Annotated in this window: 91 protein-coding genes (2 of these 91 running past the window's edge); 66 read left to right on the forward strand and 25 right to left on the reverse strand. The window is 33.6% G+C overall.

All coding sequences use genetic code 11. The annotated features are described in order from the left end of the window. From IEV77_RS03545 to IEV77_RS03605, 13 genes are all read left to right on the forward strand, one after another. Positions 1 to 154, forward strand: partial view of a hypothetical protein gene (locus IEV77_RS03545; RefSeq protein ID WP_229736565.1) — the end only. 1,529 nt of this gene lie to the left of the window's left edge; the window shows 154 of its 1,683 coding nt (coding positions 1,530-1,683); the start codon falls outside the window, past its left edge; its stop codon occupies positions 152 to 154. Next, positions 154 to 1,158, forward strand: a complete 1,005-nt coding sequence (locus tag IEV77_RS03550) for a vWA domain-containing protein (RefSeq protein WP_188461895.1) — start codon at positions 154 to 156, stop codon at positions 1,156 to 1,158. Before IEV77_RS03545 ends, IEV77_RS03550 begins: the two co-directional genes overlap by 1 nt. 135 nt (positions 1,159 to 1,293) lie before the next feature. Next, complete coding sequence (locus tag IEV77_RS03555) at positions 1,294 to 2,331, forward strand: vWA domain-containing protein (protein WP_188461897.1); 1,038 nt, start codon at positions 1,294 to 1,296, stop codon at positions 2,329 to 2,331. A 234-nt stretch (positions 2,332 to 2,565) separates the two neighbouring features. Then, positions 2,566 to 3,423 carry a tetratricopeptide repeat protein gene (locus IEV77_RS03560; protein WP_188461899.1) on the forward strand — a complete coding sequence of 286 codons (858 nt, stop codon included), beginning with the start codon at positions 2,566 to 2,568 and terminating at the stop codon, positions 3,421 to 3,423. Between the two features lie 84 nt (positions 3,424 to 3,507). Then, on the forward strand, positions 3,508 to 5,283 hold the full coding sequence (locus tag IEV77_RS03565; protein ID WP_188461901.1) for a BatD family protein: 1,776 nt from the start codon (positions 3,508 to 3,510) through the stop codon (positions 5,281 to 5,283). After that, the gene (locus IEV77_RS03570; RefSeq protein ID WP_188461903.1) at positions 5,280 to 6,038 is read left to right on the forward strand and encodes a tetratricopeptide repeat protein; all 759 of its coding nucleotides are present in this window, start codon (positions 5,280 to 5,282) and stop codon (positions 6,036 to 6,038) included. Before IEV77_RS03565 ends, IEV77_RS03570 begins: the two co-directional genes overlap by 4 nt. Before the next feature lie 90 nt (positions 6,039 to 6,128). Beyond that, complete coding sequence (locus IEV77_RS03575) at positions 6,129 to 6,365, forward strand: hypothetical protein (RefSeq protein WP_229736566.1); 237 nt, start codon at positions 6,129 to 6,131, stop codon at positions 6,363 to 6,365. Between the two features lie 92 nt (positions 6,366 to 6,457). Beyond that, positions 6,458 to 8,050 carry a SulP family inorganic anion transporter gene (locus IEV77_RS03580; protein WP_188461907.1) on the forward strand — a complete coding sequence of 531 codons (1,593 nt, stop codon included), beginning with the start codon at positions 6,458 to 6,460 and terminating at the stop codon, positions 8,048 to 8,050. 27 nt (positions 8,051 to 8,077) lie between these two features. Further along, positions 8,078 to 8,707 carry a carbonic anhydrase family protein gene (locus IEV77_RS03585; RefSeq protein ID WP_188461909.1) on the forward strand — a complete coding sequence of 210 codons (630 nt, stop codon included), beginning with the start codon at positions 8,078 to 8,080 and terminating at the stop codon, positions 8,705 to 8,707. Between the two features lie 530 nt (positions 8,708 to 9,237). Further along, positions 9,238 to 11,103, forward strand: a complete 1,866-nt coding sequence (locus IEV77_RS03590) for a SulP family inorganic anion transporter (RefSeq protein WP_188461911.1) — start codon at positions 9,238 to 9,240, stop codon at positions 11,101 to 11,103. A 4-nt stretch (positions 11,104 to 11,107) separates the two neighbouring features. After that, on the forward strand, positions 11,108 to 11,734 hold the full coding sequence (locus IEV77_RS03595) for a carbonic anhydrase (RefSeq protein WP_188461913.1): 627 nt from the start codon (positions 11,108 to 11,110) through the stop codon (positions 11,732 to 11,734). A gap of 113 nt (positions 11,735 to 11,847) precedes the next feature. Then, positions 11,848 to 12,483, forward strand: a complete 636-nt coding sequence (can, locus tag IEV77_RS03600) for a carbonate dehydratase (RefSeq protein ID WP_188461915.1) — start codon at positions 11,848 to 11,850, stop codon at positions 12,481 to 12,483. Between the two features lie 11 nt (positions 12,484 to 12,494). Then, complete coding sequence (locus tag IEV77_RS03605) at positions 12,495 to 14,360, forward strand: SulP family inorganic anion transporter (protein ID WP_188461917.1); 1,866 nt, start codon at positions 12,495 to 12,497, stop codon at positions 14,358 to 14,360. A 61-nt stretch (positions 14,361 to 14,421) separates the two neighbouring features. Here the strand turns inward: IEV77_RS03605 and IEV77_RS03610 are convergent, their stop codons facing one another. Further along, positions 14,422 to 15,525, reverse strand: coding sequence for an HmuY family protein (locus IEV77_RS03610; RefSeq protein ID WP_188461919.1), 1,104 nt, complete (start codon positions 15,523 to 15,525; stop codon positions 14,422 to 14,424). A 21-nt stretch (positions 15,526 to 15,546) separates the two neighbouring features. After that, positions 15,547 to 17,682 (reverse strand): TonB-dependent receptor plug domain-containing protein, encoded by a 2,136-nt coding sequence (locus IEV77_RS03615; RefSeq protein ID WP_188461921.1) that lies wholly within the window; start codon positions 17,680 to 17,682, stop codon positions 15,547 to 15,549. Positions 17,683 to 17,786: 104 nt separating this feature from the next. On the opposite strand from IEV77_RS03615, the gene IEV77_RS03620 reads away from it, so the two are divergent. The 4 genes from IEV77_RS03620 to IEV77_RS03635 all read left to right on the forward strand — a co-directional run bounded on the left by IEV77_RS03620 (position 17,787) and on the right by IEV77_RS03635 (position 22,972). Then, positions 17,787 to 18,686 carry a DUF6607 family protein gene (locus tag IEV77_RS03620; protein WP_188461923.1) on the forward strand — a complete coding sequence of 300 codons (900 nt, stop codon included), beginning with the start codon at positions 17,787 to 17,789 and terminating at the stop codon, positions 18,684 to 18,686. A 4-nt stretch (positions 18,687 to 18,690) separates the two neighbouring features. Next, positions 18,691 to 20,169 carry an ankyrin repeat domain-containing protein gene (locus IEV77_RS03625; protein ID WP_188461924.1) on the forward strand — a complete coding sequence of 493 codons (1,479 nt, stop codon included), beginning with the start codon at positions 18,691 to 18,693 and terminating at the stop codon, positions 20,167 to 20,169. Positions 20,170 to 20,229: 60 nt separating this feature from the next. Beyond that, positions 20,230 to 20,712, forward strand: a complete 483-nt coding sequence (locus IEV77_RS03630) for a DUF2271 domain-containing protein (protein WP_188461926.1) — start codon at positions 20,230 to 20,232, stop codon at positions 20,710 to 20,712. Between the two features lie 67 nt (positions 20,713 to 20,779). After that, the gene (locus tag IEV77_RS03635; protein WP_188461928.1) at positions 20,780 to 22,972 is read left to right on the forward strand and encodes a PepSY domain-containing protein; all 2,193 of its coding nucleotides are present in this window, start codon (positions 20,780 to 20,782) and stop codon (positions 22,970 to 22,972) included. On the opposite strand, the gene IEV77_RS03640 is transcribed toward IEV77_RS03635, so the two are convergent. Continuing rightward, the gene (locus IEV77_RS03640) at positions 22,969 to 23,493 is read right to left on the reverse strand and encodes a CvpA family protein (protein WP_188461929.1); all 525 of its coding nucleotides are present in this window, start codon (positions 23,491 to 23,493) and stop codon (positions 22,969 to 22,971) included. The genes IEV77_RS03635 and IEV77_RS03640 overlap by 4 nt on opposite strands. Before the next feature lie 89 nt (positions 23,494 to 23,582). On the opposite strand from IEV77_RS03640, the gene IEV77_RS03645 reads away from it, so the two are divergent. From IEV77_RS03645 to IEV77_RS03680, 8 genes are all read left to right on the forward strand, one after another. Then, complete coding sequence (locus IEV77_RS03645) at positions 23,583 to 23,939, forward strand: hypothetical protein (RefSeq protein ID WP_188461931.1); 357 nt, start codon at positions 23,583 to 23,585, stop codon at positions 23,937 to 23,939. A gap of 35 nt (positions 23,940 to 23,974) precedes the next feature. Continuing rightward, positions 23,975 to 24,994, forward strand: a complete 1,020-nt coding sequence (gene pheS / locus IEV77_RS03650) for a phenylalanine--tRNA ligase subunit alpha (protein WP_188461933.1) — start codon at positions 23,975 to 23,977, stop codon at positions 24,992 to 24,994. A 195-nt stretch (positions 24,995 to 25,189) separates the two neighbouring features. Beyond that, positions 25,190 to 25,666, forward strand: coding sequence for a GbsR/MarR family transcriptional regulator (locus tag IEV77_RS03655; protein ID WP_188462962.1), 477 nt, complete (start codon positions 25,190 to 25,192; stop codon positions 25,664 to 25,666). A gap of 10 nt (positions 25,667 to 25,676) precedes the next feature. Further along, a complete protein-coding gene (locus IEV77_RS03660) occupies positions 25,677 to 26,810 on the forward strand; it encodes an efflux RND transporter periplasmic adaptor subunit (RefSeq protein WP_188461935.1) in 1,134 nt (377 codons plus the stop codon). Positions 26,811 to 26,831: 21 nt separating this feature from the next. Further along, complete coding sequence (locus tag IEV77_RS03665; protein WP_188461937.1) at positions 26,832 to 29,975, forward strand: efflux RND transporter permease subunit; 3,144 nt, start codon at positions 26,832 to 26,834, stop codon at positions 29,973 to 29,975. An 89-nt stretch (positions 29,976 to 30,064) separates the two neighbouring features. After that, entirely contained in the window at positions 30,065 to 31,486 is a 1,422-nt protein-coding gene (locus IEV77_RS03670) for an efflux transporter outer membrane subunit (RefSeq protein ID WP_188461939.1), read from the forward strand. Positions 31,487 to 31,504: 18 nt separating this feature from the next. Next, on the forward strand, positions 31,505 to 32,098 hold the full coding sequence (locus IEV77_RS03675; protein ID WP_188461941.1) for a TetR/AcrR family transcriptional regulator: 594 nt from the start codon (positions 31,505 to 31,507) through the stop codon (positions 32,096 to 32,098). A 75-nt stretch (positions 32,099 to 32,173) separates the two neighbouring features. Continuing rightward, positions 32,174 to 32,569: a hypothetical protein gene (locus tag IEV77_RS03680; protein ID WP_188461943.1), complete on the forward strand. Its 396-nt coding sequence runs from the start codon at positions 32,174 to 32,176 to the stop codon at positions 32,567 to 32,569. Positions 32,570 to 32,766: 197 nt separating this feature from the next. Here the strand turns inward: IEV77_RS03680 and IEV77_RS03685 are convergent, their stop codons facing one another. Next, positions 32,767 to 33,768 (reverse strand): NAD(P)H-dependent glycerol-3-phosphate dehydrogenase, encoded by a 1,002-nt coding sequence (locus tag IEV77_RS03685; protein ID WP_188461945.1) that lies wholly within the window; start codon positions 33,766 to 33,768, stop codon positions 32,767 to 32,769. Between the two features lie 130 nt (positions 33,769 to 33,898). Here IEV77_RS03685 and IEV77_RS03690 point away from each other — a divergent pair, with 130 nt between their 5' ends. The 3 genes from IEV77_RS03690 (at position 33,899) to IEV77_RS03700 (ending at position 36,192) form a co-directional block, all read left to right on the forward strand. Next, positions 33,899 to 34,840, forward strand: coding sequence for a nicotinic acid mononucleotide adenyltransferase (locus IEV77_RS03690; protein WP_188461947.1), 942 nt, complete (start codon positions 33,899 to 33,901; stop codon positions 34,838 to 34,840). A 149-nt stretch (positions 34,841 to 34,989) separates the two neighbouring features. After that, positions 34,990 to 35,487 (forward strand): peptidoglycan-binding protein LysM, encoded by a 498-nt coding sequence (gene lysM, locus IEV77_RS03695; RefSeq protein ID WP_188461949.1) that lies wholly within the window; start codon positions 34,990 to 34,992, stop codon positions 35,485 to 35,487. A gap of 210 nt (positions 35,488 to 35,697) precedes the next feature. Next, positions 35,698 to 36,192, forward strand: a complete 495-nt coding sequence (locus IEV77_RS03700; protein ID WP_188461951.1) for a DUF6646 family protein — start codon at positions 35,698 to 35,700, stop codon at positions 36,190 to 36,192. 86 nt (positions 36,193 to 36,278) lie between these two features. On the opposite strand, the gene IEV77_RS03705 is transcribed toward IEV77_RS03700, so the two are convergent. Next, positions 36,279 to 38,066, reverse strand: a complete 1,788-nt coding sequence (locus IEV77_RS03705) for a M61 family metallopeptidase (RefSeq protein ID WP_188461953.1) — start codon at positions 38,064 to 38,066, stop codon at positions 36,279 to 36,281. A 91-nt stretch (positions 38,067 to 38,157) separates the two neighbouring features. Between IEV77_RS03705 and IEV77_RS03710 the strand changes: the two genes are divergently transcribed. The 5 genes from IEV77_RS03710 to IEV77_RS03730 all read left to right on the forward strand — a co-directional run bounded on the left by IEV77_RS03710 (position 38,158) and on the right by IEV77_RS03730 (position 42,452). Continuing rightward, complete coding sequence (locus IEV77_RS03710) at positions 38,158 to 38,571, forward strand: putative signal transducing protein (protein WP_188461954.1); 414 nt, start codon at positions 38,158 to 38,160, stop codon at positions 38,569 to 38,571. A gap of 235 nt (positions 38,572 to 38,806) precedes the next feature. Next, positions 38,807 to 39,760: an alpha/beta fold hydrolase gene (locus IEV77_RS03715; RefSeq protein WP_188461956.1), complete on the forward strand. Its 954-nt coding sequence runs from the start codon at positions 38,807 to 38,809 to the stop codon at positions 39,758 to 39,760. After that, positions 39,760 to 40,245: a hypothetical protein gene (locus tag IEV77_RS03720; protein WP_188461958.1), complete on the forward strand. Its 486-nt coding sequence runs from the start codon at positions 39,760 to 39,762 to the stop codon at positions 40,243 to 40,245. The genes IEV77_RS03715 and IEV77_RS03720 overlap by 1 nt, the downstream gene beginning before the upstream one ends. A gap of 215 nt (positions 40,246 to 40,460) precedes the next feature. Further along, a complete protein-coding gene (locus IEV77_RS03725; RefSeq protein WP_188461960.1) occupies positions 40,461 to 41,033 on the forward strand; it encodes a hypothetical protein in 573 nt (190 codons plus the stop codon). A 3-nt stretch (positions 41,034 to 41,036) separates the two neighbouring features. After that, positions 41,037 to 42,452, forward strand: coding sequence for a flotillin family protein (locus tag IEV77_RS03730; protein ID WP_188461962.1), 1,416 nt, complete (start codon positions 41,037 to 41,039; stop codon positions 42,450 to 42,452). Between the two features lie 82 nt (positions 42,453 to 42,534). Here the strand turns inward: IEV77_RS03730 and nadD are convergent, their stop codons facing one another. From nadD to IEV77_RS03745, 3 genes are read right to left on the reverse strand one after another with little or no spacing between them, the layout of a single operon-like run. Beyond that, positions 42,535 to 43,113, reverse strand: coding sequence for a nicotinate (nicotinamide) nucleotide adenylyltransferase (gene nadD / locus IEV77_RS03735; protein ID WP_188461965.1), 579 nt, complete (start codon positions 43,111 to 43,113; stop codon positions 42,535 to 42,537). Between the two features lie 3 nt (positions 43,114 to 43,116). Next, positions 43,117 to 43,710 carry a guanylate kinase gene (gene gmk, locus IEV77_RS03740; protein ID WP_188461967.1) on the reverse strand — a complete coding sequence of 198 codons (594 nt, stop codon included), beginning with the start codon at positions 43,708 to 43,710 and terminating at the stop codon, positions 43,117 to 43,119. A gap of 35 nt (positions 43,711 to 43,745) precedes the next feature. Beyond that, complete coding sequence (locus tag IEV77_RS03745) at positions 43,746 to 44,603, reverse strand: YicC/YloC family endoribonuclease (RefSeq protein WP_188461969.1); 858 nt, start codon at positions 44,601 to 44,603, stop codon at positions 43,746 to 43,748. A 116-nt stretch (positions 44,604 to 44,719) separates the two neighbouring features. On the opposite strand from IEV77_RS03745, the gene IEV77_RS03750 reads away from it, so the two are divergent. Beyond that, positions 44,720 to 45,199: an acyl-CoA thioesterase gene (locus tag IEV77_RS03750; protein WP_188461971.1), complete on the forward strand. Its 480-nt coding sequence runs from the start codon at positions 44,720 to 44,722 to the stop codon at positions 45,197 to 45,199. Between the two features lie 82 nt (positions 45,200 to 45,281). Here IEV77_RS03750 and IEV77_RS03755 read toward each other — a convergent pair whose 3' ends face one another. Beyond that, positions 45,282 to 45,635: an arsenate reductase family protein gene (locus IEV77_RS03755; protein WP_188461973.1), complete on the reverse strand. Its 354-nt coding sequence runs from the start codon at positions 45,633 to 45,635 to the stop codon at positions 45,282 to 45,284. A 107-nt stretch (positions 45,636 to 45,742) separates the two neighbouring features. Between IEV77_RS03755 and IEV77_RS03760 the strand changes: the two genes are divergently transcribed. Continuing rightward, positions 45,743 to 46,198 carry a DinB family protein gene (locus tag IEV77_RS03760; protein ID WP_188461975.1) on the forward strand — a complete coding sequence of 152 codons (456 nt, stop codon included), beginning with the start codon at positions 45,743 to 45,745 and terminating at the stop codon, positions 46,196 to 46,198. On the opposite strand, the gene IEV77_RS03765 is transcribed toward IEV77_RS03760, so the two are convergent. Beyond that, positions 46,193 to 46,909: a DUF3298 and DUF4163 domain-containing protein gene (locus IEV77_RS03765; protein WP_188461977.1), complete on the reverse strand. Its 717-nt coding sequence runs from the start codon at positions 46,907 to 46,909 to the stop codon at positions 46,193 to 46,195. The two genes, IEV77_RS03760 and IEV77_RS03765, sit on opposite strands and share 6 nt — an antisense overlap. A 90-nt stretch (positions 46,910 to 46,999) precedes the next feature. Between IEV77_RS03765 and IEV77_RS03770 the strand changes: the two genes are divergently transcribed. After that, positions 47,000 to 48,139, forward strand: a complete 1,140-nt coding sequence (locus tag IEV77_RS03770; protein ID WP_188461979.1) for a cystathionine gamma-synthase — start codon at positions 47,000 to 47,002, stop codon at positions 48,137 to 48,139. A gap of 71 nt (positions 48,140 to 48,210) precedes the next feature. Here the strand turns inward: IEV77_RS03770 and IEV77_RS03775 are convergent, their stop codons facing one another. Then, entirely contained in the window at positions 48,211 to 49,032 is an 822-nt protein-coding gene (locus IEV77_RS03775) for a THC0290_0291 family protein (RefSeq protein ID WP_188461981.1), read from the reverse strand. A gap of 238 nt (positions 49,033 to 49,270) precedes the next feature. Between IEV77_RS03775 and gdhA the strand changes: the two genes are divergently transcribed. From gdhA to IEV77_RS03795, 4 genes are all read left to right on the forward strand, one after another. Beyond that, positions 49,271 to 50,614 (forward strand): NADP-specific glutamate dehydrogenase, encoded by a 1,344-nt coding sequence (gdhA, locus tag IEV77_RS03780; protein WP_188461983.1) that lies wholly within the window; start codon positions 49,271 to 49,273, stop codon positions 50,612 to 50,614. Positions 50,615 to 50,731: 117 nt separating this feature from the next. After that, positions 50,732 to 53,080 carry a type IX secretion system anionic LPS delivery protein PorZ gene (gene porZ / locus IEV77_RS03785; RefSeq protein WP_229736568.1) on the forward strand — a complete coding sequence of 783 codons (2,349 nt, stop codon included), beginning with the start codon at positions 50,732 to 50,734 and terminating at the stop codon, positions 53,078 to 53,080. Then, on the forward strand, positions 53,080 to 53,802 hold the full coding sequence (gene recO / locus IEV77_RS03790; protein ID WP_188461987.1) for a DNA repair protein RecO: 723 nt from the start codon (positions 53,080 to 53,082) through the stop codon (positions 53,800 to 53,802). The genes porZ and recO overlap by 1 nt, the downstream gene beginning before the upstream one ends. Positions 53,803 to 53,817: 15 nt before the next feature. After that, entirely contained in the window at positions 53,818 to 56,232 is a 2,415-nt protein-coding gene (locus IEV77_RS03795) for a TonB-dependent receptor plug domain-containing protein (protein WP_188461989.1), read from the forward strand. A 659-nt stretch (positions 56,233 to 56,891) separates the two neighbouring features. Here the strand turns inward: IEV77_RS03795 and IEV77_RS03800 are convergent. Together IEV77_RS03800 and IEV77_RS03805 are read right to left on the reverse strand one after the other, a co-directional pair. Next, a complete protein-coding gene (locus IEV77_RS03800; protein WP_188461991.1) occupies positions 56,892 to 63,308 on the reverse strand; it encodes a RemA C-terminal-like gliding motility protein in 6,417 nt (2,138 codons plus the stop codon). A gap of 206 nt (positions 63,309 to 63,514) precedes the next feature. Then, the gene (locus IEV77_RS03805) at positions 63,515 to 69,394 is read right to left on the reverse strand and encodes a RemA C-terminal-like gliding motility protein (protein WP_188461993.1); all 5,880 of its coding nucleotides are present in this window, start codon (positions 69,392 to 69,394) and stop codon (positions 63,515 to 63,517) included. 204 nt (positions 69,395 to 69,598) lie between these two features. Between IEV77_RS03805 and IEV77_RS03810 the strand changes: the two genes are divergently transcribed. The 3 genes from IEV77_RS03810 (at position 69,599) to IEV77_RS03820 (ending at position 73,100) form a co-directional block, all read left to right on the forward strand. Further along, positions 69,599 to 70,069 carry a regulatory protein RecX gene (locus tag IEV77_RS03810; protein ID WP_188461994.1) on the forward strand — a complete coding sequence of 157 codons (471 nt, stop codon included), beginning with the start codon at positions 69,599 to 69,601 and terminating at the stop codon, positions 70,067 to 70,069. Positions 70,070 to 70,816: 747 nt separating this feature from the next. Further along, positions 70,817 to 71,257, forward strand: coding sequence for a LexA family protein (locus tag IEV77_RS03815; RefSeq protein ID WP_188461996.1), 441 nt, complete (start codon positions 70,817 to 70,819; stop codon positions 71,255 to 71,257). Positions 71,258 to 71,288: 31 nt separating this feature from the next. Next, the gene (locus IEV77_RS03820; RefSeq protein ID WP_188461998.1) at positions 71,289 to 73,100 is read left to right on the forward strand and encodes a sodium:solute symporter family protein; all 1,812 of its coding nucleotides are present in this window, start codon (positions 71,289 to 71,291) and stop codon (positions 73,098 to 73,100) included. 155 nt (positions 73,101 to 73,255) lie between these two features. Here IEV77_RS03820 and IEV77_RS03825 read toward each other — a convergent pair whose 3' ends face one another. From IEV77_RS03825 to IEV77_RS03855, 7 genes are all read right to left on the reverse strand, one after another. Further along, positions 73,256 to 73,549 carry a F0F1 ATP synthase subunit delta/epsilon gene (locus IEV77_RS03825; RefSeq protein WP_188462000.1) on the reverse strand — a complete coding sequence of 98 codons (294 nt, stop codon included), beginning with the start codon at positions 73,547 to 73,549 and terminating at the stop codon, positions 73,256 to 73,258. A gap of 96 nt (positions 73,550 to 73,645) precedes the next feature. Next, entirely contained in the window at positions 73,646 to 75,154 is a 1,509-nt protein-coding gene (gene atpD, locus IEV77_RS03830) for a F0F1 ATP synthase subunit beta (protein WP_188462002.1), read from the reverse strand. A gap of 181 nt (positions 75,155 to 75,335) precedes the next feature. Next, positions 75,336 to 76,796, reverse strand: coding sequence for an SGNH/GDSL hydrolase family protein (locus IEV77_RS03835; RefSeq protein ID WP_188462004.1), 1,461 nt, complete (start codon positions 76,794 to 76,796; stop codon positions 75,336 to 75,338). Positions 76,797 to 76,815: 19 nt separating this feature from the next. Further along, positions 76,816 to 79,599, reverse strand: a complete 2,784-nt coding sequence (locus IEV77_RS03840; RefSeq protein ID WP_188462006.1) for a TonB-dependent receptor — start codon at positions 79,597 to 79,599, stop codon at positions 76,816 to 76,818. Between the two features lie 453 nt (positions 79,600 to 80,052). Further along, positions 80,053 to 81,900: a glutamine--fructose-6-phosphate transaminase (isomerizing) gene (gene glmS, locus IEV77_RS03845; protein ID WP_188462008.1), complete on the reverse strand. Its 1,848-nt coding sequence runs from the start codon at positions 81,898 to 81,900 to the stop codon at positions 80,053 to 80,055. Between the two features lie 6 nt (positions 81,901 to 81,906). Then, entirely contained in the window at positions 81,907 to 83,517 is a 1,611-nt protein-coding gene (gene bamH / locus IEV77_RS03850) for a BamH family beta-barrel-assembly machinery protein (protein ID WP_188462010.1), read from the reverse strand. A 25-nt stretch (positions 83,518 to 83,542) separates the two neighbouring features. Continuing rightward, a complete protein-coding gene (locus tag IEV77_RS03855) occupies positions 83,543 to 84,352 on the reverse strand; it encodes a glycogen/starch synthase (protein ID WP_188462012.1) in 810 nt (269 codons plus the stop codon). Positions 84,353 to 84,460: 108 nt separating this feature from the next. Here IEV77_RS03855 and panC point away from each other — a divergent pair, with 108 nt between their 5' ends. From panC to IEV77_RS03915, 12 genes are all read left to right on the forward strand, one after another. Further along, the gene (panC, locus tag IEV77_RS03860) at positions 84,461 to 85,309 is read left to right on the forward strand and encodes a pantoate--beta-alanine ligase (protein ID WP_188462014.1); all 849 of its coding nucleotides are present in this window, start codon (positions 84,461 to 84,463) and stop codon (positions 85,307 to 85,309) included. A gap of 12 nt (positions 85,310 to 85,321) precedes the next feature. Continuing rightward, the gene (gene panD, locus IEV77_RS03865) at positions 85,322 to 85,672 is read left to right on the forward strand and encodes an aspartate 1-decarboxylase (RefSeq protein WP_188462016.1); all 351 of its coding nucleotides are present in this window, start codon (positions 85,322 to 85,324) and stop codon (positions 85,670 to 85,672) included. Between the two features lie 50 nt (positions 85,673 to 85,722). Continuing rightward, the gene (locus IEV77_RS03870) at positions 85,723 to 86,643 is read left to right on the forward strand and encodes a lysylphosphatidylglycerol synthase transmembrane domain-containing protein (RefSeq protein ID WP_229736569.1); all 921 of its coding nucleotides are present in this window, start codon (positions 85,723 to 85,725) and stop codon (positions 86,641 to 86,643) included. A gap of 62 nt (positions 86,644 to 86,705) precedes the next feature. Continuing rightward, on the forward strand, positions 86,706 to 87,842 hold the full coding sequence (locus IEV77_RS03875) for an alpha/beta hydrolase (RefSeq protein ID WP_188462020.1): 1,137 nt from the start codon (positions 86,706 to 86,708) through the stop codon (positions 87,840 to 87,842). Between the two features lie 88 nt (positions 87,843 to 87,930). Then, entirely contained in the window at positions 87,931 to 89,127 is a 1,197-nt protein-coding gene (locus tag IEV77_RS03880) for an alpha/beta hydrolase (RefSeq protein ID WP_188462022.1), read from the forward strand. 77 nt (positions 89,128 to 89,204) lie between these two features. Beyond that, positions 89,205 to 90,563 carry a DNA repair protein RadA gene (gene radA, locus IEV77_RS03885; RefSeq protein WP_188462024.1) on the forward strand — a complete coding sequence of 453 codons (1,359 nt, stop codon included), beginning with the start codon at positions 89,205 to 89,207 and terminating at the stop codon, positions 90,561 to 90,563. Positions 90,564 to 90,600: 37 nt separating this feature from the next. Next, entirely contained in the window at positions 90,601 to 90,834 is a 234-nt protein-coding gene (locus IEV77_RS03890) for a hypothetical protein (RefSeq protein ID WP_188462025.1), read from the forward strand. Further along, complete coding sequence (locus IEV77_RS03895) at positions 90,834 to 91,130, forward strand: type II toxin-antitoxin system RelE/ParE family toxin (protein ID WP_188462027.1); 297 nt, start codon at positions 90,834 to 90,836, stop codon at positions 91,128 to 91,130. Before IEV77_RS03890 ends, IEV77_RS03895 begins: the two co-directional genes overlap by 1 nt. 176 nt (positions 91,131 to 91,306) lie before the next feature. Continuing rightward, positions 91,307 to 94,711 (forward strand): isoleucine--tRNA ligase, encoded by a 3,405-nt coding sequence (gene ileS / locus IEV77_RS03900; RefSeq protein WP_188462029.1) that lies wholly within the window; start codon positions 91,307 to 91,309, stop codon positions 94,709 to 94,711. 4 nt (positions 94,712 to 94,715) lie between these two features. Further along, positions 94,716 to 95,099 (forward strand): TraR/DksA family transcriptional regulator, encoded by a 384-nt coding sequence (locus IEV77_RS03905; protein ID WP_188462031.1) that lies wholly within the window; start codon positions 94,716 to 94,718, stop codon positions 95,097 to 95,099. Positions 95,100 to 95,229: 130 nt separating this feature from the next. Continuing rightward, on the forward strand, positions 95,230 to 95,850 hold the full coding sequence (locus IEV77_RS03910) for a DUF4097 family beta strand repeat-containing protein (RefSeq protein WP_229736570.1): 621 nt from the start codon (positions 95,230 to 95,232) through the stop codon (positions 95,848 to 95,850). 87 nt (positions 95,851 to 95,937) lie between these two features. Beyond that, positions 95,938 to 96,558 carry a lipoprotein signal peptidase gene (locus tag IEV77_RS03915; protein WP_188462033.1) on the forward strand — a complete coding sequence of 207 codons (621 nt, stop codon included), beginning with the start codon at positions 95,938 to 95,940 and terminating at the stop codon, positions 96,556 to 96,558. Here IEV77_RS03915 and IEV77_RS03920 read toward each other — a convergent pair whose 3' ends face one another. Genes IEV77_RS03920 through IEV77_RS03935 form a run of 4 tightly spaced genes read right to left on the reverse strand, consistent with a single transcriptional unit; the run spans position 96,559 to position 99,408 of the window. Continuing rightward, positions 96,559 to 97,122: a 5-formyltetrahydrofolate cyclo-ligase gene (locus tag IEV77_RS03920; protein WP_188462035.1), complete on the reverse strand. Its 564-nt coding sequence runs from the start codon at positions 97,120 to 97,122 to the stop codon at positions 96,559 to 96,561. A gap of 11 nt (positions 97,123 to 97,133) precedes the next feature. Continuing rightward, a complete protein-coding gene (locus IEV77_RS03925; RefSeq protein WP_188462037.1) occupies positions 97,134 to 98,108 on the reverse strand; it encodes a succinylglutamate desuccinylase/aspartoacylase family protein in 975 nt (324 codons plus the stop codon). Positions 98,109 to 98,113: 5 nt separating this feature from the next. Next, positions 98,114 to 98,986: a 30S ribosomal protein S6--L-glutamate ligase gene (rimK, locus tag IEV77_RS03930; RefSeq protein ID WP_188462039.1), complete on the reverse strand. Its 873-nt coding sequence runs from the start codon at positions 98,984 to 98,986 to the stop codon at positions 98,114 to 98,116. Continuing rightward, positions 98,986 to 99,408, reverse strand: coding sequence for an ATP-dependent zinc protease family protein (locus IEV77_RS03935; protein WP_188462040.1), 423 nt, complete (start codon positions 99,406 to 99,408; stop codon positions 98,986 to 98,988). Before IEV77_RS03935 ends, rimK begins: the two co-directional genes overlap by 1 nt. Positions 99,409 to 99,520: 112 nt before the next feature. Between IEV77_RS03935 and uvrC the strand changes: the two genes are divergently transcribed. The 11 genes from uvrC to IEV77_RS03990 all read left to right on the forward strand — a co-directional run bounded on the left by uvrC (position 99,521) and on the right by IEV77_RS03990 (position 114,568). Then, positions 99,521 to 101,314, forward strand: a complete 1,794-nt coding sequence (gene uvrC, locus IEV77_RS03940; protein ID WP_188462042.1) for an excinuclease ABC subunit UvrC — start codon at positions 99,521 to 99,523, stop codon at positions 101,312 to 101,314. Beyond that, on the forward strand, positions 101,311 to 103,542 hold the full coding sequence (locus IEV77_RS03945) for a patatin-like phospholipase family protein (RefSeq protein WP_188462044.1): 2,232 nt from the start codon (positions 101,311 to 101,313) through the stop codon (positions 103,540 to 103,542). Before uvrC ends, IEV77_RS03945 begins: the two co-directional genes overlap by 4 nt. A gap of 252 nt (positions 103,543 to 103,794) precedes the next feature. After that, complete coding sequence (locus IEV77_RS03950) at positions 103,795 to 104,949, forward strand: homogentisate 1,2-dioxygenase (RefSeq protein WP_188462046.1); 1,155 nt, start codon at positions 103,795 to 103,797, stop codon at positions 104,947 to 104,949. A gap of 48 nt (positions 104,950 to 104,997) precedes the next feature. Then, positions 104,998 to 105,357: a four helix bundle protein gene (locus IEV77_RS03955; protein ID WP_188462048.1), complete on the forward strand. Its 360-nt coding sequence runs from the start codon at positions 104,998 to 105,000 to the stop codon at positions 105,355 to 105,357. A gap of 45 nt (positions 105,358 to 105,402) precedes the next feature. After that, the gene (gene hppD / locus IEV77_RS03960) at positions 105,403 to 106,563 is read left to right on the forward strand and encodes a 4-hydroxyphenylpyruvate dioxygenase (RefSeq protein WP_188462050.1); all 1,161 of its coding nucleotides are present in this window, start codon (positions 105,403 to 105,405) and stop codon (positions 106,561 to 106,563) included. A 147-nt stretch (positions 106,564 to 106,710) separates the two neighbouring features. Further along, complete coding sequence (locus IEV77_RS03965) at positions 106,711 to 107,493, forward strand: DUF3108 domain-containing protein (RefSeq protein WP_188462052.1); 783 nt, start codon at positions 106,711 to 106,713, stop codon at positions 107,491 to 107,493. After that, positions 107,493 to 108,416 carry a tryptophan 2,3-dioxygenase family protein gene (locus tag IEV77_RS03970; protein WP_188462054.1) on the forward strand — a complete coding sequence of 308 codons (924 nt, stop codon included), beginning with the start codon at positions 107,493 to 107,495 and terminating at the stop codon, positions 108,414 to 108,416. Before IEV77_RS03965 ends, IEV77_RS03970 begins: the two co-directional genes overlap by 1 nt. After that, the gene (locus IEV77_RS03975; RefSeq protein ID WP_188462056.1) at positions 108,416 to 109,672 is read left to right on the forward strand and encodes a peptidoglycan DD-metalloendopeptidase family protein; all 1,257 of its coding nucleotides are present in this window, start codon (positions 108,416 to 108,418) and stop codon (positions 109,670 to 109,672) included. The genes IEV77_RS03970 and IEV77_RS03975 overlap by 1 nt, the downstream gene beginning before the upstream one ends. Positions 109,673 to 109,676: 4 nt before the next feature. Next, on the forward strand, positions 109,677 to 111,320 hold the full coding sequence (gene pgi / locus IEV77_RS03980) for a glucose-6-phosphate isomerase (RefSeq protein WP_188462058.1): 1,644 nt from the start codon (positions 109,677 to 109,679) through the stop codon (positions 111,318 to 111,320). A gap of 162 nt (positions 111,321 to 111,482) precedes the next feature. Further along, on the forward strand, positions 111,483 to 114,020 hold the full coding sequence (locus IEV77_RS03985; RefSeq protein ID WP_188462060.1) for a TonB-dependent receptor: 2,538 nt from the start codon (positions 111,483 to 111,485) through the stop codon (positions 114,018 to 114,020). Positions 114,021 to 114,127: 107 nt separating this feature from the next. After that, positions 114,128 to 114,568, forward strand: coding sequence for a hypothetical protein (locus tag IEV77_RS03990; RefSeq protein ID WP_188462062.1), 441 nt, complete (start codon positions 114,128 to 114,130; stop codon positions 114,566 to 114,568). Between the two features lie 82 nt (positions 114,569 to 114,650). Here the strand turns inward: IEV77_RS03990 and IEV77_RS03995 are convergent, their stop codons facing one another. Beyond that, on the reverse strand, positions 114,651 to 115,343 hold the 3' portion of the coding sequence (locus IEV77_RS03995) for an endonuclease/exonuclease/phosphatase family protein (RefSeq protein WP_188462064.1). 360 nt of this gene lie beyond the right edge of the window; 693 of the gene's 1,053 nt are visible here — the last part of the coding sequence; its start codon lies off the right edge, out of view; it ends in the stop codon at positions 114,651 to 114,653.

Raw genomic sequence — 115,343 nt, forward strand, 5'->3', positions numbered from 1 at the left:
TAAGGAAGATAATTATGCCTTATTTCAATTTGTTTCAGATAATAAAGAAGTATTACAACAAATTTTGCTGACTTGGCAATTGGATGATGTCTATGCAGACCAAATATCCAACAGGGTTATTAACTCTATAGAACTTAAAAAAGCAGAGCAATAATGTTAGATGGCATTGAATTTTTAAATAAAGAATATTTCTGGTTGTTTCTGTTACTTCCAATAGCGTTGCTATGGTATGTTTTCAAGTTTAATAAACAAACCCCAGAACTTAAAATTTCCAGTTTACAGGGTTTTAAAACAAGTAATTCATTATTGCCAAAATTTAAACACATCTTATTTGTTTTGCGTTTAATGGTATTAGGATTAATAATAACAGCCATGGCAAGACCAAGAACTGTAGATGTCTCAACCAAAACAAAAACGACTAGAGGAATAGATATTGTTATGGCAATAGATGTTTCTGCAAGTATGTTGGCAAAAGATTTAAAACCTAACAGACTTGAAGCCTTAAAAGAAGTCGCGGCAGAGTTTATTAAAGAAAGACCAAACGATAGAATTGGCTTGGTAGAATATGCTGGTGAAAGCTATACGAAGACACCAATTACAAGCGATAAAGCCATTGTATTACGTTCTTTAGAAAGTATCCAATACAACACGGTTATTGAAGGTGGAACAGCTATTGGAATGGGTTTGGCAACTTCAGTAAACCGTTTAAAAGACAGTAAGGCCAAAAGTAAAATTATTATTTTGCTTACAGATGGTGTGAATAATACTGGGTTTATAGATCCTAAAATAGCCAGCGAATTGGCTGTAGAATATAATATTAAAACCTACACTATCGGATTAGGAACAAATGGTATGGCATTAACTCCTATGAGGATTTTACCAAATGGCGAATTTGAATATGGCCGTGCGCAGGTAGAAATAGATGAAGAATTATTGAAGGAAATTGCCGATGTTACTGGTGGAAAATATTTTAGAGCAACCGATAATAAATCGTTAGGCGAAATTTACGACGAAATCAATAAGCTTGAAAAGACAGATATTGAAGAGTTTAAATATTACAATTACGAAGAGAAATTTAGACCTCTTGTTTTATTAGCAGGAATCATTTTGCTTTTTGAACTGTTGTTGAGGTTTTCAATTTTCAGGAGTTTTGTGTAATAAGATGTGGCATTTCCTTGCAGGAGGAAATCTCAAGAAGAAAAAGAATAAAGACAATTAATCTTAAAATATTAATTCCATTCAATCTAATAACATGGTTGAAATTTGGATTTTTAATATTGGAATTTTAAAAAGATGTATCAATTAGAAGAAAAAATATGGTTTTGGGTATTAGCGATTATTCCAGTAATAATTCTATTCTTTTTGGTGCTTCAATTTTGGAAACGCCATACACAAAAGAAGTTTGCCAATAAAAAACTTTTAAAAAGATTAAGCCCAAACCAATCACTCTTTAAAAACATTTTAAAGATTTCGGTTATTTGCTTAGCAATTGCTTCGTTAACTATTGCTTTGGTGAACCCAAAAGTTGGGACAAAATTAGAAACTGTTAAACGCGAAGGTGTGGATGTGGTTTTTGCTATCGATGTCTCGAAAAGTATGTTGGCCGAGGATATTGCTCCTAACAGACTTGAAAAAGCAAAACAGTTAGTTACTCAAATCATTAATAATTTGGCTAGTGATCGTGTAGGAATTATCGCTTACGCAGGAAAAGCTTTTCCACAACTTCCAATTACAACAGATTACGCCTCGGCTAAAATGTTCTTGCAAAGCATGAATACAGACATGCTATCTTCACAAGGAACAGCTATCGACGAAGCTATTGAGTTATCAAAAACCTATTTTGACGACGATGAGCAAACCAATCGTGTGTTAATTATCATTTCAGATGGAGAAGATCATGGCGAAGTAGCTTCAAAAGTAGCTGAAGAAGCATACAATGAAGGTATTAGAATATTTACCATTGGTGTAGGAGATATAAAAGGTGGCCCAATTCCTATAAAAAGAAATGGCGTTGTTTTAAATTATAAAAAAGATAAAACAGGCGAAACTGTCATTACACGTTTAAATGAAGAAACTCTTAAATCTATTGCTTCAGAAGCTGATGGTGTTTATTTAAACGGGAGAAATACCAATGAAGTTGTAGAAAGCATTACAGATATTTTAAATAAAATGGATAAAAAAGAATTTGAAGCCAAACAATTTGCCGATTTTAAAGACCAATTCCAATGGTTTTTGGCGCTTGCACTTGTACTTCTCTTCTTGGATATCTTTTTATTAGAACGAAAAACGGCTTGGTTAAAGAAATTGAATTTATTCAACGAAAACCTATAATTCTAAGGTTAATTAACAACTTCTTTAATATGAATTTGTAATATCCTGCAAGGTTTTTAAAACCTGGCAGGTATTTATAGCTTAGTTTTTAAACCTACAAGTCTCGACGTTTCGGTATTGAAATCTTGCAGGTTAGTGAATTGAAATTTTATAAAACCTTTAACTATCAACAACACAACTGTTTTATATATTTGAGGTCGCACAAAAGCATAATGAAAGAAGGTTATATTTAAAATGAGATACTTACTAGTTTACATATTTGCATTGCTTTCGGTTTCTAGTTTTTCTCAAGAAGAAGACACGGAGAAACAAGCTGCCTTGACTTTAAAAAAAGCGAATAATTTTGTCTATGAAGGCAATGAGAACGCAGTTAACGACGATTTTGTTCTAGCAGAAATGGCTTATCGTCAAGCGCTTTCAGAGCAAACATCATCTGTTGCGGGAGCTTATAATTTAGGAACTTCATATATTAATGAAGGAAGTTATACCGAAGCATTGTATCGTTTACTTCAAGCAACTAAAAATGCAACTTCAAAAGAAGAAAAGCATATCGCCTTTCATAATATTGGAAATATCTTGATGAAAGAGAACAAATGTCAAGAAGCTGTTGATGCCTATAAAAATGCCTTGAGAAACAATCCAGCGGACAATGAAACACGTTACAACCTTGGTTTAGCAAAAGAATGTGCGGAACAGCAAAAGGATGATCCAAAAGACGATAATAAGGACGACGAGAAGAAGGATCAAGACCAAGATCAAAATCAAGACGAAAACAAGGAAAACGAAGATAAGAAAGATCAGGACGAAGGAGATAAAAAGGAAGATAATAAAGATCAAGGCGATCAGGATAAAAAAGACGGCGACGACGAAAAAGATGATGAAGGCAAGCCAAAAGAAGATAATAAAGATCAAGGAAAAGGAGACGATCAGAAAAAAGAACCTCAAGATCAGCAACCACAACCTGGACAATTATCTCCTCAACAGGTGAAAAATTTACTGGAAGCCATGAACAATCAGGAGCAAAAAGTTCAAGAAAAAATGAATGCTGAAAAGCAACAAGGCGTAAAAGTAGAAACAGATAAAGATTGGTAAATTTTAAAGAATTAAAATAATAGAATAAAAAATAAAGACTTTTCTTTCCCTTTGGGAAAAATGTCCGAAGGACAGAAAGAGCCTATGAAAATAATAAAATACATATCATTAATTTTAATTATACTAACTACTAGTCTTGCTAGTGCTCAAATAACTTTTGAGGCTAAAGTAAGTAAGAAGAAACTTGGTATAAACGAAAGGTTGCGTGTCGATTTCGAGATGAATAAAGATGGCGACAATTTTAATCCGCCAGATTTTGTAGGTTTTAATATAGTTGGTGGCCCAAACCAAGCTGTTAGCACGTCTTGGATGAATGGCAAGCGCTCTTATAAAAAAACCTATAGCTATTTCTTATCCCCAAAACAGAGAGGGACTTTTAATATTAAACAAGCCAGTATAGAAATTGATGGAGAGATTTATAAAACATCTCCTCAAAACATTGTGGTTACGGCTGCAGTCGATAGACCGAACGATGATAACAACCCTGAAACCATTGCAGATAATAACATTCACTTGGTTGCTGAGGTATCAAATGGAAATCCATATTTAAACGAAGCTATAACGGTTGTTTACAAACTTTATGTGTCTCCAGATACAGGAGTTAGTAATTGGAGAGAAATAGACAATCCTAGATATAACGATTTTTGGAGTCAGAGTATTGATATAAAAAGTTTAACAGTCCAAAATGGTACGTATAAAGGAGCCGATTATAGATATGTTGTTTTGAGAAAAACAGTTCTCTACCCTCAAAAAACGGGAAAACTTGAAATAGAACCTTTAAGTTTAGATGTTACCATTGAAGTGCCAACAAACAGACGCGATATTTTTGGTGGCAGATTAATGGCCAAAGTGCATAAAACTATTTCTGCTGGAAATAGAACTATAGACGTAAAACCATTACCATTAGAAGGGAAACCAGAAGATTTTACTGGAGCTGTTGGAGATTTTCAATTCAATGTCATTACCTCTAAATCGGAGTTAAATGCGTCAGAATCTTTACAAGCTCGTGTAGAAGTAAAAGGAAATGGAAACCTAAAGTTATTTGAACTTCCTAAACTTTCTTTACCAAGTTCTTTAGAAGTTTATGAGCCAGAACATGGTGAAAATGTAACTACTAATTTGAGCGGAATGCAAGGAAGTATTTCAGACAGTTATACCATTGTTCCGCAATACAAAGGAAAATATCCAATCCCAAGCATTAGCTTTTCGTATTTTGATGTAAAAACAGAATCTTACAAACGGATTTCATCAGGTGAAATTGTTTTAAATGTGCTTGAAGGGCCAACAAATACAACAAATTCAGACAATAATATTGCATCGACAAATAACCTAAAGCAACCAGTTGTTGTGAATAACGAACAATTTGCCTTTATAAAAACAGATGCTAATTTAACCAGTATTAAACCAAATCATTTCTTTAAAACCACAGGTTTCTGGACAGGTTTATTATTGCCATTATTAGCCATTCCGTTGGCTATCATTATTAGAAAAAAGAAACAAGAACGCGACGCAGATATCACTGGTAATAGAGTGAGAAAAGCCGATAAATTAGCAAAACGTTATTTAAGTGAAGCCAAAAAAGCTTTAGGGAAAAAAGAAGCATTTTATGTTGCTCTTGAAAAAGCATTGCACAATTATTTAAAAGCGAAGTTGCGTATTGAAACCAGTGAGTTTACAAAAGATAAAATTGAAGATATATTAATAACAAGACAAGTGGATAGCGAAATAGTTTCAGAGTTTTTGGCTATTTTACAAAACTGCGAATTGGCTCGTTTTACCCCGATTACTCAAGTGGAAATGCAACAGGATTACGATAAAGCAGCAAAAACAATTTCAGCAATAGATAAACAGATTAAATGAAGCAATTAGTTTACATATGTGTGCTTTTATTGAGCTTTATAACTTCCGCTCAAAATACGTCCTTATTTGAACAAGGGAATGCGCTTTACAACGAAGGAGATTATGATCAAGCCATTCTTAAATACAATTTGGTTTTGGAAAACGGTGAACATTCAGCAGCCTTGTATTTTAATTTGGCAAATGCTCATTATAAATTAAGTCATATTGCACCAAGCATTTATTACTACGAAAAAGCTTTAGAGCTGGCTCCAAACGATAAGGAAATTATAAACAATGTAGCTTTTGCTCGTAACATGACCATAGATGCTATTGGAATTGTGCCAGAAGTTGGACTTTCAAAATTCATAAAAAGCACCACCAATTCATTAAGTTTCGATGGGTGGGCAAAAATGGCTATCGCATTTATTTGTGTGTTTGTACTTTTGTTCCTTACCTATTATTTTGCGTATTCAACAACAAAAAAACGTCTCGCTTTTATTGGTAGCATGACCTGTTTAGGGTTTACCTGTTTAGCCTTAAGCTTTGCTTTTCATAAATATAATTTGGATAAAAATGACCAGCCAGCAATTGTTTTTGCACAAGAAAGCCAGGTTAAAAGTGAACCAAATTTACGTAGCACAGAGGCTTTTATTCTTCATGAAGGTACTAAGGTTCAAATACTAGATACCGTGAACAACTGGAAAAAAATTAGACTTTCAGATGGTAAAACGGGTTGGGTGGTTAATGAGGATATTAAAATATTAAAAATTCCCTAACATTCATTTGGACTGGTTGTCTTATATTTGCAATTCAATATTTTTTTAATGAATAGACACACCGTAGCAATTTTTTTTACAATATTATTCATGGCTCTAATAAGTGCGCCATCGATAATTTCAGCTATGGATGATTCTATTGATATTTCTCAATTTTTCAGTATTACCGAAGAGGAAGAAACAGCAAAAATACTACTTGAGATAAATCTTACCGAAACGGAACATTTAATACTTACTAGTTCTAATGAGAATTTAGGTTATTATAAAAAAAACTACACAAAACCGCACCTAAATTTAATTTCTCCACCACCAGAATTCATTTCTTAATTTTTTTAGTTTAAGGACGAATCTTGTCCAAATCGAAAATTATTAATTACGACTACTGAAATTATTTTTCAGTAGCATATATGAATTTATACATGTTAAAAACTATTAAAAGCGACTTGCCTGCAAGTGTCGTTGTGTTTTTTGTGGCCTTGCCATTATGTTTAGGAATTGCCTTGGCCAGTGGAGCCCCTCTTTTTTCTGGATTAATTGCTGGAATTATTGGAGGAATTGTAGTAGGAGCTTTAAGTGGTTCTAAAATTGGAGTTAGTGGTCCTGCCGCTGGTTTAGCTGCTATTGTATTAACTGCAATTGGATCTTTAGGAGGTTATGAAAACTTTTTAGTTGCCGTTGTTTTAGGAGGTGTCATTCAATTACTTTTTGGAGTTTTAAAAGCTGGAATTATTGGGTACTATTTTCCTTCTTCGGTTATTAAAGGGATGCTTACAGGTATTGGTATTATCATTATTTTAAAACAAATTCCAAACTTTTTTGGGTATGATGAAGAATCTGCTTGGGATTTAGAATTTTTTGAAATAGATGGAGGGAATACATTTTCAGAATTATTTTCTATGCTGAGTAATATCCACCCCGGAGCCGCTCTAATTGGAATAATTGGCTTAGTACTTTTAGTGTTTTGGGAAAAGGTATTAAGTAAAAAATCTAAAGTGTTCGAAATTATTCAAGGCCCTTTTGTAGTGGTTGTATTAGGAATAGTATTTTTTACACTAACGCAAAATTACGATGCCTTATCCATTGGAGCCGTTCATATGGTAAGCGTTCCAATTCCTGAAGATATCAACTCTTTTATAGGTCAGTTTAGTTTTCCTAATTTCTCAGCTATTACAAATCCGGAAGTATGGATTGTTGCTTTTACTATTGCGCTAGTAGCAAGTTTAGAGACCTTGTTATGCGTAGAAGCATCAGATAAAATTGATCCAGATAAAAACGTAACGCCTACAAATAGAGAATTATTAGCACAAGGTGCTGGTAATATTATTTCAGGTTTAATAGGTGGTTTACCAATAACACAAGTAATTGTTAGAAGTTCTGCTAATATTCAATCTGGTGGAAAAACTAAAATGTCCGCTATTTTTCACGGTTTCTTATTATTAATATCTGTTATATTAATTCCAACATTACTTAATAAGATTCCATTATCTGTGTTAGCTGCCATTTTATTATTAGTAGGTTATAAGCTAGCAAAACCCGGATTATTCAAACAAATGTATCAATTAGGTTGGAAACAATCTATCCCATTTTTTGTAACTGTATTTGGAATTGTATTTACGGACCTATTGGTTGGTATTGGGTTAGGATTAATGGTTGGAATTGTAGTGATACTATTAAAAAGTTATCAAAACTCTCACTTTCTTCATATTGAAGATAATAGTAACGGAAAACATAAAATTAAAATGACGCTTGCAGAGGAAGTAACCTTCTTTAATAAAGGAGCCATTTTAAAGGAATTAGATAGTTTACCAAGAGATACTTATTTCGAGTTCGACGTTACTAAAACCAGATATTTAGATTATGATATAATTGAAATATTAGAAGATTTTGCCTTTAAAGCAAAAGAAAGAAATATCGACATCAAATTAATTTCTAAGCGAGGTGTTGTCGAAAACCCACCAAGTTTTATCGAGTTTTTTAAATTAAGACCTAAATCTAATATCAGTTTAAGCTAAAGTATAATAAAATTAAAATCAAAACACATGAAAGCACATACAAGAGAATCTCAAGCCACAATGACACCAGAAAAGTCATTACAATATTTAAAAGAAGGAAACCAAAGGTTTCAAAATAATTTAAAAGCGAATAGAAATCTTTTAGAACAAGTAAATGATACAAGCGATGGCCAATTTCCTTTCGCAACTATTTTGAGTTGTATAGATTCTAGAGTATCATCCGAATTAGTATTTGACCAAGGGTTAGGAGATGTTTTTAGCGTGCGTATTGCAGGTGATATTGTAAACGAAGACATTTTAGGGAGTATGGAATTTGCATGCAAGTTAGCTGGTACAGAACTTATTGTTGTTCTAGGACACACTAGTTGTGGTGCGGTAAAAGGTGCCTGTGATCATGCTGAAATGGGCAATCTGACTAAGTTAGTCCAAAAAATAACCCCAGCTGTCAATGCTGTAGAAGAGCCTAAAGATGAAAGCTTAAGAACCTCTAAAAATTTAGATTTTGTAGATAGTGTTTCACACATGAATGTACAATTAATGATAGATAGAATTCATGCAGAAAGTCCAATTCTTACTGAAATGGAGACAAATGGAGAGATTAAAATTATTGGAGCCATGTATGACATAAATACGGGTGAAGTGGCTTTTTATGAATAGAAAAAGGTCCAAAACAAATTGCAAGGAGAATAAGTCTGGTAACACTAACATGTCTGTTAGTGTTACCTATCTTTACAAATGTCTAAGGATGCGATTTTAAAATTGGTTAGTATATTTTGAAAGTAGTCTTCAAAGTTATGGGCCATTTTAAGCCATTTCTTTTAAGACTAGGAATTGGAGTTAATCATTCAGAAAAGAATATTGGAATTTTGCTCGAATATGGTTATATTTTGTCATCAAATTGCATTGTAAAAACAGATGATATATTTCAATGAGTCACCACAGCAAACATCAAAATTTTATAAGAAAGTAAACTTACGGAATAGTAAATTGCAACCATTCTTATAAATTTGTAAAACGTTTCGTTTAAGATTAAAATGGATATAAAGTTACAAGATCAATAAATTTCTAAGAATAGAATCGCTTATTGAAACCAGTCTTTGAAACTAGAATTATAAATTAATTACATAATATTGTTCCTTAATTTGTAAGAAACATGAGCATAAAAATAAAATCAAAAACATATATAAATGAAAAATTTCTTTTCAAATTTAAAAGGTGATGCATTTGGCGGTATCACTGCAGGTATTGTAGCATTGCCACTAGCTTTAGCCTTTGGAGTTTCTTCTGGGTTAGGTCCAAGTGCTGGGCTTTATGGAGCGATATTTTTAAGCTTCTTTGCAGCACTTTTTGGTGGTACGAATACTCAGATTTCTGGACCTACAGCGCCAATGACGGCAGTTAGTATGGTTCTTATCGCTGGATTATTAGCTATTAATGAAGGAGATGTTAGCAAATCTTTGCCAATTATTTTAACTGTATTTATTTTAGCTGGATTAATGCAAGTAGCTCTTGGTATTTTTGGCTTTGGAAAATATATAAAGTACATCCCTTACCCAGTGGTTTCAGGATTTATGACTGCCATTGGACTTATTATAATTATAACTCAAATTCTTCCTTCAGTAGGATATTATCCAGGTGAGGATCAAGAATTAATTGATCAATACAAACCTCATGCTGAAGAAATGCTTTTAAATGATATTTTAAAAGAGGAAGCTGGTGAAGGTATTCTAGTTCTTGAAAATTTTAAAGAGACAGTGCTTAGAGCTGGAAAAATTACACCTGCAGACATGGAGAGTGAAGCATCTATATTGGCTGGAAACTCTGCATCTGGTGCCTTGGGTTCTTTAAAAGCAATCCCAAGAGCTTTACAAAATATTAATTGGTTAGAGTTACTTTTGGCTCTTGGAACTATCATTCTAATTTATGGTTTTAAACGAATAACCACGGCCATTCCAAGTACCTTAGTTGCATTAGTGGTGGTCTCTGGAATTGCAATTGGTTTTGGTTTAGATTATAGACCAATTGAGGAAATTCCAAGTGGTTTTCCAATGATTAATATGGGGATTTTCAACGAATTCAGTTTTGGTAATTTAATGCCGTATTTCTTTACAGCATTTACCTTAGCCTTGTTAGGTTCTATTGATTCTTTATTAACAAGTGTTGTTGCAGATAACGTTACAAAAACAAAACATAAACCCAATAAAGAACTTATCGGACAAGGTATTGGTAATAGTATTGCTGGACTTTTTGGTGGATTACCTGGTGCAGGTGCAACCATTAGAACCGTTGTAAATATCAATGCTGGAGGTAAAACTAGGCTTTCAGGAATGATAGCCGGTATTCTTTTATTGGTTATTCTTTTAGCTTTAGGACCTATAGCTTCACAAATACCTGCAGCTGTTTTAGCGGGAATTTTGATTACTGTTGGAATTGGCGTTATGGATTATAAAGGTTTAAAAGCCATTCCTTCTCTTCCTAAAGATATAAAAATAGGGCCTTTTAAATTAAGCTCAGAGGTCTTAATTATGATTGTCGTTTTATTACTTTCTACTTTTTGGAATTTAGTTTATGCGGTTGGAATTGGGTTAATAATAGCATCTCTATTATTTATGAAAAAAATTGGAGATTTAACAGCACAACGATCAGATGTTAAGTCTTTAACGAAAGAAAAAGCATGGGATGATGAAGCAAATTTCCCAGAGAAATTAAAAGAAGAAGTCTTTATTAAACACCTAAAAGGACCTTTGTTTTTTGGTTCTACAAGCGAGTTTCAAAGTTTAGCAGACCAGATTCCAATAACGGCTAAAACGGTGATTATTCGTTTAGGACGTATGCAATATATGGATCAATCTGGTTTATATGCTATGGAAGATGTGCTTCATGATTTAAACAAAAAAAACATAACCGTTTTATTTGTGGGCTTATTGAAACAACCTAGATATATGATGGAACGAATTGATATTATTCCAGATTTAATACATCCTAGTCAAATATTTACTACTTTTAAAGCATGTACTACTTGGATAAAAAGTAATGTAAAAGATATTTACTAATCATATGAACATCGATAAAGTATTTGAAAATAATAAAGCCTGGATTCAAGAAAAGTTAGAAGTTAATAAAGATTATTTCGAAGATTTAGGGAAAGGACAAAATCCGGAATTGCTATATATTGGATGCTCAGATAGTCGAGTAACTGCCGAAGAACTCATGGGAGCAAAGCCTGGAGAAGTATTTGTGCATAGAAACATAGCAAATATGGTTATTAGTATCGACCTAAATGTGATGTCTGTTATCAACTATGCAGTAAATCATCTGGAAGTGAAACATGTTATCGTTTGTGGACATTATGCTTGTGGTGGTGTAAAAGCCGCGATGCAGTCTGCAGATTTAGGAATTCTTAACCCTTGGTTACGTAATATTCGTGATGTATATAGAATTCATAGAGATGAATTAAATGCGATTGTAGATGAAGAAAAACGTTACGACAAGCTTGTAGAGCTTAATGTAAAAGAACAGTGTGTGAATTTAATTAAAACCGCTGCTGTTCAAAAAGCATATAGAGATAGAGGTCTAATAGTGCATGGTTGGGTTTTTGATGTGCATACTGGAAAACTCATCGATTTAAAAATTGACTTTGAAAAATATCTCAAAGATATCATGGAAATTTATCATCTAGATTAGTTTATAAAGCCACGTTTAACCACGTGGCTTTTTTTATTATAACCAATTACAACTAATAAATACCAAAACCCTATCTTTAAACTTTAATATGAATAGTAACTAAAACATCTAAAATGAATTCTTTTTATAAAAAATTATTGGACAATAACAAGAAATGGGTTGATGAGAAATTAAAAATAGATGAAAACTATTTTGTTGATTTATCTAAAGGACAAACCCCACCATTATTATGGATAGGATGTGCAGATAGTAGAGTGCCTGCAAATGAAGTAATTGGAGGGAAACCTGGAGAAGTTTTTGTACATAGAAATATTGCAAACCTAGTTTTACATACAGATATGAATATGTTAAGCGTCCTAGATTATGCCGTTAATGCTCTAAAAGTAAAACATATCATTGTTTGTGGTCATTATGGTTGTGGAGGTGTTAAAGCTGCTATGGGAAATGATTCCATTGGAATAATAGACAACTGGATAAGACACATAAAAGATGTTTATAGACTTCATCAAGGAGAATTAGACGCTATTGAAGACGAAACAGAACGTTTTAATAAATTTGTTGATTTAAATGTGTACGAACAAGTATTCGATCTTGCCAAAACATCCATCGTTCAATCTGCATGGAAAAATGGCCAAGAACTTAATTTACACGGCTGGGTTTATACCTTAGATTCTGGTTTAGTAAAAGATTTAGGCGTAAATATTAGCAACGATTCTGAATTATCTGACGTATATCAACTTAATTTTTAAAATTTTAATAAATGAAAAACTTTTTTTCAAATCTTAAAGGGGATGCCTTTGGAGGAATTACAGCTGGAATCGTCGCTTTACCATTAGCATTAGCCTTTGGTGTGTCTTCTGGATTAGGCCCAAGTGCGGGACTTTATGGCGCCATATTTTTAAGTTTTTTCGCAGCCTTTTTTGGGGGAACAAGTACTCAGATTTCTGGACCTACTGCGCCACTTACTGCCGTAAGTATGGTTTTAATTTCAGGTCTTCTTGCTTTAAATGAAGGAGATGTTAGTAAATCGCTTCCAATTATTCTTGCCGTCTTTATTATGGCTGGATTAATGCAAGTGGCTCTTGGTGTTTTTGGTTTTGGAAAATATATTAAATACATCCCATATCCTGTAATTTCAGGATTTATGACAGCCATTGGACTTATAATTTTAATTACACAAATACTTCCAGCTGTTGGATATTATCCTGGGGAAGACACAGAACTGGTCAATCAATACAAACCACAGGCTGAAGAAATGATTCTAAAAGATATTCTAAAAGAAGAATCTGGTGAAGGCATTTTGGTTATAAATAATATCAAAGAAACCTTAGGACGTGCGCAACTTACTACAAGTGAAGAGATCCTGAAAGAATCTCAAATCTTAGCAGGTAATTCTGCAACAAGTGCTTTAGGAGCTGTTAAAGCCATTCCAAGAGCCTTGCAACATATTAATTGGTTAGAATTATTTTTAGCACTTGGAACAATCTTTATTATTTATGGATTTAAACGAATAACAAAAGTAATTCCAAGCACGCTCGTCGCATTAGTTGTTGTTTCTGGAATTGCCGTTGGTTTTGGCTTGGATTATAGACCTATTGAAGAAATTCCGGGAGGTTTTCCAATTCCTAACTTAAGCATTTTTACCGAATTTAATTTTGGTAATATTTCGCCATATATTTTTACGGCTTTTACTCTAGCTTTACTTGGAGCTATAGATTCACTTTTAACCAGTGTTGTGGCAGATAATGTTACAAAAACCAGACACAATCCTAATAAAGAACTTATTGGACAAGGGATAGGAAATAGTATTGCTGGTTTATTTGGTGGATTACCTGGGGCAGGAGCAACAATTAGAACTGTTGTAAATATAAATGCAGGAGGAAAAACCAGACTTTCTGGAATGATTTCTGGAGTTATGCTTTTGTTGGTTCTTTTATTAATAGGCCCTGTCGCTTCACAAATTCCAGCGGCTGTTTTAGCAGGAATCTTAATTACTGTAGGAATTGGTGTTATGGATTATAAAGGTCTTAAAGCAATTCCAAGCATGCCTAAAGACATGAAAGTTGGACCAATAAAATTAAGCTCAGAAGTCTTAATCATGATTATAGTTTTACTGCTTTCTACCTTTTGGAATCTAGTATATGCTGTTGGGATTGGGCTAATGATTGCCTCTTTAATGTTTATGAAAAAAATTGGGGATCTTACTGCAGAACGTTCTGATGTGAAATCTTTAGGAAATGAAAAAGCTTGGGATGATGAAGCAAATTTTCCAGAATATTTAAAACAAGAAGTGTTTATAAAACATATTAAAGGACCTTTGTTTTTTGGAACTACAAGCGATTTTCAAATTCTTTCAGATCAAATTCCTAAAACGGCTTCAACAGTCATAATTAGAACCGGACGAATGGCATATATCGATCAATCTGGTTTATATGCCTTGGAAGATGTTTTAATTGATTTAAAAAAGAATAACATGAATGTCCTTATTGTTGGTTTATTAGAACAACCAAGATATTTAATGGAACGTATAGATATTATTCCTGGGTTAGTTCCAGAAGAACACTTGTTTGCAGATTTTAATGAGTGCCTTAGTTGGGTTAAAGCCAACGTTAAAAACAAATCTTAATTGAAACAAATTACAAAAGCCACTTTAAAAAGTGGCTTTTTTTTTATTATCTCTTAACTACTTATTGTAATAAACTATAAGCAAATTCAGGATGGCCACGCTCGCCAGACTCATTCGTTAAAGCTAAAAATTTAAGCTTGTACAAGTTTCCATCTGTATCATTAACAACATAAAATACAGTAGTTTTTAATGAAGGTTCAGAACTAGGTCCTCCGCCATTTCTCCAACTGCTTCCTATACTACGTTGGTCGTTACTAAAGTTACTATCTATGACATCTCCTAGAGTAAAGTTGTTGTATGTTAAGTCAGTTTCAACTTCGGTATCTATCATATAAGCTTGGGCATTAGCTTTACTATTATTTACAACAAAATCAGTAAAACCGTATGCACCATAACTGTCTGGACCAGCAAATACTTCATTTGTAAATACTGTAAAGTTTAAATCCCATTGAGTTTTAATTGGTTCTACATTAACTTCAGATTCTGTATTAAAGCTAAAAAATGTAAAATTGTAACTCGGATTTTTAGAAATGGTTACTTCTTGATGCGTTGTAGCGTCTAAATCGGCATATTGTAAAACATAATCATTGCCACTTTTTAACACACGAATTTTCATCCAACCTCTAGCATCTCCTTCAACTGCAACCGTTCCATTAGCTGGAGTTGTTGTACCAACTTCAGACCCTAAGTTTAATAAATACACAGGATTTTCAACATCCGTATCTGAAATAGCATCAATTGCTGTTCCATTAATATTGCCATATGGCGCGTCTATAAATGCCATACTATCAGGGTTAAAGGTTCCAACAGCTACTTGAGGTTGTAAAGCTTGAACTTCAGCAGATGATGAATTTACAGCATCAATATCAAATGTTGTTAGTTCTGCGGTAGCCATATAAATAGAGCCATTTATAGCTACTCTAAATTCTGATCCAGAATAAAATCCTAAATCCCAAGTGTCTCTCTGCACATTTGTAGATGTATTGGTGCTTAAGTCTATATATACTTGATTTTGCTCGTTTGGTCCGCCTACTTGTGGCTCTATGGCCGCTCCTTCTATAATAATATTTATAGGTCCAGAAGTTGTATTGTCGTCATCGCTACTACAGCTAAAGGTTGTTGCTAATAGTAATCCAAATAGGAATATTGAAAATTTGTTTGTCATGATAATTGTTTTATAGTGGTTTTAAAAATTGAATGTATATAATAGTTTTAAGTAGAAAGAGCGTCCATAACCTAAGGTTAAGTTATCGCTACTTCCACTGTGTGTTCCTCCAGATGAATTGGCGCTTTGAATATTAACTGAAGTTATGTCTAGTAAGTTTCTAGCTCCTACAGTTACCTGAAAAGTATCTTTAAAAAAATCCTTTTTAATGGAAGCATCTAGCCAACTATAGGGATCTAAAGTTTCTATTGTAAAAAGATTATCTCCATTAGCATCAACACCAGAGGCTACATAATTTTGTTGTTCGCTATTATATTTATAAAGTATGGTGAAAAAAGTGTCCCATTTTTTTAATTGATACGTAACACTCGAGTTAATTTGAAATGCATAAAGAAAGTCGTCGTTTGTATTTACTTCATTGCCTAATCCTCTAGAAATCCCTTGTAATGTAGCTCCTAAATTAAAGGTCCAATGGCTTGATTGTATGGAGTTATCTAAGGTTAAACCAAAAAGTTTATAACTGTCTATATTAATATATTGGTATTGTAACGGAGTGGTATTTACTATCGCTAAATCTATTTTGTCTTCTAAGGAGATATAGCTAAATTTTATTTCGTTTTGTAAAGAGATGTCATCAAACCAACTGCGTTTTTTTAAATTTACAAAGGCAGTGTAACCATTTTCAGGATTTAGGTTTTCATTACCGCGAACATCATGATTAGAATCTACGAAGTAGTAATAAAGCTCTTCGAAATTTGGAGTTCTGTAGGAGCTACCCACATTGGCTCGAAGTTCAAACCCATGTTTCAATAAATATCTGGCACTTAAAGAACCAAGTAGTTTCGATTGAAATAGAGAATTATATTCATATCGCAATCCTGGTCTTACAGAAAAGGCTTCTGTAAAGTTGTATTCTGCCGAAGCATATGTTGCTAAATTGTATTGAGATTGGGTTTTATCTAATTGGCTGTAATCTCCTGAAGACTGGGTATCAAATCCTTCAATATATCTTGTTTCATAACCTAATTGAAAATTAAATTTGTCGTTTTTGATTAAGTTATTTACAGCTCCATTAGAAAAAAACACTTTAGTAGATTGGTAGGTTTCGTCTATTTCTTCGGTTTTTTCGCCACTTAAAATATAATAGTTAAATTCATTTATATCACGTTTTTGCTGCTGATAAGAAAAGGATGCTTTATAGTTAGCACCAGAATTAAATGAACCCGAGATATTGATGTTATTTACAAAACGATTGGTTGTATAAATTCTATCGGTTGATGAAGGATTTGAGGTTTGATTGTTAAAATCTATATTTTCTCTAACAGTCTGGTCGTAATAATCAAGAACTTCATTAAAATAATCAAATCTATAATTAAGTCTAAATTTCTCACTGTTATAATTTAAAAGCGCATTGGTATTAATTTGAGTTTTTGGCAACCATTCATAACCTCTTAAACTGTCGTTCTGATAGTAATCTTTTCCTTGTCTGTCATTTAAAAAACCAGCAAATTGGTTTCTGTTAAATCCTACTCTGGCATAAAATTTATCATTGATATTATGAGACACATTCAAAGATTGTATGTGCCTGCCTTCATCAAACCAAGCATATTCATCGCTTACCGTTTCTTCTTGAACCGAAGCTTGTATCTCCCAATCCGTATCAATAGATTTTTTGGTAATTATGTTAATCACCCCTGAAACGGCATTGGCACCATACTCAACTCCCATGGAACCTTCTACTATTTCTATGCGCTCAATTTCATCAAGATTAACTTGTGTTAAATCTACATTATTACCTAAACCATTATCACTAACCAAAGGAATGTTATCTACTAGAATATTAAAATATTGAGAGTCTAACCCGAAAAATGAAATTTGAGATTTACCTGTTTGAGAATTTGGAGTCACTGTCAGGTTTAGATTGAAATTCAATAAATCGGCTAAATTATTAGCTGCCTGATTTTCAATTTGCTCTCTATCAATAACAATTACACTATGAATCGATTTTCTTATAGACTCTGGATTGTATTGTCCAGTAATAACAACTTCATTAAGTGCTTCAGTTTTAGTAGAATCCGTAGGAATTTCTTGAGCAAAAACCATCGGACTTAAAAAAAGTGAAAAATAAATGAAGATATTATTTTTATTTAGACTCATTCTTATTTAAATTTGCTGCAAATATAGAATCTTATTTTAAATCAGTCTAAATAAGAATAGAAATTTTTAAATTAATTTTAAGAAACCATAAAAACAATCTTTTAATGAAACGATTAGCCATTTTAGCCCTTTTAATAACTACCATCACTTCAGCACAAAACAAAAAAGAAAAAGACCAAAAAGCCATTAAAGACATGTGTGGTTGCTATGAAGTAACCTTTAATTTTACTGAAACTTTTGAATATTCTGGCGATTCAACCTATTTAGCTTCCGAAGTAAAACATGATAAAGGTTTAGAATGGGTAGAGTTGATTCAAGATGCCGATGATAAAATCGCCATGCAACATTTATTGATTGTAGGCACAGCTGAACGTCCATATATTGTGAAGCACTGGAGACAAGACTGGGAATTTGAAAATACAAATTTATACGAATACAATCATAATAACATATGGCAATATGTAAACCTTTCTAAAGAGGAGGTAAAAGGACAATGGACTCAAAAAGTATTTCAAGTAGATGATAGTCCGCGTTATGAAGGTTCTGCTTCTTGGGTACATGTTGATGGTAAAAGCTATTGGGAAAATGAAACTTCTGCGCCATTACCAAGACGTGAGTACACTACACGAAGCGATTACAATGTTACAACAAGAAGAAACAGACATGAGATTACATCTTACGGTTGGTTACATGAACAGGATAACGATAAAGTTATTCGTAAAGACGGAACTGAAGATGTTATCTTAGCCCAAGAAAAAGGATACAATACTTATAAAAAAGTAGCCGATACTAAATGTCAAGCGGGTCAAGACTATTGGACAAAAAACAAAGATAAATGGGCTATAGTTCGTGCCAAATGGGATGAAGTTTTTGGAAGAAATACCGATTTAATTTTAGAAGAAAAAGTTGATAATAAAGTAATGTTTAAGTATTTGTTAGACGACGAAAACTATAAAACTGTTGAAGACATTGATCCAGTAATCGAATCATTTATAAAATCTTAAGAGAATGACTTATTTAAAAAAATTATCCATATTAGTTGTCCTTGTAGTCGGATTTCAAATGACGGCTCAGGACAATGAATTTCTAAATCGTGACTTTTGGGGTTCAAATCCAAGCATTCAAGATGTAGATTCAAAAATAAAAGCTGGAAATAATATAGCAGAAGCCAATAGCAACAATTTTGATGCTGTTGTTTATGCCATCTTACAAGATGCTCCAAACGAAACTATAGAATACATTCAATCCAAACCAGGAAATGATGTCAATAAATTAACCCACGATGGAAGAACCTATATCTTTTGGGCAGCTTATAAAGGGAATACGGAGATCATGGAGTTTCTTCTAAAAAAAGGAGCCAAAACAGATCTTACAGACGATAAAGGCAATACCATTTTAAATTTTGCCGCTTCTTCTGGTCAGGAAAACACAAAAGTTTACGACTTGTGTATTGCAAACGGGGCAGATTTAAATAAGGATCTTAATCCAGATGGTGCCAATGCGCTATTATTAGCCGCTCCTTTTGATACAGATTTTAAATTGATAGACTATTTCGTTTCTAATGGCATGGACATTCAAAGTGTGGATTTTGAAAATAACGGAATTTTTAATTACGTTTCTAAAACAGGGAATATCGACTTGCTAAAACAATTTTTAGATAAAGGTATTAAAGGAAATGATAACGCTTTTATATTTGCGGCTACTGGTCCTAGAGGTAAATCAAATGGAATAGAAGTATACCAATTTTTAGAGTCTTCAGGATTAAATCCGAATACCAAAAACACCGAAGGCGTTACACCATTGCATGTTGTTGCTTCGAAAAATCAGGATTTAGAAATTATAAGCTATTTCATTCAGAAAGGAAACGATGTGAATGCCTTGGACAAAAATGAAAATACCCCATTTTTAAATGCTTCAAGTGGTAATAATTTAGAAGTTGTTTCTTTATTGTTTAAGGATGTTACAAATATAAATTCAACAAATAAAAAGGGAGAGTCTGCTTTAAGTTTGGCAGTTTCTAACAATAGCCTTGAAGTTGTCGAATTTTTAATTAATAACAAAGCAGATGTTATGGTTGCAGATGCAAATGGTAATAATTTAACCTATTACCTAATGGATTCTTTTAATTCAAAAAAAGTTAAAGACTTTGAAGCTAAAGCAACCCTTTTAAAATCCAAAGGTTTAGATATTACAACGTCTCAAAAAAATGGAAATACCTTATATCATTTAGCTGTTGAAGAAAACAACCTAGAATTAATAGAATGGGTTTCCAAGTACAAGGTAAACATCAATGCTAAAAATGCAGAAGGAAATACAGCATTGCATTTGGCAGCAATGAAAGCAACAGATACTGAAATTTTAAAATATTTAATATCTCAAGGTGCAAATGTAGAAGAGGTTACCGAGTTTGAAGAAACAGCTTACGATTTGGCTTCTGAAAACGAAATTTTAAAATCGAACCAAATAGAATTAGAATTTTTGAAGTAGTTAATTATAAGAAACCTGCAAGTTTATACTGATTTTGCAGGTTCTTCAAAATTAAAAGACATGAAAATAAAACAATTATTATTTCTTAGCATCCTTATATTAGGGTTCTTATCCTTTACCACTGTTACAGAATCTACAAAATATAAGTGTATGATTCAAATGACGAATTACACAGGAGAAGCCGCCTATGTTGTGGTGTCATTAATAAATCCAGATGGTGCTTACGAAAAAACACTTTATGTGCAAGGAGATGATGAAGAATGGTATCATGATATTAGTGATTGGTGGAAGTTCTACGGAAAAAAACGTAACAATTTAGACGCCATTACTGGAGCAACTATTGCAGGAGGAACAAGGACTATTAGTGTCATTGATATTGACAATTCTAAAATAGATACGGGTTACAGCATTCGGTTTGAAACTGCAGTTGAAGATCAAGAATATTATACAAAAGATGTTCAATTTCCTTTAACTTCAGAATCTATTAAAAGCAAACAAGAAGGAACAGGTTTTATTCGTTATGTACGAATGATGCCTAATTAGATTATAAAGATTTAAGTTTGTAAATGTCAATTCAAGAGTCATTTAGAAGAAATATAAAGAAAAATACATGACTATTTCCATTTGGAGGTATAGCCACCTTACCTTAGCTGTATCTTCTTTTGTTTTTATACTATTAGCTTCTATAACTGGAATTATTTTGGCATTTCAGCCTATTTCAGAACAAATTCAACCTTATAAAACAGCAGATTTTGAAACGGTTTCTTTAGCTGAAACAATTTCTACATTACAAACAACCTATCCAGAAATTATAGATGTACAAATAGATGCAAACGATTTTGTGTTGGCATCTGTTATTACAATTGAAGGTGAAAGCATAACGGCATACATTAACCCGAAAACAGCCGAAATTCTTGGTGATAAAATAGAAACTTCCAAGTTTTTTCAATGGGTAACTAATTTTCATCGATCGCTTTTCTTAAAAGGAATCGGTCGGTTTTTTGTTGGCTTATGTTCCTTTTTATTATTCCTGATTGCTATTTCAGGATCGGTTTTAATTTTGAAACGCCAAGGCAGTATTAAAAAAGTGTTTTCGAAAATTGTCAATGAAAACTTCAACCAATATTGGCATGTAGTTCTTGGACGTTTATCGTTAATTCCAATCATTATTATTACGCTTTCAGGGGTTTATTTATCTTTAGAAAAATTTGATGTGCTACCAAAAGAACACATCTCTCATTCAATAGATTTTGATGAGCTTTCAGAAACTCCAAAACAGCAAGTTCAGGATTTTCCCATCTTTAAAAACACAAAATTAGCGGACGTTAAGGCTATAGAATTCCCTTTTTCTGAAGATGTAGAAGATTATTTTACCATCACATTAAAAGATAGAGAATTGGTAGTAAACCAATTTACAGGAGACGTTTTAAGTGAGAAAAAGTTTCCGCTAGTGGTATTTTTATCTAGTTTAAGTTTAAATCTTCATACAGGAAAAGGAAGTATTTTATGGTCTGTAATTCTGGCTATAGCTACAGCTAATATTTTGTTTTTTATTTATTCAGGTTTTGCAATGACCTTGAAACGTAGGAAATCAAAATTCAAAAATAAATTCAGCAAAGACCAAGCAAAATATATCATTCTATTAGGTTCAGAAAATGGGAGTACCATACCATTTGCCAATGCCTTACACAAACAGTTAATTGAAGCTGGGGAAACGGTTTTTATTTCAGAACTTAATAAGTATACAACTTATAAAAAGGCCGAACAGCTTGTTGTTTTAACTGCTACATATGGCCAAGGGGAAGCGCCAACAAATGCCAATAAATTTTTAAAATTACTTGAAGATATCCAGCAAGAGCAAAAGTTAACTTTTTCGGTTGTTGGTTTTGGATCTTTATCTTATCCAGATTTTTGTCAGTTTGCTTTTGATGTAGATCAAGAACTAAACAATCAGTTTACACAACTATTACCACCTTTTACAATTAACGACAAATCTCTTGAAGCATTCGAACAATGGACACGTTTGTGGAGTGCTAAATTAGAATTACAAATAGAAATTCCAAAAGAAGATTTGGTTATAAAACCCAAACTATCTAATAAATTAAAAGTTCTAGAAAGAACAGATGTTACCAAAAACCCAGATAGTACATTCTTAATAAGCTTAAAACCTAAAAAATCTCTTCGTTTTAAATCTGGAGATTTATTGGCAATCTATCCAAATAAGGATTATCGAGAACGTTTGTATTCTATTGGAAAAGTGAATGGAAATATGCAGTTAAGTGTTAAATACCTTGAGAATGGCTTGGGTTCGAATTTTTTAAACAACCTCAATTTACAAGAATCCTTTAAAGCCAGAATTATTAAAAATACCGCGTTTTATTTTCCTGAAAAAGCTTCTCGGGTGATTTTAATTGCAAATGGTACAGGAATCGGTCCTTTTTTAGGAATGTTACAGCAAAATAAGAAACAGATTGAAACCCATCTATATTTCGGGTTAAGAACAGAGTCATCTTTTGATTTATACAAAGAGCAAATTGAAACCCTAACTTTAGAAAACAAATTAAAAAAAGTAAAATTGGCTTTTTCTCAAGAAGTAGATAAGAACTATGTACAGGATGTCTTATTTAAAGATGCTCAGTTTATAGCAGAAACGTTACAAAATAAAGGAGTGATTATGATATGTGGTTCTTTAGCTATGCAAAAAGGCGTGCTAAGTGTTTTGGAACATGTTTGTTCAAAATTCAATAACAAGCCACTAAGTTATTATCAGGATAACCAACAACTAAAAATGGATTGCTATTAAACGTCTTGAGTTTTTGGATCTTCTTCTAATATAAGGTCTTCAGATTTTATTACAAACGGAAAAATTAATGGCACCACAGATTTTACAGGGGTGTATAGCATTGAGTTTTCGGTAGATGCTTCGTCAAGAAATGGGATGGTTGTATTTAATTTATCAAAGATATTTAGAAGAACACTTAAAATTAATGTCATTTTTAAAACCCCAAATAAGGCTCCAAGAAGTTTGTTTAAAATTCCCAAGGCAGCAAAATCGGCTAGTTTGGTTAAGGCTTTTCCCGCCATTGCAATTACCATAACAATTACTATAAATGTAATGGCAAAGGCAGTAATGTTTATAGTTCTTTCGTCCCAATCTACCTTCTCTATAAGCATTTCTGATGCGTAAGAACTAAAGTGAATAGCTCCATAAACTCCAGCAATTAAAGCTACTAAAGAGGCTACTTCAACAAAAAATCCTTTTATAAAACCACGCACCAGTCCTAGAAGTAAAAACCCTAATAAAACAATATCAATAACACTCATAATAGTAATATTTGTGTAAATATAACTTAACTTTGCGACAATTATTTTTGATTCAAATTAAAAAGATTTCGATCTTTTAACAACATATTATGTCCAGAGACGAACAATTAAAACTACGTTGGAAACTTATAGTTGAAAAACTTTCCAAACAATTTGCTGATGGAGATCCATTAGATTTAGATGCTATAATTTATTTAATTGGTGTTCAAGAATTAGGACAATTGGATAGAACCTTTAAAAAAGATCATAAATTAGATCTGATGCATATCGCCATTTGCAGACTTTTAGAACCTTATGGTTATTATGAATTTGATTTTTTCGACGAAGACGGTTGGCCACATTACACCACTAAAGAAGAGTTGCCAAATTTAAAAGCAGGAGAACAAAGTATTTTAATGAAAGAAGCAATTGTAAATTATTTTATAGAATCTAAGTATATAGAGTAAGTTTTGTTAAATTTGCCCTTATTTTTAAGCATATCATGATAGATAAAATCAAAGAATTAATTGCCGAAGCCGAAGTTTTTCAAGCAAAATCGAAAGATGATGTGGAAGCTTTTCGAATTAAATATTTAGGAAAGAAAGGACTTCTTAATGATTATTTTAAAGAGTTCAAAAATGTAGCTAACGACCAGAAAAAAGAATTTGGTCAGGTTATTAATGCGCTTAAAAAAACAGCTGAAGAAAAGGTAAATACCTTGAAAGAAGAGTTGGAGGGTAAAGAGGAAGTGAAAGGTTTATATGGCGATTTATCTCGTCCTGGAGAGCCTATTGAAATAGGTGCGCGTCATCCAATATCTATTGTTAAAAATCAGATAATCGATATCTTTTCACGTATCGGATTTAATGTAAGTGAAGGTCCGGAGATTGAAGACGATTGGCATAATTTTACAGCATTAAACTTACCAGAATACCATCCAGCAAGAGATATGCAGGACACGTTTTTTATTCAAACAAATCCAGATGTTTTATTACGTACACATACCAGTTCGGTACAAGTACGCTATATGGAAAATAACAAACCACCAATTAGAACCATTTCTCCAGGTAGAGTTTATAGAAACGAAGCCATTTCGGCACGTTCTCATTGCTTCTTTCATCAGGTAGAAGGTTTATATATTGATAAAGACGTGAGTTTTGCCGATTTAAAACAAACCCTTCAACATTTTACTACAGAAATGTTCGGGAAATCGAAAATTAGATTGCGTCCATCCTATTTTCCTTTTACAGAACCAAGTGCAGAAATAGATGTGTACTGGGGACTTGAAACAGAATCAGATTACAGAATAACCAAAGGAACCGGTTGGTTGGAAATAGGAGGCTGTGGAATGGTAGATCCAAATGTTTTAGAAAACTGCAAAATAGATTCAAAAGAATATTCTGGATTTGCTTTTGGGGTTGGAATAGACAGAATAGCCATGTTATTACACCAAATTAATGATATTAGATTATTAAGCGAAAATGATGTTCGTTTTTTAGAGCAGTTTAAATCTGCCTTATAAAAAGGTCCTTTTTTAATATATAAACCGATGGAAACATCGGTTTTTTTATTTAACATTTTTTTAACTTCGTTTAGTTCGGTTCAAACCGAACTTAGAAATATATTTGCACAGAATTTACTATTCAAGGCAAATTCATTTTTAAACAAAACAGTAGTGGAAAAAATAAATAAGAAAGATAATATCTGTAAAGAAAAAATGGCCTTAGTCGAAAAACTAGGGGTGCATTTGGAAAACAGAGAGCAATTGGCTCCTGTTGCTGCGCGTATATTATCCTATATCATTCTTACTGGCAAGAAAGGAGCTACTTTCGAAGATATGGTAAGTATCCTTTGCGCAAGTAAAAGTACAATCTCTACACACCTGAACCATTTACAAGATTTAAACAAAATTGAGTATTTCACTAAAACGGGAGATCGTAAAAAGTATTTTGTAATCAATAAGAACAACATCATTTTACACATTGATAAAATGATAACTCATTGGAAAGAAGAACGTGAGTTACACTTAGAGATAAAAAATTATAAAGAATTAATAAACACCAATAAAACTGACAATGATTATGAAAACTTCGATTTAAGTTTTCATAACGATTATATCAAATTTGTAGATGGTGCTACAGCTTCTATTCAAGAATTAAGAGATAAACTAATAACTAACGATTTTGCCCTTTAAATTTAAAAAAATGAAAAAAAATAATTTATACTCAACATTAATGCTAGGCGTATTTTTCCTTGTTTTAAGCTGTGGAAACAATGAAGAACAAAAAGCCGCTGCGCCACAAGGACCAGCACCAGCTTTTCCGGTAGCCCAACTGCAAACCAAAACGGTAACTGGCTATCAAGAATACCCAACAAGTATAGAAGGGGTAGTAAATAGTGATGTAAGAGCAAAAATTTCAGGATACATTCAAAAAGTATTAGTGGACGATGGTCAAAAAGTACGCAAAGGACAAGAGTTGTTTAAATTAGAAACACAATCATTAAGTCAAGATGCTGGAGCAGCACAAGCGGGTGTTAATGTGGCGCAGGTTGAGGTTGATAAACTAATACCATTGGTAGAAAAAAACATTATTAGTCCGGTACAGCTAGAAACGGCCAAAGCAAATTTAGCACAGGCCAAAGCGAATTATAATAGTGTTTCTGCAAACATTGGCTATGCAACTATTAAAAGTCCTGTAGATGGATATGTTGGAACCATTAATTTTAGAGAAGGTGCTTTAATTAGTCCTGCGGATGCAACACCCTTAACTACAGTTAGCGATATAAAGCAAGTGTATGCGTTTTTTAGTTTAAATGAAACGCAATATTTGGACTTTCTGCAAAATGCTGAAGGACAAAATTTAGCAGAAAAACTAGCTAATTTTCCAGAAGTAAATTTAATTCTGGCCAACGGAAGTATGTATTCTGAAAAAGGAAAAATTCAAACCAGTTCAGGGCAAATTAATAAGAGTACAGGAACTGTAAGCTTTAGAGCTATTTTTGATAACCCCAACCAATTAATAACAAATGGTAATAGTGGTACCATTCAAATTCCTATTATTTATAAGGATGTTATTGTAATTCCTCAAACATCCACTTATGAGCAACAAGGAAATGTGATGATATTTAAGCTTGGAGCCGATAACAAGGTGGAGACTACTATAGTTAAAGTAAAAGCAACTGTAAATAACTTATATGTAGTAGAATCTGGGATAGGTTTAGAAGATCAAATTGTAGTGTCTGGAGCTGGTAAGTTAAGAAATGGCATGGCTATTTCTCCACAAGAAACAGCTTTTGATGACGCCATTAAAACTACCGCAATTTTATTTAAAAACTAATAACCCTAAACTTATTTAGTTATGTTAAAAACATTTATTGAGAGACCTGTTCTTTCAACAGTAATCTCTATTATCATAGTTATTCTTGGTGTTATAAGTATATCAAGCTTACCAATAGAGGAATATCCAGATATTGCACCACCAACAATTAAGGTATCGGCATCTTATAGTGGAGCAAATGCAGAAACCGTTTTAGAAAGTGTTATTATTCCTATTGAAGAACAAATTAATGGGGTAGAAGGAATGACTTATATTACTTCTACAGCATCAAATAACGGAACTGCAGAAATTACAGTTTATTTTGATCAAGAAATAGATGCAGATATAGCCGCGGTGAACGTTCAAAACCGTGTCGCAAGAGCAAATCCGTTATTACCATCAGAGGTTATTCAAACAGGTGTAACTACTCAAAAGCAAGAAACGAGTGCTTTAATGTTTATATCCATGTATTCTGAAAATGAAGACTATGATGCGACATTTATTCAGAATTACTTAAAAATAAACGTTATTCCTGCTATACAACGTATTGGTGGTGTAGGAGATGTTAGTGTTTTTTCACAACAAGATTATGCCATGCGTATCTGGTTAAAACCAGAAAAATTAGCAGCATATAACTTAATACCTTCAGATATATCAGCTGTGCTTGCAGAGCAAAATTTAGAAGCTGCTGCTGGTTCTTTAGGTGAAAATAATGGGGAATCATTTTCATATACCTTAACCTATAGTGGTCGTTTTAAAGAAGAAAAACAATATGGCGATATTATTATTAAAGCATTAGGTGATGGAGAGTTTCTTCGTTTAAATGATGTGGCTACTATCGAGTTAGACGCACAATCATATTCGTCTAACGCAATGAGTATGGGGAATCCTGCAGTTTTTATGGGGATTTTCCAAACTAAAGGTTCTAATGCTAGAGAGATTATTGAAAACATTAAAGTCACTTTAGAATCGGTAAAGAAAGACCTTCCTGAAGGACTTAGTATTTTTGTGCCTTATGATACGAGTTTGTTTTTAAATGCCTCTATAGAAAAAGTAATTACCACATTATTAGAAGCCTTTTTACTGGTGTTTTTAGTGGTGTTTCTCTTCTTACAAGATTTTAGATCGACATTAATTCCGGCCATTGCAGTGCCTGTATCTATTATAGGAACCTTCTTTTTCTTAAGTGTTTTTGGGTATTCTATTAACTTATTGACGCTATTTGCGTTAGTGCTCGCCATTGGTATCGTAGTAGATGATGCTATTGTGGTGGTTGAAGCTGTCCATGCAAAATTGGATGAAGGTGAAAAGAGTCCTAAAAAGGCGACACTTACAGCCATGAACGAAATATCTGGAGCTATTATATCAATTACATTGGTTATGGCTGCTGTATTTATTCCAGTAACCTTTGTTTCTGGACCAACAGGTGTGTTTTATGAGCAATTTGGGGTCACTTTAATTATCGCGATTCTTATTTCGGCTGTAAATGCCCTAACTCTAAGCCCTGCTCTATGTGCTTTATTATTAAAACCACATAAAGAAGATAAAGAACTAAAAGGAAAGAGTCCGTTAAAACGTTTTTACACCCTTTTTAATCGTGGATTTAACGCCACAGTAGAGCGTTATGGGAAATCACTTCAGTTTTTATATAAAAGAAAATGGGTGCCAGTTTTATTATTGCTTTTAGCAGTTGTTGGAATTTTCTGGGCATCTAAAACTACACCAACGGGGTTTGTACCTAATGAAGATAGAGGGATTATTTTTGCAAACATAGAGCTACCAGCAGGTGCATCTTTAGATAGAACGAATGCTGTTGCAAAAGATTTGTACGGTAAAATAAAGGGTATAGAAGGAATTGTTGCAGTAAACTTTATCAAAGGCCGAAGTTTAATTAGTGGGTCTGGTAGTAATTACGGTTTCGGAATTATAAAACTTGCAGATTGGGCTGATCGTGAAGATCCATCACTTTCTGTTAATGCCATTACAGGTAAGTTATTTGGGGTAGTATCAACAATGCCAGAAGCAAATATAATTTTCTTCTCACCACCAAGTATTCGTGGTTTTGGTAATTCGGCAGGTTTTGAGGTGAACTTATTAGATAAATTTGGAGGAGAGTTTACAGATTTAGATCAAGCGAATAAAGATTTTGCAATGGCTTTAATGAGTCATCCAGAAATTAAATATGCGCAATCTTCTTTCAACACAAATTATCCACAATACGAAATGGAAATTAATGTGCCTTTAGCAAAGGAAAAAGGAGTACCTATTAACAGTATTTTCTCAACCTTGCAAGGTTACATTGGTGGTATTTATGCATCCGATTTTTCGAAATTCGGAAAACAGTTTAGAGTCTATATTCAAGCTTTACCAGATGACAGAGCTAGTGTGGAAGATTTAAATAGCATGTATGTTAGAACAGATGCAGGTGAAATGACTCCTATTACACAGTTTGTAAGCTTAAAACGTGTTTATGGACCACAATCGGTTACTCGTTTTAACCTGTTTAACTCTACAAAAATAACTGGAGCTACAAATGATGGATTTAGTACTGGTGACGCTATTAGAGTAATTGAAGAAGAAGTTGCTAAATTACCAAGTAATTATACCATTGCTTATTCTGGTTTAACTAGAGAAGAAGTAAGTGCAGGAAACCAAACGACTTTCATCTTTATTTTAAGTATTTTGTTTGTGTACTTCTTACTAAGTGCGCAATATGAAAGTTATTTATTGCCCTTAGCAGTGGTGTTTTCTATTCCGTTTGGTGTCTTTGGAGCTTATATAAGTACGAAGTTTTTCGGATTGGAAAATAATATTTATTTCCAAATTGCATTAATCATGCTTATTGGATTACTGGCCAAAAATGCTATTCTAATTGTGGAATTTGCACTGCAACGGCGAAAAAACGGAGAGAGTATTGTTGATGCAGCAATCCATGGAGCAAAATCTCGTTTACGTCCTATTTTAATGACATCATTTGCCTTTATTTTAGGATTAATGCCATTAGTATTAGCAAAAGGTGTAGGAGCAGAAGGAAATAACTCCATTGGTACAGGAGCAGCAGGAGGAATGTTAATAGGAACTATTTTGGGTGTGTTTGTTATCCCTATTCTATTTATTCTTTTCCAATGGTTGCAAGAGAAAGTAAGTAGTAAACCAACAGTTATATCTGAACAACAAGAAGACTAATCAAATGAAATGAGCACAATCTAGATTTGGTCGCAAAAACCAATAATGATATGCGAATGACATGTGACCCATAAAAAAAAATTCTACAGATGAAATCAATAATAAAAAATAGCATGCTAAAAAAAGGACTTGTTTTGGTTGTGGTGGCCTTTACATTACAAAGTTGTTTGGTGTCTAAAGATTACGAAAGACCAGAGCTAGAAGATCAAACAGAGAATCTATATAGAACAGACAACTTACCAGCAGACAGCTTGTCTATGGCTGATGTTTCTTGGAAAGAGGTTTTTACAGATCCTTATTTAGCTCAGTATATTGAAGAAGGATTACAAAACAATATTGATATTAGAATAGCCATACAACAAATAATTGCCGGCGAAGCTTATATGAAACAAGGAAATGCCGGTTATATTCCAACATTAAGTGGTGGAGCCTCAGCAACACATCAAAATATGTCTAAAAACAGTCAGTTTGGTAGTTTAACAAATGGTGGGTCTATAGATCAATATGAAATAGTAGCGAGCCTATCTTGGGAAGCTGATATATGGGGGAAAATTCGTAGTAACAAACGTGCCTTTCAAGCTAGTTATTTAAAAAGTATCGCGGCACATCAAGCCGTTAAAACCAAGCTAATAGAAACAATTGCTACAACTTATTACAGTTTGTTAGCCTTAGATGCGCAATTAGAAATTACTAAACAAACGGTAGAAAGTAGAGAAAAGAGTGTGTCTACTATTAAAGCCTTAAAGGAAGCGGGTCAAGAAACACAAGTGGCAGTAGATCAATATATCGCGCAATACAATAATGCACGAGCCATTCAGGTGGATATTGAAAGAGAAATTTTTAGAGCCGAAAATACATTAAGTATCTTATTAGCTAAGCAACCTCAGAATTATGAAAGAGGAACTTTAGTTACTCAAGAAATTACTACTGACATGAAATTGGGAGTGCCTTATTTGTTGTTAAGAAACAGACCAGATGTCATGGCAGCAGAATACGATTTTATCCAATCGTTTGAGTTGACCAACGTGGCTTTAACAGATTTCTATCCAACATTAACCTTAAGTGCTTCTGGGGGTTTTCAAAGTTTAGATTTTCAAAATTGGTTTAATGCCAACTCTTTATTTGCCAATTTAATTGGAGGTTTAACACAGCCTATTTTGAATCAAAGAAAAGTTAGAACGCAATACGAAGTCTCTCAAGCGCAACAAGAGCAAGCCTTATTAGTATTTAAAAGCACATTGTTAGATGCTGGAAAAGAGGTTTCTGATGCACTTTATTCTTACAATGCCGAAACTGAAAAATTTGAGTATAGAAAAGAAGAAGTGGAAGCTTTAAGACGCGCGGAAGCCAATTCTGAAGAATTACTAAATAATGGGTATGCAACCTATTTAGATTTACTGTTAGTTAGACAAAGTGAGTTAGCAGCCGAGCTAAATACCATAGATACCAAATTAGAACAATTACTTTCTATCGTTAATTTGTACAAAGCGCTTGGTGGTGGCTGGAAATAAGTTTTATACTAATCCGCAATGATAACAAAACAAGATATCCTGAAATGTTCCATCGAGAACTTTACAAAATTTGGAAGTAAACAATTTACTCTAGATGAGTTGGCTTCAAAATTAGGGATTTCTAAAAAAACAATTTATCAATATTTTGATAGCAAACAGAATTTAGTAACCGAAAGTTTGATTGCTTTACAAGATCAATATATGGCTGATGTACATGTAATCTTAGAAGATTCTGAAACCGATGCTATAGAAAAAATAATTATAACTTATAAACGAGGGCTTGAATACTTAATAGATTTCAAGCCTTCTTTTTTATTTGGAATAAAAAAATATTATCCAGAAGCCGATATAGCTTATACTGTTTTTTCTGAAAAACTAGTCAGACAGGTAGCATATAATTTATTATTAGAAGCGCAAGAAAATAAGCTTATTAAACCTGATGTAAATATCGATTTAATATCCGAATTATATCTATTTAGAGTAGATCACATCCTTTTTAAACAAAATAATTTGTTCGAAAAACATTCGCTATCAGAACTTCTAAAACATTTAATTATTTTTAATTTAAGAGGGATCACAGTTTCTAATTATTCTAACGCTTATTTTGAATAGTTTTTTACATTTGTTATCTAATTTAAAAGATCCGTATTCTTGCCTATTGGTTAGAGAGGTTCGAAGAAAATGACTATGAAAAAAGATATCATCATTCCTGAAGTAACTGACGTTTATATAGCTGTTGTAAATGAATATAACGACATCTATAAATCTCAAGATTGGAACGCCTACATCATAAACAATAAAGACGTCGATCTGGAAATGGTGCTTATTGTTACTAGTGGCTATTCTGAAGAAAAAACCACCTCCTTATTTAGAAAAAAATTAGAAAAACTTCCGGCAAAAAGCTATGCTAAAATAGAGCTTCTACATGAAAACTTATTTGCTTTAAACAATACCTTTAAAGTATCTTATTTTGAAGGAAACAAGATGTTTGACAAAACCTTTCTCTTTAAAAAGAATACCATTAGTTTAAAGGCTTTACAAGCTGTTCCGTTAATGGATGTGAAAGGAGTTTTGGTAAAGTAACAAATTCCTGCGAAGGCAGGAATCTCTTATAGTTAAGGCGTGATTTTCATAATCTACAAGGAACTAAACAGGATATTAGGTACAATTATTTAACATCTTTTTTTTTAAATAAAACACACAATCACTTGATAGGATTTCTGCTAAATGAGATTCCTACCTGAGTCCACCTAGAGCGAAGTCGAAAAGCAGGAATTCAGCTAATCCAACTTATCTGTCAACTTTTTAAAAGTTATTTTTGGATCTTTTCCTTCATACAAAATAGCATAAACAGCATTTATAATAGGTAAGCGTGTCTTCTTTTTATTCTTTTCGTTTATTAAAAAAGCACTTTTTGTAGCATAATAACCTTCGGCGACCATACTCATTTCCATTTGTGCTGACTTCACGGTATATCCTTTTCCAATCATGTTTCCAAACATGCGGTTCCTAGAAAAAACTGAGTAACCAGTTACTAATAAATCGCCTAAATAAGCCGAATTATTAATGTTGCGTTTCATTTTGTGTGTTTTCTTTATAAAACGTTTCATCTCCCGAATGGCGTTACTCATCAACACACTCTGAAAGTTATCCCCATAACCTAAACCATGTGCAATTCCAGCAGCTATGGCATAAATGTTCTTTAACATCACAGCATATTCGGTTCCTATAACGTCGTCGCTGATTTTTGTTTTTATATAATCACTGGATAGTTTATCGGCAATCTGTTGTGCTTTTTTAGCATCTGCACAAGAAATAGTTAAATAAGACAAACGCTCAAGAGCCACTTCTTCTGCGTGACAAGGTCCAGCAATAACTGCAATATTTTCAAAAGGAATGTTGTAGATATCATGAAAATGCTCGCCAACAAGCAATCCAGATTCCGGAATAATACCTTTTACGGCAGAAACAATGGTTTTTTTAGAAACATCTGTAGTTAGTTTTTCTAATTCAGAATGCATAAAAGCAGACGGAATAACAAAAATCAAAACATCAGCATAAGCCGCCATTTCATTAATGTCGTTGCTTAATTTTAACTGCTCTAATTTAAACTCTACCGAACTTAAATAACTCGGGTTGTGTTGTTCTTTGATTAAGTGTTCTTTGCAGTAAACACTTCGCATATACCATCCAACTTCATCTAAATTTTCGCACAGCATTTTCACTATGGCTGTGGCCCAACTTCCTGAACCAAAAACAGCATATTTTAAAGGCTTATCCATATGTAATCTTAAAATTATAGAAATCAAAAATACATAAAATTTGATTGTTTTCGAGTCATTAAAATGAAAGCCTCTAATTTTTTGGCACGTGTTTTGAATTATTTACCTTGTAACGTTAAATTCAAGGCTTATGAAAACTATAAAACTACTTTTAGGATTTGCTTTAATAGCAACCATGTTTACATCTTGTTATACAGATGAAATTTATGTAGATAATTATAATCCACAGCCTTCTATTTCGTTGAATCAATTATTGAGCTCATACGAATTGTGGTATGTAGATATCAATGAAACTATAGGTTACGGACAAATACCATTTATGCAAATGGCATTTACCCTCTCGTTTAGAAATGGGACTCTTTGGGCCAATAATAATTTAGTAGGCTTTGGAAATCAAGGAAATGGTTTTGGCATTCCAGTTGGAAATTATGACGCTTATGATAACATTTTGGATGTATATCATGTTATAGATGGTTTCGAAACCTTCGATGTCTATCAAATAAACGCCAACACCATCGAGTTATACAATCCGTATACTGATACGTCTTATTTTTTAAAAGGGTATCAACGTGCTAATTTCGATTACGATTTTGTTTTTTACGATAACATTCATTATTTCTTGCAAGAATATGAAGCTTGGGAGAAAACATTTACCAGTCAAACAGGGGCTATAAATGAATTCGATAATGAAAATTATTTACAATTTTTAGCAGGTGGCAATGACTCAGAATTTAGAAGCTCCCAAGATTATAATATTGGGAATCCAGATAATATTTATTGGGATTATACAGGTGTTTACGGAGTTAATAACCTCCCGAATAACATGTATTTAAAAAGATTGATCTTAAATTATGATGGTTTTGGAAACGAGGTTTTTGATTTACGTGTTATAAACGATGCAAGAATACAATTGTTTCATATATCATCAGGAACTACTTATGAGTTTACAGGAAGAGGCTACATTCAATTCATGAAGAATGCTGAAGGCAAACAAATCGAAACGCCAAAAATGCGTAAGTTTAAAAATGAAAGAAAAGAGAATCCTAGAGAAAACTCTAGAGAAGATTTATAAATTAAGTTAGTTAATTGGTAAAGAAACTGCTTGTTGTCTAAAAGCATCAAGCAGTTTTTTATTTAGGTTAATACCAGAATTAATAGGATTTTAGAAAGAATTTATTGAACTTTATATAATTATTAAAAAACATTTAAAAAAAACAGATTATGGGATTATTTTCATTTATTAAAGATGCAGGGGCAAAAGTTTTTGGAATTGGTAAAACAAAAGCAGAAGAGTCGGCAGATAAAGCAGCAGATGCTGCAGAAGCCAAACTAAATGCAGAAAAGGCAGCTGCCAATAATTTAAAGGAAACAGTAGGCGATTTAGACCTTCAAGTTGAAGATTTAAACATTCATATTGTAGACGATAAAGCAACTATTTCTGGAGCAGCTTTCAATCAAGCTACTAAAGAAAAAGTAGTATTAGTGGTTGGTAATTCGAACGGAATTGCAACAGTAGACGACCAAATGACTGTTGAAAATCCAGAACCTGAGGCGCAATTTCACACAGTAGTCAGTGGCGATACTCTAGGGAAAATAGCTAAAAATTATTATGGTAATGCCATGAAATATCCAGAGATTTTTGAAGCCAACAAACCAATGCTTAAGAATCCAGATTTAATTTATCCAGGACAAGTATTACGTATTCCTGCTTTAGATTAAAAACGTATAGCGTATAGTTAAAACGTCAATTTTTTAAATTGGCGTTTTTTTATGCATTCATAACTGGGTTTAAAAGAGAAGAACTTCTAGTATTTTAAAATAAATAGATGCTAAAAATCACAACTACTTTTAAAACATAAGGTTATATTTGCTGCTTTATTCGCTATCTTATTTTTAGTGAAAATTAATAACACATAAATTTTTATGAAGATGAAAAAAGTAATGATGATTGCCTGTCTTTTAACCGCATATTTAGTAAACGGACAAGCTTTTACAGGCAAAGGTGATAAGAAATTTCAAATGGGAGCAAGCTTGCAAAATCATGCTACAGGATTGTTTGTGAGTTTTGATTATGGTTTGGGAGAAAATTTCTCCATTGGAGCAACTACATCTTATGCTTTGGCTGTTCCAAGTGACATAGATGCTAATTTTGAGGATAGATACGATTTAACCGCTCGTTTTAATGCCAATATTGGAAATGTCATTAACATAGACGAGAATTTCGATTTATACCCTGGAATTAACTTTAGTTTAAAGAATTTTGGTGGCCACGTTGGTGCTAGATATTTCTTTACAAAAGGTTTCGGAGTGTTTTCTGAAGCTCTTTTCCCAATTGCCAAATACAATACAGACGACTTAACGTATGCTGAAGAAATTAACAATCAGTTTACTGTAAATGTTGGAGCTGTTTTTAATTTAAATTAAAACAGTAATTTCATTAAAGAACTTATAATTTATAATAAAAACGCCATAGAAATATATTAATTTCTATGGCGTTTTTGTTTAATCGTTTATTTCTTACCCAACCAATTATCTCTCTTGGTTTTTTGTTTTTTATCCAAAGGTTTTAAAGGAGTTTCCAATACTGAAATGTTGTATGAAGTAGCTTCTAACAGCGTAACTTTAGTTGTTTTAGTTTCTCCAAAACGTTCGAATACGACTTCGACTTCATCATTTGCTTTATAAGAATTTAAGAGGTCATTGATATTCATGCTTTCAGTTAATTCTTTACTATCAACCTTTAATATCTTATCTCCTTTTTGAAGCCCTGCGTTATAAACCGAGGAATTTTTTTTAGGGTTTCCAAGCAGTTTACCATATCTAATATTAACACCTAAATCTACCTGCTCACTGTTAGTAGTTAAATCAACACCAACCATTTTAAAAAGGCGTTTGTAATCCGGCATCTCACTTTTATAAATATAGTTGTTAAAGAAATGGTTTCCGAATTCCTTTCCAGCATAGGTATTTAATGTTTCATTTAAATTTTCAATTGTATAAAAGGTTTGAGTTTTTCCATAGGTTTCCCAAACAAGTTTCATATAATCATCTAAGTTTAGCCCTTTCTCTCTTAAAGATAAATCCAAAGCCAAGCCCAACATGCTTCCATAAGAATAATAAGAGATAAATGTATTCTCTCTGTTGGTTTCGTCAACAGATTTCGCAGCATCTACAAAAGGAGCTTGATAGCTCATTTCTATTGGGTTAAAAAAGTCGCGTCCAGGCGAATTCCACACATAATTAAACGTTCCTATTAAACCCGTAATATAATCTTCTTGGGTAATAACCCCTGCACGACACAAGGTTAAATCGTCGTAATAGCTTGTAAAACCTTCTGCAAACCAAAGTTCACCACTCATATTTGCTTCTGTAAAATTAAAAGGCTCTAAACTTTTCGGACGAATACGTTCCACATTCCAACAATGAAAAAACTCATGAGAAACAGTTCCAATATTTTGTTCAATACCTCCATTTGCTAAACTTCTAGTGCTAACCACATAAGTAGAATTTCGGTGTTCCATGCCATCTCCACTAGCATTTGGCATATAGCAAGCTAAAAAAGTGTACTCGCCATAATCGTAAGATGGTAATTCGCCATAAACAGCTTTTTGCTGAAGTACAGTGGCTTTAATATTTTCAAAATAACGGTTTATCTCATCATCTGAAGCCGCCTCATCGTGAATGACTAATTTCACAGTTTGCCCATCTACTTGAAAATCTCGGGTTCTAAAATCAGCAATTTCTGTCGGACTGTCCATGAAATATTGGAAATTTTTAGCATAATAGGTGTTGGCTTCCAGATGCTTTAATTGGGTTGCAATTTTCCAGTCTAAATTCTCAGGAATATTAAAAGTCACCTCAATTTCGTTTTCAGATAATTCTGGGACATACATAAAAGTTGCGGGCATGTTTAAATGTGCATGTGTTTCATCTATTTGTGCGTAAGTTCCATCACCATGATTAGCAAAAAGAGTATAACTAACCTCGATGGTGCCATCATGTCCCGTAACTTCCCAAGAATAAGGATTAGGACGAGTGGTTTTTAATAAATTTCCCTTACTATCGGTTACTTTTACGTTGTAAACATTTTTAGCAAATTCATGTATGGCATAACGGCCAGGAGACGAACGTGCCATCATAAAGGTTACGGAACTGGATTTTAAATCTGTGAAAGTAACTTCAATATTAGCTTCGTGATGTACCGCATTTTTAAATGAAATAACATAGTTTGAAGAGACTTGTGCATTTACAAATATTGAAAAAAGTATAAGCAGAAATGAGAATTGAAATTTTTGCATGAAATTAATTTTAAGGCTCTAAGATACGATGTTTTTTAATGCTTTATTGTTGATGATTATAAAACTCATTGCTTATATTTGAGTTATAAATATGACAGATACCTTTAAAACAGTCGCTAGATTTCAATATTCTTCTGAAGCACAAATTATAAAAGGGCGTTTAGAGGCCGAAGGCATAGAAGTTTTTCTTTCAGATCATTTAACCATCGATACAGATCCCTTAATTAGTAATGCCATTGGAGGTGTTAAACTAAAAGTGCTTGCTCATCAAAGCGAACAAGCTATTGAAATTTTAGATTCCATTAGAAAATATTCTATAGATGATGAAGGAAACTCCATAACCTGTCCCAAGTGTCAAAGTGAAAAAATAGAACTCTTTTCCACTATCAAGGATCTTAAATCTTTAGTTTGGTTTGTTTTTGGAGTCTTGTTTTCCTCCCTTCCATTTTATACCAAACATAAATATCGATGTGAAGTTTGCCAAACAGAATTCGACTTAAAATGAGGTTTAAAAAAAGTGTTTGTAACAAAATAACCTGATTGACTACTAATAAATGTAAGATTGAACATTGTCTTAAAATTTATGGGATATAACTTGATTACTTTAACCCCATGATATTTATAAAATAAGCAACTCCTGGAAATTCGTTTATTTCCTATTGAATGTCCATCGATTTGAAGAGAATGCTGTCGCTGTACTATTATCAGAATAGTTATATTTACCTATTAAAAATAGCCATATGAAATACCTAATAATTCTTTTATGCCTTCCTGTTTTGTGTTTTTCTCAAGTAGATCCAGACATTTTTGGGAAATTTGAATCCAAATTCTACGAGATTGATGGTTATAAAATAAACGTGGAAGTTTTAGGCGAAGGCGATCCTATTTTCTTTTTACCTGGAGGACCAGGAAATTCACACGATTACATGCAAGGGAATTTTGGGCAATATTATAAAACAAATACCGTCGTGTTTTTCGATTTCTTAGGAAGAGGAAAAAGTGATGATGCCAAAGATGTTTCAGAGTACTCCGTAGAAAATGATGTGGAACTTATAGAAAAATTGCGTGAGGTTTTAGGTTATAATAAAATATCTATTGTTGGTCATTCCTATGGAACCGTTCCCGCTCAAGCTTATGCCATAAAATATCCAGACCATGTAGATAAAATGGTTCTGATTAGTGGATTTCATTCTGGTGCTATGTGGCAAGCCAATTGTGATAGTTACAACCATTATGCAAAAACCCATTTTCCTGAAAAATGGAAACAAGTCGATTCGCTTCGTTCCTTAGGGTATGTGTCTGGCCAAGAACCCTTAAAAACGGTTTATGGAAATTTTCCTACTAAATATATTTATTATCATAATACAAGCTTAAAACAAAATGCACCCCAAGAAAAATATAGAGGTTGGGCAGACGATGTCTATGTGGAAATTATAGGGCGTGATGGCGATTTTAATGTGTCTGGAAGTATGATAAATCAAGATTATAGACAAGAATTAAAAGAGGTAAAAGCAAAAACACTTATTGTAGCAGGACGTTATGATGGTGTTTCAACCCCAGAATTTAATGTGCAGTATAAAATCTTTATGCCTCAAGCACAGTTTGAAATGTTTGAACAAAGTGGGCACAATCCGTATTTAGAAGAACCTGAAAAATTTTATGCGCTTTTTGATGCCTTTTTTAAGATAAAATAATGATAAAAAATAATAAGATTAGAAATGTAAAAAAAGTGCCAATAATGAAAGCTCTTTTAGGCTTTACACTAATTTTTTTGGGACTTTTTGGAGCTGTCACAACAAATATTTTTAGTTTAGTGCTTGCTGGAATGGGTATTTTTTTAGCTATGTCTGAAGGTTCTGAAATTGATTTAGAAACAAAAACATATAAAGAATTTTATACCATTTTTGGAATAGATTTAGGGACTTGGAAAAATTTACCAACATTAGAGTACGTTTCTATATTTAGAACCAAAGAAAATAGTCGTGTACAAGGCATGGGAGCTTCAGCCAATTTCTCTAATCCAATTTTTTTGCTGAATGTTTTTTATGACAGAAATAAAAAGATTGAAGCTTATAAAACTGAAGAAATCGATGATGCTTTTAAAATGGCCAAAATAATAGCCAATGCATTACAAATAGATATTTTAGATGCTACCGAGCGAGAATCTAAATGGATATAATTAGTCTTGTCTAGAATGAAACGACTGTTTCATTTGCAAAATTAGGAGTTTATTTCTGGATCTTTATGGAAGAAACATATTTGTAACAGATTAAATATAACATAGTAAATGTGCTTGATTATGGAAGGAATTCCTTGTCAACTCTTCTTGCTAAATAATATGATAGGCCAATAAAAGGTCTTATATTTCGTCTTTAATTTTTAAAACATAGAACTATGACCGAATGGTTTTCAAATTTAGAATTGTTTTCAAAAGTCTATTGGAGCGTCGCTTTAATAGGGTCCTTTGTTTTTGCAATCACAATGGTTTTAACATTTATTGGTGGTGATACTGGCGATTTGGATACCGATGCTGAAATTGATGGAGATACAGGAATGGGTTTTCAATTTATCACTTTCAAGAACCTCGTTAGTTTCTTTACCTTATTTGGCTGGAGTGGTATTGCTTGTATTGATGCTGATTTGTCTAAACCTCTAACCATAATGATTTCGGTGATTTGTGGTTTGATAATGATGACCATTATGGCTGCCATGTTTTACTATATGCGAAAACTAAATGACAGCGGGACACTGGTTTTTAAAAATGCTATAGGCGAAATAGGTGAGGTATATTTAACCATTGGAGCAAATAGATCTAAAATTGGAAAGGCTCATGTAAAAATACAAGGAGCTTTAAGAGAATTGGAAGCCTTAACAGACTCTGAAACAGATTTAAAATCTGGTTCAGTAATAAAAGTAAAAAGTATAACCCCAAATGGAATTTTAATTGTTGAACAACTAACCAAATAATATATGATATCATTAACTACCCAAAACGCTTTTAGTTTAGGCCTACCCATGGCAATTATTGCGGCCATTTTATTTATTTTCTTATTTCTTATTGTTTTAGTAAGACGCTACAAACGCTGTCCTTCAGATAGAATTCTAGTGGTTTATGGAAAAGTAGGTGGAGGTCAATCTGCAAAATGTATCCATGGTGGAGCGGCTTTTATTGTTCCAGTTATTCAGGATTATCAGTTTCTAGATTTAACGCCTATTTCAATAGAGGTTAATTTAGTAAACGCCCTTTCCAAACAAAATATTCGTGTAAACGTTCCTTCAAGATTTACCATTGGTGTTTCTACAGAACCTGGAATTATGCAAAATGCGGCTGAACGTTTATTAGGTTTAGGTCAAAATGAAATTCAAGATTTAGCTCAAGAAATTATTTTTGGTCAACTGCGTTTAGTAGTAGCCTCTATGGATATTGAAGAAATTAATAACGACCGTGATAAATTTTTAACCAACATTTCTGAAAGTGTTGAAACGGAACTTAAAAAAGTAGGTCTAAAACTTATCAACGTAAACATTACAGATATTGTTGATGAGTCTGGATATATTGAAGCTCTTGGTAAGGAAGCTGCGGCGCATGCCATAAATGCAGCTCGTAAATCGGTTGCCGAGAAAAATAGAGATGGTTCTATTGGAGAAGCAAATGCCGTTCAAGATGAAAGATCTCAAGTTGCTGCAGCAAATGCTCAAGCAGTTGAAGGAGAAAATACCGCGAAAATTGCAGTTGCAAATTCCGATTCTTTACGTCGTCAAAGAGAAGCTGAAGCAGAACGTGTAGCAATAGCATCAGAAAAAGTGCAAACAGCAAAAGCTTTAGAAGAATCTTATGCGGCCGAGCAGATAGCAGAAGTTGCCAGAGCAGAACGTGAGCGTTCTTCTCAAGTAGCAGATATTATTGTTCCTGCTGAAATTGATAAGAGAAAGGTTGAAATAGATGCCGAAGCGCGAGCAGAAAACATTAGAAGGATTGCTAAAGGGGAAGCCGATGCGATTTTATTTAAAGCTCAGGCCGAAGCACAAGGTTTGTATGAAGTATTAACCAAACAAGCCGCTGGTTTAGATCAAATTGTTAAAGCCGCAGGAAACAATTCTAAAGATGCCGTACTCTTATTAATTGCTGATAAATTACCTGAATTGGTTAAAATGCAATCTGAAGCTATTAAAAATATTAAAATTGATAAAGTGACCGTTTGGGAAAATGGAGGAGGAGAAAATGGAAAGTCATCAACAGCAAACTTCCTTTCTGGAATGTATAAATCAGTACCGCCATTACAAGAAATGTTTAATATGGCAGGAATGGAATTACCAGAGTATTTAAAAGGGAAAGATTTAGAAGTTAAATCGGACTCAGACACGAAGGATATTGGTAACTCTTAAGTTGCAAAATAAATTAAAATTCCACCGCAAAGGTGGAATTTTCTTTTTTATCAAATATACTTCGATTCCAATATGTGAATTCTTACTTGTAAAAATTCATCTCACTCAAATACTCCCAAACATGTTCAGGAAGCATGGGTTTAACATTTTTACCAGCCTTAATAGATTTTCTTATAAATGTTGAAGAAAGCTCGATAATAGGAGCTTTAACATGATGGATTTTTGTGTGTCCATCAAATTGTGTTTCTACTTGCCCTTCAGATAAACGCGGATAAGTAAATATCTCATGATTTTCTATAATAAGCTCGTTGTTTTTCCACTTATGAAAACTTTTTAAATTGTCTTCTCCCATAATTAAACTAAACTCGTAATCCGGAAATTTCTCTTCCAAATGGACTAAGGTATTTATAGTATAATTAGGCTGAGGTAGGTTGAATTCTATGTCACTCGCACTTAATTTATCATAATCTTTGGTGGCTCGATACACCATCTCTAAGCGTTGGTAATTATCAAGCAAGGTACTTTTCTTTTTAAACGGATTATGCGGCGTAACTACAAACCAAACTTTGTCCAAATCACTATGTTCTACTAAATGATTGGCAATAATTAAGTGTCCAACATGTATGGGATTAAAAGATCCGAAAAACAGCCCTATTTTCATTCCTTAAAAAGTGTTTTTTACAAAATCACCAACAATAGTTTCAGCTTCATGAAGTGCTTTTTCTAAATCATCATTTTCAATAATAACATCGAATAAAGGAGCTGTTGCTAATTCTGCCGATGCTTTAGCTATTCGCATATTAATTTTATCCGCACTTTCAGTTTCGCGTTTTTTCAATCTAATTTTTAGCTCGTCAATACTTGGTGGTTTTACAAAAACAGCAAGGGTTTCGTCGGGGAATTTTCGTTTAATACGTAAACCTCCAGAGACATCGATATCGAAGATAACATGTTTTCCTTGGGCCCAAATACGTTCCACTTCAGTTTTTAAAGTCCCATAAAAATTATCACGATAAACTTCTTCCCACTCTAGGAATTCTTCATTTTTTATTTTGCTCTTGAACTCTGAGGCAGATAAAAAATAATAATCCTTAGCATGAACTTCATCACCTCGTTTTTCTCTGGATGTAGCAGAAATGGAAAATTCTAAATTTAAATTTTCTTGTTTTAAAAGGTGTCTTACTATGGTTGTTTTACCTGATCCTGATGGAGCTGAAAAAACAATAAGTTTACCTTTAATCGGATTGCTGTTTGTCACGAATATATTTTTAATTTATTTTTTACTAACCCTAGTTAAAGGACATTTAAAAGTTGTTCCTTGATTTTTTCAAGCTCATCTTTCATCTGTACCACTAGTTTTTGCATAGGAGCATAATTACTTTTAGAACCAATGGTATTAATTTCTCTTCCCATTTCCTGTCCAATAAAAGCTAGCTTTTTCCCGTTAGAATCGTCTGAATTTAAAGCAGAATTAAAATAATCTAAATGATTCTTTAAGCGTACTTTTTCTTCGGTGATATCGAATTTTTCAATATAGAAAACCAGTTCTTGCTCAAACCTGTTTTCATCTACCTTCTCTTTTAAGTCATCTACTCCTTTTCTTAAGCGCTCACGAACACCTTCAATACGCTCAGGATCCATAGTTATAATCTGTTCCAGTAAGCTTTCAATATTCTCTAATCGAACTTTAAAATCGGCTTCAAGGGCTTTTCCTTCATCTAGTCTATAGATGGCAATATTTTTTAAAGCAACTTTTATTTCTTGTAAAATGGTAACCCATTCATCTTCATCAATATCGTCTCTTTCTGTACTTAAAGCATCAGGAAAGCGAACGGCCATTTTTAAAAGCTCCGTTTCGTCTCCATCAACTATGTCTTTAAGTTGTTTTATGTATTGTTTAATAACGGTTTTGTTTACTTGAGTCGTTGTTTCTTCCCCAGTAATTTCAACATAAATAGAAAAATCTATTTTTCCACGCTCCAACTCACTTGCAATAAGTTTCCTTAATGACAGCTCTTTTTCTCTGTAAATAGAAGGCATTCTAGCATTCAAATCCAGGTTTTTGCTGTTAAGGGATTTTACTTCAATCGTAATCTTTTTAGTTGGCAATTGTAACACAGATTTGCCGTAACCTGTCATGGAGTGTATCATATCTTTTTTATAAAGTTGTACAAAGGTAGGGAAAACTAAGGGCTTAGAAAATAGTATTTTTATTATGCGCGCATAATAAAAATATGTAGTTTTGTTTTCTTAAAAGAAGAAACAACATGTACACAAAACAATTTGAAATTAGATGGAGTGATGTAGACGCCAACAGACATCTAGCAAATAGTGCTTATACCAATTTTATGAGTCATACTAGAATGGCATTTTTAATTGAAAATGGCTTTGGTATGAAAACCTTAGCACAATACAATATTGGTCCGGTAGTTTTTTATGAGCATATGTATTATTTTAAAGAAGCTTTTATGGGACAACCAATAACAGTTAGCTTGGAAGTTTCTGGTTTAAGTGAAGATGGTATGTTTTTTAAATTCGACCATAATTTCTATAACCACAAAGGTGAAAATATTGCACATTGTGAAATGCTTGGAGCATGGATGGATTTAGCAACTAGAAAATTAACACCCTTACATGAAACTTTATTAGCACTTGAAGAAACATTTCCTAAAACCAAAGAATATAAAACATTAACTAAAGAAGACACCAGGTCTTCAGGAAAAACCCCAGTGCATTTAAAACTATAGTTTTTTCGAAATAAAATAGCTTTAAAATGCTAGACAATGTAAGGAAGTCTCGCTATACCATACTCTATTCTGATTTCTAGTTTTATCCATGAATAGCCTGCTTAGTTAATGCGGTGGTTTTTTTAGAGTTTCCAATAAAAATCTGATCATTGAAAATAAGTACTGGACGACTTAAAAAAGTATAATGTTCTAAAATGTATTGTTTGTAATCTGCTTCTTTTAAAGCCTGGTTTTTTAAATCCATTTCTTTATAAAGCTTCGCGCGTTTACTAAATAGGGCTTCGTAAGATCCAGCAAGTGCTTTCATTTCTTCAAGCTGTTTAACCGTAATTTCTTCGTTTTTAATATCTTGTAAAACAAAGTCAGAGGGCAAATCCAATTCCTTTAAAATTCGTAAACAGGTACTGCAAGTTTTTAAATAATAAACCTTTTTCATCTTGAGTTCACAGAAGTGAGTAATTTTTTAATTAAAACTTATTTTATACTAACAAAGAACGTCCATTTTAAATGAAAAATAATTACTTTTAAATAAAATTTAGAATCATGGATTGGGCTTTCGATATTACTATAAAGAATAGAACTTTATTAAAATCATTTCTAGAATCTTCTTCTTTAGAGGCTCTTAATAAAGTGCCAAAAGGATTCAATAACAATGTTATATGGAATGTGGCACATACTATTGTAACACAGCAATTATTGGTTTATAAACTCTCTGGGTTGCCAATGCTTTTGTCTGATGAGATGGTAGATATGTACAAAAAAGGCACAAAACCTGAACGAGACGTAAGTTATGCCGAAGTCGATTTAATTAAAGGCCTGTTGTTTTCAACCATTGAAAAAACAAAAGAAGATTATAATAGTAAGATTTTTGAAACTTACAATGAATATACGGTTACTACAAAAAGCACATTAACCAACGTGGATGAAGCCATCGATTTCAATAACTTTCATGAAGGCATTCATTTGGGGTATATTTTAGCTTTAAAGAAATCTTTATAAAAAATTTAAAGACGTTTGTAAATCTTCCCAAGGAATATGAATTTCAGTAATTCCTGAAGAATAAGGAGCCACTTCATAGGTGTTGTAAAGTAATATAATACCTTCTTCATCAAAGCCTATATTTTCAGGTAATTTAAAATTGTCTGGTTCAAAATACAAATCTTTTTTATCAGCAATTTCTTCGTTGAAATAAGTTTTGGCTAGTTCGGTAAAGGCCAAATAATCTTCAAATAAATCTTCATTCTTTAAGAGTTTTCCCGTTTGCGAATTGAAATTTAAAAATGAAATAATTAAATTTCCATGAGCTCCTCCAGTGTTTAAATAGCTTGTCATAGAAATCGAAATAACGTCTGCCGATTGATACATAACGTCTCCATCAATTTGTGCTTCCCATGGAACAACACTATCTGGAAAATTAGTTTTGAAAAACGCGTATTCGTTATTAAAAAGATCGATGCTTTCTTCAACCGTTTTTGGTTCAATTCCATTAGTATCATTAACATTTAAGGATGATATAACTAATTGACTAATAGAATGGTTGATAGCCTTAGAAACAGATTCATTTCCAATGGCTTCAGGAATATTCAATTCAACTAAATTATTGGAATTTGTGGTTTTGGTAACCTCTTTAAATTCTATCGGCTTTTCTTCTTTACAAGTTTGTGAAACTAAAGAAATGATAATGGCATAAACAAAAATTTTAAAGCGCATAACACAAATGAATTAAGATGATGTTAAAGGTAATTATTGCATTTGAATAGAACGAATGAAACCGTAACTTTATGAAAATATTTTAATCAAATGAAATTTAATACGAAAACAATTCATGGAGGTCAAGAACGGGACCCAGCATATGGCTCAGTCATGCCTCCAATATATCAAACCACAACTTACGCACAAACAACTCCTGGAGGGCATAAAGGCTACGAATATTCAAGATCTCACAATCCAACTAGAACGGCACTAGAGAATGCTTTTGCAAGTTTAGAAAATGGGAATTTTGGATTAGCCTTTGGTTCTGGTTTAGCTGCCATAGATGCCGTATTAAAATTATTGAAACCTGGTGATGAGGTAATTTCAACCAGCGATTTGTATGGCGGATCTTATAGGTTATTCACGTCTATTTATGCAAAGTTTGGTATTAAATTTCATTTTGTAAGCATGCAAAATTCTGAAAATATGGAAACGTATATTAATGAAAACACCAAGCTTATTTGGGTTGAAACACCAACCAACCCTATGATGAATATTATAGACATTAAAGCGTGTTCAAGCATAGCGAAAAAACACAACTTGCTTTTAGCGGTCGATAATACCTTTGCTACGCCATATCTTCAACAACCGTTGGATTTAGGAGCAGATATTGTTATGCATTCGGCTACTAAATATCTTGGAGGACATAGCGATGTAGTTATGGGAGGCTTAATTGTAAAAGATAAGGACTTGGCAGATAAATTATACTTTATTCAAAATGCCAGTGGTGCTATATGTGGCCCTCAAGATAGTTTTTTAGTTTTAAGAGGTATAAAAACGCTTCATGTTAGAATGCAACGTCATTGTGAAAATGGAAAAGCAGTTGCAGTATATTTAACTAGTCATCCCAAAATTGAAAACGTCTATTGGCCTGGTTTCGAAAATCATCCTAACCATCAGGTAGCAAAAGCTCAAATGACCGATTTTGGAGGAATGATTTCCTTTACAACTAAAGGCAATAACTTTAAAGAAGCTATTAAAATTGTTGAGAAATTAAAGGTCTTTACTTTGGCTGAATCTTTGGGAGGCGTGGAGTCTTTAGCGGGACATCCAGCAAGTATGACTCATGCAAGTATTCCTAAAGAAGAACGTGAGAAAACGGGAGTTTTAGATTCTTTAATAAGGTTGAGTGTAGGGATAGAGGATATTGACGACTTAATTGCAGATTTAAAACAGGCTATTGGTTAATTGGAAAACCTTAAAAATAAGAAGACCAAATACAACTAAGCATTTGGTCTTCTATATGTTTATAAATTTGTTTAGTTGTTATCTAAATAATGAATATATCCTACGTTGAACCATACAAGCCAATCATTGGTTTTATTAGATGGTAAATTATGATTTAATCCATCAACGAAATCATCAAAAAAGTATTCAAATTTCATATCAAAAACTAAGTCAGATAACTTAGTCAGTTTGTATCTGGTTCCAATACTACCAATTAAGGTAAAGGTGGAACTATTTCCATCAAACAGAAAACTATCCTCATTAAAATTCGGGTTTGTAGCATTTACCCAAGGCTGATAAAAATTATCTGAATCATTGATATTGCCATTTCCATAGCCTGTTTCCACAGTTGTAGTATAAAAAGTATATTGAATTCCTAAACCAATGTATGGTGCTAATGGAAAATCCATTGCTTCAAATGCTCTAATACTCAACGGATAATACTCCAGTTGCGAGCCTATATTAAAATTTTGTGAACTCCCTGAATGTTGTCGTAAACGCTCAGCGTTTTCGCCTGTTCTTGACGGATCCACCCATTTCCCGAAGTTATTAAGATTGGTTTTATTGTAAGAAAGTTCATTTCGAACCTTAAAGTGCTGATTAAAAAAGTTTGGAAACCACCCGTAACTATAGGTTCTTAAATAAGTGAAATTCATATAGTGTAGAATTCCAATACCAAACCCAGTATTTCCCATGTTTGTTTCAGAGTCTTTACGTTCACCAAAATCTGAATGAAAGGCAACAGGGCCAACCACAGCACCTATTTCATTAGTAAAGTTGAATTGGCTAAAACCTTTATTCATGCCTATTATAAAACACAAAATAAGTGATAAGTATTTGAAGTTAAGAATCATAGTTAGCTTGATTGATAGGTCTTTTGTATTTAGCAAATATATAAAATATCGATGAACTACCAAATAAATCAGACAAAATGCAATTTATATGTGTTTTTCTACTTTTACGAGCTAAATCTAACAATTAATTAAATAATATACATTGTCAAAAATTAAAAAATAATAATTAATTTTTAAAGATAACGTATATTTGCTCAACAAATTAACAAAAATAGTCAACACCATTAAATTTAAACTAATGAAAAATAACATTGATGCGTTTTTACATCTAGTAAAGGAGAAAAATGGTCATGAGCCTGAGTTTTTGCAGGCGGTGCACGAAGTTGCAGAAACTGTAATTCCATTTATTGAAGAAAACCCTAAGTATCAGGATAAAATGTTATTGGAGCGCATGGTAGAACCAGAGCGCACTATAATATTTAGAGTAGCTTGGATAGACGATAAGGGGAATACACAAGTTAACAGAGGATTTAGAGTAGAGTTTAACTCCGCAATTGGACCTTATAAAGGCGGTTTGCGCTTTCATCCATCAGTAAACTTAAGTATTTTAAAGTTTTTAGGATTCGAGCAAGTATTTAAAAATTCATTGACAACTTTACCAATGGGTGGAGGAAAAGGAGGAAGTGATTTCGATCCTAAAGGAAAAAGCGATAACGAAGTGATGCGTTTTTGTCAATCGTTTATGACGGAATTATTTCGTCATATCGGACCTAACACAGACGTTCCAGCTGGAGACATTGGAGTTGGTGGTAGAGAAGTTGGATATATGTTTGGTCAATATAAAAGATTGAAAAACGAATTCACTGGTGTATTAACAGGTAAAGGAATGGCCTTTGGTGGTTCATTAATTAGACCTGAAGCAACAGGATATGGCTGTGTTTATTTTGCTAAAAATATGTTAGCAACCAAAAACGATTCACTTAAAGGAAAAACAGTTGTTATTTCTGGATCTGGAAATGTGGCGCAATACGCTTGCGAAAAAGCTACAGAACTTGGAGCAAAAGTAGTAACCCTATCTGATTCTTCAGGATACATTTACGACGCTGATGGCATTGATGCTGAAAAATTAGCCGTTGTTCAGGATATAAAAAATGTTAGAAGAGGAAGAATTAACGAGTATGTTAACCAATATCCTAAGGCAACTTTTCATGAAGGCCAAAGACCTTGGTCTATCTCTTGCGATGTGGCCATGCCATGTGCTACACAAAATGAACTAAATGCTGATGAAGCGCAAATGCTTATCAAAAATAAAGTTCAAGCGGTGGCAGAAGGTGCTAACATGCCAACAACACCAGAAGCTATTGAAGCATTTCAAAACGCTAAAGTGATGTTCGCTCCAGGGAAGGCATCGAATGCTGGAGGTGTTGCAACCTCTGGATTAGAAATGAGTCAAAATTCATTGAGATTAAATTGGACTCGCGAGGAAGTAGATGCCAAGTTAAAGCATATAATGGATGAGATTCATGAATCTTGTGTTGCTTACGGGACTGAAAAAGATGGATATATCGATTATGTTAAAGGCGCAAATATTGCAGGATTTGTAAAGGTGGCAGATGCCATGCTAGGACAAGGAGTGGTATAATTTTTTAGTACATAAAAATAAAAAGCTTCCAATTTGGAAGCTTTTTTTGTTCAAATTATATGTTTTTATTATAAAACTCGTTATATATAGATATATTTGAAATCATTAAAAGTGAGTATGAAAAAAAGAAATTTCTTAATATGTATTTTGCTGTTTCCAATGGCTCTCATGGCTCAGGATTATTCTGCGCTTTGGAAAGGCTATTTTTCGTATTTAAATATTATAGATGTCGCTCAAGGGAATGATAAAATATTCGTAGCATCCGACAATGCTATTTTTTCCTACGATATCAATTCTTTGGAATTGGAAACCTTAACAACTGTTAATGGCATTTCAGGGAATGAAATTTCAACCATTCATTATAGTGAAGCATACCAAATGCTGCTTATAGGATATACTAATGGGCTTATGGAAATTGCTTTGGATAATGAAGATAACATTTTAACCATTGTAGATATTTTAGATAAACCTACCATTCCGCCAAGTAATAAAGAGATTAACCACTTTGAAGAGTATAATCAATTCATTTATATCTCTACAGACTATGGAATCTCCGTTTACGATATGTCTCGCTTAGAATTTGGAGATACGTATTATATTGGAGCTGGAGGCGCGCAATTAATTGTGAATCAAACAACCGTTTCTGGAGAGTACATTTATGCCGCTTGTTTTGATAATGGAGGTCTTAAAAGAGCATTAGTAAACAATGGTAATTTAATAGATTTTCAGCAATGGCAGACAATTACTACAGGAAATATAGTTGGCGTAGCATCTACTTTAGAAGATAAAGTTTATACCATAAAAGACAACAGGAGTGTTTATAATGTGGTGGGTACTGCTACTACCTTAATTAGGACTTTTCCAGACCCTATCTTGGATTTTAGAAGTGTAGAGAATAACTTGCTTGTTACAACAGAAAACAACTCCTATTTATTTGATGGTGATTTTGTTGAAATTACCACTATCCCAGTACCTGCAGAATACCCTACTCAATTTACTGCAACAACTATGGATGAGGAATATGTATATATAGGAACAACAAATTATGGTGTTTTGAAAATAGCGTATTTAAATCAGACAGATATTACCGAAATTTATCCCGATGGTCCTTTAAGAAATGACCCCTTTGCAATTAAATCGGCTTCAAAGAACCTTTGGGTAACTTATGGAGATTATTCACAGACCTTTCTTCCTGGTCCAATTAGATCTTGGGGAGTTAGTCACCTTAAAGATGAAACATGGGTAAACATTCCTTATGATAGTGTTTTAGGTGCAAAAAATTTAAATAGAATTTCTGTAAACCCATTTAATACCCAACAAGCGTTTATTAGTTCTTTTGAAAGTGGCCTTTTGGAAGTAGATAATGATGTGCCAACTATTTTATTCAATGAGTCTAATAGCGGTTTAAAATCTCTGGTTGTTCCAACGGCTCCCAATTATAAAAGCATCAGAGTAAGTGCTTCTACGTTTGATACAAGTGGTGTTCTATGGACCATGACAGCTAGGGTTGCAAAACCTTTGGTTTCTTATGATCCTATCGCTGATCAATGGAATAGCTTTGATTTCACATCTTTAATCCCTGATGCCTTAAATGGAGAGTTTGGTTATAGTGATATTGCAATCGATAATAATGGAACCAAATGGATCGGCGGCTATAAAAATGGACTAATAGGTTACAACAATAATAACGGAGTAAAATTGAAAAATGTAAATTCCGAAGAACAAAACATGCCAACGTCATTTGTTACCTCTGTAGCTGTAGATAAAAGAGATCAAATTTGGATAGGTACAGTTAGTGGCTTAAGAGTTCTTTATAATCCAGCTGGATTTTTTACAGAGCCCAATGTAGAAGTGAGTTCTATTATTATTTTAGACGATGGTTTGCCACAAGAACTTTTATTTCAAACGTATGTGTCGGACATAGAGGTGGATGGATCAAACAATAAATGGATTGCAACAATAGGAGCTGGATTATACTATTTTTCTGCAGATGGACAAGAAACCATATATCATTTCACCAAGGATAATTCTCCTTTGCCATCAAATAATGTGGTAGCTGTATCTATAGATCAAGCTAATGGTGTTATTTATATAGCAACAGATAGAGGTTTGGTATCTTATGGTTCTGGTGGTTCGCAAACAGAAGTTACCCTAGAAAATGCCTTTGTTTATCCAAATCCGGTTAGGCCAGATTATAACATGATCGACAAAAAAATTAAAATAAAAGGGATTACAGAAAGCATGAATATTAAGATTACCGATATTGAAGGGAATCTTGTGGCCGAAGCTCAATCCAACACAAACCTGCGTTATCAAGGTTATAATCTCGAAATTGACGGCGGAACAGCCTATTGGAATGGAAAAAATCTTGGAAATAACACCGTTGCTTCTGGTGTGTATCTGGTTTTGTTGTCAGACCTAGAGTCTTACGAAACTAAGGTTGTAAAATTAATGATTGTGAGATAATGCTAATAACTACAAATGCCATTGTTTTATCTAAAATAAAATATAGGGATAACGATTTAATAGTAACATGTTATACTCAAAAAAATGGCCTAGTAAGTTACATTCTAAGAAATGTTTCAAATTCTAAAAAAGGGTATTCTAAAGCCGCTTACTTCCAGTTGTTATCTCAAATACAATTAGTTGCTTTACATAAAAACAATAGGTCCTTACAAGAAGTAAAGGAAGTCAAAATTCATTACATGTACCATAGTTTACAAACGCATGTAATAAAAAGTTCCATTGTTTTTTTTCTATCCGAAACCCTAACTAGTATTCTAAAAGAGGAGGAAGCAAACGATAATTTGTATAGCTACTTGGAATCAGCGCTCCAATGGTTAGATTCACAAGACGAATTTGCTAATTTTCATCTACTGTTTCTATTAAAACTTACTAAGCATTTAGGCTTTTATCCCGAAATGACTAATATTAACGAAACATGGTTTAATATGGCTGAAGGCGTGTTCGAGGAAAGTAAGACTAATGGCTATTCTGTTTCAGGTGAAAATATAGTTCTTCTAAAACACCTCTTAGGCATAAATTTTGATGAGTTAAATGCGGTTAAAATAAACGGAAATCAAAGGCAATCTTTTTTAAAAATGATGCTCTTGTATTTTGAGTTGCATTTAGAAGGTTTTAAAAAGCCCCAATCTATGCAGATTTTTAATCAAATTTTTAATTCATAAGATTAACTAACTAACATGAAATTATTTTTAGCATTAAGTCTAGGGCTTTGCTTTGCCCTAACCCTCCAAGCCCAGGAAATTAAAATTTTAGAAAAAGATTCCAGACTTCCCGTTCCGGGAGTTACAATTTACAATGAATCCCAAAGTATTGTAGTTATCTCAGATTTTGATGGGATGGCCTCTTTAAATTCTTTTTCAGATTCCGAAAGTATCTATTTTGAAGATTTACTTCATAAGAAATTAAAAACCGACAAAGTAACCATCATTTCTAATAACCACATCGTATTATTAGTAGCAAAAGTGGAAGGTCTGGACGAAATTGTCATCTCAGCATCCAAATTTGAGCAAAGCAAAAGAGACATTCCTCAAAAAATTGTAAGTATCGATGCTAAGGAGATTCAACTAATCAATCCACAAACCAGTGCCGATTTATTGCAAAGTACAGGGAATGTATATATTCAAAAAAGCCAACTTGGTGGTGGAAGTCCAATGATTAGAGGGTTTTCAACAAATAGATTGCTACTTACTGTGGATGGGGTAAGAATGAATAACGCCATTTTTAGAAGTGGAAATTTACAAAATGTCATATCTATAGATCCATTTATAGTTCAAAACACAGAAGTTACCTTAGGTGCAGGATCTGTGGTTTATGGAAGTGATGCCATTGGTGGAGTCATGAGTTTTTATACCAAGAAACCTCAAATATCCTATTCAGATGAGATGTATTTTAAAGCCAATGCGGCTGTAAGATATGCAACAGCAAACGAAGAAAAAACAGGGCATTTAGATCTAAATTTCGGATTGAAAAAATGGGCCTTCTTTTCAAGTATTTCTTATTCAGATTTTGACGATTTACGTATGGGAAGTCATGGTCCAGACGAATACCTTAGACCACAATATGTGGTAACAAATAATGGCGTTGACGAAACGGTAACGAACGAAAACCCTAAAATTCAAGTACCAACAGGCTTCGACCAATTAAGCTTAGCTCAAAAAGTTTCTTTCGAGCCTCAAGAGGATTTAAACTTCAATTTAGGACTACTTTATTCTACAACCTCAGATTATTCTAGATACGACCGTCTTATAAGATATAAAGATGATCATCTGCGTTCTGCCGAGTGGTATTATGGTCCGCAAGAATGGTTTATGGCTAATTTACAAATGATCAAACAGAATAGCGACTCCAAGTTTTTTAATGCCGTTCAGACAACCTTAGCTTATCAGAATTTTAAAGAAAGCAGACACGATAGAGACTATCAAGCTATTTTAAAATATAATACAGCAGAAGATGTAGACGCCTATTCCTTTAATGCCGATTTCGAAAAAATACTATCCCCGAAAACGGAATTATTTTATGGTTTAGAATATGTATTCAATAAAGTAGGTTCTTCTGGTGATATTCTAAATATTGAAACAGACCAAACAGAACCAACAATTTCAAGATATCCAGATGGTTCTACATGGCAATCTATGGCGGCTTATGCCAATGTCAAGTTTAAACCAAGTGAAAAGTTTATCTTACAGTCTGGTTTGCGATATAACTATATTTTAATGCATGCCGATTTCACCGAAAACAACGAATATCTAAACTTGCCCTTTACGGAAACCAATTTGAATTTTGGAGCCTTGACAGGTTCGGCAGGAGTAAGCTGGATTCCAAATGAGATCATGCAATGGCGATTTAATTTATCGACGGCCTTTAGAGCTCCAAACATAGACGATATAGGCAAGGTTTTCGATTCAGAACCGGGTTCTGTGGTGGTTCCTAATCCAGACCTAGAAGCTGAGTATGCTTATGGAGGAGACTTGGGTTTAACTTTTAATTTCAACGACGTAGTAGTTCTTGATTTAGCAACCTATTATACCTTTTTAGACAATGCCTTGGTTAGAAATGACTATGAGTTACATGGGGAAACCGAAATTATGTATGAAGGCGAATTAAGTAATGTTCAGGCCATGCAAAACGCTTCAGATACCAAGGTTTATGGTTTTGAAGTTGGATTACGAGTAAATATTTCTAAGCAATTTAAGGTAACCTCTCAGTATAATGTCTCTGGAGGATCCGAAGATGATAATGGAGAAACAATCCCAGCGAGACATGTAACGCCACAATTTGGAAACACCCACCTTGTCTGGCAAAAAAATAAGTTTCTGGTCGATGCTTTTGTGGACTATAATAGTGAATTAACATACTATCAATTAGCGCCGTCAGAACAAGAAAAAGATTATATCTACGCTATAGATGATAATGGAAACCCGTATTCTCCGTCTTGGTACACCTTAAATTTAAGAAGTCAATACCAAATTACAAAAGCGGCAACAGTTACTGTAAGTTTAGAAAATATTACAGACCAACGTTATAAAACCTACTCGTCTGGAATTGCTTCTCCTGGGAGAAATTTAATCATCTCTTTACTTTATAGCTTATAACAGATCTAATAAAATATTAAAAAGCCCCTACAATTAAGTTGTAGGGGCTTTTTAATGAGTTTAAATCAGGAATATCACACTAAGCCTAGCCTGTGTTGAGCTTATTAAAATCTCGAAGTTCTTGTCTCACTGAGCCTGTAGAACTGCTATAACACAAATCCTGTCACAAGTAATATAGGTCACACTAAGCTTAGCAAGTGTTGAACCTGTCGAAAACATCGAAGTGCATACGAAAATCTTTAGCCTGTCATTGCGAGAGAGGAACGAACGTGGCAATCTCATCCCTGCACGCTAAATATTCCAACACCTGATTATCCCTAACTTCAGAAAAGACAGAAACCAAACTACTTCCGTTTCATTGCCTTCTTAATTATCACACTGAGCCTAGCCTGTGTTGAGATTATCAAAATCTCGATATGTTGTCACACTGAGCCTGTCGAAGTGCTATCACACAAATCTTATAACATGTAATATAGGTCACCTTGAACTTAGCCTGTGTTGAGATTATCAAAATCTCGATATGTTGTCACACTGAGCCTGTCGAAGTGCAGACAAACATCATTAGTATGTCAATGCGAGAGAGGAACGAACGTAGCAATCTTATCCCTGCATGCTAAATATTCCAACACCTGACTATACCAAACACGAAACACCAAACACTACTTCCGTTTCACCGCTTTCTTACTTATCACCTGTCCATTAGTCAAACTAATTTTTGCAATATAAGTGGCCTGACTTAAATTAGAAAGATCATAAGTCTCAGAAGAACTACTTCCTTTTAACTTGTAGATCGTTCTTCCTAAAAGATCCATAATCTCAACAGATTTTATTTGGTATGGACTTGGAACCGTAAACTGAACCTCTCCATTTGAATGCTCTATAATTGTTACATTACTTGCAGAAACCTCTTCCTCATTAATAGATAGCGCAGAATCTCTAAAGACTATTTCAAAACGGCTGTTGAATTCTCCAATTTCGGAAGTGAAGGAGTAAGGTTGATTGGTTAAATTATGCATAAAGCCTAACAAGTTATCCCTTAAATAAATGGTTTGATTATCGGTTTCAAATAAACCATCAATATGTGCTATAGCTAAATGGTAGTTTCCTTGCTCCACAATCTTTACTCCTAATGGAATAGCATCTGTATCTATAAATGGTAACGCACGACCTTGAATTATAAATGGGTCATTGTTAATTATTGAATATAAATTTTGAGTTGATGCAACCGAAGTAATTGCATCATAAATGCGATCTCTTTCCATAGTTGCTCCTTCCACATAACCAACTAAAATTCTATTCGTTCCTTGTGTTTGGGAAACTAAATCTATCCATATTCTATGCCTTTCTGGTTCAAAAGTTCTATAAAACTGGTCGTTGTTATAAGCTTTGTCTCTCATAGAATTATTGAACGTTATGCTAGAACTTGCGGGAGATGTTTCAAGGAGATTAACCATAAAACTTTGTCCAGCCGCAATAAAAATATTTCCTGGAGCATTTCCTGCTCCTGTTTTATTGTAAGGAATATAATCCGTTGCTGTATAATTGGATCCAAAATTATCATAGAAAGGATCTACCGTAATGTTGGATGGTAAGTTTCCATGCGTCCAAATATTTACAAAACCATCTAAAACAGTATTACTAGAATGATTTAAAAAAGCAAAAACATCAATTGCAGATGGATACGGATTACCAATTAAATTCCATTGGTCATCAATATCGCCTGAAATAGTTCCGCGAAATACATCCACGTTAATCTCACCATTAAAAGGTTTGCCATTATTAAAGGTAGCGGTGATATTTGCATTTGTTGTACTATAAGAATTTGGCCCTCTTACTATATATCCAACACCTTTTTCCATAGTTTCACCTGAAGCAGTAACCCAGTTTCCTTGGGTTCCGAGTGGATTTAAGATGGTAGGATTCCAACGATAAATTCTATCTATTGGCGTTTCAGTTCCGTAAACATTGTTTACATCATAACCTTCTACAGGAGACGACCAATACACGTAATCCAATTTTCTAATACTCGCATTTCGTCTCATGGTTATTGGACCGCTATTAGTGTCGAACTCGTTTATTTGAATCAAACTGCCTGAATCCTCTATCGTTAAATTTCCGCCGGTAACAAATACACCTTCATCTACTGTTAATGCGTTATTCGAATTAATTGTTAGAGCGCTCGAAACCATGTTTAAATCTTCACCTATCAAAATATCAGTAGGATGCCCTAATGTTTTTATGGCTGTTCCAGATATAGTTAGGTTTTTGTATTCCGGAGTATAATCCGTAATGGTTTGAGCATCTCCCTTGTATTCTACGGTCGACTCATCTTCTAATGTAATAGTTGGGCTATTAGCGCTATCTATGGCTGTAGTATTGCTGCCATTAAATCCAGCAGGATTAAGAAGTTTAAATATAGCATAAGGTTTAACTGTAAAAGTTCCTCCAGTTTGAAAATGAATACCAGTTGTTAGCGAATTATTGGAAACATCAAAACCGCTTACTACAATGTTAGCATAATTAATTAAAGGAGACCCTATTCTTACAACTCCAGCACCACTAAAATTCGCAAACTCTATAGTGGTGTTTGGAGACAAACTATATGCACCACTAGTGTCTGGTTTTGTGCCTCCACCATCTGTAATATAACGGCTGTTATCTAACATAGTAAAAGAAGGATTATGGGTAGCTCCTAAAGATCTGTTCTCCACGTTCACAATTGCATTTTCTGAAATTATAATAGCATTACTTACACTGGTAGCACTACTAATGCCTTTATAGTTTGGTGTTGGTGGTATAGGTGGCGTTGTACTAAACGTATTGGTGCCACTAAATAATAAATTATAATAGGTTGGAGCTCCAGCTAAAATTTGAATAGCATTAGCTCCATTTAAATTAACCACGCCCCCAGTAAGGGAGTAGTTGCCATATCCGTTTAGTTGTGGCAAATAATTTCCAAGTGGGCTTGCAGTAATCGTGCTTATTCTGTATTCACCATCAGTCATTACCAAACGTCCTGTTCCATAAAAATCACCTGTATTACTTCCTATTACGATACCTTTTTGGATTTCTAGCTTACCGCCACTTGGATCTAGTGTTGTAGCATTTGCAATACCAATATTATTTGTTAGACTTAAGGTTTTTGTATTATCTAATAAGTTTACATAGACTAATTTCCCTGTAGAACCATTTGAAACTCCATCACCTGTTACTTGATTTTCTTTTCCTATATAATGGAAGCTAGCAGCTTGGCTAAAAGTTTTATTACTTACAGAAAGTTGCACATTTCCAGCATTGGCAGTAGTTTTTACTAAACCATCAAAATGTGTAATTTTCAAAATAGAACCTTGATCTGAATCAAAAGTATTTGAACCACTGCCACCATTACTTATTAGTAAAGGAGTGGAGCCATCTGCTGTCCAATTAAAGTTAAGTGTTCCACCGTTTTCTACAGTAAAAGTTGAGGAATTATTTAGTTTTAGGTTGTTATTTAATAATTGTACATCGGAATTATTTTTCACGTAGGTATTTATATTTCTGTAAGGCACAGCATCAGCGACATCAATATTTTGTAGTGCAGTTCCAGTGAATGCAATGCCACAATCTCCATCTGTACTTTGTATGGTTCCTTGGATTCCTATTAAATCACCTTCCAGATTAACCAGAACTGTTGCTGATCCTGAACTATTTTGGTTTAAATCGATAATACCACCATCTACAATTATATTTCCTTTTACTGTATGTATAAGATTACTAGAACCAACTGCACCAAACGAAAACTTATTTAGTTCTACAATAACGTTTCCTGCAATTTCAACATTTGCATTTACATTAGTAAGAAGCACGTTTTTTAGAAATGTATTATTGATAACCGTTAGATTATTACATAGCTTGTGAGTTCCTATTATACCAACTAGGTTTAAAGCCTTATCTTCATTGGCCGATGAAGGTGTGAAATTAATAAATAAATTTCCAAAATAATAACCTTCAGAATTTGGAGTAATATCGTTATCGCTATCAATTAAATCGTCTTCTCCATTAGTTGAATCATTATCATACTGTCTTATCTCAACCGTTGAGTTTGGTTCGAAGTTTTCAATACCATCAAATAAACCATCAGCATTGTTTAATGTACTAGAATTAATAATCAATGTACCTCCATTTTCAACTGTTAAAGTTCCAGTTGGATCGATATCTACAGCAGGGTCTGAAGCTATAAACTCACCGCCTTCTTTTATTAACAAACTCCCAAAAGTACTGTTGTGTGCATCATCAAAGGATGCGCCACTTTCTACAACCATAGTGGTGTATGGGGAGGGAGCAGCAAATGAAACTCTCGAAGTTATAGTGTGACGTATAATTAGTAATTCTGTAGTATTTGCTGCTGGAGTAGCAGGATTCCATCCAGCTCCTGTTAAACGTTCCCAAGTAGCAGTACCGCTTGGCCACGTTCCATTACTTGTAGTTCTATAAGTTCCTGTAGCAACATCTAAAATGTCAAAATTACTAGATGTACTAGTATTGCTAAATGCTAAACCTGTAGTTGTAGCAGTTAGGTTTATACCTGTTTGAGAGGTGTTAAACTGAACATTTGAAATTGCTAAATTTCCAGCCGTTAAAGTATAAGGCGAAAATGCCGTCATGCCAATTCCAGATGTTGTAAGGGCAATGCTTAAAGACTCATCTAAATCGATGTTTCCAAACACATCGTGAGCCGAAATATTGAAGGTGTTTAAATTTGTATTAACACTCGTGCTTCCCGGTTGTGTTGTGAATGCAATCCTGTCTGCAACAACTTCAATACGGTTTCTATTACCAGTTGTGCTTGATGTAGCACCTCCTGCATTTGGGGTTCCAAACACAGATCCAGATGTATTTGCGGTTGCAGAGCTTACAGTAAATTGTAATTGGTCGTTATCGGTTACAGTGGTTAAAAATGTAACTCGTAAAGATAATGAAGCGGTTCCGTTATCAGCTGCAGTGTATGATAATCCCGAAAAAGAAATAGTATTTCCTGCAACTGCGCCTGCGTTAGATATTAGCGCGTTTCCATTAAAAAGAGCGGCACTTCTAATATTAGCATTATTAACAACATTAAAAACAATGTCTGTTAATTCAGTTCCTAAAGCATCCGAATCATTCGTAGCACCTCCATCACGAATATCAAATTTAAAAACATCAATAGATTGACCTGTATTGGTAATGGTTGGTGCTTGATAAGCAGTATAGTTTATATTAGAATTATAAACAAATGTACTATTTACAATTATGTCTGATGCATTACTATTCGTTCCATTTCCTGTTATATTTATTACATAAGGATTTTCATCGGCATCGTTATTAGCAATACTAATGGTACCATTAAAAGCACCTAAAGCATTTGGGGTAAATCGAACGGTAAAAGTTGAAGTTCCAGAAGATCCCGAAACAGATGTAGAGCTCAATGCTGTTTGCAAACTAAACCCTGTACCATTAATTACTGGTGCATTTAAAGTTAAATCGGCATCACCAGTATTTTCAATAGTAAACTGAATATCTGTATTGGAGCTAACTAATCGGTTACCAAAATCGTAATTATCACTACCAATAGGAACAGTAGTAGTTGCGTAACTCGTAGAACCTTGTTTTAAATTCATTTCTGGTGCTGGAGTTGGCTCTCCACAAAAAACTGCTACATCATCAAAATAAAAACTTCCACCACTTCTAGCAGACATGAACCATCTAATATAATAATTTCCAGATAAATTTAAAGCGACTGAGGTTTGAGAATATGAATCTGTAACACTACCAGTATTTGAACCATTTGCAGAAATAGTAGAAGTATCCGTCCAGGGTCCTCCAATGTTATTAGAATATTGTATAATCACTGAAAAATTGGAGGTTGATCCTGAAGCTTTATTCCAAAAAGTTAGAGTAGATGGATTTGATATTACATCTGTTCTTATCCAATCATTATTAGAATTCATACCTGCTTTGTATGTTCCAGTATTTGCATCTCCTCCATTATAATACGAACTGTTATTAGCCCAACCACTTGGGTTATTCGTACCACCTTCAAATCCTTCGGTCATACATGGCCCAACATAAACATCCCATTGCGCATATAAAGTCACATTTGCTGCGAAACTATATGAAGCTCCATCTGCATATGTAGTTCCACTACCATCCGAAGCTGTGTTCCATTCATCAAAAGTATTGCCAGTGTAAGTGAAAGTGTTAGCGGTTAAATTGGTGGCAGCACAATTTATTTGTGGAGTCATTGTACCAGTACCACCATTATTATTAAATGTTACGGTATTTCCAGTAGGTGTCGTCCATTGTGCATATAAAGTGGTGTTTGCTGTAATAGTAAAAGTGTCGTTTAAAATATAAACTGAACCTGACCCATCTGCCACCGTATTCCATCCATCAAAAGTGCTACATGTTTTTGTTAAAGATCCTGTATTGCCTAAAACCGTAACTGTATCTCCTGAAGTATAAGGGCTACTAGAATCAGTTGGTACACTACCTCCTGTGCTACCATTCCCATTATATGTGACGGTTGGACCAGCCGGAGCTGCTAATTTATAAAGCTTTAACTTTACTTGATTTGAAGTATAAGCGGCAAAACGTGGTGAGCCATTATTCCATTGTAAAATTCTGGAAGGATCATTTACACTGGCTAATGACCATAAACCATCTGTGACCGTAGGTGTCCATCTTTCAGTATTAGCAACAGTCCCATTGTAAAAAATGGCATTATTGCCTGTAACACCGGATCTACCCCATGAAACATAACCTTCATTTGAATTGTAAATGGTGATAACTCCAGCAGATACAGTGACAGCAAAAACATTAGCAGCTGTATAGCCAGTAGTAATTGTAGCGCCTGGATTTGTGATGGAAGAAAATTCGATAAACGGAGTAGGTGATGCAGTATTTAACATCAAACCATCATTAGAAGTACCATCTCCAACAATTAGATAATTACCATCAGTAAGGTCGCCAATATTTGTAATTTGATTGTAAGTCTGCCCAAAACCAGACAAAACAAAGCAAAAGATTGCCATTAATACGAGGGAGTATTTTTTTATCATCAGAATATGTTTTAGGGCTTACAAAAAGAGTAAACAAGTAAATTTACAAAAAAAATCGAAAGATAAATTAGAGTCCTTAACTAGTTTATTAACAAATACATATGTGTGCTTTGTGCGTTGTAATTAGGTAGCATATCTTATCGCAAAAAAAAAGGGTTTAACTTTTAAAATAGTTAAACCCTTTGATTCGTTTTAATAAGCTAAACTTAATGTCTTTTTACCGCTTTTTTAGTGATAGTTTGTCCATTACTTAAAGTTATTTTAGCAAGATAAGTCGCCTGACTTAAGTTAGAAAGATCATAAGTTTCAGAATAACTAGTACCTTTTAACTTGTAAATAGGTCTTCCTAATAAATCAATAATCTCAATATGTTTTATTTCGTATGGACTTGGAACCGTAAACTGAACCTCTCCATTTTGATGCTCAATAATCGTTACGTTATTTGCATTTAGTTCTTCTTCATGAATGGAAAGAAAAGAGTCTCTGAAAACTATTTCAAAACGATTATTAAATTCTCCTGTTTCGGAAGTGAAGGAGTAATCGTTGGCGCTTAAATCATGAATAACATTCATTAACATGTCTTTCAAGTAAACAGTGTTTTCTTCAAAAAATAAACCTTCAGAATCTGTTGAAATAGAATATAAGGTTGCCTCTGGAATTAAAGAGTAAAATCCTAACGGAATCACTTCATCTAAATTCAAGCTATTAACTGCTTTTCCTTGTATAGCTAGTTTTTTATCAGAATTGTCAGCTACTGTATAAATCATAGCATTTACTTCTGAAGATAAATTTTTAGGAGCATCATAATACATACCATCATAAGTATTTGTAGCTCCCTCAACATAACCAACTAATATTTGATTGCGAACACCATTATCGCTCCACATATTAACCCAAAGTCTATTTACTTGAGTACTGCTAGAATTTCTAAAGAACTGATCGTTATCACCTGTAACACGCATGCTATTTGTAAACGAAACCGTTCCTGTCTTAATATCTCCATTTGTAGAATCTGGAGTTGCCACATCTGAATACGAAATAAAGAATGCTTGTCCAGAAGGGATAAACCTATTAGGTCTATCTGAGGCATTTATTGTTCCATCATTGTTATTATCTCCTCCTGCAGTTTGACCAGTGGCATTTATTATAGCATAATCGCTTTGAGCAAAATTTAAGTTTTCATTCCCATTAGCTGTATCCGAAGGCGCTGTGCTTTGAGACCAGAAAAAGATAGCACCATTTGTTGTTCCTGTTGGAAATCCTGAAACATCTTGTGCGATAAGGGTATTTGCATCTAAGAATGATTGTGCATCTACAGCTGAGGGATAAGGGTTCCCTATTAAGTTCCAGTTATTATCACTCATTTCAGAATCATTTCTATAAATAGGCACATCAATATCCCCAGTATTAAAAGCGCCTTCAAAAATGTATTCAAATTGGCCTCCTGCACCTGCAATATCAAATCCAATAGGATCATGCATGGCTGCATAACCAACCCCAGGAATCATTAGGTCTCCATTGTCGGTCGCCTGCCAATCATCACCATTATCATCAATATCATCCTGCCCATTAACTGTACCATTGTTGTTGTTAGCTTCAGCCGTCTTATCTAAATAGTTTTCAGCATTATACCAATAGCGTCTTGTTGGATGTGCTTCCTCTAAACCTCCCCCAACGGTTTCGTCTATTGTAGGAGAACTCCAATAGGTATATTCGTAATAATTATTTAAAGGTGCTGTTCGTTTATTAAACTTGGAAAAACCGTTTGTATTTAAAGTAAAACTTCCTGCTGTTAACCCATCGCCACGTTGTACAAAACTTCCCTTGTCTTCTACTAGAATACCGTCATTATCAGTACCGTTTCCTGTTATCTCAACATTATTAATAACTTCAACAAAATATCCTTGAGCAATTGTTAACAAACTTCCTGAAGTAACTAGTAATTGACAAGCTGTAAAACTTCCGTTTGTAGAATTAGTGGTATAATCGCCATCTATATTAGTTATTGTATACTGATCGGGAGCACCATTACTCCAAGCAGTACCATCCCAAGTTGTTATCTTTAATTCAATTTTGGTTGCTTCGCTTGCTGTATAGCAAGTAGCACTATTTTCTCTTACTTGGCAATAAAATTGATAATCGTCTAAACCTGTAAGGTTAGCAATATCTAATGTTGCTGTTGTTGCGCCAGAATAAATACCTCCATTTGACACAGCTGTCCAGTTACCAGAAGGGCCTAAAACATACCATTGATACGCAAGTGCTAAACCGCCTGAAACACCTTCTGATCCTGCAACTGTCAACGATGTTCCAAGGTTAGAACAATCAGCCACATATTGTGGGTTACTTATAACTGTAGGTGGTAATTTAACAAGAGGTACTGAACCAACTCCTACTAAGCATTCATCGTCAGCCAAACTTTGTGCAGTCCATTCTGAAGCATCATAAGTTGTGTTTGGATAAAAATTAGTATTCTTTCTTTTTAAATAATACCCTACATAATTTGGTGCTTCTACATCATCAATAAGCGTAGTTCCATTCATTAATCTCAAGCCATCATTTGCATTAAAACCAGCGTTACCTAAACTTCCATTTCCTGTAGGTGTGTATCCACAAGCAGAGCTAGTTACCGAAACAATAGCTACTGCACCTGATGCAATTGTACCGTTTAGATTTGCATAAGTTACATAACTACCTCCATAATCGCCAGCTCTTTCAATTTTATAACCACCTAAGTCTACAGAAGCTCCTGTGTTATTATAAATGGTTATTACACCACCAGATCCGCCATTTTCGTCATACACTTCGTAGATAATTAAATTTGATGCATCAGCACCACCAACTGCAGTATCGCATGCAGTAAGGTCAATATCAATTACATCAAAAAATTGTGTTGCACTACAACCTGTAGCTAATTGAATCACAAAATTACCATCATTAGCTTCGGCAGGAAGCAATACTTCTATAGTGTCTGATGTATTTGAAACAGTAGCAACTGCTATGTTATTATAGGTAATTGTTGCTCCAGTAAGATTGCTTGTTGCAGAAGTAAAAGTGACTAATGTATTTGCTGGGCCAGAGGTTGGAAAAGTAGTAACCGTTGGATCAGTTAAACAATCACCATTACCTTCAATAGTAAATAGATACGGATTTTCATCAGAATCATTACTCTCAATTCTCACTTTTGCAGTTCTTGTACCTGCAACCGTTGGATGAAATTTAATTTTAAAGGTTACGTTTGTACCATTTACAACTGGTGTTGTTGCCTGTTGTGTTACAATAAAATCTGTCGGGTTTGTCCCTTCTAATTTAATAATTGGCGTACCTATTAATATTAAATTTGCTAAACCAATATTTTCTATGGTAAATTCTTTTTCCGCAGAATCTGTGTTTACCTCTGTGCTAGCAAACAACGTATTGTTTAATCCATAAGGAGCATCAAAACCATTAGGAATAGAAATAGCTCCTCCTTTTACATTAATTTCAGCATTTACAGGTTGTACAACATTAATTGTATAATCTTCTACTTCACCATAATCATAAGTTGCACAAGGTGTTAAAGCGATGTCACTATCATCAAAGAAATACTGTGTTGCTACTCTCATTCTAGTGTTTCCAATAGTAGCATTAGTAGGCACTGTTATAGAAAGTGGAGAATTACTTGTTAAAATATTTGTTCCAGAATAAGCATCTCCTAAATCATACTCTTCACCACTATCACTAAAATCACCATCTCTGTTCCAATCTATCCATGCTTTAGTATAGTTTTGATAACCAACTGTATTTACATTTACTGATAAAGTGTAAATATTATTTAACAAAACAGTTGTTGAAACAGAAGTATAATCTGTATAAGCACTTTCCCCAGTTGATGTTTGATTGATAGTATTAAATACCACAGAAGTTATTCCTGTAGTATCTGCAACATCTCCAGCAGAATCACAATAGTCGACACCTGTGGTCTGACAAACCGAAATACCACCACTCCATTGTGTACCAATATTTACCTCTCTTACAAAAACGGTATAGCAATATTCAACCGCATCTGTTAAACCTGTAACAATAATACTGCTTCCTGTTCCTTTATAAACAACTTGATTTGCTCCTGCATAAACTGGATTTGCTGCATAAGCCGAACCGTTTCCTGTTGGTGTTAAAGAAACAGCACCTGCATTGGCAACTACCATATATTCGTAGCATCCAGCAGAATCTGGTACCACATTCCACGACACTGTAGACGTTGTTGGGTTAATGCTCGCTGCTAAATTGCTAACTTCTGGAACATCAATCGTATAGGTTTGTGTATAAGATGAAGCTACTGAATTATTATTGATAGCATTTGCCCAACCTGTTCCTGTTTCTCCATTATAAGCAACTACTTTAAAAGTGTATTGCGACGCATTTGTTAAACCAGTTACAGTAGCCGTTGTTCCAGCACCTTTGTAAACTGCTTTTCCTAAGGTAGTGTAAGTGGTTGCTGCACTATAATTTGCATTTGCAGTATAACTTGAAGCATTTCCTGCGGAAGTAGCTGCCATTTGTGGTATTGTTGTATTGGGCTGTGCAAAAACAATATAACCTGTTGGCGTAGTACCACTAGACGCAGTCCAGCTTAAAGAAACTTGCGTATTTGCAATACATGCTTTTAATTGTGTAGCGTTATTTGGTGAAGCATATGTAACACCTACCTCCACAGCTATAGAAGTACCACTATTACCACTACAAGTTACCACACAACGGTACCATGTTATTGCATTTACAGTTGCGGTATAAGTTGCGTTTGTTGCACCAATAATATCAGAAAAACCTGCAACAGCGCTAGTTGTAGAACTTTGCCATTGGTAAGTTGCCCCAGACCCTGTTGTAGTATTTTGTAAAGATAAATTAGTTGTGCCACCAGACACAACAGAAGTTTCGGAAGAAACGGTATTACCTGGAGTTGGTGTGCCTGTACATGGTGTAGAAGGCGTACAATATATTTCTACATTTCCTAAATGAACTCTCTCGTCTTCATCGGCAAAGAAGCTTAAACTTGGATTTGCAGCTACACCTGTAAATGTTAACTCTACCCATTCAAAATCTGAATATGGTAAATCAGTTATGTTTTGGATTTGCCCATCTAACGTAACCCTAAGTTTTCTTTCAGAAGCACTCCATCCTTTTGCTCTAAATTTTAATGTAACATTACCTGAGGACACTCCTGTTGCAGTAGTCGATACAGTTCCAGAATTACTTCCCGATGCCAACCTAATTGTAGTAGTTGGGGAACCTCCACTGTCTGTATCTCCACCATATGTACTACCAGATTTAGTAAAATTAGGAGCATGACCTGTGTAGCAAGGTCCAGTAGTAAGACTTATTACTAAAGTTTCAGTATCTGCACCATAAGCATTTGTTGCTGTAATTGTAACATTAAAAGTTCCTGCTGCTGTAGGTGTTCCAGAAATTTCTCCTGTTGTTGTATTTATAGATAAACCAGCAGGTAAGCCTGTTGCACCATAACTTGTTGGTGTATTTGTTGCTACAATATCATAAGTAAAAGCGCCACTTACTATGCCACTTGCAGTTAATGCACTGGTAATAGTTGGTGGTGAAGTAGTAGGTACAGAAGTATACGTTACTTCAAAAGAACTTATATATATTCTATTACTAGAACTACCATCTCTTTGATAAAATTCAACATCAGATGTTGCGCTTAAACCACTCATAGTATAAGTGGTTGAAGCAGTTAAATTTGCAACAAAAGCACCATCTACTTCATATCCTGCAGGCCCTGTTGTGCCAGATGCATTAACAACAACTTTTGTAATAGTAACGCCATTAGAAGCGTATATTATAATAGAACCTCCTTTTGTAGCGTTTTGATATAATCTTAATTGATTGCTAAATATTCCAGGATTAGTACTTGCACTATTTTTAAACGAACCAAAACCTATATTAGCATCTAGGGATATACCAGGAGAATTTTCATCTAAACCAGTTACTGCTCCAGAAGCTAAAAAAGAATAAGTAACAGTTGTCTGCCCATAACCAGACAAAACAAAGCATAAAAAGGCCACTAATACGAGGGAGTAATTTTTAATCATTCTATAGGGAGATATTATAATTCTTTGCTAAAATAAGCATTCAAAGGTATTTACCTAGAGTTTTTTAATCTACTTTTTGGTGTTACCAATTAATTATGAGTAGGTAACCAGAACATTAACGAAACGTTAAGCGCCTCGATGATGCTTTTAGACAATCCAAAATAAACCCATATATCTTGTACAAATTGTTATTATCTTGCAACCATGAAATCGGTTAAAACCTATACTCTCGAAGAAGCCAAAAGAACCCTAGAAAATTACTGTGCCTATCAAGAGCGTTGCCATAAAGAAGTAACTCAAAAATTGTACAACATGCGTATGATTCCAGAGGCCATAGATTTGGTGGTGGTGCATTTGTTGGAACACGATTTTTTAAACGAAACCCGTTTTGCAAAAGCTTTTGTTCGTGGGAAGTTCCGATTTAAAAAATGGGGTAGAAGACGTTTGGAAATAGAATTAAAAAGACGAGATATTGGTCGCTTTAACATCCTGGAAGCCTTTAAAGAAATTTCAGATGCCGAATATTTAAGCACCTTTCACACTCTAGCCGAAAAAAAAGCAGCCACCATTACAGAAACAAACCCTCTAAAGAAAAAAAAGAAATTAGCCGACTTCTTATTATACCGCGGTTGGGAAAGTCACCTAGTTTACGATAAAGTAAACGAGTTATTTTAAACGAATCACATATATGCTTAATGCATAGCTCATGTATGGCTCAAGTATAGCTAATGTATGAAGAGTGTATTAAAAAAGATAATGGCATAAGTATATCAGGATTTATTCATTAATCTGTATAGTTATTTTAGGACGATTCATGCCTCATAGAGACTCCGTACTAACTCCGTAGTAAAGCCGTAGTGACTCCGTGTGAAGTAAATTAAAAAACAAGCCTATACACAAGTCATAATTACCCAAAAAATAGTGTACAGATGCGGTATAAAATAGAGTCAATCAAACCAGCAACATATAACCTCACCTAGTTCGGGTCTTCAGGGGGTCTCCGCCGGGTCTAGTTCGGGTCTAGTTCGGGTTTACTTCGGCATCGGTCGGGTGGAGTTCGGGTGAATAAGGAGAGTTCGGGTGCAAAAAAAAATACGATAAGAAAAATCTATGGAGACCTATTCCGGTTCATCATGTTTAGAAAAGATTAACTGCAAAAAGAAACAACCGCTTTCAAATAAAAAATAGGATGATACCCCTTTCAAGTCATCTTAGAATTTAAAAATATAGGGACATCCCATTTTATTTATTTACCTATACCGTTATTTTGGAATAAGGAAGCCATTTATTTCTAATACCTATCGAAACTTCCATCGCCAAACTATATCTAAATACCAATACCAAGAATAAATTTTCAATCAATTTAATTAAGGGCAGTTAAAAAATAAACATAATTCCCTACATTAGGTGCTAAAAACTAACATGCTTTCAACCCATTTAAAACCACTAGCCCTTTTTACTCCAGATGTATCAGATCACGGCGGAGCTGTTTTTATCGATACAGGAATTTCTGCAGGTTTCCCTGCGCCAGTTGAAGATTTTCAACAAGAAACCTTGTCGTTAGATAACATGCTGGTAAAAAATAAGGCGACTACATTTTATGCGCGTGTTAGTGGACAAAGCATGATTGATGCTGGTCTAGATGATAATGATCTTTTAGTAATAGACCGAAGCCTGGAACCTTTACACAACAAAATTGCCGTATGTTTTCTAGATGGGGAGTTTACCGTAAAACGCCTACGTGTCGAGAAGGATGGCGTTTGGCTACAACCTGAAAACATCAATTACAGTCCAATTCAAATTACTGCAGAAAACGATTTCGTTATTTGGGGCATTGTTACCAATGTGATTAAAAAAGTATAACTTAGAAATATAAAGAAAACAGCTCTCATTTATGGTAGAATTATCCTCCCTAGATATCTCATTAATTGTTATATTTTTTGCAATAACCCTATTTATAGGTATTTACGTCTCTAAGCAATCTGGAAAAAGTGCCGCGGAATATTTTCTTTCAGGAAGAAACATGCCTTGGTGGCTTTTAGGTGTTTCTATGGTGGCTACTACCTTTTCTACGGATACTCCTAATTTAGTAACTGATATTGTTAGAACCAATGGGGTTTCTGGAAACTGGGTTTGGTGGGCCTTTTTATTGACAGGTTTATTAACCGTATTTGTGTATGCTAAGTTATGGCGAAAGTCTGAAGTCACAACAGATATCGAATTTTACGAATTGCGCTACGGCGGAAAACCAGCACGTTTTTTAAGAGGATTCCGAGCTATTTACTTAGGAATTATTTTCAATATTCTAGCCATGTCTGCTGTTACCTTGGCGGCCATAAAAATTGGTGCCATCATGTTAGGCTTACAACCGTGGGAAACTGTTATTTATGCAGGAACCATTACCGTTATATTTAGTGCCTTAGGTGGTTTTAAAGGGGTTGTTTACACCGATTTTATATTATTTTTTACAGCTATGGCTGGTGCTTTAGGTGCCGCTTATTATTTGGTAGGTTTGCCAGAAGTGGGTGGTTTGGAAGCCTTATTAAAACATGAAAATGTAGTAGATAAATTAAACATCCTTCCAGATTTTAGCGATAAAGAAGCACTTATAACCTTATTAATTATTCCCTTGGCGGTTCAATGGTGGAGTTCTTGGTATCCAGGAGCGGAACCTGGCGGTGGCGGTTATATTGCACAGCGTATGTTGGCAGCTAAAAATGAGAATCATGCCATTGGAGCAACCTTCTTTTTTAATATCATGCATTACGCTTTACGTCCTTGGCCATGGATTATAGTAGCTTTAGCTTCTTTAGTTGTGTTTCCAGATGTTGCAAGTATACACGAGGCTTTTCCGCTTGTTGCCGAAGATAAACTGGGGAACGATTTGGCTTATTCTGCCATGCTAACCAAGCTACCTAGTGGTTTATTAGGTTTGGTATTAGCTTCTTTAGTTGCGGCTTATATGAGTACCATTTCCACCCATTTAAATTGGGGAGCATCTTATATCGTCAATGACTTTTATAAACAACAAATAAATAAGGATGCTACCGAAAAACAATTAGTTACCGTAGGAAGAACGGCAACCGTTGTCTTAATGGTGTGTAGTGCCTTATTGGCTTTAGTACTTACTAACGCCTTACAGTTATTCGATATTATTTTAATGTTTGGAGCAGGAACAGGATTGATTTTTATTCTACGTTGGTTTTGGTGGCGAATAAACGCATGGAGTGAAATCTCTGCCATGTTTGTTTCTGGAATCGTTTCCATCTTATTAAACTTTACAGATTTAGGAACCTATTTTTTTGCTGAAGATGGCATGTTCCCTGCTTGGGCAAAGTTCCCTATTATTGTGTTAGTAACAACCATTGCTTGGGTTGCTGTTACGTTTTTAACGCAAGCAGAAAGTAAAGAGGTCTTACAAAAGTTCTACAAGAAAATCCAACCAGGAGGTCCAGGCTGGGAGAAAATTGTTTCGGAAGCCAGAGATGAAAACATCGAATTGGTAGATTCTAAAGAGGGCTGGTCTGTGCCTTCTGGTATCTTAGCCATGTTGGTTGGTTGTGCCTTAATTTATAGCATCATGTTTGCCACAGGATATTATATTTATGGCGATTATAACAATGCTTTAATGCTTACCGGTGCGGCTATTATTTTTGCACTGATACTTTTAAAACTCTGGAAGAAGATTAGAGTCACTATTTTATAGAATAGAGACTTTAATAATTAGCTAAATAAGGATTTAGTTAAGTGAATTGTTTTTTGGATGATATAAATTGGATGGAGTAAAACCAAATGGCCTATAAAAAAAAGAAACCCTGCAAAATTTGCAGGGTTTCTTTTTTTTATATGTTTGGACTCTATTTAATCTGCCAAGATAATTACTTTATTATCTTTCATTTCAAGAGTACCAGATTTTATTTTTAACAAAAGGATTCTATCATCATCCTTGTGTCTTACTATTTCTGCATGTAATTCATCGAACACCAAATGACTTTGGGTGTGGGTATGAATTTTTATATTTCCTTCTTTTAAAAGGGAAACAATTGGAGCATGGTTTCTCAACATTTGAAATTCTCCATTAACTCCAGGAACAGCAACTGAATCTACTTCACCACTAAATAAGGTTGCTTCTGGTGATACAATTTCTAAATACATAGTTAAACTTGTTTAACTACCCTGAACGTGTTTCAGGGTCTTTTTGTTTTTATTCAAGGTTTATTTAAAAGATGCTGAAACAAGTTCAGCACTTGATTAAGCTTCAGCAAGCATTTTCTCTCCAGCTTCGATAGCTTCTTCAATAGAACCTTTAAGGTTAAATGCAGCTTCTGGTAAGTGATCTAATTCACCATCCATAATCATATTAAATCCTTTAATAGTTTCTTTAATGTCTACTAAAACACCTTTAAGACCTGTAAATTGCTCCGCTACGTGGAAAGGTTGAGATAAGAAACGTTGTACACGTCTTGCTCTACCTACAGCCATTTTATCTTCTTCAGATAATTCTTCCATTCCTAAGATGGCAATAATATCTTGTAATTCTTTATAGCGTTGTAATAATTCTTTTACTTTTTGTGCACAATCATAATGCTCAGCTCCTAAAATATCAGCTGTAAGAATTCTAGATGTAGAATCTAATGGATCTACAGCAGGATAAATACCTAGCTCAGCAATTTTACGAGATAATACAGTTGTTGCATCTAAGTGAGCAAATGTTGTAGCAGGTGCAGGATCCGTTAAATCATCTGCAGGTACGTAAACCGCTTGTACAGATGTAATAGAACCTCTTTTAGTTGAAGTAATACGTTCTTGCATCGCTCCCATTTCTGTTGCTAATGTTGGTTGGTAACCTACCGCAGATGGCATACGACCAAGTAATGCAGATACTTCAGAACCAGCTTGTGTAAAACGGAAAATGTTATCTACGAAGAAAAGTACATCTTTTCCTTGTCCTTCCCCAGCACCATCACGGAAATATTCAGCAATAGTTAAACCAGATAAGGCAACACGTGCACGTGCTCCAGGTGGCTCATTCATTTGTCCGAAAACGAAAGTTGCTTTCGATTCTTTCATAACAGATTTATCAACTTTAGATAAATCCCATCCACCATTTTCCATAGAATGCATGAAGTCATCACCATAACGGATAATTCCAGATTCTAACATTTCACGAAGTAAATCGTTTCCTTCACGAGTTCTTTCACCAACTCCTGCGAAAACAGAAAGACCACCGTGTCCTTTTGCAATATTGTTAATCAACTCCTGAATTAATACGGTTTTACCAACACCAGCACCACCAAATAAACCAATTTTACCACCTTTTGCATAAGGCTCAATTAAATCGATTACTTTAATACCAGTAAATAAAACTTCAGTAGAAGTTGATAAATCTTCAAATCTAGGTGCTTGTCTGTGAATTGGTAAACCCGCATCACCAGCTTTAGGTAAGTTTCCTAATCCATCAATAGCATCTCCAATAACATTGAATAAACGACCATATACATCATTCCCTATTGGCATTTGTATTGGTGCACCAGTAGCGTGAACTTCTGTACCTCTACTTAAACCATCTGAAGAGTCCATAGCAATTGTACGAACAGAATCTTCACCAATGTGAGATTGTACTTCAAGTACTAGAATAGAACCATCGGCTCTTCTAATTTCTAATGAATCGTAAATTTTTGGAAGTTCAGCTCCTGCTCCGAATTCAACATCGATAACTGGACCTACTATTTGAGCAACTTTACCTGTAACTTTTGACATTACTATTATTTTTAATTATTTTCTAATTTTTAAATATGAAAAACACACGGTTTTTCGCGCTGCAAATATATGAGTTTTAATTTAAAAATAATAGCTATTTTTTGCTCCTTTTAAAACAAAAAAATTGCCTTCATCCAATACTTTGGTTTGAAGGCAATTTATAAGGTATTATTTACTTAAATTATTGTAAAGTAGGCGAGTAGTTTGTTGGATAATCTCCACAATCTACCAAATTGCCAGAAGCTACAAAGTTAGAACCATAAGTAGCATCAATAGCACTCATCATTTCATTTGCCATAACGGCATAACCTCTTGATGTTAAGTGAATTCCATCTAAACTTACCAGCCCTCCTGTTACTAAATCTGTAGTTAAAATAAAATCTCCAGATGTAACTCCAACGGTTGAAGCCTGAATTAAAATTCCTTTAAAATCTACCAAAGCAAGTCCATTTGCATTAGCTACAGCTTCTATTGTAGCATTGTAAGCGTCAGTAGCGATAGTGATATTTTGTTGTTCTTCTGGTGTTAATGCCCATTTGTCTGCTAATGGAATTTGTGTTCCATATCCTTGAGGAATTAAAGACGCTAATGGTAAAACAAATAAATCTAAAGAAGTTGACTGTCTATAACTAGGAATTCCTAAGGCAGATAAGTCTGTTAAGTCTTCATCTATTAATACCATTGAATTATTTTCAGATGCTTCAAATTCAATACTTCTATAAGCAAATTCATCTGCATCAATTAAATTATAAGATAGAGCTAGTGTTAAACCACCATTATATTGCGCATAACCCGCATTTAATTGTGCAGCAGTTCCTGCATTTAAAGGAATTGGATTATAAGGAACGGTTGTAAAATGAGGTAAACTTGCTATATAAGGAACGTTGGTTACAACACCTTTGGCACCATTAGCAATTAATGCGTCTACTGAAGCATTAAATGAAACGCCAAACACTACTGGGTCTGTAATATCATTATTTCCATAAGTTGCAGGATTATAATTTCCAGTTTGGTCAACTCCTGTACCACCTGAAGTTGCGTAAGATAAAACATCATTTCCCCCTATTTCAGATAAGGTGAAAAACGTTGGATTTTGAGAGACAGCATCACCAATCATGGAAGCCATGGGATTTGAAGCCATACGGCCAAAATAAGGGTTGGCAAACCCGTATCCTTCAATTCCTAAATGGAAACTTTTTGCACCAGGAACACCTACATTGTTAAATGTACCGCCTAATACGTTATATGCTTCTGTTGTTGGAGTTGCTGGTAAAACTGCAGGACCTGATCCGTTAAAATATAATCTTGGACCAAAACTTCCATCAGGCATTTGCACACCATTGAAAAGTAAGCCACCAATGTTATCATTCATTAGGGGTTGAGAAAAACTACCATCACCTAACATGGCAAATTGCATGGATAGAATGTTTGGAAATGAATTGTTTTGGGTTGCAATAAAAAGTGCTCCATCTGAAAAACCTGCAGTAAAAGAAGCTCCAACGGCAACGTAATTAGAAAAATCTACTTCTCCAGCTGTTAAAGGTGGTAAGATAACCTCTTCTGTTGAGGTGGAATCGTCATCGCTATTACAAGCTGTAAAACCTAGGAGAACAGCTAGTAACCATATATATTTTGTTTTCATAATTAATTTTTTCATGATATTATAAGTTATTAATTGTCCATGATGCATAGTAGATAGATCCAATGCTACCAGTACCAATTGCTGTATAGTATTCTTTACCAAAAGCATTAGAAGCACCTATTTTAAACATCGATTTTATTTTTGGGACTCTATAATTTATTTGAGCATCTGCAGTACTGTAAGCTGGAATATCTCCATCTCCAAAAGTTGCTTCCCAGTAATAAGCATCACTCCATCTCCATGCCACGTTAAATCCTAAGTTTTTTAATACATCCGTATTTCCGAAAGATAATTTCACTTTATGCTCTGGTGTGTTAAAACTTGTTTGAAAATCAGGATATGTCTCTTGGTCAAAATCTTGTTTAGTATAAGTATAACTTCCACCTAAATCGTAATCATTAAATACTTTCATTTCAACGCCAATAGAACCTCCATAAGAATTTACATCAGCTGGTGAATTTGTATAAGTTTGATATACTTGATAATCTCCGTTAGCAATAGCCGCTATTGATAAGGAATTATCGCCTGCCGTTCCATATAATGGTGCCACAACATTTTCAGTAGAGATAAAATCTTTGTATTTGTTGTAATAAACACTTAAGTCTACAACTAAAATATCTAATTTTCCTCTATAACCAACTTCAATGGAAGAAACATGCTCTGGTTGAACCAATTCTGGGTTTCCAACTTCTAAATCGGCTGGATTGCGTGATTCAGAAAAATTTTGTACAGAACTAGCTGAGTAAGAATTGTAATAAGCAGCTTCACCTGTTTGTGTAATGTTTGCAGGTTGACCAAAACCAATTTGGCCAGAAGTACTTATATCATAATTTCTTGACCATCTGCCAGGATTGCTTGGAGCACCACCAACTAATATGGCTTTCCCAGCATCTAATCCAATAAATAAATCTTGTGTGGTAGGATTTCTAAATCCAGTTTGGTAAGAAGCTCTTATATTATGATTTTGATTTACTGTTAATCCAGCTGTAACTCTAGGTGATACAAAACCGTCATAAAATTCTGACTTATCGAAACGTGCAGAAGCAGTTAATTTTAATTGTAAATCGTCACTCAATTCAAGTTGTTTTTGAATTTGACCATAAACTCCAAATTCAGAATAGTTTATAGGACCATCATAATCTGTATAGATTGTTCCACCAGAATTTAATTCGTATTGTCTATAAGAACCACCTGCTTGCACTTCTGCAAAATCCCATAAGTGACTGAAGTTATAATTAGCATCTCCATGATAATACTTTGATGCATCTTGGAATTTAGATCCTGTAGTTAAATCTGGATCGTTGATACTTTGGTTAAATGCATTTATAAAACCAACAGATCCAGGTTCGAAACGTCCAGTTTCTGCCGCAGCACGAGCAATTTGTTGTGCTTGGGCATCTGTTGCTCCTCCTAAGGTAGCTAAAGCATAGTTTCCTACGTATTCACCGTAATAAGTTTGGTTGTCTTTCCAAGCACTATTAATATTAATACCTGTAAAAACCATGTCGTAAGAATCTCCAGCTTTATCAGCAACCACATATCCTCTTACAAAGAAATTATCGTTTCTAAATTCTATTTTATGTTGTTGTTGAAAGAAGTTATCAATGTTATAACGGTTAGTTCCTTGATAAATAGTAGTACCAGTACCAACTTTACCAACATAAGCTATTTCAAAATCGTTAGCCCATGGACGGTAATATAAACCCCAATCCGCTTTTACACTTTCTGCGTTGTAATCTGTTAGATCTCTTTCTTCGTAACCAATTCTACTTACGTTAACTGAAGGCACTAAAGCTTCTGCACCAGCAGGTAATATACCTTTTTCTACTAATGCCACAGCTACTTCTCTAATGTTAGTAGATACTTCATCTCCGTAGATGTTATATCCATCGTAATTTAGACTAGCTCTTGTTTCTCCCGTACCAGGTTTTCCTTGGTAGTTGTCTGCAACCCAATCCGTACCTTTTAACCAACCAAAGTTTACTTTGGCAGCAAATTTATCGCTGAATTTTTGTGCAATTCTAATCCCTACATCTGTGTATGCATTGTCTCCCGCAGCCTCCTGAGAGGTAATCCCTTGTTTAACATAGCCACTAATTCCTTGAACATCGAATGGGTTTTTACTTCTCATGATAAGAATTCCGTTGAAGGCATTTGCACCATATAATGTGGATGAAGCTCCTGGAAGTAATTCCACGCTCATAACATCTGTTTCAGTCATCCCTACTAAATTTCCAATTGGAAAGTTTAAGGCAGGTGTTGAGTTATCCATGCCATCTACTAACTGCATAAATCGCGTATTTGAGAAAGTAGCAAAACCTCTAGTGTTAATAGAATTAAAAGTTAAACTATTCGTGTTTACATCGACACCTTTTAAATTATCTAATCCAGTATAAAAATCTGCAGAGGCAGTATTTTTAATCTCTTTCAAGCCCATGCGCTCAACAGTAACTGGAGATTCGAAGATTCTCTCTGGAGTTCTTGAAGCAGAAATAATAACCTCATCTAAAGAAGTCCCTTCCTTGATAATAAAGTTTACTTCTTGGTTGTTTGCTGTTACTTCCTGTTTTTCTGTACTAAACCCAACATTACTTGCTTGTAAAGTAAACGGGGGCTCTTGACTAACTGTAAGGAAATAATTTCCATCAAAATCGGTGACAGTACCGGTAGATGTTCCAACTATTATTACGTTTGCGCCAGGAATTGGTTGACTATTCTCATCTGTAACTATTCCCGAAATTGTTGTTTGCGAATATGATATCCCGCATATAAACAACAATAAAAGTGAAAGGATTGATTTCATTATAAGGATTGAATTAATTATTAATTGATTTTAGTTAATTATTATTAGGCAATATATATAATTTTATGAAAACTTTAAGAAAATTCGCAAAAAAATTATGCGTGCATAATATTTTTAACAATTTATAAGGTGATAATTGCGATATCCTTAGATTAAGGTGCGGTTTTTTAAGAGTTCAAATACATTAAATAAAGCTGTGGTAATGGAAATTGCTTCTAAATACCGATAGAAACATGATTATTAGGGGGAATTGAGAACCTTGTTTTTTTTAGGCTAAAGATGTTCTATTTCAAAAGGGATGAAAGTGAAGGAGCTTTATTTTAAAATTGAATAGTTATTTAAAAGAAAATAAAATCCGCTTTTAGAAACTACATAATGAAATAAAACAAGTTGTGCTTCTAATTACTAGAAGCACAACTTGTTTATATATAATAAAAATGATTTTTTAAAAGCTTATTCTACAGTTACTGATTTTGCTAAATTTCTTGGTTGATCTACGTTTCTATTTAGCATGACAGCAATGTGGTATGATAATAATTGTAAAGGAATAGTAGTAAGTAAAGGTGAAAGCGATTCTAAAGATTCAGGAACTTCAATAACATAATCGGCCAAACTTTTTACATTTTCATCTCCCTCGGTTACGATACCAATAATTTTACCTTGTCTAGCTTTAATTTCTTCAATGTTGCTGACAACTTTTTCGTAATGTCCTTTTTTTGTGGCTATTACTACAACAGGCATATTTTCGTCTATTAAGGCAATTGGACCATGTTTCATTTCGGCAGCAGGGTAACCTTCTGCATGAATATAAGAGATTTCTTTAAGTTTTAAAGCACCTTCAAGAGCTACAGGAAAATTATAGCCTCTTCCTAAATACAAGAAGTTTTTGGCATTCTTATATTTTTCGGCTATCATCTTAATATGATCTTCAGATTTAAGTGCTTTTGCAACTTTTTCTGGAATCAGTTCCAATTCTTGTAAATGATATCTATAGTCAGAATTTGATATTTCACCTTTCACTTTAGCTAATTTTAAAGCTATTAAAGTTAAAAGCGTAATTTGTGTTGTAAAAGCTTTTGTAGATGCCACACCTATTTCTGGGCCAGCGTGGGTGTAAGCTCCAGCGTGTGTTTCTCTAGCAATGGTGGATCCTACTACGTTGCAAACACCAAATACAAAAGCGCCATTTGCTTTCGCTAATTTAATTGCGGCTAAGGTATCTGCTGTTTCTCCAGATTGAGAAATTGCAATAACCACATCTTTTTTGGTGATTACTGGATTTCTATATCTAAATTCTGAAGCATATTCTACTTCTACAGGAATTCTGGCAATATCTTCAAAAATATATTCCGCGACTAAACCAGCATGCCAAGAAGTTCCACACGCCACAATGATAATTCTGTCGGCATTTATAAATTTTTCAATATTATCGTCAATTCCAGCCATTCTAATAATGCCTTCCTTAACAAGGAGTCTTCCGCGATAGGTATCTCTAATTGCGTCGGGTTGTTCGTAAATCTCTTTAAGCATAAAATGGTCGTAACCACCTTTTTCTATTTGCTCTAAATTCATTTGTAATTCCTGAATATAAGGATCTACCAACGAATCGTCTTTGATTTTTCGTATTTTAATAGGTTTATTGATTCGTACAATGGCCATTTCTTCATCTTCAAGATAAATAGCATTTTTTGTATACTCAATAAAGGGAGATGCGTCACTAGCAATAAAGAATTCGTTGTCGCCAACCCCAACAGCTAATGGGCTTCCAAGTTTAGCAATAACAATTTCGTCTGGTTTTTTCTTATCGAATACAGCAATCGCATACGCGCCAACCACTTGGTTTAGGGCTACTTGAACTGCTTTCCCTAATTTAAGGTTTTCTTTTAATTTAATGTCTTCTATTAAATTAATTAGAACTTCAGTATCTGTGTCCGATTTAAAAATGTACCCTCTTTTAGAGAGTTCTTTTTTAAGGGATACATAATTTTCAATAATACCATTGTGGATTATTACTAAATCGCCAGAATTGGAAGAATGAGGATGTGCGTTTACATCGTTAGGAACGCCATGGGTTGCCCAACGCGTATGGCCAATACCAATCGTGCCGTTTTTAGTTATTTCGCTATCAACCCTAGCTTCTAAATCGGCAACTTTTCCTTTAGCTTTACAAACTTTAAGATCTTTTCCGTCGTATAATGCAATTCCTGCACTATCGTAACCACGATATTCTAATCTTTTAAGGCCTTCAATAATAATTGGGAAGGCTTCACGATGTCCAATATATCCTACAATTCCACACATAGTTTATTAATTATCAGGTTGAGTGTAATATATTTCTAATTGAATTCTTTTGTCTTCAGGTACATTTAAATTACTACCCTGTAGTACGGTTCCTTTTTGAGATAAAACAGTACCAATAGGAATACCATCTAAATCGCCATCGTCTAGAACATATGAATTACTGATTTGATTGACATTAGTTGTAAGGTACAATCCTAATTCATAATTAGTAGAATCCTTCAATAAAATATTATTTAAATGTTCAGTAAGTCTTATCTTATATTTTATCCCTTGACCATTAGTACCAGGTTCAAAATCTAATTTAGTAGAGTAGTAGGTTTTGGAGTCAACTGGATCTGTGGTGTTAGTAGTTCCGTCATAAAAATAATCTACTATTGGAATGTTGTTTTTTAAATCGTAAAGAATAACTCTGTTCGGATATTGAATTTGCCCGGTCATAACAGAAGTCGCAGTTTGATCTACATAAAAAACCAGATTTGCTTCATTAATTAAACGACTAGGAGATCCATTGCTGTTTCTATAAAGCGCATTAAAATCAGCTAATACATTTGGATCTTCAAATAGATTGACAACTGCTATGGCGCCATCTCCACCTTTAAGATAAAGTGTTTGATCTCCATTAACTTTATCTGCAGTGGCGTTAAGATTGTTTAATAACGAATTTGTTATTGGGTCGACAGTAATAGTACTTGCTCTATTGCCCTGAAAATTCATTATAAATTTGTTGTTTGTAACAATTTCACCGTCTTCTCCTGTATTATCATAATAAACAGTTAGATTGGCAGCCGAACTAAGAAAGTTTAACATAATGGCTGTCCCTTCCGTACTTCCATCTTGAGGTTCTGATTTAAAATATAACCCTCTAAAATAGTCCTTAAAATTATTCGGATTGCTTAACTCAGGCATGCCTTGCTTATCAAATAATAGCGTTTTCCAAAAGTCATTGGTGTTTAAAAGAGGAACTCGTAAACTTGGTGCAATTCTACTTACCTCTTGAATGTTACCGGTCTCATCCTCTTCATAAATTATTTGTTCAGATTCATTTGGTAAAAAAGCAAAATTCTCATATAATTTTTCCCCTAAATTACTATCAATTCCAAACTCTTCGTTATTAGAATAATATAACTGTTGCGCGGTGTTGTCTGAGTCTGGATTGTAATCTCTTAAGAAAAAGTTAGTTCTATAAATTGTTAATTTGATAGGGGCTGTTCCATAGATGGAATCTACCTTATATTTAGTCTCATCTCCGGAAGTACCATCTTCTACTGAATAATAAGGTATTGTAAGATAAGCTTGTCTAAATACTGGATCTGTACCAAAATCAGGACTATAATATCCAGAAGTAGGTAAAGCTTGAGTAATGACGTTGTTTATAGTTTGCTTATAAATAGGATCTGAATAAACCCCTATATAATTAGATGGTAAATTATTGGTTTGAACAGGGTTCACTCTTTTATTATAAGCTACAACGGCGAATTTATCGCTATTTGTTTCAAAATTTTGAATTCCCTCGATATCACTTTCAAGAGAATTATAATCGTTTTCGCAAGCAACAAATGCGATAACCACTAGTGACAAAACACCTATAAATTTAAAGGTACGAATTATTTTTTTCATAAATATTAAATGGAATAATTTGGGCTTAGCCTAATACTTTTGTGTTATAAAATTCAACATAAGCTTCACCAAATTCATCTTTAGTTTTATAATCTAAGACAGGTTTTTTAGAATCTTTTAAATGTTTGCTTAATTCATCTGGAATCTCTTCCGACCCTATAATTAAGGCATCAGAATGATCGATTGCAATTTTCATTAAACTGTTATACGTAGGTTTTTTAAGTTCTTTAATATAGGTATCCTCAATATTGTCGAACTTGACTTTATTAATCATATCTGTATTTAACGTGCCTTCGAAGCTTTGATTGTAAATAGAGGTAACTATTTTACTTTCGTTAAACAGAGGTTCGTCTTTATAATATTGTTTTAGATACATTGGCAGTAAAGATGCCAACCATCCATGAACATGAATAATATCTGGAGCCCAGTTTAGTTTTTTAACAGTTTCTATAACTCCTTTTGCAAAGAAAATAGCACGTTCGTCATTATCTGGAAACAAAGCACCATCTTCATCAGTAAGCGTTGCTTTTCTTTTAAAATACTCGTCGTTATCAATAAAATAAACCTGGATACGTTCTTTTGGAATAGATGCCACCTTAATAATTAAAGGCATATCTAAATCATTTATCACTAAATTGATACCCGACAACCTGATTACCTCATGCAATTGATGTCTTCTTTCATTGATATTTCCATATCTTGGCATAAAAATCCGTATTTGCCCACCTTGTTGATTCACCATTCTAGGAGTCTCAAAGGACATAGAAGAAATTTCAGTTTCTGGTAAATATGGCACAACTTCAGATGATACGTATAATATCCTCTTATCTTTCATATATTTATTGCTTTTGGTAATTCAAAATAAAAAACACGCAAAAGTACAAAAATTTATGCAGATTCATTGTAAAATATTAAGTTTGCACGCGTTAATATTTTATTAAAGGTGAAGATTTATACAGAAAAAACTCAAATTCAAAAAGCTATCAAGCTTTTTAAGGACAAAAATTTATCCATAGGCTATGTTCCTACTATGGGCGCTTTACATGAAGGACATTTGTCTTTGGTTGAAGAAGCTTTTAAAGGAAACGATGTTGTGGTGGTCAGTATTTTTGTAAATCCCACACAATTTGACAATAAAAAAGATTTAAAGAAATATCCAAGAACTTTAGAAGCTGATACGCGTTTATTAGAAAGTTTAGATAAAGATATTCTTCTTTATGCGCCAACAGTGGAGGATATTTACGATAATAAAACTGTTGCAGAACATTTTTCCTTTGATGGGTTAGAGTTTGAAATGGAAGGCAAATTTAGGACTGGACACTTTGACGGAGTTGGAACTATTGTAAAAAAATTGTTTGAAATTGTTTTGCCAGATGAAGCTTATTTTGGGAAAAAAGACTTTCAACAATTACAAATTATAAAAAAATTGGTCGAGAAATACCATATTCCTGTGAAGGTTATTGGTTGTGAAATTTTTAGAGAAGCTAACGGATTAGCTATGAGCTCTAGAAATGCACGCTTAAAGGAAGCTTATAAAATGGAATCGCCTTTTATATATGAAACCTTAAAAACTGCCAAAATAAAATTTGGCACAGAAAGTGCAAGTAAAGTAACTACATGGGTGGAAAAAGAATTTGCAAAACATGAATTGCTAAAATTACAGTACTTTATAATTGCGGCCGAAGACACTTTAAAACCTGTAAAAATTAAATCTAAAAACAATACCTATCGTGCGTTTATTGCTGTTTATGCAGACGAAATCAGATTAATAGATAATATCGCATTAAATTAATATCTTTGCCACATGCAAATACAAGTTGTAAAATCTAAAATTCACAGAGTAAAATGTACAGGTGCAGACCTTAACTATATTGGTAGTATTACTATCGATGAAGATTTAATGGAGGCTGCCAATATTATTCAGGGTGAAAAAGTTCAGATTGTAAATAACGATAATGGAGAGCGTTTAGATACATACGTTATTCCAGGTCCAAGAGATAGCGGAGAAATCACGCTTAATGGTGCTGCTGCTAGAAAAGTAGCTGTTGGAGATACTCTTATCTTAATAACTTATGCTTTTATGGATCTTGAAGAAGCTAAAGTTTTTAAGCCTTCTTTGGTCTTTCCAGACGAAGCCACCAACAGACTAATTTAAATTTGAGTCCCTCGATAAAAAAATACCTTAAACTCCTTCTCCCAATTCTTTTGGGAGTTTTTTTAATATGGTATTCTCTATCTAAAGTTTCCTTATCCGAATTATTTACCTATTTTAAAAATGCCAATTATAGTTGGATAGTTTTGGGTATGTTTTGTGGTTTATTGAGTCATTTATCTAGAGGGTATAGATGGCAATTCTTATTGGAACCTTTAGGTTATAAAGTTAAACTTGGAAATAGTATAATGGCTGTTTTTGTAGCTTATTTAATAAATTACACCATTCCAAGAGCTGGAGAAGTAGCGAGGGCTTCGGTTTTAACCACTTACGAAAATGTGCCGTTCGAGAAAGGTTTTGGGACCATTGTAGCAGAACGTGTTGCAGATTTATTGGTTATGATAATTATTATCCTGATCACGCTATTTATTCAATTCGATTTTATCTACCAATTTTTTATTCAAAAGTTTAATCCGTTGCATATCGTCTTAGCGCTTTTTGTTCTAGCTGTTTTAGCTTTAGTTGGTTTTATGCTTATAAAAAGTAGTTCTTCGGCATTCGCATTAAAAATAAAGACCTTTGTTACGGGGCTTTTGGAAGGTGTTTTAAGCATCTTTAAAATGAAAAAGAAATGGGCTTTCATTGGACATACTCTGTTTATTTGGAGCATGTATATTGCCATGTTCTATTTCACCACTTTTTCTTTAACAGAATTACATAACATTCCGTTTGGAGCTATTTTAATTGGATTTATTTCTGCCAGTTTTAGTATTGCAGCAACCAATGGAGGCATTGGTTCTTATCCAATTGCGGTGTATGCCGCTTTCTCGCTTTTTGCCATTCCTGAGGCGCCAAGTATCGCTTATGGCTGGATTGTATGGACCTCTCAAACCTTGCTAATTATTTTAGCAGGAGGATTATCTTTGTTGCTTTTGCCAATTTATAACAGAAATAAACAGTCTGTAAATCCTTAATTTTCTTTTTTAAACTTTAGGGTTTATTTCATAACTTGCCATGAATGATTTAATTATTTAAAATGAAGAAACCAATTGCTCTACTATTGCTTTTATGTTGTGCTCAAACACTTATTAGCCAGGTTATATACGAATCTTTTCAATCTACAAGAATAGGAGAATCCAGAGATTTGAAGATTTTGTTGCCAAGAGGATATAATTCAGAAGATAAAACAGAATACCCTTTGGTGGTTGTTTTAGATGGAGATTATCTTTTTGAGCCAGTAGTTGGAAATTTAGATTACCAAGCTTATTGGGAAGATGTACCACAGTGTCTGGTTGTTGGTATTAATCAAGCAGAAACACGTCAAAAAGATTTATCTTATAGTGAAGATAACTATTTTCCTGTTCAAGATAGTGCCAGTTTTTTTGAATTCATAGGTTTTGAACTAATCCCATATATTGAAAGCAAGTATAATGTTTCGGATTTCAGAATTATTGTTGGACATGATTTAAGTGCTAATTTCTTAAATTATTATTTATTCAAAGAACAACCTTTATTTAGAGCCTATATTTCTCTTAGTCCAGATCTAGCTCCTCAAATGGATAGCAGATTGCAATCAAAATTAGTGACATTAGATAGCAATGTCTTTTATTATATGGCTACTTCAGATTCAGATATTCAAAGACTTCGTGTAAAAACGGTAGAAGCAGATAAGCAATTGAATACCATTGATAATCCAAATTTTCACTACAGATTTGATGATTTTGAGGATGCAAATCATTATTCATTGGTTGGTTTGGGTATTCCAAAAGCTATTAATCAGATTTTTACTTTATATAAACCTATTAATAGATCTGAGTATACTGAGACTGTTCTTACCTATGAAGGAGGACCTTATAATTACTTCGTGAAAAAATATGAAGATATAGAAACGTTTTATGGTTTTAAAAAGAAACCAATTGAAAATGATATTAGAGCCATTGCTACGGCTTCTAAAAAACTCAATGATATGGAATCTTTAGAAAATATTTCTAAAGTTGCTAAAAAAGAATTTCCTGATTCCATGATTAGCGCATATTATATGGGAATGTATTTTGAAGAAGAAGGAAACATTAAAAAAGCCCTGCAATATTACCAAAGTGGCTTATTATTAGCGCCTTCAGAGTTCATAGATAAAGACATGTTGTTAGAAAAAATGTATGAACTAAAAGATTAATTTACTAAAACATAGCATTTCATCGATTATTTTTGCATTTCGAAGAAAAAAGGATATCTTTACATTCCAAATCTTAACCTGCTATATTATGAAAAGAACAGTCCTATTAATGCTGTTTTTAACGCTATCTTTTTCGTTAGTTTCACAAACAACTATAGAAAATTTTAAGTCACGCAAACTAAATGCGACACGACAGTTAAAAATTAAACTACCCAAAGATTACACAGCAGAATCCAATTTAAAGTATCCATTAATTATAGTTTTTGATGGCGATTATTTATTTGATCCTGTAGTTGGTCAGACCCATTTTCAAACTTATTTTGATGATATGCCAAACTGTATTGTGGTTGGTATTTCTCAGGGTAAAGATCGTTTTTACGATAGCATGGTAGATGAAGTTACCGGATTACCGTTCGAATCTGGATCGAGGTTTTTTGAATTTGTTGGTCAGGAATTGATCCCATATTTAGATGAAAAATATAATACAAGTAATTTTAGAGTAGCAGTTGGTCATAATGCTATGGGGAATTTTAGTAATTCTTTTATGATGAAAGATTTACCGCTTTTTCAAGCTTATGTCAATTTGAGCCCTGATTTAATTGGTGAAATGGGAGATAATATTGTAGAAAGATTAAAATGGATGAAAGGTGACGTCTTCTATTATATGGCAACTAGCTCTAATGATAATACTGATTTAAGAAAAAAAATACTTCTTACAAATAAAGAAATTGACGCTATTGACAATCCAAATTTAACGTACTATTTTGATGATTTTGAAGGGGAATCTCACTACACTTTGGTAACGGGAGCCATTGCAAAAGCATTCGATAAAATTTTTGAAATGTATAAACCACTTCGAGAAAAAGAATTAACGGAGAAAGTATTGCCTTACGATGGTACTTTGGATGAATATCTAGTATCTCGATACAATCGAATAGAAGAGCTTTTTGGTGTTGTAAAACCTATTTCTGAAGATGAATTTCAAAAGGTATTTGCGGTTGCAGAAGAGCGCGATGATATTGAATCCATTGAAAAATTAGGAAAATTAGCTAATAAACTCAATCCAGATCTTTTAATCGGGAATTATTATTTGGCTATTTATGCTGAAAAAATTGAAAAACCTAAGAAAGCTATTAAGTTTTATGAAGAGGCTCTTTTGTTAAGTGAAACAGAAACTATCAAAAAAGATGATATCCAATCTAAATTAGATAATTTAATAGGTAGCGATTCACCACTTGAAGGTACCAAACTTATTCCTGGAGAGGTAGTCGTAGATTTTGATTAAACTTAAAAGTAAAACAGTTAAAGTTCCTTGATGGCAAATAGCAGAATTATATTTATTTTAGCCTAAACATTTTTAAATTGGCTAAAGTAAAAACAACATTTTTTTGTCAAAATTGTGGCGCACAATATTCCAAATGGCAAGGGCAATGCACAGCTTGTAAAGAGTGGAATACCATTGCTGAAGAAGTTATTCAAAAGGCTGAAAAAAGCGATTGGAAAACACCAACTTCAGCTTCAAAACGCGTTTCAAAACCATTATTAATTAATGAAATAGACGCGTCTCAAGAAGCGCGAATGGCAACCAACGATCAAGAGTTTAACCGTGTGCTTGGTGGAGGTATTGTTCCTGGTTCCTTAATTTTATTAGGTGGTGAACCCGGAATTGGAAAAAGTACCTTATTACTTCAAATAGCCTTAAAATTACCTTATAAAACACTTTATGTTTCTGGCGAAGAAAGCCAGAAACAAATAAAAATGCGTGCCGAACGCATCAATCCTAGTAGCAGTAATTGCTACATTCTTACCGAAACAAAAACTCAAAATATTTTCAAGCAAATTGAAGCTCTAGAGCCAGATATAATCGTTATTGATTCTATTCAAACACTTCATAGCGACTATATAGAATCCTCTTCAGGAAGTATTTCTCAAATAAAGGAATGTACTACAGAATTGATAAAATTTGCAAAAGAAACATCGACTCCTGTTATTTTAATCGGACATATTACCAAAGATGGAAACATTGCTGGGCCAAAAATTCTGGAACATATGGTCGATACTGTCTTACAGTTTGAAGGCGATAGAAATCATGTTTTTAGAATTCTTAGAGCTAATAAAAACCGTTTTGGATCTACCAACGAATTAGGTATTTACGAAATGCAAGGTTCTGGATTACGTGAGGTTTCAAATCCGAGTGAAATATTAATTTCCAAAAAGGACGATGAACTTTCTGGAAACGCGGTAGCAGCAACCCTTGAAGGCATGCGACCTTTAATGATAGAAGTGCAAGCTCTTGTAAGTACGGCTGTTTACGGAACACCGCAGCGTTCTGCAACAGGGTTCAATGCCAAACGTTTAAACATGCTTTTAGCTGTTTTAGAGAAGCGAGCAGGTTTTAGATTAGGAGCAAAAGATGTGTTTTTAAATATCACTGGAGGCATTACTGTAGACGATCCAGCTATCGATTTAGCGGTGGTTGCCGCTATCTTATCTTCAAATGAAGACGTAGCCCTTCAAAAGGATTTTTGTTTTGCTGCAGAGGTTGGTCTATCTGGAGAAATCCGCCCTGTACAACGTGTAGAACAACGCATCCTTGAAGCTGAAAAATTAGGATTCTCAACTATATTTGTATCTAAATACAATAAAATTTCCTTGAAAAAAACAGTTATTAAAATCCAATTGATTTCAAAAATTGAAGATTTGGTTGGGTTTGTGGTTTAAAAATTTCCTATATTTAATTAAAACTTAGAAAATGGACATGCAGTTAGAGAAATATGAATTAATGGAATGGTTAATTAATATTAACGATAAATCCATAATTTCTAAAATAAAAAAACTAAAAGAAAGTTTAGCTCAAGAACCTAATGGAAATATTGGCTTACCTCAAGAATTGGAACTTTTATTAGATCAAAGTATGAATGATTCTAAATCTGGAAAAACTAAAGCACATGTAGATGTTATGCAAGAAATAAAAGCTAAGTACAATCTGTAATGAAAGTTATTTGGACTTATACAGCAGAAATGTCTTATAAGGAAGAAATTGATTTTATACTCTTAAAATGGAATAATACGCAAGCATCACTTTTTGTCGAATTAGTAGAAAATAACATAACAAAACTGAAAGATTATCCCGAGTTAGGACAACCTATTTATAAAAATTTTCGTGTACTTTCTATATCAAAACAAACATCACTTTTTTATCGTATAATTGAAGAAAACATAGAATTATCCATTTTTTGGAATAATAAACGTAATCCTAAAGATTTGTTTACTGCTATAAAATATTAAGTTCTCATCCATTTTTAGCCTAAATACATTAACAACTCCTTAAAAAGTAGGTATTAAAATCCAATTAATTTCTAAGATCAAGGTCTTGGTAAACTTTATAGTTTAAAAACCTATAATTGAATGACTATTTTCCTAAAAATCGTTATTTTCGCGGGTCGAAAAGAATGATTGATATTATGAGTAGTAAATTCCCTGAGTATAAAGGTCTTGACTTACCAAATGTAGCTAATGAAATAAGCGCATATTGGCAAGAAAACAACATATTTGAAAAAAGTGTCACCACCAGAGAAGGTAGCAAACCTTACGTGTTTTTCGAGGGGCCACCTTCGGCAAATGGACTTCCAGGTGTGCACCACGTGTTGGCTCGTGCTATCAAAGATATTTTTCCTCGATATAAAACCATGAAAGGTTTCCAAGTAAAGCGTAAAGCTGGTTGGGATACGCATGGATTACCAATAGAACTTGGTGTTGAAAAAGAATTGGGTATAACCAAAGAAGACATTGGAAAAACCATTTCTGTTGAAGATTATAATGCAGCCTGCCGAAAAGCAGTGATGCGCTACACCGATGTTTGGAACGACCTAACCCAAAAAATGGGGTATTGGGTAGATATGGAAGATCCATATATCACCTACGAACCAAAATACATGGAAACGGTATGGTGGTTGTTAAAGGAAATATACACTAAAAAGTTAATGTATAAAGGCTACACCATTCAGCCTTATTCACCAAAAGCTGGTACAGGTTTAAGTTCACACGAGGTTAACCAACCTGGAGCTTATCAAGATGTAACGGATACTACTATTGTTGCTCAGTTTAAAGCCATAGAAAGCACGCTACCAGATTTTTTGCAAAATGAAGGTGATATTCATTTTACAGCATGGACTACCACACCTTGGACATTACCAAGTAATACAGCATTAACTGTTGGACCAAAAATAGATTACGTTTTAGTAGAAACCTATAACCAATACACATTCAAACCTATGAATGTGATTTTGGCAAAAGCATTAGTTAATAAGCAATTTGACGGAAAATTTAAAAGAGTTGAAGAGAAGTCGGCACTTTTAAGTTATAAAGATAACGACAAAAAGATTCCTTATTTCGTTGTAAAAGAATTTAAAGGAAAGGATCTTGTAGGTATTAAATACGAACAATTATTACCATACGCCTTACCAAACGACAATCCGGAAAATGCTTTTGGAGTCATTGCAGGAGATTTTGTAACTACAGAAGATGGTACAGGAATAGTACATACAGCACCAACTTTTGGAGCAGACGATGCTTTGGTTGCAAAACAAGCAACACCAGAAATCCCACCATTATTAGTGAAGGATGAAAATGGAAACCTTGTTCCTTTGGTAGATTTGCAAGGAAAATTCAGACCAGAAATGGGTGAATATGCTGGTAAATATGTCAAAAATGAATATTACAACGATGGTGAAGCTCCAGAACGTTCTATAGATGTTGAGCTAGCCATTAAATTAAAAGAAGAAAACAAAGCCTTTAAGGTTGAAAAATATAAGCACAGTTATCCACATTGTTGGAGAACAGACAAACCTATTCTTTATTACCCATTAGATTCTTGGTTTATAAAAGTAACAGATGTTAAAGGACGTATGCACGAACTTAACACGAGTATTAATTGGAAACCAGAATCGACAGGAACAGGTCGTTTTGGTAACTGGTTAGCAAACGCAAACGATTGGAATTTATCTCGTTCTCGTTATTGGGGAATTCCATTGCCAATTTGGAGATCCGAAGACGGAAAAGAAGAAATCTGTATTGGTTCTGTTGAAGAATTGAAGATAGAAATGGCGAAAGCCGTTGAAGCGGGAGTTCTTTCAAAAGATATTTTTGAAGATTTTGAGATTGGAAACAATTCTGAAGAAAACTACGCCAAAATCGATTTACATAAAAATATTGTAGATGAAATTGTCTTGGTTTCAAAAAGTGGACAACCCATGAATCGTGAAGCAGACTTGATTGATGTATGGTTCGATTCTGGTTCTATGCCTTACGCACAATGGCATTACCCATTTGAAAACAAGGAGAAAATTGATAATCACGAATCCTATCCAGCCGATTTCATCGCGGAAGGTGTAGACCAAACAAGAGGTTGGTTCTATACGCTTCATGCTATTAGTACAATGGTTTTTGATTCGGTTGCCTATAAAAATGTCGTATCAAACGGCTTGGTGTTAGATAAAAACGGACAAAAAATGTCCAAACGTCTTGGGAATGCAACAGATCCATTCGAGACGTTATCTAATTATGGAGCAGATGCCACACGTTGGTATATGATTGCAAACGCAAACCCTTGGGATAACTTAAAGTTTGATGTAGAAGGTATTGAAGAAGTAAAGCGAAAGTTCTTTGGAACACTTTACAACACCTATTCTTTCTTTACTTTATATTCTAATCTGGACAACTTTAGTTACGCTGAAGCAGATATTCCTTTAAATGAAAGACCTGAAATAGACAGATGGATTCTTTCAGAATTAAACACATTAATTCAGAAAGTAGATGCTTTTTATGCAGATTATGAGCCAACAAAAGCGGCTAGAGCCATTTCAGATTTCACTCAGGATTATGTAAGTAACTGGTTTGTGCGTTTAAGTAGGAGACGTTTCTGGAAAGGCGATTACCAACAAGATAAAATTTCGGCTTACCAAACTTTATATACTTGTATGGTAACTATTGCTAAGTTAGGGGCTCCAATTGCACCTTTCTTTATGGATAGATTGTATTTGGATTTAAATTCGGTAACACACAAAGAAGCTTTTGAAAGTGTGCATTTAGCCAACTTTCCGGAGTACAACGAAAACTTTGTAGATAAGAGTTTAGAGCGCAAAATGGAAGCGGCTCAAACCATTTCATCTTTGGTATTATCGTTAAGAGCTAAGGAAAAAATAAAAGTACGTCAACCGTTGCAAAAAATCATGATTCCTATTGATTCAAAAAATCAAAAGGAAGAGATTTTAGCCGTTGCAGATTTAATAAAACATGAAGTTAATGTTAAGGAAATTGAACTTCTTGAAGATGCTTCAGATATCTTAGTGAAGCAAATAAAGCCCAATTTTAAAGCCCTAGGACCTCGTTTTGGTAAGGATATGAAATTAATAGCCAATACTATTGTTGGATTTACTTCAGAAGATATCAAAAAAATAGAGCAAAGTGGCAAAATAGAAGTTGTGGTTAACGGAAAAAGTATTACTTTAGGTCTTGAAGATGTAGAGATTACCTCTCAAGATATCGAAGGCTGGTTGGTTGCCAATGAAGGATCATTGACAGTTGCTTTAGATGTTACTATTTCTGAAGAATTACGAAAAGAAGGGATTGCTAGAGAGCTCGTTAATCGCATTCAAAATTTACGTAAAGACTCAGGTTTTGAAGTAACAGATAGAATAGATGTGCTACTTCAAAAAGATGATAAAATAGTGGATGCTGTAGAAACGAATATGACGTATATCATGGCAGAAACGTTGACTGAAAAATTAGAAATTATTGACCAAATAGATAATGGTATAGAAGTTGTATTTGACGATGTAAATACGAGATTATTTATTCAAAAACATTAAGAACATGGCAGAAGAATTAAACATAAGATATTCGGATAAGGATTTAGCTGAATTTAAGCAGTTAATCCAAGAAAAAATTGTGAAAGCAAAGCACGATTTAGATTTAATAAAAAGTGCTTACATGAATGACCTTAATAATGGTACGGACGATACGTCTCCTACCTTTAAGGCGTTTGAAGAAGGTAGTGAAACTATGAGTAAAGAAGCAAATTCTCAATTAGCAACTAGACAAGAAAAGTTTATTCGCGATTTGAAAAATGCTCTTATTAGAATTGAAAATAAAACCTACGGTGTTTGCAGAGTAACAGGTAAATTAATAAACAAAGAACGTTTAAAATTAGTACCTCATGCTACGTTAAGTATTGAAGCTAAAAACATGCAACAGTAATATTCCTACGAAAGTAGGAATCTCATCATCGTGACGCATAATGTCTGGGTTTAACGATAATAGAACTCTAAAACGCTTCAAATATTTGAAGCGTTTTTTTATTAAATATCATTGAAGTATTTTTCAAAATATGAAGTATATAAAATACATCGTCATTTTGTTTTTTGTTCTTCAAATTCAAGCGCAAAAAACAACAAATAAGTCATTTTCCGCAGCAGGGATTTCCACGCTTGTTATTGATGGTAGCTCTATATTTAAAATAAGTATAGAAACAACAAAAACACAAAACATCTCGATCGAGTCTTTTGTAGAAGGCGAAAATTATGAACATGTTGTTTTGCTAGCAGAAACCCGTGATAACCAATTACATGTTTCTAGTGTTTACCAGCCATTATTCGTTGCAGCAAACGATAAGTTAAGTGTTCATAAACTTATTTCTATAGAATTAACAATACGCATTCCAGAACATCTAGATGTTATTATTACCAGTAATATAGCTTCCGTTTTTATGTCAGGAAATTTCAATCAAGTAACTACTGAATTAATTAATGGTTCTTTTAATAGTAAAAATTTTCAAGGCAATCTTTTGGTGAATACCATTCATGGAGATATTCATGTAGCTTCTAAACGGGCCAAGGTTCAAGCTTCAAGTAAACACGGAACAATTGAGCAAGAAATCTTGACACAAGGAGATAAGCAAATCGTGTTAAATTCCATAAACGGAAATATTACGGTTTCAAAAATTGAATAATATGTTTATTTTTGTCGCAAGACATGACCGATTATTATAAAGATTCCCGCTTTCGTGTTTGCAGTCAGGCAGGCTTAAAAAAACAATATGACCCTAAAAAAATCTATTCTAATTATCGTTCTTATTTTATTGATAGATCAAATAAGCAAAATTTATATTAAAACGCATTTTGTTATTGGCGAAGAGTTAAAAGTTTTTACGTGGTTCAAGATCTATTTTGTTGAAAACGATGGCATGGCTTGGGGAACTAAATTGAGCGATTTTATATCTTTTATTTCAGATCGAACTGCCAAATTATCTTTAACTATATTTAGAATTGTAGCCATTTTTGGAATAGGCTATTGGTTGCACGATGCTGTGAAAAAACAAAATTCCAGAGTATTAATCTGGGCTATAGTTTTCATTTTTGCTGGCGCTTTAGGAAATATTTTGGATTCCGTTTTTTATGGTGTTTTATTTAACGATAGTTATGGGCAAGTAGCGTCGTTTTTACCAGTAGAAGGAGGTTACGATAGTTTGTTGTATGGAAATGTCGTGGATATGCTGTATTTTCCCTTATGGAAAGGTTATTTACCAAATTGGTTACCTTTTTATGGAGGACAATATTTTACGTTTTTCGAACCTGTTTTTAATGTGGCTGATGTAGCCATAAGTACAGGTTTTGGACTGCTAATATTCTTTAATAAAAAAGCATTTTCAAACGATTAATTAAAACGTATAAACCTGTTTTGGAGTAACACAAAAATTCAAAGCCATATCTCCTTCAAAAATATCTTCAATTTCAGTTTCAGCTTCAAAAAAGGACAAACCAATTTTTAAAGTTTCTGGTTTGCATTGGGCTAAAAATTTATCATAAAACCCTTTGCCATAACCAACACGATGTCCTTGTCTATCGAAAGCCAATAGTGGCACAAAAACAACTTCGATAGAGTTTGGAGCGATAGCGATACCATCAACTGGTTCTGGAATATTGTAGTGATTCTTCTTGATTACCGTGTTGTCAGTTAAAAGAAAATGATCCAAATTTCCTGTGGAAAAATCACTTTTAGAAATCACGATATTCTTATCTTTTCCCGAAAGAATGTTTAAAATATAATCGGTATTCACTTCTTTATGTTCTTCAATAGAAAGAAAAAGATGATAAAAAGAACGGTCCCAAATAGCCAAAGTTAAAAGTTGGTTTGCAATTTGTAAACTTAAATCTTCAACTGCTTCTGAAGTTAATTTTTGACGTCTTAGCTTGTATGTTTTGCGTAATTCGGCTTTAGTCATTAGCTAATTAATTAACTCTCTATTATTTTAGTGACATGAAATAACGCATCTCCTTGATAAACTAAGGCGGCTTCGTTAAGATTAATAATATAACCTTCAATATTAGATTTTACAGTATGGTGAACTTTTCCATATGGGTCGGTAATTTGTCCTAAAATATCACCTACTTTTATTTTAGAATTGATAGCTACTTTGGCTTTAAACATGCCAGATTGTTTCGCTCGAATCCATTTGCTTTTTTTAACAAAAACGGTTTTAAATTTTGCAGGATTAGCTTTTACTTTAGAATTAAGCATTTCGAAATGAGCTAAAATTCGTTTAACACCTTCGACACCTACTTTAGAAATATTATCGTCAACAAAAGACGATTTCCCTCCTTCATACAGTAAAACAGGTTTGCCTAATTGAAAACAAGCATTTCTAAATGATTTTACAATATGTTTAGAATACAAAACAAAAGGTGCTCCAAAAACATTTGCTAATTCAACTAGTTGAGGTTGGTTCTCTACAATTCGAATTTGAGCCGCATTAAATCTGCTGGCTCCTCCAGTATGAAAATCAATAATTAAGTCTACTTCTGGAATAATCTCATGCATCAATCTGTAAGCCACTCTGCTTGCTAAAGAGCCATCTTCAGAGCCAGGAAACGATCTATTTAAATCGCGACCATCAGGAAAACTACGAGAGCCATTTAAAAAACCAAACACATTAAGAATAGGAATACAGATAATAGTCCCTCTTTTTGGCTTGTTAATGTTTCTCGAAATAAGTTGTCTTACAATATCGACTCCATTTATCTCATCGCCATGTAATCCAGCAGTAAATAAAATAGTAGGACCAGGTTTTTTTGAACGTTCAATGATAATAGGAACTTCAATTTTTGTAGCAGTATGAAGTTTCGCAATATTAAAATTTATTTCTTTTGAAGTTCCTAAGGGAATATCATGACCTAAAATCGAAATTACTTTTTTGTATTCAGTAGTCATAGAAATTAAACATTTCGTTCAATAAAACGAATAATAACTTTCGCTATATCTTTTTTGGTCGCTGCTTCAATACCTTCTAATCCAGGAGAAGAATTAACTTCTAAAATTAATGGGCCACGTGCAGACTGTAACATATCTACCCCACAAATTCCTAAACCTAAAGATTTAGCTGCTTTTAAAGCTGCGTTCTCTTCTTCTTCTGTTAATTGAATTATTTCTGCACTTCCTCCTCTATGTAAGTTAGATCTAAATTCACCTTCTTTTCCTTGACGTTTCATAGCGCCAACCACATTACCATCTACAACAAAAGCTCTAATGTCTGCTCCTTTAGATTCTTTTATAAATTCTTGAACAATAACTCTTGCTTGCAAACCATTAAAAGCTTCTAAAACAGATTCGGCCGCATTTTTAGTTTCAGCTAAAACAACACCTAAACCTTGAGTTCCTTCTAAAAGTTTGATAACTAAAGGTGCTCCACCAACATAATTAATAACTTCAGCAACATCTTTTGTGTAATTAGAAAAAACAGTTTTTGGCATTCCTAATCCTGCACGAGACAATACTTGTAAGCTTCTTAATTTGTCACGAGATCTAACCAAAGCTTGAGATTCGACCGTTGAGAAAACTTTCATCATTTCAAATTGTCTAACAACGGCAGTTCCATAAAAAGTAACTGAAGCTCCAATTCTTGGAATAATAGCGTCAATATTTTCTAAGGGTTTTCCTTTATATAAAACGGCAGGATTCTTTTTCTCAATGATTATTTCACATTTTAAAGGATCGATAACTTCAACATGATGTTTACGCTGTTGCGCAGCTTCTATTAATCGTTTAGTTGAGTATAAATGAGGGTTTCTAGATAAGATTACAATGTTCATTAGTTCTTTTTTTGATAAGATAAGTTCTTCAAACTGACATCAACCACAAATTTTTTATTCAAAAAGCGTCTCCCAATTAAAATTGGGAATTTCATGTCGTCTCTGGTACTTAGTGTTAGATTAATTTTATATTTTTTGTTGAAAATTAGAATCGTAGTTTTTACTTTATAACGTTCTTGTACAATGCCATTACTGCTTTTAACTTTAGCAATATCGTAGGTTTTAAATATAATTTCTTTGCCATTATAAAGAGGATGACCTTTATCGTAAAACGTACACTTAAGTAAGCCGTCTTCAATCTTTACTTTATGACAATGTATTGAAGATGTGTAAGCTCCCGAGTCAACTTTTACATCGATATCGTATAAATTCAGTAAAGGGAAATCCGCTTTATCCGTTCTCCCAATTATTTTTTTAGGCATTAAAAATGATGTTTTTCAGACTTGCAAGGTAATAAAAAATCGAATGTTATAGAACTTTCTAAAATAGTATTAAAATGGATAGGTTTTACAGATATATATTATCTTTGATAATATGAGCGAACCTACATTAGAAATACAACTTAAAACCTTGCCAAATGAGCCTGGAGTTTATCAGTATTTTGATGAAGATGGCACTATACTATATGTTGGAAAAGCAAAAAATTTAAAGAAACGGGTTAGTTCCTACTTTACAAAACAACATGATTATGGCAAAACTAGAGTTCTTGTAAAAAAGATTGCAAGTATTAAGCATATTGTTGTTAATACAGAAACAGATGCTCTTTTATTAGAAAATAATTTAATAAAAAAACACCAACCTCGATATAATGTTCTGTTGAAGGATGATAAGTCCTACCCATGGATTTGTATTAAAAACGAACGTTTTCCAAGAGTCTTTTCAACCAGACGGATTATTAAAGATGGAAGTGACTATTTCGGACCATATACAAGTACAAAAACCGTTTCGACCTTATTAGATTTAATTAGAGGCCTTTATAAATTGAGAACTTGTAATTACGATTTATCTCAAGAAAAAATAGATGCTGGAAAATATAAAGTCTGTTTAGAATATCATTTAGGAAACTGTAAAGGGCCATGTGAAGGCTTTCAAACCCTTGAAGATTATGATGAAGGCATTAAGGCTATTAAAGAAATTTTAAAAGGGAATTTCAAAGAATCTTTAACGCAGTTTAAACTGCAAATGAAGGAATTTGCTGAAGCCATGCAATATGAAGATGCCCATATTATAAAAGAGAAAATTCAAATTTTAGAAAATTACCAAGCTAAATCTACCATTGTAAATCCAAAAATTAGCAATGTGGATGTATTTTCCATTGTTAGCGACGAAGGTTATGCTTATGTCAATTTTTTACAATTATCTTATGGATCCATCATTCGTTCTCATACATTAGAGATCAAGAAAAAGCTTCAAGAATCGGATAAAGAGTTGTTGGAACTTGCTATTGTTGAATTAAGACAACGGTTTCATTCAACTTCAAAAGAAATATTTGTGCCTTTTAAAATTAATTTAGGAGAAGATGTTAAAGTGGTTGTACCCCAGTTAGGTGATAAAAAGCATATTTTGGATTTGTCCATCCGTAATGCTAAATACTATCGTATGGATCAATTAAAGCAAGTAAAAATTGTTGATCCAGATAGGCATGCCAATAGGATTATGGCTCAAATGAAAACCGATTTACGTCTTGCAGATGAGCCAAGACACATTGAATGTTTTGATAATTCGAACATTCAAGGAACCCATCCTGTTGCGGCTTGTGTGGTATTTAAAAATGGTAAACCCAGTAAAAAAGATTATAGGCATTTTAATATTAAAACAGTTGAAGGTCCAGACGATTTTGCTTCCATGGAAGAAGTGGTTTACAGGCGTTACAAAAGAATGCTGGATGAAGGGAGCTCGTTACCACAATTAATTATAATTGATGGAGGAAAAGGACAACTGTCTTCAGCTTTAAAAAGTTTAGATGTCTTACAATTACGAAATAAAATTGCAATCATCGGAATTGCGAAACGTTTGGAAGAATTATTTTACCCGGATGATCCAATTCCCTTATATTTAGATAAAAAAAGTGAGACTTTAAAAATTATTCAACAACTTAGAAACGAAGCACATAGATTTGGAATCGAACATCACAGAAATAAAAGAAGCAAAACGGCTTTAAATACAGAGTTGGAAACCATTCCTGGAATTGGAGAGAAAACGATAGTAGAGTTATTAAAGGAATTTAAATCTGTAAAACGTATTGCCAATGCCAAGTTAGACGAGTTAGAAGATGTTGTTGGAGTTTCAAGAGCTCAAAAAATTTATAATTATTATCACAAGTCATGAGGTATATTTTTATAATCTTATTTCTATTAATCACCAGTTTTACATTCTCTCAAGACAAAACTAAAGAGGATGTGAAAATTGGCTTAGTGTTAAGTGGAGGTGGGGCTAAAGGTTTGGCTCATATTGGCGTTTTAAAGGTTATTGATAGCTTAGGGATTAGAATAGATTACATAGCCGGAACAAGTATGGGAGCTATTATTGGCTCTCTTTATGCTTCTGGGTATTCCGGTAAACAAATAGATTCCATTTTTAAAGAGGTGAATTTCGATAAAATTATTAACGACGATTTACCACGAGCAGCCAAAACCTTTTATGAAAGGGAAAATTCTGAAAAATATGCCGTAACATTACCTTTCGAACATTTTAAAATTAAATTGCCAACAGCATTGTCCAGAGGCCAAAACACCTTAGGCTTGCTTACTAAATTAACCTTGCATGTTAGTGAAATAGACGATTTTAGTCATCTTCCAATTCCATTTTTTTGTATTGCAACTAACATAGAAACAGGACAGGCGGTCATCTTGGAAAATGGTAATTTACCACAAGCCATAACTGCAAGTGGTGCATTACCATCTCTTTTTCAACCAGTAATTATAGATGGCCAACTTTTAATAGATGGCGGGGTTGTGAATAATTATCCCATAGACGAGTTAAGAGCAAAAGGCATGGATTTAATAATAGGAGTTGATGTTCAGGACGATTTGGCTTCTCGAGACGATTTAAAATCTGCACCAGAAATTTTACTTCAAATAAATAATTATCGAACCATAAACGATATGATCGTTAAGTCTAAAAAAACAGATATTTATATAAAACCAGATATTACAAATTATACGGTAGTTTCATTTAGTGACGGAAGAGATATTATAGATAGTGGCCAAAAAGGGGCAAATAAAGAAATGGATGCTTTGAAACACGTGGCTTCTATGCAAAGTAATAAAAACAAAAAGCAGATAAATATTAAACCCATAGATAGCATTCAAATCAATGCTATTTATATTGAAGGAAATAAGAAATATACAGATGCCTATGTATTGGGGAAAATTAAATTTAAGCAGAATGTGAAGCTAAAGTATAATAGCTATGTTGAAGGTGTAAATAACTTGACAGCTACAAATAACTTCGAAAGTGTAATACATCAATTGAAACCTTCTACAGACTCTGAAGGCTATGATATGTATATTGTTTTAAAAGAAAACCCCATTACTACCTTCTTTAAATTAGGGGTTCATTATGACGATTTATACAAATCCGCAGCCTTGATAAACCTAACCAAAAAGAGGTTATTGATTAAAAACGATGTGCTTTCCTTCGATTTTATTGTAGGAGATAACATCAGGTATAATTTTGAATATTACATAGACAAAGGTTTTTATTGGAGTATTGGTTTGAGATCAAAATACAATCAATTTAAAATAGAGACTCCGGCAACTTCTTTTTTAACAGAAGAAGAATTAGAAACCATTAACGTTAATAAACTGGATATTTCTTTAAAAGATTTAACCAACCAATTCTACCTGCAAACCTTGTTTACCAAGGATATGGCCTTAACGCTTGGCATAGAACATAAAAGATTGAGAATTTCAACAGAAACCGTTTTAACAGGAGTTAATGAAAACGAAACCGTTTTCGATAATAGCGATTATTTAAGTTTGTTTGGGAAACTTAAATACGACTCTTACGACAATAAATATTTTCCAAATGAAGGGTTTTATTTTGCGGGAGATTTTCATTTATATTTCTATTCCTCAGATTATAATAATAATTTCAACGAATTTTCCATAGCAAAGGCAACCATTGGTTATTCTTATAGCTTTACCAATAAGTTATCGGCAAATATCACTACTCAAGGGGGTTTTAATATAGGGGAAAATGATAACCCATATTTAAATTTTGCACTTGGTGGTTATGGAAACGACTTTATAAATAATTTTGAAGCTTTCTATGGTTACGATTTTATTTCACTTTCAGGAAATAGCTACGTAAAAGGCCTAATTACCTTGGATTATGAGATTTTCAAGAAAAATCATATCATCTTAGCCGCTAATTATAGCAATATTGGAGATGATATTTTTGTTGATGGCGAATGGATTACATCTCCAGATTATTCTGGTTACGCCATTGGTTATTCTTTAGAAACTTTTGTTGGCCCTATAGAATTGAAATACACTTATTCTCCTGAAGACAATCAAAGTATTTGGTTTTTCAATTTAGGCTTTTGGTTCTAGAACTTTTGTTTCATTAAATGAAGAAGCTTTCTTTACATAAAATTAAGTTCATAATTTTTTACGATATTTGTAGAACAATGAAACATTTTTGGACAGATTTACTATCGCATCTTCAATTTCTTATCAAAAGAAATCCAGAATAAATAGGCGTATTTTGTATCTTTATATAAAATATATTTAGTGTGCTTGGGTTATGATTAAAATTAAGTTTTTACTCAGTATCCACCACATATAACTCTTAACTTATAAGAAATGCCATTTTATCATAAACTAGGAAAAACACCTCCTAAAAGACATACACAATTTAGAAAACCAGATGGAAGCTTATATAGTGAACAGCTGTTTGGAACCATTGGTTTTGATGGAATGTCAACAAACTCATATCACGAACAAAGACCAACACAGGTAAAAGCTATTAATAAGCAATACAGCGTAGCTCCTAAAATTGCGAAAGAAAATAGTATTCAATCGTATCGATTTAGAGGGTTTCAAGTAAAACCTGAAAACGATTACTTAGAAAGTAGGAAAACGGTTCTTACGAACAGCGACTGTAGCATCATCTTAGCAGCTCCAAAACTATCAACAACAGATTATTTTTATAAAAACTCCGATGCAGACGAGATGATTTTCATCCATAAAGGCACTGGAAAATTACGCACACATTTAGGAAATCTAGACTTTAAATATGGCGATTATTTAATTGTACCAAGAGGAACCATCTATAAAATGGATTTTGATACAGAAGATAATAGATTATTTATTGTAGAATCCAGAAGACCTATTTATACGCCAAAAAGATATAGAAATTGGTTTGGACAATTATTAGAACATTCTCCATATTGCGAAAGAGATATTCGTCAGCCTCAAGAGCTAGAAACCCATAACGAATCTGGCGATTTTTTAATGAAAGTTAAAAAACAAGGTGATATTTTCGAAATGGTTTACGCATCACATCCTTTTGATGTGGTTGGTTATGATGGTTATAGTTATCCTTATGCGCTTTCAATTCACGATTTTGAACCTATTACTGGTAGAATTCATCAGCCACCACCAGTTCATCAAACGTTTGAAACAGATGCCTTTGTAATATGTAGTTTTGTTCCAAGATTATACGATTACCATCCGTTGTCAATTCCTGCGCCATATAACCATAGCAATATAGATAGTGATGAGGTTTTATATTATGTTGACGGCGATTTTATGAGTAGAAACGATGTAGATGCTGGACATATATCCTTACATCCAGCGGGTATTCCACACGGTCCACACCCAGGAGCAGCGGAACGTAGTATTGGAAAAGTTAGAACAGACGAATTGGCCGTAATGGTGGATACGTTTAAACCATTAAAAATTACAGAAGAAGCATTAAAAATAGCAGACGAAGATTACTTTAAATCTTGGCTTTAAAATCAAAGAGATAAGAGATAAGAGATAAGAGAGTAGATAAAAAAGAGGATGACAAATAAGAAAAGACATAATTATAAGAATCTAAAAATTTGGAATTTAGGAATTGAGATTGTTGATGATGTTTTTGATATTATAAGTGAATTTCCTAAAGATGAAAAATTTGGTTTAAGTTCTCAACTTAGTAGGTGTTCTGTTTCAATACCAAGTAATATTGCAGAAGGGTCAGCTAGAACAGATAAATCTCTTTCTCATTTTATTGATATTTCTCTTGGCTCTTCTTTTGAACTTGACACGCAGTTAATAATTGCATATAAAAGAAAATATATTACATCTGAAAAATTAAAACAAATTCAAGAAAAAATAGAAGAATTTCAGAAAATGACTATGGGTTTTCAAAATAAACTATAAAGTCTTTTTTCTATATTCTCTTTTCTTTCTTCTAAAATAAAGAATATGAGTAAAGAAATAAAATCAGTAGAATACGGTTTAGAAAAAATATTTGAAGGCGCTCAAGATTTCCTTCCCTTATTAGGAACTGACTATGTAGAATTCTATGTTGGAAATGCCAAGCAAGCCGCACATTTTTATAAAACAGCCTTCGGTTTTCAATCCTATGCTTATAAAGGTTTGGAAACAGGCTCTAGAGATGAGGTTAGTTATGTGTTAAAACAAGATAAAATTCGATTGGTTCTAACCACGCCTTTAAATAGTAAATCTCCAATAAATAACCATTTAGCAAAACATGGAGATGGTGTAAAAGTGGTAGCTTTATGGGTAGATGATGCCAGAAGTGCTTACGAAGAAACTACCAAAAGAGGTGCTAAATCGTATATGGAACCAACAGTAGAAACAGACGAACATGGAGAATTGGTTCGTGCTGGAATTTATACTTATGGAGAAACGGTTCATATGTTTGTGGAACGAAAAAACTACAAAGGGACATTTATGCCTGGTTTTAGAGAGTGGAAATCAGATTATAACCCAGAACCAACAGGTCTTAAATTTATAGACCATATGGTTGGAAATGTAGGTTGGGGAGAAATGAATACCTGGGTAAAATGGTATGAAGATGTGATGGGTTTTGTAAATTTCCTTTCCTTCGACGACAAACAAATTCATACAGAATATTCAGCTCTAATGAGTAAAGTGATGAGTAATGGAAATGGACGAATCAAGTTTCCAATTAACGAACCAGCCGAAGGAAAAAAGAGATCTCAAATTGAAGAATATCTAGATTTTTATGAAGGTCCAGGAGTACAACATATTGCTGTAGCTACAGATGATATTATCTCAACTGTATCAGATTTACGCTCTAGAGGAATTGAGTTTTTATCAACACCTCCAGAAGAATATTACAGAGCTGTTCCTGGAAGATTAGAAACATATAGCCATGAATTGCGCGAAGATATCGAAACTCTAAAAAGTCTAGGTATAATGATTGATGCCGATGAAGAAGGATATCTTTTACAGATTTTCACGAAGCCTATTGAAGATAGACCGACACTTTTCTTCGAAATTATTCAAAGAATGGGAGCCAAAGGTTTTGGTGCTGGAAATTTCAAAGCCCTTTTCGAATCTATAGAACGCGAACAAGAATTAAGAGGTACTTTATAACAAATATTTAACTAAAAACGACTTAAAAACTCTATCAAACTCACTGATAGAGTTTTTTTGTTTTATACATTTGGAACAGTAATTGTATTATAGAGAGCAGACAATAATAATGTATTCATTAAGTTACATTTACAGATATAATTAAATATGAAAAAGTCACTTCTTATAATTTTAATAATTTTGTTTACCCAACCGTTTTTTGCCCAAAGCGAAAGTTCCTTTGGGGTAGGAGAATGGTTTAAATTTGAAATGAGTTATAGTGGATTTTTAAAAGCCGGTGAAGCTACATTAACGGTAAATAAAGCCATGTACAAAAATAAACCCGTTTATCATGTGGTTGGTAAAGGCTGGACTACTGGAGCAATTAAATGGTTTTTTAAAGTAGAAGATCAGTATGAAAGCTATTTCGATATGCAAAATATCATGCCATATAAGTTTGTTAGGAATATAGATGAAGGTGGCCACACCAAGAATATAGAAATAGATTTCGATCAAGTTAATAATAAAGCTTACGTCAACAATCTTAAGCACAACAGAAAAAGTGAATTCGACACCCAACCGAATATTCAAGACATGATTTCTACATTTTACTATCTAAGAGATAATCTGGATATTAAAAACTTGAAAGAAGGGAAAGAAGTGCATGTAGATATGTTTTTCGATGAAGAAAATTATGGCTTTAAATTAAGGTACCTTGGAAAGGAAATAATTGATACCGAGTTTGGTAAAATAGACGCTCTTAAATTTAGACCATATGTTATGGCTGGAAGAGTTTTTAAAGAAGAAGAAAGCTTGACTCTATGGGTTTCAAATGATAAAAATAAAGTACCTTTACGTATCCAAGCAGATTTAGCTGTGGGCTCTTTAAGAGCAGATTTAGAAGCCTTTAAAGGTTTAAAACACCCATTTAAAATAATAGCAAAAAATTAATGGAACCAAACAAAGAAATAACCAATCAATTAAAAGAAAAATTTGATGCCATTGGACAAGATTTAGATGTGCATTTAAAAGGCTTGTTGTATAGCAAACCCATAAATTATTGGGATTATGTTCAAACGGACGCTTTACTAGATCTTCAAACACAACGTACTGTTTTACCAGATGAGATGGTTTTTATTATGTACCATCAAATCAACGAATTGTTGTTTAAAATGATTCTTTGGGAAATTGAGCAAGTTGCCAAGGAAGAAAACGTAGAAGCTACTTTTTTCTCTAATAAATTAATGAGAGTCAGTAGATATTTCGACATGCTAACATCTTCCTTCGAAATTATGAAGGATGGTATGGATATAGAACAATACAATAAATTTAGAAATACCTTAACCCCTGCAAGTGGCTTTCAAAGCGCCCAATACAGAAAAATAGAATTTGCTTCTACAGAACTTATAAATTTAATAGACAACAGATTTAGGGAAACTATAGATAGAAACACCTCTTTTGAACATGCTTTTAACCATTTATATTGGCAAGCCGCTGGAAAAGACTACAAAACTGGTAAAAAATCTTATTTATTAACAGTTTTTGAAGAACGATACAAAGATGAATTTATTAGATTTGCCAAATTCTATAACACCAATAATCTGTGGACTAAGTTTAAGCAGTTACCACAAGAGGTTAAAGAAGACAAAGAATTAATTAATGCCATGCGTCATTACGACTATACCGTAAACATTACTTGGGTTATGGCACATTACAAAACAGCAAACCATTATTTAAACATTGGTGGTAAAACAGTTGAAGCAACAGGAGGAAGTGAATGGGTAAAGTACATGCATCCAAAATATCAGAGAAGAATATTTTTTCCAGAATTATGGACCGAACAAGAACTAAAAGATTGGGGAAAAGATGTTTAATGCTTTTTGCAATTATTTTAAGTTTAAATAGTTGCAAAGAAGATAATTCGCAAGTAGTCGAAGATGATTTTGCTATTGTAGAACCTGTTATTCTAGATGTTCTCGAATTTGGTTTTAACCTAAACGATTACGTTGTAAAAAGAGATACTGTTAGAGCTGGAGATAGCTTCGGTGAAATCATGCAACGCAATAATGTTGGCTATCCAAAAATATTCCAAATTGTTGAAAAAGCGCGTGATAGCTTTGACATTCGAAAACTCCAAATAGGAAAACCATATACCATTCTGTGTTCTAAAGATTCTCTTCAGGAGCCCAAATGTTTCATTTATCAACCTAATAGAGAAGAATATATTGTAATAAATTTTCAGGATTCCATTCATGCATATACAAGTAGAAAGCCTATAAAATATGTTGAAAAGGAAGTGTCAGGAATTATTACAAGTAACATCTCTCAAACCTTAGATGATAAAGGAATAAGTTTAATTCTTGCTTATAAAATGTCCGATATTTATGCTTGGACTATAGATTTTACAAGACTTCAAAAAGGTGATAAATTTAAAGTGATATACACAGATAAGTATATAGACGACACCATTTATGCTGGAATAGATAATATAAAAGCAGCTGTTTTTGAACATAAAAATGAACCTTTTTATGCTTTTGAGTTTGAAACGGATAGCATAAAAGGACTCAAAGATTATTTTAACGATGAAGCCAACAACCTTCGTCGTGCGTTTTTAAAAGCGCCAGTAGAATACAAACGTATTTCATCCAGATACAATCTTAATAGACGTATTGCTTTATATGGCAATAAAATTAGACCTCATAAAGGAACTGATTTTGCTGCAGCTGTTGGAACGCCAATTCGGGCCACAGCCAATGGAACAGTTACAAAATCTAGCTTTACACGAGGTAACGGGAATTATGTAAAAATCAAGCATAATTCAACTTATGAAACCCAATACCTACATATGAAAAAGCAGAATGTAAAAGTTGGGCAATATGTTAGACAAGGTGATGTTATTGGTTGGGTTGGAATGACAGGAAATACCTCGGGACCGCATGTGTGTTATCGTTTTTGGAAGAATGGCCAACAGGTCGATCCTTTTAGAGAGAAATTACCGGCGTCCGAACCTATTTCTAAAGATTTAAAAATTAAGTATTTAGAGTATATTATTCCTTTAAAAAATCAGTTAGACGATGTCCAAATTGAAGTAGAGACGCCTTCAGACCCGTTAATTACTGAGGTAAATTAATATTATGAGCCTACCAAAAATTAATCCGACCTCTACAGTTGCATGGAAAAAACTCCAGGAACATTTTCAGTCTATAGAAGAAGTTCAAATGAAGGATTTATTTGCTCAGGATCCCGAAAGAGCTAATAAATTGACGCTTTATTGGGAAGATTTTTATATCGATTTTTCTAAAAACCGAATAACAGACCAAACCCTTTCATTATTATTAGAACTTGCAAAAGAAGTGAAATTAGAGGATGCTATTAAAAGCTATTTTTCTGGTGAAATTATAAATGAAACTGAAAACAGAGCTGTTTTACATACCGCATTAAGAGCAAAAGAAACAGAGGCAATCTCTGTAGAAGGAGAGAATATTATTCCAAAAGTTTTTGAAGTTAAAAAGCAAATAGAAACCTTTACAAATCAGATAGTAAATGGATCTAAAAAAGGATTTACTGGAAAAAAATTCACAGATGTTGTTAATATAGGTATTGGAGGTTCAGACTTAGGTCCAGCAATGGTTGTTGGTTCTCTAGAGTTTTATAAAAACCATCTAACTACTCATTTTGTTAGCAATATTGATGGCGACCATGTTCAAGAGATTATAAAAAAATTAAATCCAGAAACAACCTTATTCGTAATTGTTTCAAAAACCTTCACTACTCAGGAAACACTTACCAACGCAAACACCATTAGAGAATGGTTTTTAAAATCTGCTACGCAGCAAGATGTTGCAAAACATTTTGTGGCAGTTTCCACAAACATTGAAAAAACAAAGGAATTTGGAATAAGTGAGTCCAATATTTTTCCCATTTGGGATTGGGTTGGAGGTAGATTTTCACTTTGGAGTGCGGTAGGTTTATCTATTAGCCTTTCAGTGGGCTTCGAAAATTTTAATAAACTTCTTTCTGGAGCTAATAAAATGGATACTCATTTTAAAACGGAAGCTTTTGATAAGAACCTTCCTGTTGTTTTAGCATTAATAAGTATTTGGTACAATAATTTCTTTAAAACAGAAACGGAAGCTGTAATCCCTTATTCTCAATATTTAAATAATTTCAGTGCTTATTTACAGCAAAGCAGCATGGAAAGTAATGGGAAATCTGTTGACAGAAACGGGAATCACGTAAGCTATCAAACTGGAAATGTGGTTTGGGGAACACCAGGTACCAACTCGCAACATGCCTTTTTTCAACTCATTCATCAAGGTACTAAGCTTATTCCAGTAGATTTTATTGGTTTTGTGGACTCATTACATGGCAATCAAGATCATCAAGATAAACTAATTTCAAACTTTATTGCTCAAACAGAAGCCTTGCTTAACGGAAAATCCAAAGAGCTTATTATTCAAGAGGCACAAGCGGAAAATTTGACTTTGGAACAAACCAATAAGTTGTTACCATTTAAAGTATTTGAAGGGAACAAGCCAACAAATACCATCTTCATACAAAAATTAACACCAGAAAGCTTAGGGAAACTGATTGCTATGTACGAACATAAGATATTTGTTCAAGGTATTATCTGGAATGTTTTTAGCTTCGATCAATTTGGAGTGGAATTAGGTAAGAAATTAGCAGGGAATATTTTGGGTGATATTAAAAATAGTTCATTAGCAAATCACGATGCATCTACCTTAAATTTATTACATTATTATAAAAAATTAACATAATAGGTGTTGAAAACCTTGTTAATAGCTTTTTTATTGTTAAAGTAATAACAGTCACTAAATTATATATCTTCATTGTGTTAAAAATCTTAACAATTACATAATATTTATCAATTAAATATGTGTAATTTTGCAAAAAAATTAGAAACAAATCTTTTTAATACAATGAAAAAAATTACAAGATTATTATTTTTAGCAGGAGCAATATTGTTTTCTGCTTTCTCAATGGCCCAGAATACCATTACAGGTACAATTATGGATTCCGATATGGGTGCGCCACTTCCAGGTGCTAATATCGTTGAAGTAGGAACAACCAATGGGGTGTCTTCAGACTTTAATGGTTACTTTAGTTTGATTACTGAATCTACTGAAGGTGAAATTGAAATCTCTTTCGTAGGTTTCGGAAAAGTATTGGTTAAATTTAGTGGAGACACTAGTTTAGGTGAAGTAACTTTATCTTCTGATAACTCTTTAGAAGAAATTGTAATAATTGGTAGTGGTATTATCGATTTAGCCGAAGATAGAAAAACGCCTGTGGCTGTATCTACTATTTCTGCTAATCAAATTAGAGAAAAAGCAGGTAACTCAGACTTACCAGAAATTTTAAAACAAACGCCTTCTGTGCAAAGTTCACAAGCTGGTGGTTTTGGTGATGGACAAATGTTTTTGCGTGGTTTTACTCAAGTAAATACGGCATTCATGTTAAATGGACAACCAATTAACGGAATGGAAGATGGTAAAATGTACTGGTCTAACTGGTCTGGTGTTTTAGATGTAGCTAACGCTGTTCAAGTACAACGTGGTTTAGGTGCGTCTAAATTAGCAATTTCATCTGTTGGTGGAACTGTAAACATTGTTACAAAAACAATTGATAGAAAAGAAGGTGGTTTTGTACAACAAATGGTAGGAAACGACAACTATATTAAATCTACAGCTTATTATTCTACAGGAGTTAGCGAAAAAGGCTGGTCTTTTGGAGCTTTATTTGGTTACTGGCAAGGTGATGGTTATGTAGATAATACAGATGGTGCAGGACAGACTTATTATATTTCTGTTGGGTACCAACCTAACGAAAGACATGCATTAAACTTTATGTTAACTGGTGCACCACAACAGCATGCGGTAGCAGGAAGTGGTTCAATTCAATCATTTATTGATAATGGAAGAAGATCTAACTCTTGGACATATAGTGGTGTTGATAGTCCAAACACTTTAAATGGAGGTGAGTATCCTGGTGGAAGAAATATTTATCAAAAACCAGTTGCTAACTTAAGTTGGGATTTTACTATTAATGACAAATCTGAGCTTTCAACTGTATTATATGCATCTATGGGTAGAGGTAGTTTTGCTCAGGCAATAACTTCTGATGGAGAAGTTGCTTATGCAAGAGGGTCTAACAATAATCATGATTGGTATGGTTTAGTATCTAACTACAACAACCAATTAACAGAAAACTTAAACTTTAACGTAGGGGCTGATATTCGTTTATATAAAGGATACCACTTTAGAGATGTTAGAGAATTTTTAGCGGTTGATTCTGCAAGTTATAGTTCAGACTATAGTGGTGGAAATACTTATTACTTAACTGAAGCTGGTGGTGTAAACCCTTGGGAAGTATTCTTTAACCCAAACACAGACCATTTACAACGTTTTTATTATGATTATGAAGAGCAAATTAATTATGCAGGTGTCTTTTCTCAGTTAGAGTATTCTAAAGATCAATTGTCTGCATTTTTTCAAGGAGCACTTTCAAATCAATCTCACGTTAGAACAGAGTATTTAAATACGAATGTTGCTGGTCAAGGAGAAGAAGGAGATAAAGTAAATAACATTGGTTATAACCTAAAAGCTGGTGCGGCTTATACAATTACTGATGAAAATAAGGTGTTTGTAAATGCAGGTTATTATTCTCGTCAACCTTTCCATGATACGTTATATAAAGATGATAGAACTAGTAATGAATTATTAGAGCCAGCAGTAGAAAATGAGGAAATTACTGGTTTAGAAGCAGGATACCAATATGGTGGAAAAATGATTCAAGCTAACTTAAACTTATACCATACAACTTGGGGTAATGTTACGCAAACCTTTACAAACGGTCAAGATGGAGCAGATTTCTTAAGCTACCAAACTTTAGGTATCAAGCAAGTACACATGGGTGTTGAATTAGAAGTATTTACTCAGCCATTAGACAATGTAAGAGTTAATGGTTTCCTTTCTTTAGGTAATTGGGAATATAAAGACAATGCAACTCAAAGAACGTTCGATGAAAATGGAACTCAAGTAGGAACTGACGAAAATATTGAAATCGATGGTTTCAGTGTTGGTGGTGCTGCTCAAGTAAATGCTGGAGCTAACGCAAGTTGGGAATTTATTCCAAGATTAAGCGTAGATGCAGCATGGAACTGGTATAACGACATGTATTCTACAGGTTCTTTAGCAGATCCAACAATTGCTATGCCTTCTTACGATTTAGTTGATGCAGGTTTATCTTACAAAATGTTAGTTGGAAAAAACAACAAGAATTCTTTACAATTCCGTGTAAACATCAACAACGTATTTGATGAAGTTTATTTAGAGACTGTAAATGGAAACGAGGCTGTTAATGCTACAGATGGAAACTACAAGGGTGTTAATACTGAAAACACAGGTCGTTTTGGTTACGGTAGAACTTGGAACACAAGTATGCGTTTCAACTTCTAGTAGTCTTAGAAAAACAACATATTATAAAAAACCTCTTCAACTAGAAGAGGTTTTTTTATGCATTTTAATGACTACATTTGTTTAACTAATCATAAAAAATAAATAGTATGTACAACATGGTAAAAATGCTTCATTCTTATTGGGCATATTTAGTGCTTCTAGTTTTAGTAATAGCAGTGGTAAATGCCATTATTAAGAAAGTTGGTAATAAAGAATACGAAGCCAAAGATTTTAGAATTGCATTATTCACTTTAATTGTGTCTCACATTCAATTATTATTAGGCCTAATCCTTTATTTTGTGTCACCAAGATTTAGCTTGTTTAGCGAATCTGGAATGGGTGAAATAATGAAAAGCTCTGTGGATAGATTGTATTTGGTAGAACATCCACTTGTAAATATTATAGCTATCGCTTTAATAACTATTGGGTATTCTAAACATAAAAAGCAATTACTTTCTAGTGGGAAATTTAAAACCATTTCTATTTTTTATACCATAGCTTTAGTTTTGTTTTTATCAAGAATTCCTTGGAGTACTTGGTTGGCTTAAGATTAACATGGACATAAAAAAAAGACTCTTTAATTACAATATGTAATTAAAGAGTCTTTTTTAATTTATACAAACTAGGTAGTTAATCTATTTCTTTAATTAGATAAAGGTACACTGGAAAGTGGTCACTAAAACCATCTGTAAAGCCTCCATCAGCAAAACTACGGAATGGATACCCTTTCCATCTGCCTCTTTTAGTTGTCAAGTAATTGTTATTATAAATCCCAGCTTTGTAGAATCTAAAAGTAGAATAGTCTTTTTCAAGTAAAGGTTGCGTCATCAATATTTGATCGAATAAACTCCAGCTATCTCTATAAGCATTAGAGCCAGATCCCATTTTAAAGAAACCTTCCATTGGGTTGTAGATACCTTTAAAAACAACATCTTCTTTCTCTTTCTCCGCTTTTAAAACTTCTTTGATGCTCGCATTTGTAGGGTTGTCGTTTAAATCGCCCATGATAAATATTTTAGCATAAGGATCTATAGTTTGTAAGGAGTCTACAATTTTTTTACTAAGTTTTGCAGCACCTACACGCTTAGATCTGCTTTTTGCTTCACCACCACTTCTAGAAGGCCAATGGTTAACAATAACATGTATCAATTCACCTTCCAATTTACCAGTTACCAACAACTGGTCTCTAGTGTAAACACGCTGTCTAGTAACATCGTCATAAATTAAAAGCTCATGACTACTAGTAAATAATGGTGTAAATAATTTTTTCTGATAGAATAAACCCACATCTATACCACGTTTGTCTGGAGAGTCGTAATGTAT

This window comes from Xanthomarina arctica (assembly GCF_014638915.1).
Taxonomy (GTDB): Bacteria; Bacteroidota; Bacteroidia; order Flavobacteriales; family Flavobacteriaceae; genus Xanthomarina; species Xanthomarina arctica.

What these genes read in the sequence shown, in the direction of transcription:
- IEV77_RS03595 (WP_188461913.1), top strand. Translation starts at nt 11,108, where the DNA reads ATGAACATCGATAAAGTATTTGAAAATAATAAAGCCTGGATTCAAGAA.
- IEV77_RS03630 (WP_188461926.1), top strand. Translation starts at nt 20,230, where the DNA reads ATGAAAATAAAACAATTATTATTTCTTAGCATCCTTATATTAGGGTTC.
- IEV77_RS03565 (WP_188461901.1), top strand. Translation starts at nt 3,508, where the DNA reads ATGAAAATAATAAAATACATATCATTAATTTTAATTATACTAACTACT.
- IEV77_RS03665 (WP_188461937.1), top strand. Translation starts at nt 26,832, where the DNA reads ATGTTAAAAACATTTATTGAGAGACCTGTTCTTTCAACAGTAATCTCT.
- IEV77_RS03920 (WP_188462035.1), bottom strand. Translation starts at nt 97,122, where the DNA reads ATGACTAAAGCCGAATTACGCAAAACATACAAGCTAAGACGTCAAAAA.
- IEV77_RS03985 (WP_188462060.1), top strand. Translation starts at nt 111,483, where the DNA reads ATGAAAAAAATTACAAGATTATTATTTTTAGCAGGAGCAATATTGTTT.
- IEV77_RS03645 (WP_188461931.1), top strand. Translation starts at nt 23,583, where the DNA reads ATGTCCAGAGACGAACAATTAAAACTACGTTGGAAACTTATAGTTGAA.
- IEV77_RS03760 (WP_188461975.1), top strand. Translation starts at nt 45,743, where the DNA reads ATGGATTGGGCTTTCGATATTACTATAAAGAATAGAACTTTATTAAAA.
- IEV77_RS03585 (WP_188461909.1), top strand. Translation starts at nt 8,078, where the DNA reads ATGAAAGCACATACAAGAGAATCTCAAGCCACAATGACACCAGAAAAG.
- IEV77_RS03975 (WP_188462056.1), top strand. Translation starts at nt 108,416, where the DNA reads ATGCTTTTTGCAATTATTTTAAGTTTAAATAGTTGCAAAGAAGATAAT.
- IEV77_RS03810 (WP_188461994.1), top strand. Translation starts at nt 69,599, where the DNA reads ATGAAATCGGTTAAAACCTATACTCTCGAAGAAGCCAAAAGAACCCTA.
- IEV77_RS03550 (WP_188461895.1), top strand. Translation starts at nt 154, where the DNA reads ATGTTAGATGGCATTGAATTTTTAAATAAAGAATATTTCTGGTTGTTT.
- pheS (WP_188461933.1), top strand. Translation starts at nt 23,975, where the DNA reads ATGATAGATAAAATCAAAGAATTAATTGCCGAAGCCGAAGTTTTTCAA.
- ileS (WP_188462029.1), top strand. Translation starts at nt 91,307, where the DNA reads ATGAGTAGTAAATTCCCTGAGTATAAAGGTCTTGACTTACCAAATGTA.
- IEV77_RS03725 (WP_188461960.1), top strand. Translation starts at nt 40,461, where the DNA reads ATGACCGAATGGTTTTCAAATTTAGAATTGTTTTCAAAAGTCTATTGG.
- IEV77_RS03705 (WP_188461953.1), bottom strand. Translation starts at nt 38,066, where the DNA reads ATGCAAAAATTTCAATTCTCATTTCTGCTTATACTTTTTTCAATATTT.
- IEV77_RS03640 (WP_188461929.1), bottom strand. Translation starts at nt 23,493, where the DNA reads ATGAGTGTTATTGATATTGTTTTATTAGGGTTTTTACTTCTAGGACTG.
- IEV77_RS03880 (WP_188462022.1), top strand. Translation starts at nt 87,931, where the DNA reads ATGAAAAGAACAGTCCTATTAATGCTGTTTTTAACGCTATCTTTTTCG.
- IEV77_RS03855 (WP_188462012.1), bottom strand. Translation starts at nt 84,352, where the DNA reads ATGAAAGATAAGAGGATATTATACGTATCATCTGAAGTTGTGCCATAT.
- IEV77_RS03755 (WP_188461973.1), bottom strand. Translation starts at nt 45,635, where the DNA reads ATGAAAAAGGTTTATTATTTAAAAACTTGCAGTACCTGTTTACGAATT.
- atpD (WP_188462002.1), bottom strand. Translation starts at nt 75,154, where the DNA reads ATGTCAAAAGTTACAGGTAAAGTTGCTCAAATAGTAGGTCCAGTTATC.
- IEV77_RS03575 (WP_229736566.1), top strand. Translation starts at nt 6,129, where the DNA reads ATGGCTCTAATAAGTGCGCCATCGATAATTTCAGCTATGGATGATTCT.
- IEV77_RS03680 (WP_188461943.1), top strand. Translation starts at nt 32,174, where the DNA reads ATGAAAAAAGATATCATCATTCCTGAAGTAACTGACGTTTATATAGCT.
- IEV77_RS03770 (WP_188461979.1), top strand. Translation starts at nt 47,000, where the DNA reads ATGAAATTTAATACGAAAACAATTCATGGAGGTCAAGAACGGGACCCA.
- IEV77_RS03825 (WP_188462000.1), bottom strand. Translation starts at nt 73,549, where the DNA reads ATGTATTTAGAAATTGTATCACCAGAAGCAACCTTATTTAGTGGTGAA.
- IEV77_RS03675 (WP_188461941.1), top strand. Translation starts at nt 31,505, where the DNA reads ATGATAACAAAACAAGATATCCTGAAATGTTCCATCGAGAACTTTACA.
- IEV77_RS03580 (WP_188461907.1), top strand. Translation starts at nt 6,458, where the DNA reads ATGTTAAAAACTATTAAAAGCGACTTGCCTGCAAGTGTCGTTGTGTTT.
- IEV77_RS03990 (WP_188462062.1), top strand. Translation starts at nt 114,128, where the DNA reads ATGTACAACATGGTAAAAATGCTTCATTCTTATTGGGCATATTTAGTG.
- IEV77_RS03955 (WP_188462048.1), top strand. Translation starts at nt 104,998, where the DNA reads ATGACAAATAAGAAAAGACATAATTATAAGAATCTAAAAATTTGGAAT.
- IEV77_RS03655 (WP_188462962.1), top strand. Translation starts at nt 25,190, where the DNA reads ATGGCCTTAGTCGAAAAACTAGGGGTGCATTTGGAAAACAGAGAGCAA.
- hppD (WP_188462050.1), top strand. Translation starts at nt 105,403, where the DNA reads ATGAGTAAAGAAATAAAATCAGTAGAATACGGTTTAGAAAAAATATTT.
- IEV77_RS03970 (WP_188462054.1), top strand. Translation starts at nt 107,493, where the DNA reads ATGGAACCAAACAAAGAAATAACCAATCAATTAAAAGAAAAATTTGAT.
- panD (WP_188462016.1), top strand. Translation starts at nt 85,322, where the DNA reads ATGCAAATACAAGTTGTAAAATCTAAAATTCACAGAGTAAAATGTACA.
- IEV77_RS03730 (WP_188461962.1), top strand. Translation starts at nt 41,037, where the DNA reads ATGATATCATTAACTACCCAAAACGCTTTTAGTTTAGGCCTACCCATG.
- IEV77_RS03775 (WP_188461981.1), bottom strand. Translation starts at nt 49,032, where the DNA reads ATGATTCTTAACTTCAAATACTTATCACTTATTTTGTGTTTTATAATA.
- IEV77_RS03685 (WP_188461945.1), bottom strand. Translation starts at nt 33,768, where the DNA reads ATGGATAAGCCTTTAAAATATGCTGTTTTTGGTTCAGGAAGTTGGGCC.
- pgi (WP_188462058.1), top strand. Translation starts at nt 109,677, where the DNA reads ATGAGCCTACCAAAAATTAATCCGACCTCTACAGTTGCATGGAAAAAA.
- rimK (WP_188462039.1), bottom strand. Translation starts at nt 98,986, where the DNA reads ATGAACATTGTAATCTTATCTAGAAACCCTCATTTATACTCAACTAAA.
- IEV77_RS03795 (WP_188461989.1), top strand. Translation starts at nt 53,818, where the DNA reads ATGAAATTATTTTTAGCATTAAGTCTAGGGCTTTGCTTTGCCCTAACC.
- IEV77_RS03710 (WP_188461954.1), top strand. Translation starts at nt 38,158, where the DNA reads ATGACAGATACCTTTAAAACAGTCGCTAGATTTCAATATTCTTCTGAA.
- recO (WP_188461987.1), top strand. Translation starts at nt 53,080, where the DNA reads ATGCTAATAACTACAAATGCCATTGTTTTATCTAAAATAAAATATAGG.
- IEV77_RS03610 (WP_188461919.1), bottom strand. Translation starts at nt 15,525, where the DNA reads ATGACAAACAAATTTTCAATATTCCTATTTGGATTACTATTAGCAACA.
- IEV77_RS03925 (WP_188462037.1), bottom strand. Translation starts at nt 98,108, where the DNA reads ATGACTACTGAATACAAAAAAGTAATTTCGATTTTAGGTCATGATATT.
- IEV77_RS03805 (WP_188461993.1), bottom strand. Translation starts at nt 69,394, where the DNA reads ATGATTAAAAATTACTCCCTCGTATTAGTGGCCTTTTTATGCTTTGTT.
- IEV77_RS03670 (WP_188461939.1), top strand. Translation starts at nt 30,065, where the DNA reads ATGAAATCAATAATAAAAAATAGCATGCTAAAAAAAGGACTTGTTTTG.
- IEV77_RS03835 (WP_188462004.1), bottom strand. Translation starts at nt 76,796, where the DNA reads ATGAAAACAAAATATATATGGTTACTAGCTGTTCTCCTAGGTTTTACA.
- nadD (WP_188461965.1), bottom strand. Translation starts at nt 43,113, where the DNA reads ATGAAAATAGGGCTGTTTTTCGGATCTTTTAATCCCATACATGTTGGA.
- IEV77_RS03875 (WP_188462020.1), top strand. Translation starts at nt 86,706, where the DNA reads ATGAAGAAACCAATTGCTCTACTATTGCTTTTATGTTGTGCTCAAACA.
- lysM (WP_188461949.1), top strand. Translation starts at nt 34,990, where the DNA reads ATGGGATTATTTTCATTTATTAAAGATGCAGGGGCAAAAGTTTTTGGA.
- IEV77_RS03720 (WP_188461958.1), top strand. Translation starts at nt 39,760, where the DNA reads ATGATAAAAAATAATAAGATTAGAAATGTAAAAAAAGTGCCAATAATG.
- IEV77_RS03965 (WP_188462052.1), top strand. Translation starts at nt 106,711, where the DNA reads ATGAAAAAGTCACTTCTTATAATTTTAATAATTTTGTTTACCCAACCG.
- IEV77_RS03840 (WP_188462006.1), bottom strand. Translation starts at nt 79,599, where the DNA reads ATGAAATCAATCCTTTCACTTTTATTGTTGTTTATATGCGGGATATCA.
- can (WP_188461915.1), top strand. Translation starts at nt 11,848, where the DNA reads ATGAATTCTTTTTATAAAAAATTATTGGACAATAACAAGAAATGGGTT.
- IEV77_RS03935 (WP_188462040.1), bottom strand. Translation starts at nt 99,408, where the DNA reads ATGCCTAAAAAAATAATTGGGAGAACGGATAAAGCGGATTTCCCTTTA.
- IEV77_RS03765 (WP_188461977.1), bottom strand. Translation starts at nt 46,909, where the DNA reads ATGCGCTTTAAAATTTTTGTTTATGCCATTATCATTTCTTTAGTTTCA.
- IEV77_RS03715 (WP_188461956.1), top strand. Translation starts at nt 38,807, where the DNA reads ATGAAATACCTAATAATTCTTTTATGCCTTCCTGTTTTGTGTTTTTCT.
- uvrC (WP_188462042.1), top strand. Translation starts at nt 99,521, where the DNA reads ATGAGCGAACCTACATTAGAAATACAACTTAAAACCTTGCCAAATGAG.
- IEV77_RS03800 (WP_188461991.1), bottom strand. Translation starts at nt 63,308, where the DNA reads ATGATAAAAAAATACTCCCTCGTATTAATGGCAATCTTTTGCTTTGTT.
- IEV77_RS03945 (WP_188462044.1), top strand. Translation starts at nt 101,311, where the DNA reads ATGAGGTATATTTTTATAATCTTATTTCTATTAATCACCAGTTTTACA.
- IEV77_RS03815 (WP_188461996.1), top strand. Translation starts at nt 70,817, where the DNA reads ATGCTTTCAACCCATTTAAAACCACTAGCCCTTTTTACTCCAGATGTA.
- glmS (WP_188462008.1), bottom strand. Translation starts at nt 81,900, where the DNA reads ATGTGTGGAATTGTAGGATATATTGGACATCGTGAAGCCTTCCCAATT.
- gdhA (WP_188461983.1), top strand. Translation starts at nt 49,271, where the DNA reads ATGAAAAATAACATTGATGCGTTTTTACATCTAGTAAAGGAGAAAAAT.
- IEV77_RS03555 (WP_188461897.1), top strand. Translation starts at nt 1,294, where the DNA reads ATGTATCAATTAGAAGAAAAAATATGGTTTTGGGTATTAGCGATTATT.
- IEV77_RS03605 (WP_188461917.1), top strand. Translation starts at nt 12,495, where the DNA reads ATGAAAAACTTTTTTTCAAATCTTAAAGGGGATGCCTTTGGAGGAATT.
- IEV77_RS03690 (WP_188461947.1), top strand. Translation starts at nt 33,899, where the DNA reads ATGAAAACTATAAAACTACTTTTAGGATTTGCTTTAATAGCAACCATG.
- porZ (WP_229736568.1), top strand. Translation starts at nt 50,732, where the DNA reads ATGAAAAAAAGAAATTTCTTAATATGTATTTTGCTGTTTCCAATGGCT.
- IEV77_RS03620 (WP_188461923.1), top strand. Translation starts at nt 17,787, where the DNA reads ATGAAACGATTAGCCATTTTAGCCCTTTTAATAACTACCATCACTTCA.
- IEV77_RS03625 (WP_188461924.1), top strand. Translation starts at nt 18,691, where the DNA reads ATGACTTATTTAAAAAAATTATCCATATTAGTTGTCCTTGTAGTCGGA.
- IEV77_RS03895 (WP_188462027.1), top strand. Translation starts at nt 90,834, where the DNA reads ATGAAAGTTATTTGGACTTATACAGCAGAAATGTCTTATAAGGAAGAA.
- IEV77_RS03615 (WP_188461921.1), bottom strand. Translation starts at nt 17,682, where the DNA reads ATGAGTCTAAATAAAAATAATATCTTCATTTATTTTTCACTTTTTTTA.
- IEV77_RS03950 (WP_188462046.1), top strand. Translation starts at nt 103,795, where the DNA reads ATGCCATTTTATCATAAACTAGGAAAAACACCTCCTAAAAGACATACA.
- IEV77_RS03820 (WP_188461998.1), top strand. Translation starts at nt 71,289, where the DNA reads ATGGTAGAATTATCCTCCCTAGATATCTCATTAATTGTTATATTTTTT.
- IEV77_RS03590 (WP_188461911.1), top strand. Translation starts at nt 9,238, where the DNA reads ATGAAAAATTTCTTTTCAAATTTAAAAGGTGATGCATTTGGCGGTATC.
- IEV77_RS03905 (WP_188462031.1), top strand. Translation starts at nt 94,716, where the DNA reads ATGGCAGAAGAATTAAACATAAGATATTCGGATAAGGATTTAGCTGAA.
- IEV77_RS03745 (WP_188461969.1), bottom strand. Translation starts at nt 44,603, where the DNA reads ATGATACACTCCATGACAGGTTACGGCAAATCTGTGTTACAATTGCCA.
- IEV77_RS03890 (WP_188462025.1), top strand. Translation starts at nt 90,601, where the DNA reads ATGCAGTTAGAGAAATATGAATTAATGGAATGGTTAATTAATATTAAC.
- IEV77_RS03560 (WP_188461899.1), top strand. Translation starts at nt 2,566, where the DNA reads ATGAGATACTTACTAGTTTACATATTTGCATTGCTTTCGGTTTCTAGT.
- IEV77_RS03910 (WP_229736570.1), top strand. Translation starts at nt 95,230, where the DNA reads ATGAAGTATATAAAATACATCGTCATTTTGTTTTTTGTTCTTCAAATT.
- IEV77_RS03700 (WP_188461951.1), top strand. Translation starts at nt 35,698, where the DNA reads ATGAAAAAAGTAATGATGATTGCCTGTCTTTTAACCGCATATTTAGTA.
- IEV77_RS03635 (WP_188461928.1), top strand. Translation starts at nt 20,780, where the DNA reads ATGACTATTTCCATTTGGAGGTATAGCCACCTTACCTTAGCTGTATCT.
- IEV77_RS03750 (WP_188461971.1), top strand. Translation starts at nt 44,720, where the DNA reads ATGTACACAAAACAATTTGAAATTAGATGGAGTGATGTAGACGCCAAC.
- IEV77_RS03915 (WP_188462033.1), top strand. Translation starts at nt 95,938, where the DNA reads ATGACCCTAAAAAAATCTATTCTAATTATCGTTCTTATTTTATTGATA.
- IEV77_RS03660 (WP_188461935.1), top strand. Translation starts at nt 25,677, where the DNA reads ATGAAAAAAAATAATTTATACTCAACATTAATGCTAGGCGTATTTTTC.
- bamH (WP_188462010.1), bottom strand. Translation starts at nt 83,517, where the DNA reads ATGAAAAAAATAATTCGTACCTTTAAATTTATAGGTGTTTTGTCACTA.
- IEV77_RS03570 (WP_188461903.1), top strand. Translation starts at nt 5,280, where the DNA reads ATGAAGCAATTAGTTTACATATGTGTGCTTTTATTGAGCTTTATAACT.